The 115,343-nt window shown below is 69.5% G+C and carries 94 protein-coding genes and 8 pseudogenes (2 of these 102 running past the window's edge); 22 read left to right on the top strand and 80 right to left on the bottom strand.

Going from position 1 to position 115,343, the window contains the following annotated elements; translation table 11 throughout:
* From OH735_RS29360 to OH735_RS29350, 3 genes are all read right to left on the bottom strand, one after another.
* Nucleotides 1-1,024, bottom strand: the 5' portion of a protein-coding gene (locus OH735_RS29360) for a glycosyltransferase family 4 protein (RefSeq protein WP_406384649.1). The gene continues 977 nt to the left of window position 1, outside the view; the window shows 1,024 of its 2,001 coding nt (coding positions 1-1,024); it begins with the start codon at nt 1,022-1,024; its stop codon lies off the left edge, out of view.
* 89 nt (nt 1,025-1,113) lie between these two features.
* On the bottom strand, nt 1,114-4,971 hold the full coding sequence (locus tag OH735_RS29355; protein ID WP_406384647.1) for a CDP-glycerol glycerophosphotransferase family protein: 3,858 nt from the start codon (nt 4,969-4,971) through the stop codon (nt 1,114-1,116).
* A gap of 321 nt (nt 4,972-5,292) precedes the next feature.
* Entirely contained in the window at nt 5,293-6,369 is a 1,077-nt protein-coding gene (locus OH735_RS29350) for a hypothetical protein (protein WP_406384646.1), read from the bottom strand.
* 304 nt (nt 6,370-6,673) lie between these two features.
* On the opposite strand from OH735_RS29350, the gene OH735_RS29345 reads away from it, so the two are divergent.
* Nucleotides 6,674-7,777 (top strand): LCP family protein, encoded by a 1,104-nt coding sequence (locus tag OH735_RS29345; protein WP_406384645.1) that lies wholly within the window; start codon nt 6,674-6,676, stop codon nt 7,775-7,777.
* 87 nt (nt 7,778-7,864) lie between these two features.
* On the opposite strand, the gene galE is transcribed toward OH735_RS29345, so the two are convergent.
* The 10 genes from galE to ngcE all read right to left on the bottom strand — a co-directional run bounded on the left by galE (nt 7,865) and on the right by ngcE (nt 21,169).
* A complete protein-coding gene (gene galE / locus OH735_RS29340; RefSeq protein WP_406384644.1) occupies nt 7,865-8,851 on the bottom strand; it encodes a UDP-glucose 4-epimerase GalE in 987 nt (328 codons plus the stop codon).
* Between the two features lie 42 nt (nt 8,852-8,893).
* Nucleotides 8,894-10,402, bottom strand: a complete 1,509-nt coding sequence (locus tag OH735_RS29335; RefSeq protein ID WP_406384642.1) for an amino acid permease — start codon at nt 10,400-10,402, stop codon at nt 8,894-8,896.
* A 376-nt stretch (nt 10,403-10,778) separates the two neighbouring features.
* Nucleotides 10,779-12,710, bottom strand: coding sequence for a 1-deoxy-D-xylulose-5-phosphate synthase (dxs, locus tag OH735_RS29330; protein ID WP_406386793.1), 1,932 nt, complete (start codon nt 12,708-12,710; stop codon nt 10,779-10,781).
* A 148-nt stretch (nt 12,711-12,858) separates the two neighbouring features.
* On the bottom strand, nt 12,859-14,172 hold the full coding sequence (locus OH735_RS29325) for a sugar ABC transporter permease (protein WP_406384641.1): 1,314 nt from the start codon (nt 14,170-14,172) through the stop codon (nt 12,859-12,861).
* Nucleotides 14,169-14,963, bottom strand: coding sequence for an ATP-binding cassette domain-containing protein (locus OH735_RS29320; protein WP_406386792.1), 795 nt, complete (start codon nt 14,961-14,963; stop codon nt 14,169-14,171). The genes OH735_RS29325 and OH735_RS29320 overlap by 4 nt, the downstream gene beginning before the upstream one ends.
* 144 nt (nt 14,964-15,107) lie before the next feature.
* Nucleotides 15,108-16,205 (bottom strand): sugar ABC transporter substrate-binding protein, encoded by a 1,098-nt coding sequence (locus OH735_RS29315; RefSeq protein ID WP_406384639.1) that lies wholly within the window; start codon nt 16,203-16,205, stop codon nt 15,108-15,110.
* Between the two features lie 122 nt (nt 16,206-16,327).
* On the bottom strand, nt 16,328-17,527 hold the full coding sequence (locus OH735_RS29310; RefSeq protein ID WP_406384638.1) for an ROK family protein: 1,200 nt from the start codon (nt 17,525-17,527) through the stop codon (nt 16,328-16,330).
* Between the two features lie 210 nt (nt 17,528-17,737).
* On the bottom strand, nt 17,738-18,655 hold the full coding sequence (locus OH735_RS29305) for a carbohydrate ABC transporter permease (protein WP_406384637.1): 918 nt from the start codon (nt 18,653-18,655) through the stop codon (nt 17,738-17,740).
* A gap of 91 nt (nt 18,656-18,746) precedes the next feature.
* Nucleotides 18,747-19,670 (bottom strand): carbohydrate ABC transporter permease, encoded by a 924-nt coding sequence (locus tag OH735_RS29300; RefSeq protein ID WP_406384635.1) that lies wholly within the window; start codon nt 19,668-19,670, stop codon nt 18,747-18,749.
* Nucleotides 19,671-19,720: 50 nt separating this feature from the next.
* Entirely contained in the window at nt 19,721-21,169 is a 1,449-nt protein-coding gene (gene ngcE / locus OH735_RS29295; RefSeq protein ID WP_406384634.1) for an N-acetylglucosamine/diacetylchitobiose ABC transporter substrate-binding protein, read from the bottom strand.
* 466 nt (nt 21,170-21,635) lie between these two features.
* On the opposite strand from ngcE, the gene OH735_RS29290 reads away from it, so the two are divergent.
* Complete coding sequence (locus OH735_RS29290) at nt 21,636-21,803, top strand: hypothetical protein (protein ID WP_406386972.1); 168 nt, start codon at nt 21,636-21,638, stop codon at nt 21,801-21,803.
* 108 nt (nt 21,804-21,911) lie between these two features.
* On the opposite strand, the gene OH735_RS29285 is transcribed toward OH735_RS29290, so the two are convergent.
* The 6 genes from OH735_RS29285 to OH735_RS29260 all read right to left on the bottom strand — a co-directional run bounded on the left by OH735_RS29285 (nt 21,912) and on the right by OH735_RS29260 (nt 26,678).
* Nucleotides 21,912-22,556: a histidine phosphatase family protein gene (locus OH735_RS29285; protein ID WP_406384633.1), complete on the bottom strand. Its 645-nt coding sequence runs from the start codon at nt 22,554-22,556 to the stop codon at nt 21,912-21,914.
* Between the two features lie 133 nt (nt 22,557-22,689).
* A complete protein-coding gene (locus tag OH735_RS29280; protein ID WP_406384632.1) occupies nt 22,690-23,085 on the bottom strand; it encodes a hypothetical protein in 396 nt (131 codons plus the stop codon).
* A gap of 13 nt (nt 23,086-23,098) precedes the next feature.
* Nucleotides 23,099-23,482 (bottom strand): hypothetical protein, encoded by a 384-nt coding sequence (locus tag OH735_RS29275; protein WP_406384631.1) that lies wholly within the window; start codon nt 23,480-23,482, stop codon nt 23,099-23,101.
* A gap of 6 nt (nt 23,483-23,488) precedes the next feature.
* The gene (locus OH735_RS29270) at nt 23,489-25,174 is read right to left on the bottom strand and encodes an IPT/TIG domain-containing protein (RefSeq protein WP_406384629.1); all 1,686 of its coding nucleotides are present in this window, start codon (nt 25,172-25,174) and stop codon (nt 23,489-23,491) included.
* A gap of 364 nt (nt 25,175-25,538) precedes the next feature.
* Nucleotides 25,539-25,775, bottom strand: a complete 237-nt coding sequence (locus tag OH735_RS29265) for a helix-turn-helix domain-containing protein (protein ID WP_406384628.1) — start codon at nt 25,773-25,775, stop codon at nt 25,539-25,541.
* An 18-nt stretch (nt 25,776-25,793) separates the two neighbouring features.
* Nucleotides 25,794-26,678: an aminoglycoside phosphotransferase family protein gene (locus OH735_RS29260; RefSeq protein ID WP_406384627.1), complete on the bottom strand. Its 885-nt coding sequence runs from the start codon at nt 26,676-26,678 to the stop codon at nt 25,794-25,796.
* Here OH735_RS29260 and OH735_RS29255 point away from each other — a divergent pair.
* Complete coding sequence (locus OH735_RS29255) at nt 26,658-26,999, top strand: Scr1 family TA system antitoxin-like transcriptional regulator (RefSeq protein ID WP_406384626.1); 342 nt, start codon at nt 26,658-26,660, stop codon at nt 26,997-26,999. The genes OH735_RS29260 and OH735_RS29255 overlap by 21 nt on opposite strands.
* Entirely contained in the window at nt 26,996-27,193 is a 198-nt protein-coding gene (locus OH735_RS29250; protein ID WP_406384625.1) for a DUF397 domain-containing protein, read from the top strand. The genes OH735_RS29255 and OH735_RS29250 overlap by 4 nt, the downstream gene beginning before the upstream one ends.
* A gap of 10 nt (nt 27,194-27,203) precedes the next feature.
* On the opposite strand, the gene OH735_RS29245 is transcribed toward OH735_RS29250, so the two are convergent.
* Together OH735_RS29245 and OH735_RS29240 are read right to left on the bottom strand one after the other, a co-directional pair.
* Nucleotides 27,204-27,479: a hypothetical protein gene (locus OH735_RS29245; RefSeq protein WP_406384624.1), complete on the bottom strand. Its 276-nt coding sequence runs from the start codon at nt 27,477-27,479 to the stop codon at nt 27,204-27,206.
* Between the two features lie 181 nt (nt 27,480-27,660).
* Entirely contained in the window at nt 27,661-29,913 is a 2,253-nt protein-coding gene (locus OH735_RS29240) for an ATP-binding protein (protein ID WP_406386791.1), read from the bottom strand.
* A gap of 367 nt (nt 29,914-30,280) precedes the next feature.
* On the opposite strand from OH735_RS29240, the gene OH735_RS29235 reads away from it, so the two are divergent.
* The gene (locus OH735_RS29235) at nt 30,281-31,045 is read left to right on the top strand and encodes a hypothetical protein (RefSeq protein WP_406384623.1); all 765 of its coding nucleotides are present in this window, start codon (nt 30,281-30,283) and stop codon (nt 31,043-31,045) included.
* An 89-nt stretch (nt 31,046-31,134) separates the two neighbouring features.
* Here OH735_RS29235 and acnA read toward each other — a convergent pair whose 3' ends face one another.
* On the bottom strand, nt 31,135-33,861 hold the full coding sequence (gene acnA, locus OH735_RS29230) for an aconitate hydratase AcnA (RefSeq protein ID WP_406384621.1): 2,727 nt from the start codon (nt 33,859-33,861) through the stop codon (nt 31,135-31,137).
* A gap of 435 nt (nt 33,862-34,296) precedes the next feature.
* Here acnA and OH735_RS29225 point away from each other — a divergent pair.
* Together OH735_RS29225 and OH735_RS29220 are read left to right on the top strand one after the other, a co-directional pair.
* Nucleotides 34,297-34,842, top strand: a pseudogene (locus OH735_RS29225) (RraA family protein); the annotation flags it as partial.
* 260 nt (nt 34,843-35,102) lie between these two features.
* The gene (locus OH735_RS29220) at nt 35,103-36,632 is read left to right on the top strand and encodes a helix-turn-helix domain-containing protein (RefSeq protein ID WP_406384620.1); all 1,530 of its coding nucleotides are present in this window, start codon (nt 35,103-35,105) and stop codon (nt 36,630-36,632) included.
* 281 nt (nt 36,633-36,913) lie between these two features.
* On the opposite strand, the gene OH735_RS29215 is transcribed toward OH735_RS29220, so the two are convergent.
* From OH735_RS29215 to OH735_RS29165, 11 genes are read right to left on the bottom strand one after another with little or no spacing between them, the layout of a single operon-like run.
* The gene (locus OH735_RS29215) at nt 36,914-38,092 is read right to left on the bottom strand and encodes a 3-hydroxybenzoate 6-monooxygenase (RefSeq protein WP_406384618.1); all 1,179 of its coding nucleotides are present in this window, start codon (nt 38,090-38,092) and stop codon (nt 36,914-36,916) included.
* Nucleotides 38,089-39,984 carry an anthranilate synthase family protein gene (locus OH735_RS29210; protein ID WP_406384617.1) on the bottom strand — a complete coding sequence of 632 codons (1,896 nt, stop codon included), beginning with the start codon at nt 39,982-39,984 and terminating at the stop codon, nt 38,089-38,091. The genes OH735_RS29215 and OH735_RS29210 overlap by 4 nt, the downstream gene beginning before the upstream one ends.
* Nucleotides 39,981-40,646: an isochorismatase family protein gene (locus OH735_RS29205; protein ID WP_406384616.1), complete on the bottom strand. Its 666-nt coding sequence runs from the start codon at nt 40,644-40,646 to the stop codon at nt 39,981-39,983. The genes OH735_RS29210 and OH735_RS29205 overlap by 4 nt, the downstream gene beginning before the upstream one ends.
* A gap of 41 nt (nt 40,647-40,687) precedes the next feature.
* Nucleotides 40,688-41,464 carry a 2,3-dihydro-2,3-dihydroxybenzoate dehydrogenase gene (locus OH735_RS29200; protein WP_406384615.1) on the bottom strand — a complete coding sequence of 259 codons (777 nt, stop codon included), beginning with the start codon at nt 41,462-41,464 and terminating at the stop codon, nt 40,688-40,690.
* A 5-nt stretch (nt 41,465-41,469) separates the two neighbouring features.
* Nucleotides 41,470-42,885 (bottom strand): FAD-dependent oxidoreductase, encoded by a 1,416-nt coding sequence (locus OH735_RS29195; RefSeq protein ID WP_406384613.1) that lies wholly within the window; start codon nt 42,883-42,885, stop codon nt 41,470-41,472.
* The gene (shc, locus tag OH735_RS29190) at nt 42,885-44,768 is read right to left on the bottom strand and encodes a squalene--hopene cyclase (protein ID WP_406384612.1); all 1,884 of its coding nucleotides are present in this window, start codon (nt 44,766-44,768) and stop codon (nt 42,885-42,887) included. Before shc ends, OH735_RS29195 begins: the two co-directional genes overlap by 1 nt.
* Nucleotides 44,765-45,193 (bottom strand): DUF2834 domain-containing protein, encoded by a 429-nt coding sequence (locus OH735_RS29185; protein ID WP_406384611.1) that lies wholly within the window; start codon nt 45,191-45,193, stop codon nt 44,765-44,767. Before OH735_RS29185 ends, shc begins: the two co-directional genes overlap by 4 nt.
* Complete coding sequence (locus OH735_RS29180; RefSeq protein ID WP_406384609.1) at nt 45,180-46,718, bottom strand: flavin-containing monooxygenase; 1,539 nt, start codon at nt 46,716-46,718, stop codon at nt 45,180-45,182. Before OH735_RS29180 ends, OH735_RS29185 begins: the two co-directional genes overlap by 14 nt.
* Nucleotides 46,715-47,608, bottom strand: coding sequence for a 1,4-dihydroxy-2-naphthoate polyprenyltransferase (locus OH735_RS29175; protein ID WP_406384608.1), 894 nt, complete (start codon nt 47,606-47,608; stop codon nt 46,715-46,717). The genes OH735_RS29180 and OH735_RS29175 overlap by 4 nt, the downstream gene beginning before the upstream one ends.
* Nucleotides 47,602-48,312 (bottom strand): methyltransferase domain-containing protein, encoded by a 711-nt coding sequence (locus tag OH735_RS29170; RefSeq protein ID WP_406384607.1) that lies wholly within the window; start codon nt 48,310-48,312, stop codon nt 47,602-47,604. The genes OH735_RS29175 and OH735_RS29170 overlap by 7 nt, the downstream gene beginning before the upstream one ends.
* Nucleotides 48,313-48,324: 12 nt before the next feature.
* A complete protein-coding gene (locus OH735_RS29165) occupies nt 48,325-49,398 on the bottom strand; it encodes a polyprenyl synthetase family protein (protein WP_406384606.1) in 1,074 nt (357 codons plus the stop codon).
* A 356-nt stretch (nt 49,399-49,754) separates the two neighbouring features.
* On the opposite strand from OH735_RS29165, the gene OH735_RS29160 reads away from it, so the two are divergent.
* Entirely contained in the window at nt 49,755-51,143 is a 1,389-nt protein-coding gene (locus OH735_RS29160; RefSeq protein WP_406384604.1) for a cytochrome P450, read from the top strand.
* Between the two features lie 308 nt (nt 51,144-51,451).
* Here OH735_RS29160 and OH735_RS29155 read toward each other — a convergent pair whose 3' ends face one another.
* Entirely contained in the window at nt 51,452-52,618 is a 1,167-nt protein-coding gene (locus tag OH735_RS29155; protein WP_406384602.1) for an IS701 family transposase, read from the bottom strand.
* A 243-nt stretch (nt 52,619-52,861) separates the two neighbouring features.
* On the opposite strand from OH735_RS29155, the gene OH735_RS29150 reads away from it, so the two are divergent.
* Nucleotides 52,862-53,479, top strand: coding sequence for a TetR family transcriptional regulator (locus OH735_RS29150; RefSeq protein ID WP_406384601.1), 618 nt, complete (start codon nt 52,862-52,864; stop codon nt 53,477-53,479).
* Nucleotides 53,480-53,545: 66 nt separating this feature from the next.
* On the opposite strand, the pseudogene OH735_RS29145 reads toward OH735_RS29150, so the two are convergent.
* The 3 genes and pseudogenes from OH735_RS29145 to OH735_RS29135 all read right to left on the bottom strand — a co-directional run.
* Nucleotides 53,546-53,689, bottom strand: a pseudogene (locus OH735_RS29145) (transcriptional regulator); the annotation flags it as partial.
* Between the two features lie 292 nt (nt 53,690-53,981).
* Nucleotides 53,982-55,177 (bottom strand): annotated as a pseudogene (locus OH735_RS29140) (IS110 family transposase).
* 94 nt (nt 55,178-55,271) lie between these two features.
* Nucleotides 55,272-58,844 (bottom strand): NACHT domain-containing protein, encoded by a 3,573-nt coding sequence (locus OH735_RS29135; RefSeq protein ID WP_406384600.1) that lies wholly within the window; start codon nt 58,842-58,844, stop codon nt 55,272-55,274.
* Between the two features lie 186 nt (nt 58,845-59,030).
* Here OH735_RS29135 and OH735_RS29130 point away from each other — a divergent pair, with 186 nt between their 5' ends.
* The gene (locus tag OH735_RS29130) at nt 59,031-59,213 is read left to right on the top strand and encodes a hypothetical protein (RefSeq protein ID WP_406384599.1); all 183 of its coding nucleotides are present in this window, start codon (nt 59,031-59,033) and stop codon (nt 59,211-59,213) included.
* Between the two features lie 171 nt (nt 59,214-59,384).
* Here OH735_RS29130 and OH735_RS29125 read toward each other — a convergent pair.
* From OH735_RS29125 to OH735_RS29110, 4 genes and pseudogenes are all read right to left on the bottom strand, one after another.
* Nucleotides 59,385-59,585 (bottom strand): annotated as a pseudogene (locus OH735_RS29125) (IS3 family transposase); the annotation flags it as partial.
* The gene (locus OH735_RS29120; protein WP_406384598.1) at nt 59,522-60,292 is read right to left on the bottom strand and encodes an acyltransferase domain-containing protein; all 771 of its coding nucleotides are present in this window, start codon (nt 60,290-60,292) and stop codon (nt 59,522-59,524) included. The pseudogene OH735_RS29125 and the gene OH735_RS29120, both read right to left, overlap by 64 nt.
* 46 nt (nt 60,293-60,338) lie before the next feature.
* The gene (locus OH735_RS29115) at nt 60,339-60,599 is read right to left on the bottom strand and encodes a hypothetical protein (RefSeq protein ID WP_406384597.1); all 261 of its coding nucleotides are present in this window, start codon (nt 60,597-60,599) and stop codon (nt 60,339-60,341) included.
* 97 nt (nt 60,600-60,696) lie between these two features.
* Entirely contained in the window at nt 60,697-61,428 is a 732-nt protein-coding gene (locus tag OH735_RS29110) for a BTAD domain-containing putative transcriptional regulator (RefSeq protein WP_406384596.1), read from the bottom strand.
* A 406-nt stretch (nt 61,429-61,834) separates the two neighbouring features.
* Here OH735_RS29110 and lpdA point away from each other — a divergent pair, with 406 nt between their 5' ends.
* Nucleotides 61,835-63,229: a dihydrolipoyl dehydrogenase gene (gene lpdA / locus OH735_RS29105; protein WP_406384595.1), complete on the top strand. Its 1,395-nt coding sequence runs from the start codon at nt 61,835-61,837 to the stop codon at nt 63,227-63,229.
* Between the two features lie 493 nt (nt 63,230-63,722).
* Nucleotides 63,723-64,277 carry a DUF2231 domain-containing protein gene (locus OH735_RS29100; RefSeq protein ID WP_406384593.1) on the top strand — a complete coding sequence of 185 codons (555 nt, stop codon included), beginning with the start codon at nt 63,723-63,725 and terminating at the stop codon, nt 64,275-64,277.
* Between the two features lie 106 nt (nt 64,278-64,383).
* Here the strand turns inward: OH735_RS29100 and OH735_RS29095 are convergent, their stop codons facing one another.
* Together OH735_RS29095 and OH735_RS29090 are read right to left on the bottom strand one after the other, a co-directional pair.
* A complete protein-coding gene (locus OH735_RS29095) occupies nt 64,384-65,349 on the bottom strand; it encodes a ferritin family protein (RefSeq protein ID WP_406384592.1) in 966 nt (321 codons plus the stop codon).
* Between the two features lie 389 nt (nt 65,350-65,738).
* Nucleotides 65,739-66,077, bottom strand: a pseudogene (locus OH735_RS29090) (heavy metal translocating P-type ATPase); the annotation flags it as partial.
* Between OH735_RS29090 and OH735_RS29085 the strand changes: the two are divergent.
* The 3 genes and pseudogenes from OH735_RS29085 to OH735_RS29075 form a co-directional block, all read left to right on the top strand.
* Nucleotides 66,076-67,218, top strand: a pseudogene (locus OH735_RS29085) (methylmalonyl-CoA mutase); the annotation flags it as partial. The pseudogenes OH735_RS29090 and OH735_RS29085 overlap by 2 nt on opposite strands.
* A gap of 86 nt (nt 67,219-67,304) precedes the next feature.
* On the top strand, nt 67,305-67,814 hold the full coding sequence (locus OH735_RS29080; protein WP_406384591.1) for a VOC family protein: 510 nt from the start codon (nt 67,305-67,307) through the stop codon (nt 67,812-67,814).
* Between the two features lie 113 nt (nt 67,815-67,927).
* Entirely contained in the window at nt 67,928-68,053 is a 126-nt protein-coding gene (locus OH735_RS29075; RefSeq protein ID WP_406384590.1) for a hypothetical protein, read from the top strand.
* Between the two features lie 211 nt (nt 68,054-68,264).
* Here OH735_RS29075 and OH735_RS29070 read toward each other — a convergent pair whose 3' ends face one another.
* On the bottom strand, nt 68,265-68,882 hold the full coding sequence (locus OH735_RS29070; RefSeq protein WP_406384589.1) for a TOPRIM nucleotidyl transferase/hydrolase domain-containing protein: 618 nt from the start codon (nt 68,880-68,882) through the stop codon (nt 68,265-68,267).
* A gap of 71 nt (nt 68,883-68,953) precedes the next feature.
* On the opposite strand from OH735_RS29070, the gene OH735_RS29065 reads away from it, so the two are divergent.
* A complete protein-coding gene (locus OH735_RS29065) occupies nt 68,954-69,268 on the top strand; it encodes a hypothetical protein (RefSeq protein WP_406384588.1) in 315 nt (104 codons plus the stop codon).
* A gap of 115 nt (nt 69,269-69,383) precedes the next feature.
* Here OH735_RS29065 and OH735_RS29060 read toward each other — a convergent pair whose 3' ends face one another.
* The 8 genes and pseudogenes from OH735_RS29060 to OH735_RS29025 form a co-directional block, all read right to left on the bottom strand.
* Entirely contained in the window at nt 69,384-70,232 is an 849-nt protein-coding gene (locus OH735_RS29060; RefSeq protein ID WP_406384587.1) for a hypothetical protein, read from the bottom strand.
* A gap of 84 nt (nt 70,233-70,316) precedes the next feature.
* Nucleotides 70,317-70,670, bottom strand: coding sequence for a monovalent cation/H(+) antiporter subunit G (gene mnhG / locus OH735_RS29055; protein ID WP_406384585.1), 354 nt, complete (start codon nt 70,668-70,670; stop codon nt 70,317-70,319).
* 236 nt (nt 70,671-70,906) lie between these two features.
* A pseudogene (locus tag OH735_RS29050) lies at nt 70,907-71,206 on the bottom strand (monovalent cation/H+ antiporter complex subunit F); the annotation flags it as partial.
* A complete protein-coding gene (locus OH735_RS29045) occupies nt 71,203-71,826 on the bottom strand; it encodes a Na+/H+ antiporter subunit E (protein ID WP_406384583.1) in 624 nt (207 codons plus the stop codon). The gene OH735_RS29045 and the pseudogene OH735_RS29050, both read right to left, overlap by 4 nt.
* A complete protein-coding gene (locus OH735_RS29040) occupies nt 71,823-73,478 on the bottom strand; it encodes a Na+/H+ antiporter subunit D (protein WP_406384582.1) in 1,656 nt (551 codons plus the stop codon). The genes OH735_RS29045 and OH735_RS29040 overlap by 4 nt, the downstream gene beginning before the upstream one ends.
* Nucleotides 73,475-74,161, bottom strand: coding sequence for a Na(+)/H(+) antiporter subunit C (locus OH735_RS29035; protein WP_406384581.1), 687 nt, complete (start codon nt 74,159-74,161; stop codon nt 73,475-73,477). Before OH735_RS29035 ends, OH735_RS29040 begins: the two co-directional genes overlap by 4 nt.
* Complete coding sequence (locus OH735_RS29030; protein WP_406384580.1) at nt 74,158-77,085, bottom strand: Na+/H+ antiporter subunit A; 2,928 nt, start codon at nt 77,083-77,085, stop codon at nt 74,158-74,160. Before OH735_RS29030 ends, OH735_RS29035 begins: the two co-directional genes overlap by 4 nt.
* A gap of 146 nt (nt 77,086-77,231) precedes the next feature.
* On the bottom strand, nt 77,232-77,525 hold the full coding sequence (locus tag OH735_RS29025) for a hypothetical protein (protein WP_406384578.1): 294 nt from the start codon (nt 77,523-77,525) through the stop codon (nt 77,232-77,234).
* 402 nt (nt 77,526-77,927) lie between these two features.
* Between OH735_RS29025 and OH735_RS29020 the strand changes: the two are divergent.
* Nucleotides 77,928-78,578: pseudogene (locus OH735_RS29020) on the top strand (FAD-dependent monooxygenase); the annotation flags it as partial.
* 80 nt (nt 78,579-78,658) lie between these two features.
* Here the strand turns inward: OH735_RS29020 and OH735_RS29015 are convergent.
* Both OH735_RS29015 and OH735_RS29010 read right to left on the bottom strand, forming a co-directional pair.
* Nucleotides 78,659-79,060, bottom strand: coding sequence for a RidA family protein (locus OH735_RS29015; RefSeq protein WP_406384577.1), 402 nt, complete (start codon nt 79,058-79,060; stop codon nt 78,659-78,661).
* Nucleotides 79,057-80,184, bottom strand: a complete 1,128-nt coding sequence (locus OH735_RS29010) for an acyl-CoA dehydrogenase family protein (RefSeq protein WP_406384576.1) — start codon at nt 80,182-80,184, stop codon at nt 79,057-79,059. The genes OH735_RS29015 and OH735_RS29010 overlap by 4 nt, the downstream gene beginning before the upstream one ends.
* Nucleotides 80,185-80,313: 129 nt before the next feature.
* Here OH735_RS29010 and OH735_RS29005 point away from each other — a divergent pair, with 129 nt between their 5' ends.
* Entirely contained in the window at nt 80,314-81,915 is a 1,602-nt protein-coding gene (locus OH735_RS29005; protein WP_406384575.1) for an AMP-binding protein, read from the top strand.
* Between the two features lie 73 nt (nt 81,916-81,988).
* Nucleotides 81,989-82,825, top strand: a complete 837-nt coding sequence (locus OH735_RS29000) for a GNAT family N-acetyltransferase (RefSeq protein ID WP_406384573.1) — start codon at nt 81,989-81,991, stop codon at nt 82,823-82,825.
* Here the strand turns inward: OH735_RS29000 and OH735_RS28995 are convergent.
* Entirely contained in the window at nt 82,812-85,241 is a 2,430-nt protein-coding gene (locus tag OH735_RS28995) for a bifunctional salicylyl-CoA 5-hydroxylase/oxidoreductase (protein ID WP_406384572.1), read from the bottom strand. The genes OH735_RS29000 and OH735_RS28995 overlap by 14 nt on opposite strands.
* 4 nt (nt 85,242-85,245) lie before the next feature.
* Complete coding sequence (locus tag OH735_RS28990; protein WP_406384571.1) at nt 85,246-86,073, bottom strand: enoyl-CoA hydratase family protein; 828 nt, start codon at nt 86,071-86,073, stop codon at nt 85,246-85,248.
* A gap of 262 nt (nt 86,074-86,335) precedes the next feature.
* Between OH735_RS28990 and OH735_RS28985 the strand changes: the two genes are divergently transcribed.
* Nucleotides 86,336-86,800 (top strand): ATP-binding protein, encoded by a 465-nt coding sequence (locus tag OH735_RS28985; RefSeq protein ID WP_406384570.1) that lies wholly within the window; start codon nt 86,336-86,338, stop codon nt 86,798-86,800.
* Here the strand turns inward: OH735_RS28985 and OH735_RS28980 are convergent, their stop codons facing one another.
* From OH735_RS28980 to OH735_RS28890, 19 genes are all read right to left on the bottom strand, one after another.
* Complete coding sequence (locus tag OH735_RS28980; RefSeq protein WP_406384568.1) at nt 86,801-88,240, bottom strand: amino acid permease; 1,440 nt, start codon at nt 88,238-88,240, stop codon at nt 86,801-86,803.
* A gap of 223 nt (nt 88,241-88,463) precedes the next feature.
* A complete protein-coding gene (gene argF / locus OH735_RS28975) occupies nt 88,464-89,471 on the bottom strand; it encodes an ornithine carbamoyltransferase (protein ID WP_406384567.1) in 1,008 nt (335 codons plus the stop codon).
* Between the two features lie 108 nt (nt 89,472-89,579).
* On the bottom strand, nt 89,580-90,812 hold the full coding sequence (locus OH735_RS28970) for an arginine deiminase (RefSeq protein ID WP_406384566.1): 1,233 nt from the start codon (nt 90,810-90,812) through the stop codon (nt 89,580-89,582).
* A 126-nt stretch (nt 90,813-90,938) separates the two neighbouring features.
* Entirely contained in the window at nt 90,939-93,611 is a 2,673-nt protein-coding gene (locus OH735_RS28965; RefSeq protein WP_406384565.1) for a polynucleotide kinase-phosphatase, read from the bottom strand.
* Entirely contained in the window at nt 93,608-95,107 is a 1,500-nt protein-coding gene (locus OH735_RS28960; RefSeq protein WP_406384564.1) for a 3' terminal RNA ribose 2'-O-methyltransferase Hen1, read from the bottom strand. Before OH735_RS28960 ends, OH735_RS28965 begins: the two co-directional genes overlap by 4 nt.
* 78 nt (nt 95,108-95,185) lie before the next feature.
* A complete protein-coding gene (gene mmuM / locus OH735_RS28955) occupies nt 95,186-96,160 on the bottom strand; it encodes a homocysteine S-methyltransferase (RefSeq protein ID WP_406384563.1) in 975 nt (324 codons plus the stop codon).
* A gap of 70 nt (nt 96,161-96,230) precedes the next feature.
* On the bottom strand, nt 96,231-97,154 hold the full coding sequence (locus OH735_RS28950; RefSeq protein WP_406384562.1) for an LLM class F420-dependent oxidoreductase: 924 nt from the start codon (nt 97,152-97,154) through the stop codon (nt 96,231-96,233).
* Nucleotides 97,155-97,353: 199 nt separating this feature from the next.
* Nucleotides 97,354-97,890 (bottom strand): DUF6099 family protein, encoded by a 537-nt coding sequence (locus OH735_RS28945; RefSeq protein WP_406384561.1) that lies wholly within the window; start codon nt 97,888-97,890, stop codon nt 97,354-97,356.
* A gap of 124 nt (nt 97,891-98,014) precedes the next feature.
* Nucleotides 98,015-98,383, bottom strand: a complete 369-nt coding sequence (locus OH735_RS28940) for a nucleotide pyrophosphohydrolase (RefSeq protein ID WP_406384560.1) — start codon at nt 98,381-98,383, stop codon at nt 98,015-98,017.
* Entirely contained in the window at nt 98,380-99,630 is a 1,251-nt protein-coding gene (locus OH735_RS28935) for an AAA family ATPase (protein ID WP_406384559.1), read from the bottom strand. The genes OH735_RS28940 and OH735_RS28935 overlap by 4 nt, the downstream gene beginning before the upstream one ends.
* Before the next feature lie 274 nt (nt 99,631-99,904).
* The gene (locus OH735_RS28930; protein ID WP_406384557.1) at nt 99,905-100,303 is read right to left on the bottom strand and encodes a cell division protein SepF; all 399 of its coding nucleotides are present in this window, start codon (nt 100,301-100,303) and stop codon (nt 99,905-99,907) included.
* Between the two features lie 104 nt (nt 100,304-100,407).
* Nucleotides 100,408-101,682 (bottom strand): cytochrome P450, encoded by a 1,275-nt coding sequence (locus OH735_RS28925; RefSeq protein WP_406384556.1) that lies wholly within the window; start codon nt 101,680-101,682, stop codon nt 100,408-100,410.
* On the bottom strand, nt 101,679-102,293 hold the full coding sequence (locus tag OH735_RS28920) for a GTP-binding protein (protein ID WP_406384555.1): 615 nt from the start codon (nt 102,291-102,293) through the stop codon (nt 101,679-101,681). Before OH735_RS28920 ends, OH735_RS28925 begins: the two co-directional genes overlap by 4 nt.
* Nucleotides 102,271-102,624: a DUF742 domain-containing protein gene (locus tag OH735_RS28915; protein ID WP_406384554.1), complete on the bottom strand. Its 354-nt coding sequence runs from the start codon at nt 102,622-102,624 to the stop codon at nt 102,271-102,273. Before OH735_RS28915 ends, OH735_RS28920 begins: the two co-directional genes overlap by 23 nt.
* Nucleotides 102,621-103,046 carry a roadblock/LC7 domain-containing protein gene (locus OH735_RS28910; RefSeq protein WP_406384552.1) on the bottom strand — a complete coding sequence of 142 codons (426 nt, stop codon included), beginning with the start codon at nt 103,044-103,046 and terminating at the stop codon, nt 102,621-102,623. The genes OH735_RS28915 and OH735_RS28910 overlap by 4 nt, the downstream gene beginning before the upstream one ends.
* Nucleotides 103,043-104,458: an ATP-binding protein gene (locus OH735_RS28905; protein WP_406384551.1), complete on the bottom strand. Its 1,416-nt coding sequence runs from the start codon at nt 104,456-104,458 to the stop codon at nt 103,043-103,045. The genes OH735_RS28910 and OH735_RS28905 overlap by 4 nt, the downstream gene beginning before the upstream one ends.
* Nucleotides 104,459-104,600: 142 nt before the next feature.
* Nucleotides 104,601-105,611, bottom strand: coding sequence for an MBL fold metallo-hydrolase (locus tag OH735_RS28900; protein ID WP_406384550.1), 1,011 nt, complete (start codon nt 105,609-105,611; stop codon nt 104,601-104,603).
* Nucleotides 105,612-106,089: 478 nt separating this feature from the next.
* On the bottom strand, nt 106,090-107,262 hold the full coding sequence (locus OH735_RS28895; RefSeq protein ID WP_406384549.1) for a Gfo/Idh/MocA family protein: 1,173 nt from the start codon (nt 107,260-107,262) through the stop codon (nt 106,090-106,092).
* 231 nt (nt 107,263-107,493) lie between these two features.
* The gene (locus tag OH735_RS28890; RefSeq protein ID WP_384452796.1) at nt 107,494-108,294 is read right to left on the bottom strand and encodes a DeoR/GlpR family DNA-binding transcription regulator; all 801 of its coding nucleotides are present in this window, start codon (nt 108,292-108,294) and stop codon (nt 107,494-107,496) included.
* Nucleotides 108,295-108,480: 186 nt separating this feature from the next.
* Here OH735_RS28890 and OH735_RS28885 point away from each other — a divergent pair, with 186 nt between their 5' ends.
* Nucleotides 108,481-109,365, top strand: a complete 885-nt coding sequence (locus OH735_RS28885; protein WP_406384548.1) for an SIS domain-containing protein — start codon at nt 108,481-108,483, stop codon at nt 109,363-109,365.
* Between the two features lie 127 nt (nt 109,366-109,492).
* On the opposite strand, the gene OH735_RS28880 is transcribed toward OH735_RS28885, so the two are convergent.
* The 4 genes from OH735_RS28880 to OH735_RS28865 form a co-directional block, all read right to left on the bottom strand.
* On the bottom strand, nt 109,493-110,092 hold the full coding sequence (locus tag OH735_RS28880; RefSeq protein WP_406384547.1) for a hypothetical protein: 600 nt from the start codon (nt 110,090-110,092) through the stop codon (nt 109,493-109,495).
* 119 nt (nt 110,093-110,211) lie between these two features.
* Entirely contained in the window at nt 110,212-111,333 is a 1,122-nt protein-coding gene (locus tag OH735_RS28875; protein WP_406384546.1) for a P1 family peptidase, read from the bottom strand.
* A gap of 78 nt (nt 111,334-111,411) precedes the next feature.
* Nucleotides 111,412-112,107, bottom strand: coding sequence for a 4'-phosphopantetheinyl transferase (locus OH735_RS28870; RefSeq protein ID WP_406384545.1), 696 nt, complete (start codon nt 112,105-112,107; stop codon nt 111,412-111,414).
* 194 nt (nt 112,108-112,301) lie between these two features.
* Nucleotides 112,302-113,609, bottom strand: a complete 1,308-nt coding sequence (locus OH735_RS28865; RefSeq protein WP_406386790.1) for an LCP family protein — start codon at nt 113,607-113,609, stop codon at nt 112,302-112,304.
* Nucleotides 113,610-114,113: 504 nt separating this feature from the next.
* Between OH735_RS28865 and OH735_RS28860 the strand changes: the two genes are divergently transcribed.
* Nucleotides 114,114-114,590: a GNAT family N-acetyltransferase gene (locus tag OH735_RS28860; protein ID WP_406384544.1), complete on the top strand. Its 477-nt coding sequence runs from the start codon at nt 114,114-114,116 to the stop codon at nt 114,588-114,590.
* A 133-nt stretch (nt 114,591-114,723) separates the two neighbouring features.
* Here the strand turns inward: OH735_RS28860 and OH735_RS28855 are convergent, their stop codons facing one another.
* Nucleotides 114,724-115,343: the 3' portion of a lysophospholipid acyltransferase family protein gene (locus OH735_RS28855; protein WP_406384543.1), read on the bottom strand. 283 nt of this gene lie beyond the right edge of the window; 620 of the gene's 903 nt are visible here — the last part of the coding sequence; its start codon lies off the right edge, out of view — the gene reads right to left on this strand; it ends in the stop codon at nt 114,724-114,726.

Below are 115,343 nucleotides of genomic sequence, written 5' to 3'. Positions count from 1 at the left end.
CGTTGATGATCGCCAGCAGGGCCTGGGCCACCGAATCGGGATCCCCCGGCACGGCCAGGAAACCATCGACCCCGTGCTGGATGATCTCGCGAGGCCCCAGCGGGCAGTCGGTGCTGACCACCGGGAGGCCAACCTGCATGGCCTCGACGATCGTCATGCCGAACGACTCGTTGTCCGAGGTGACGGCGGCGATATCACCCTTGGCCCACTCCGTCTCCATAGGCGAATGCGCGCCCATCAGCCGTACGTGGTTGTAGAGCCCCCGCTCCAGCACAAGGTCGCGCAGGGCCTGCTCTTCCTTGCCGGAGCCGTAGATCCGCAGACTCCAGTCCGGCCGGTTACGGACCACGGTCTCGAAGGCGCGGATGAGAACGTCGTACCGTTTGACCTTCACGAGTCGTCCCGCGGCCACGACGATCTGCTGGCCGCTCTGCGCGGGCGTCGCGCTCGGCAGGGTTACCGGATTCGGGATGGAAAGGATCCGGGATGCGGCATGCGGCAAGACCTTCTGATAGATCTCGGCATCGGCATGGGACACGGTCACAAAGGCGTCCATGTCCGGGATGATCTGATTCTGTCGCTCGCGCTGCTCCGGGATCTGCGAGTCGTGCGTCAGGTGCTCCTGACCGATCCTGAGGTAGTCGCGTTCGCCGAAGTGCGACAGATACATGAGCAGAACCGGCCGGGTGGCTATGACGACCTCGGCGTTGGTCCCGTCCAGGTAGTGGCCGATCCGCTGGTCCGTGAGCGCGTTGTACAGCTGCGAGAACGACGGGCTGCGCGGGTTCACGACCGACGGCTGACGGGACAGCTGGTGCTCCTTGTCCGCGCTGTTGGCACGGATGTCGACCAGCGGAGTCAGCCGGACCCCGGGCTCCAGATTCCCCTGCGGAGTGTCACGGGTGCGGAACACGGAGACGATCTCGACCTCATGGCGCTTGGCAAGCGCGCCGGCCAGGTTGAGGGTGGCACTGACCGTGCCGCCGATCCCATAGGCGTCATGCAGCAGAAAGGCAATCTTCACAGAAGTCGGTCTCCGTGGTCAGGCGGCGCGTGCCGCGCGAGGGGTGAGTTCGAAGCAGCATCGAGCTGCATCACGGGATGGCCGGCGCCTCACATGATCACTCCCTCGTAGACACGCTCGCCGTCAGCACCTGCAATGCGCTGTGGTGCCGGCTGCCGGATCTGCTGGGCCTCGACCGAGACGGGCTGCTGAGGCTCCTGGCGCCGGCAGGACTGCGCAGAAGCCTCGATCTGCTGAATCGGCTGCGTCTGCTCCAGCATCCTGCGGACCGGAGCGTGGTGCCGGACCGGCGCCGTGCCGACGGCCGGGGCCACGGCTCGGTCCGGGGTGAGGTCGCCCCCGGCGAGCAGAATGCGGTCGGTCAGACGGGCCGAGGCATAGCCGTCGTCGAGATCGCAGAACTGGTCCTGGAACCAGCGGTAGCGATCGGCGTACATCACCTGGATGCGGTCGATGTCACGGACCGCCGAGATCAGCTCGGCCGACTCGGACAACAGTGGGCCCGGCGCACTGTTCGCGAATTCGAAGTAGAAGCCCCGCAAGGTGTCGCGGTAGTGGTCCAGGTCATAGGTGAAGAACAGGATCGGACGCCCAGTGTTGACGTAGTCGAACATCAGCGACGAGTAGTCCGTGATCATCACGTCGGTGATCAGCGACAGATCGGCCATGTCCGGGTAGTCGGAGACGTCGAAGACGAAACCGTCCCCGGCACCCGGCACCGGGTCCACCACGTTCGGATGGCGACGCACCATCAGCACATGGTCGGCACCCAGCCGTGCGCGAGCGTCCTCGAGGTCGATCCGGAAGTCGAACTTGTACTTTCCCGGGGCGTAGAACTGGTCGTCCCGCCAGGTGGGGGCATACATGATGATGCGTTTGTCGGCCGGCAGGCCGATGCGTCGCCGGATCTCCGCGGCCCTGCCCCCGGTTCCCGGGCGCCGCAGGAGGTCGTTGCGGGGGTAGCCGCATTCGACCATCTCGCCGGGGAACTGGAAGGCCCGCTTGAGGATCGGGGTGGAGAAGCTGTTGGGAGACACCAGCATGTCCCAGTTCTGCACCTCCTTCGCGACCCGCTCCAGATACCGCTGATCGGCGAAGTGCACCGCCTCGATGTCATGACCGATCTTCTTGAGCGGAGTGCCGTGCCAGGTCTGTACGACGACCTGCTCGGGACGCTTCTCGAACCAGTCCGGGAGGTGGTTGTTGGCGACGATGTAGCGAGAGGTCGCCAGTGCCTCGTACCACTCCTGGGACCACATGCGCACGGGCCGGGCCGTCGGCGGCAGTTCAACCTGATCGTCACGGACGACCCACAGGTGCTCCACGTCGACCCCGCGCCGGACCATCTCCTCGTGGACGGCGCGCGGGCTGTCCGAGTACTGCGTGCCCTTGAAGGCGTCGAACAGCACTGCCTGCTTGATCTCGTGACGACGAGCCTGCGGATAGAACTGGGTCCGCAGCAGCTTCTGCCGGTATGGGCCCCTGGCGTCGTCGGCCATCGCGGAACGGACGAGGAGCGAGAGCCGGTCGTATGCCTCCGCCTGGAGATCGTAACCGCGCCCCCGCACCTCGATCTCCTGCGGGAAACTGCCGATCAGGTCCTGCTCGATCTTGAGCATGAGATCGGGAGACCGGTCGGCCGGGGCCACAGATGAAGGATCCTGCCGGCGCAAGTAGAAGTCCCAACGACCAGCGGCCAGCGGGATGGCTCCGGCGAGCGTACGCATGGCCGCGGGAGTCACGACACAGCGGAAGCGGAGCCCGTCCCACGCCAGCGGTACGGCCCGCTCGGCACCGTGAGCCCGGGACCTGACCACCACATGGGCGGAAGCATGCTCGGCCGGCGACAGCAGATCCGCGCAGGGGTAGTGGCCGATGAGCTCCAACGAGCCGTCCTCGTGCCAACTGTGGTCGGTGACCATCGGCAGTACGTCACGCTCGAAGAGCACCACGTAGCCCGAACCGTTCCGGTGCACGACGATCTCCCGGTCGCCCTGTTCCGTCTGCAGCTTCGCCGGCATGCGGTAGTGGCCGTCCGCGGTCTCCTCGGCCATCACCGGGTACAGCGGGGCCTTGCGGCCTTCCATGTACACGGTCATCTTCCAGCCGTTGCTCCCCATGGTCCAGGCCTGGGGTACGGACGTGTCCCCGTCGGCCCGCGAGCCCGGTACCAGGTTGCGCAACGGAACACGGGTGCCGAAGGTGCACCAGCCCTCGCCACCGGGCTTGAACCACAGCCAGGAGTCGTGCCGGCCCGCACCGTTCATACTGACCACCCGGAGCTTGCCCCACTCCGGGACCTTCGGGCCCAGATAGACGCCGCTGAGCTCCAGGTTCTCCCCCACGATGCGGTGGCGGGTGATGCGGCACCGGACGATCTCGACACGGAGCTTCAGACCGCCCTGCACGAAAAGGGGGATGATGCGAGTGTTCTTGTCGACGTAGCGATACGGCGGGTTGGCGGCCGTTCCCGCACCGCCCCGCCCGATGCTCTTGTACCGGAAGAGACCACGGCTGAACACGCCCGCGGCAACATCCCACGTCCCCTCGACCCACTCGCCCTTCTTCTTGAGCCGAGTGGTGTCGAACCGGCTCTCGAAGCCTGCCCAGTCGTAGCAGTAACGATTCTGGTTGGAGTGTTCGGTCGCCTGAGGGTAGTACGTAGTCCTCGCCCAATTGACGATCCGGCTGCCGGTCTTCTTGTTCCTCAGCGCCAAGGCCTTGGTCGACATGTGCCGCTTGTGCACGTTGATGAAGCGGACATAGACCGAACCGGTCAGGGTCAGCCATTCGGCGTCCCAGCGAGCACCGGTGAGGGAGCTGTAGGGCGACAGTTCCTTGTCGAGCCGGTAGTCGCTCTTGTAAAGACCTGTCTTGCGGTTCCCCAGGTGCGGGTAATTAAGATACCGGTGCAGTCGCCGGCGTACCGGCAGAGGCCCGCCCTTGCGTTCGAACTCGACGACGTCCAGCAGCTCGTCGAGCCGCCCCTGATGGACGAGCAGCCACTTCACCCGGGCGTCGGCGGGCAGTTCCTCGATAATGTCGGCGTCGGCCTCGCTCAGAAACTCCTGCGCCCAGTGCATGAAGGCGTCGCGGTATTCGTCGTCCGCGTCGGGGAGCACCTTCAGATGGAGCATGAGGTCGGACTTGAGGCAGGCCAGGTCATACTTGCGCTTGTGCTCCTTGAACGAGCGTGACCGGTGTTGCCCCAGGAAGCGACTGACGGACATCACGGCGGCGACCCGGTCCCGCAGGTTGTCGACCTCTGTGTGTCGCTGGGTGATGGACGGCGCCGCGCCGCCTTCCCGACGACGCCAGAAGTAGACGATATCGGTGATGACATCGACCTTCCGCGCCTTGAAGTGCGCGAACATGTTGACCCAGGAGTCCTCGTAGAGGACGCCTTCCGGGAACTGAATGAAGTGGTAGTCCCAGAAGGAACGGCGGAATACCTTGTTCCAGACGGTCCGGTCGTAGATCAGCGCCTCGAACCGCGTGATGTGAGTGCCGCGGCGGTCACGCTGCATCGGCCCCTTGTGCAGGGGTGATTGCCACTTCTTGGTGGAGTTCATCATCTGGACGTTCCCGGAGACGAAATCCGAACCGGACTCCGAGAGAGTCCGTATCAGCAATTCGTAGGCGTACTCGGGAATAACGTCGTCACCGTCCGCGAACACCAAGAACTCGCCGGCCCGGTGCATGGAACGGAGCCCAGTATTACGGGCGTGGCCAGGCCCCTGGGATTCCTGGCGTATCAGCCGGAAGCGCGGATCTCGTGAGCAGAATTCCTGGGCTATTTCCGTGGATCGATCGGTCGAGCCGTCATCGATCATGATGACTTCAAAGTCCTGAAATGTCTGGCGAGCAATGGACTCCAGGCACTCGTCGAGGTATATCTCAACGTCCTGAAACGGAACGATGACACTCAGACGCGGCCCATCGGCCATGCTTCACACTCCAGTTCACGGCAGCGGTGAGCACCGGGCCACCACCAAGATCCAACTCTGCGCACCACCCTCACCGCCCAAGCCTCGTTGACTCAGAGTCGGTCCCCTTCGATCGCCGGTCGTTCAACTCTCGAGGCTGTAGCACCAGACGCAAATCTTAAATGAACATTAAAGGATGTCAATGTGCGGGTCACGTGATAATCCACGCAGAACACTGGACTGTGCACGTGATTCATGTCATGGCGTCGGTGCTACAATCATCCGACCACGGTAGGAACTCGGTTCATTCCTCCGGAATCGCAACCGCGTCAACACTCCGTCTCAGATGGTGTGCCAGTCGTCGAGCGTCAGACCCGCTGCATCCGTCTGAAGAGCCAGTCGCGGAGCCCCGTCCTCACCGATCACTGCCATCACGAGCCGACCGAAGGCGTCGTGTGCCAACGCGGGGGTTGCCAGACAGGGCACCCCGGTGTCCGACCACCACACACCGTTGGCCTCGCTCTCCGTCACGCAGAGACCAACGGCGGCCGTGCCGTTGATTCCCCGGTGAGCCAGCACGGTGCAGTCGTACCCGTCCAGGGCCACCCGGATCACCGCGTGCGGGCCGTCACCCGGGGCGCCGCCGAGGGCCATGGGCCAGGCCCCCGCACGGTAGGCCACGACACCGCCCGCGGGGTCGGTCCAGAAATAGGTGGCCCGGCCGGGAGTTGTCTCCAGCGCGGCCAGAGTGCCCGCCTGCACGGCGAGCCGTGACGGCTGAGCCTCGTTCCAGCCCCCACCGGCTTCCTTCTGCTGCCAGTGCAGCGTTCCGCCGTCGGTTGCCGCGAACAGCTCGACGCTCCTGGATGCGAGCGCGACCGCCGTGGGAACTCCCCTGATGTGTGAGCCGCGAAGGTCCTCCCAGCCACGCCATTTGCCGTCGGCCCGCTCGCGGCGCAACATCAGTCCGCCGCCCGCGTTCCGGAGAGCGATGTGGACGTCGCCCGACTCGCTCACCACAGCGGTGGGGGCGCCGATCCGATGCCCCCCTGCCGCGTCCTTGTGCGGATTGCCGAGCGACTGCCACGCCGTGACGGGCCGCCCGGTCTGGTACTGGATCGCGTACATGATGTCGGCGGTCACGGTGGAGCCGACGACGCGCTCACGGCGGCCGACGAAATGGACGTAAGCATTGGCGTCCTGAACAACGGACAGATGTGTCAGATGCCCCACCGTCACCAGGTCCGAACCATCCCATTCCCGGCCCCCCGGACGGACCTGCGTCCAGCGACGGAGACCGTCCTCGGTATGGACGTACGCGGTGAGACGGCCGTCCTTGCCACGGGTGAGCCAGATACCGTTCAACGTCTGAGCAGCAGGGGCGACCTCTGAGATCGCGCGGGCATCGTGTCCGAGCATGGTTCCGCCGTCACCTTTCCAGAACTGGCATCCGATACATCACGCCTTGACACATCGCGAATAGTTTCGAATCTGCCACATCTTAGACCCTTGCAGCGAGGCGGCATCCGGGGCTCGGAGCTGCGACGATCGGCCCGTCGCGCCCCCGCACCACCTCAGTGGGCCACCCAGCACTCGTACGAGCACTCGATGGACTGTCTATAGTTCTCATCCACCACAAAAAAATCGGACCGGCTCCTCCCCCCACCCGAGTCCAACTCCACCCCGGCCCTCACGGGCCACGAGATCAAGGGACTCGAGCAGGATGAGCCACGACGCCATGCCCCCGGGCCCGAGTGCCTCACGACGGGCGGAGGCAGCGAACCGCGGCAGCAAGAAGGAAAAGAGGCGCAAGCGCAAGGGCCTCAAGATCACCCTCAGTGTCCTGCTCGTCCTCCTCCTCGCCGCGGGTGGAACCGTCTACTGGCTGTACAGCCGGCTCGACGGGAACATCACGGGCGTCGACATCGACAAGGCGCTCGGCGACGACCGTCCCGAGAAGCTCCCCACCAGCGGCCAGAACCTCCTGGTCCTCGGTTCGGACTCGCGGGCCGGTGCGGAGAACAAGGAACTGGGCGGCGGCGGCAACGTCAGTGGCGCGCGCTCCGACACCGCGATGGTGGTCCACATACCCGAGGGCCGGACGAAGGCCGTCGCGGTGTCCATACCCCGTGACACTCTCGTCACCCGGCCCGAGTGCACCAAGGCCGACGGCTCGACGTTGCCCTCCAAGGAGCGGGCGATGTTCAACGGCGTCTACTCACTGGCCGGTCCGGCCTGTGTGGTCAAGACCGTGGAGAAGATGTCCGGGGTCCGGATCGACCACTACATGGAGATCAACTTCGCCGGGTTCAAGGACCTGGTCGACGCGATCGGCGGCGTCACCATCGACGTACCGCAGGACATCCACGACAAGTCGTCCGGGCTGAACCTCACGGCCGGCCCGCACAAGCTCGACGGCACCGAGTCCCTCGCCTACGTCCGTACCCGGCACGGCATCGGTGACGGCAGCGACCTCGGCCGCATCGGGCTCCAGCAGCAGTTCATCCTGGCCCTGCTGAGCGAGGTGAAATCCCAGGATCTGCTGGGCAATCCGGCGAACTCGTTCAAGATCGCCAACTCGATCACCAGGTCGCTGACCACCGACTCCGGGCTCGCCTCGCTGACGTCCCTGGCCGAGTTCGCCCGGTCGATGAACGGCGTCGACCCGGGCTCGATGGAAACGATCATGCTGCCCGTGGCGTACGACAAGCAGGACCCCAACCGGGTCGTGGCTGCTCAGCCGCAGGCCGGTGAGCTGTGGAAGGCGATCCGGAAGGACGTCACCATTCCCGAGTCCGCCAAGAAGTCGCCCGCCACCGGCGGCTGATGCCCCGTTCCGCCGGCATGCGATGCGGCGATGCCCCGGGGTGGAAGCACCCCGGGGCATCGCCGCATCAGCCGTTCCGGGCCGCTCTCAGCGGCGCGCCTCGGGGTGGTACAGGCACCAGCCCTCCCAGGCCGACGCGACCATCTCGCGCACGTCGTGCCGGGCCGTCCAGCCCAGTTCCTCCCGCATGCGGCCGGCCGCGGCCACGACCCGGGCCGGGTCACCGGGGCGCCGGGGGGACACGGTCGGTTCCGCCGCCGGTCCGTATCCCGTGACCTCGCCGATCAGCGAGATCATCTCGCGCACCGAAACCCCCTCGCCCAGGCCGATGTTGACCGTCAGGTCGGTCCCGTCACCGCGATCGCCCAGGGCCCGCGCCACGGTGGCGTGGGCGGAGGCCAGGTCCACGACGTGGATGAAGTCGCGGACGCAGGTACCGTCCGGGGTCGCGTAGTCGTCGCCGAAGATCATCGGAGCACGGCCCTCGGTGAGCTTCTCGAACACCATCGGGATCAGGTTGAAGACGCCCGTGTCGGCGAGCTGCGGTCCGGCCGCGCCCGCGACGTTGAAGTAACGGAGCGAAGCGGTCGCCATGCCGTGGGCGGCACCCGCCGCTCGCACCATCCACTCACCGACGAGTTTGGTCTCGCCGTACGGGTTGATCGGAGCGCACGGAGTGTCCTCGCCGACCAGGTCGACGTCGGGGAGGCCGTACACGGCGGCGGACGAGGAGAAGAGGAAGCGGCGCGCGCCGGCCGCCGTGACGGCTTCGAGGAGGTTCTGCAGCCCGTGCACGTTCTCCCGGTAGTAGTGGAGCGGGCGGGCCACGGACTCGGCGACCTGCTTCTTCGCGGCGAGGTGGACGACTCCGTCGATGCCGAACTCCGCGAGGGTCCGGCCAAGGGCGTCACGGTCGAGTGTCGAACCCTTGACGAAGGGCACGCCCTCGGGCACCCGGTTCGGGTCACCCGTGGACAAGTCGTCGTACACGACGGCCTGTTCGCCCGCGTCGAGCATCGCCCTTACGACGTGCGCCCCGATGAAACCCGCACCACCCGTGATCAGCCAAGTCATGCGGTCATAGTATCCGCGGGACAGGGCATGCCGGACGCGCCGCTACCGCACATCGCCCCGCGCCAGCCTGCTGTGGCCGCGCCCGTACGCGAAGTAGATGATCACGCCGATGATCATCCAGATGGCGAAACGAAGCCAGGTCTCGGCCGGCAGGTTGAGCATCAGCCACACCGAGGCGGCCACCGACAGGATCGGGATCAGCGGCACCCACGGGGTGCGGAACGCGCGGTGCAGATCGGGGCGGGTGCGGCGCAGCACCATGACGCCGAGGGCGACGACGACGAACGCGAAGAGCGTGCCGATGTTCACCAGCGTCGCCAGTTCGTTGATGCTCGTGAACCCCGCGACGATCGCGATGATCACGCCGAGCAGGATGGTCGGGCGGTACGGGGTGCGGTAGCGCGGGTGCGTCACGGAGAAGAACCGCGGGAGCAGTCCGTCGCGGCTCATCGCGAAGAACACCCGGGTCTGTCCGAGCAGCAGGATCAGGCAGACCGTGGTGAGGCCGATCGCGGCGCCGAAGCTGATGAACCCGGCGTAGACGGGATGGCCGACGGCCTTGAAGGCATCGGCCAGCGGGGCTTCGACGGACAGTTCGGTGTAGTGCTGCATGCCCGTGACCACCAGCGAAACGGCGACATAGAGCAGGGTGCAGATGAAGAGCGAGGCGAGGATGCCACGTGGCATGTCACGTTGCGGAACCTTCGTCTCCTCCGCGGCGGTGGCCACCACGTCGAAGCCGATGAAGGCGAAGAAGACGACGGAGGCGGCGGTGAAGATGCCCATGACACCGAAGTTCGTGGGCGCGTAACCGAACATCAGCTGGACCAGCGGCGCGGTCAGTCCGGAACCCGAGGTCTGCGGCTGCGCCGGGGGGATGAAGGGCGAGTAGTTGGCGGCCTTGATGAAGAACAGTCCGGCGATGATCACGATCAGCACCACGGCGACCTTGATGGCGACGACGATCGCCGTGACCCGGGCCGAGAGCTTCATGCCGAGCACCAGCACGAAGGTCAAAACGAGCACCAGCACGAAGGCCAGGATGTCGAAGCCGAACCCTTTCGCCACATCGGTTCCGGAGAGCGCGTCGGGCATGGTCCAGCCGAAGTTGTCCAGCAGCGAGCGGACGTAGCCGGACCAGCCGACCGCCACCACCGCCGTGCCGAGCGCGAATTCCAGCACCAGGTCCCAGCCGATGATCCAGGCGACGAGTTCCCCGAGCGAGGCGTAGGAGAAGGTGTACGCGGAGCCGGCGACGGGGACGGTGGAGGCGAACTCGGCGTAGCAGAGCGCGGCCAGGGCGCAGACGACGGCCGCGGCGACGAAGGCGAGCGCGGTCGCGGGGCCGGCGGTCTCCTTGGCGACCTTGCCGGTGAGCACGAAGATGCCGGTGCCGATGATGACGCCCACTCCGAAGACCGTGAGGTCCAGCGCGGAGAGGGACTTCCTGAGCGCGTGCTCGGGCTCCTCGGTATCGCGGATGGACTGTTCGACCGTCTTGGTCCGGAACAGTCCATCACTGCTGGGTGGTGTGTCCTGCTGGGCAGTCACCGGCGTACCTCCACGCACTCGTCGTGTACGCCATGATTGGGACCACGCCTGCCGGGGAGGGGTCCGGACCGGGCGATTTCACGCGAATGGGCCGGTCGGACCACCCGTATAGGGTGCTCCGACCGGCCCCTCGGCCGTATCGCGGTTCGCTCCTACGGCCCCGCGGCACCGCGGTCCGCAGGCCGCCCGTGCCCGGAGAGTCCCTGGCCCTCGGCTTAGACCGACCGGCAAATGGGGGGCGGGAGAAGGAGCGGGGCTGGGTGCGTGCAGCTGCAAGGCGGAGGATTGAGGCAACGCGGAGCGTTGGTGATTGACGACAACGCCGCAGATGCGCGTGCCCGGCCCCGCGACGCCACCCCCCATTTGCCGGTCGGTCTTAGTCGCGGACCGGCTCGGCAGCGATGCGGACGTCGTCCGCGCCCGGCTCGTAGCGGCCGTCCAGCTTGGCGACCAGGCCGGTGACCTGGCGGGCGATGTCCGGGGCGGTCAGCCCGATCTCGGCCATGACCTCCTTGCGGGAGGCGTGGTCGAGGAAGCGCGGCGGGATGCCGAAGTCGCGCAGCGGTACGTCGACCCCGGCGTCGCGCAGCGCCTGGGCGACGGCGGAGCCGACGCCGCCGGCCCTGCTGTTGTCCTCCACGGTGACGACGACCCGGTGCCGCTCGGCCAGCGGGGCCATGGCCTCGTCGACCGGCTTGACCCAGCGCGGGTCGACGACCGTCGTCGTGATGCCCTGGGCGTCCAGCAGATCGGCGATCTCCAGGCACATCGGGGCGAGCGCGCCGACGGAGACGAGCAGGACGTCCGGCCGGGTGGTGCCGGGCTCGCGCAGGACGTCCATGCCGCCGACCCGGCCGACGGCCTTGACCGCCGGGCCGACCGCGCCCTTGGAGAACCGGACCACGGTCGGCGCGTCGTCCACCTCGACGGCCTCGCGCAGCTGGGCGCGGACCTGGTCGGCGTCGCGCGGGGCGGCGATCCGGAGCGTGGGCACGCACTGCAGGATCGACATGTCCCACATGCCGTTGTGCGAGGCGCCGTCGGTGCCGGTGACGCCGGCCCGGTCCAGGACGAAGGTCACACCGCACTTGTGCAGCGCGACGTCCATCAGGACCTGGTCGAAGGCGCGGTTGAGGAAGGTGGCGTACACCGCGAAGACGGGGTGCAGTCCGCCGGTGGCAAGGCCGGCCGCGGAGACCGCGCCGTGCTGCTCGGCGATGCCGACGTCGTAGATCCGGTCCGGGAACACCTTCTCGAACTTGGCCAGGCCGACCGGCTGGAGCATGGCCGCGGTGATCGCGACGATGTCCTTGCGCTCCTTGCCGAGCTTGACCATCTCCTCGCCGAAGACGGAGGTCCAGTCGAGGCCCGAGGTGGCGATGGGGAGGCCGGTGTCGGGGTGGATCTTGCCGACGGCGTGGAAGCGGTCGGCCTCGTCGAGCAGGGCGGGGGTGTAGCCGCGGCCCTTCTCTGTGAGGCAGTGCACGATGACGGGCCCGCCGAAGCGCTTGGCGCGCTGGAGCGCGGACTCCAGGGCCTCGATGTCGTGGCCGTCGATCGGGCCGACGTACTTCAGGCCGAGGTCCTCGAACATGCCCTGCGGGGCGATGAAGTCCTTCAGCCCCTTCTTGGCGCCGTGCAGCGTCTCGTACAGCGGCTTCCCGACGACGGGGGTGCGCTCCAGGATGTCCTTGCCGCGGGCCAGGAAGCGCTCGTAGCCGTCGGTGGTGCGCAGCGTGGCGAGGTGGTTGGCGAGGCCACCGATGGTCGGGGCGTAGGAGCGCTCGTTGTCGTTGACGACGATGACGAGCGGGCGGTCCTTGGCAGCGGCGATGTTGTTCAGCGCCTCCCAGGCCATACCGCCGGTGAGCGCGCCGTCACCGATGACCGCCACGACGTGGTCGTTCTTGCCCAGCACCTCGTTGGCCTTGGCGAGGCCGTCGGCCCAGCCGAGGACCGTGGAGGCGTGCGAGTTCTCGATGATGTCGTGCTCGGACTCCGCGCGGGAGGGGTAGCCGGAGAGGCCGCCCTTGCTCTTGAGCTTCGAGAAGTCCTGGCGACCGGTGAGGAGCTTGTGCACATAGCTCTGGTGACCGGTGTCGAACAGCACCTTGTCCTTCGGCGAGTCGAAGACCCGGTGCAGGGCGATGGTCAGCTCGACCACGCCCAGGTTGGGACCGAGGTGTCCGCCGGTCTTCGAAACGGCGTCGACGAGGAAGGTCCGGATCTCCTCGGCGAGCTGGTCCAGCTGCTCGGGAGTCAGCCGGTCCAGGTCGCGCGGTCCACCGATGCGGGTCAGCAGAGCCACCCGTTCCTCCTTGCGTTTGAGCTGATCGAGCATGCCGATCCGATGAGTCTAGTGTTCCGCCCGTCGCGGCAGGCATCGGGCACGGGTGTGCTGCCCCACCCCCTGCCGCGCAGCCCCCAGTACCCGGCACTGGGGGCCGGCCGCGATGTCAGGCGCGACCTGCGGTCTTCTGGGTGCGGCGGGAGACCGAGTCGATGACCACGGCGGCCAGCAGAACAGCGCCGGTGATCATGTACTGGATGGCGTTGGCCATACCGATCATGTTCAGGCCCTGCTGGATCGACTGGATCACGATCATGCCGAGGAGCGCGGACCAGACCTTGCCCCGGCCTCCGAAGAGGCTGGTGCCACCGATGACGGCGGCGGCGATGACCAGCATCAGTGTGTTGCCGCCGCCGACGCTCTTCGTGGCGCCGCCGGAGAGGCTGGCGATGAAGAGGCCGCCGAAGGCGCCCAGCGTGCCGGACAGGGCGAAGACGGTGATCCGGACCCGGTCGACGTTGATACCGGCACGGCGCGCGGCCTCCGGGTTGCCGCCGACCGCGAAGACCTGGCGGCCGAAGCTCGTGCGCCGGGCGACGAAGTCCGCGACGATCAGGACGGCGAGGAAGAGCACCAGGGCGAGCGGCAGGCCACGGGCGCCCACGGGCTCGTTCAGGACGTACGCGACGGCGAAGCACAGGATCGCGACGACCGCGGTACGCAGCACGACCTCGCCGGTCGGCCGGGCGGGCAGACCCGCCGTCTTGCGGCGCCTGCTGTCCACCAGGAGCGAGGCGCCGTACGCGAGAACGGCTACCAGGGCGAGTCCGTAGCCGGCGGCCTTGTCCTCGAAGAAGTAGTTGGTCAGGTTCTCGACGACACTGCCGGACGGCGTGTTGATCGAGCCCTCCCCGCCCATCATCCAGTCCTGCAGGCCGCTCCAGCCGAGGAAGCCCGCCAGGGTGACGACGAACGCCGGTACGCCGATCTTGGCGAAGAAGAAGCCGTGCAGCGCGCCGAGAGCCATTCCGGAGAGAACGGCGACGATGATCGCGAGCCACTCGTTCCAGCCGTTGTTGACGTTGAGTACGGCCCAGACGGCCGCGCCGACCCCCGCGACGGAGCCGACCGAGAGGTCGATCTCGCCGAGCAGCAGCACGAACACGATGCCGACCGCCATGATGCCGATGCCGGAGCTGTAGACGGCGATGTTGGCGACGGAGCTCGCGGAGAGGAAGTTGCTGTTCTGGAACTGGAAGACGACTGCGATGACGATCAGGCCGACGAAGACGGGCAGCGAGCCGAGCTCACCGCCGCGCACCTTGCGCGTGAACTCCGACCAGTAGCCCTTGAAGCCCTCCTCGCGGATGAGCAGACGCGGGTCGACGGCGGGTACGGGGGCTGCCGACTGCTCGGCGGCCGGTGGTTGCGGGGCGGGCTTCTCGGTGGAGGTCCCGGGGGTCTTGGCGAGGTCGCTCACTTCGCGTCCTCCTTCGTGGCCGTGCGCGCTTGGCGACGTGTGACGGCATTGTCCGTGGCGCCGGTGATCGCGGCGATGATCTCTTCGTGGGAGGTGCCCGCCACATCGAAGACACCGTTGTTGCGGCCCAGGCGGAGCACCGCCACGCGGTCCGCGACGGCGCGCACGTCGGCCATGTTGTGGCTGATGAGGATGACGCCGTGGCCCCGCTCACGCAACCGCTCGACCAGGTCGAGGACCTGGGCGGTCTGCTCGACGCCGAGTGCCGCGGTCGGTTCGTCCAGGATGACGATCTTGGGGTCACCGATCAACGCGCGTGCGATGGCCACGACTTGACGCTGACCGCCCGAGAGCGCGGCGACCGGGATGCGGACGCTGGGGATCCGGATGGAGAGGGTGTCCAGCAGTTCCTTGGCGCGCTTCTCCATCGCGATCTCGTCGAGGACGGAGACCTTGCGCAGTTCGCTGCCGAGGAAGAGGTTGGCGACGACATCGAGGTTGTCGCAGAGCGCCAAGTCCTGGTAGACGGTGGCGATTCCGAGATCCTGGGCGTTGTTCGGCCGGTTGATCCGTACCGCCTCGCCCTCCCACTCGATGACGCCTTCATCGATCGGGTGGACACCCGAAATGGTCTTGACGAGGGTCGACTTGCCGGCACCGTTGTCGCCGACCAGGGCGACGACCTCGCCGGGGTGAATCTCCAGGTCCACATCGGTGAGCGCCTGGACGGCGCCGAACCGCTTGGAGATTCCGCGCAACGCCAGCACGGGCGTAGCGGACACGTGAATCATCTCCTTCGCCGCCTGACCGGCGGGGATGGTGGTGCTGAGCACAGGGGTGTGCGAGAGAAGTCCGGCGCCCGCCCCCGCCTGCGGGGCGTTGACGGAGCGGGCGCCGGACCGGCAAGGGGTGCCCGGAGGCACGGCCCGAAGGCGCTACTTGATACCGGCTGCTTCGCAAGCCGCCTTGTACTCGGGCGTGCAGATCTCCGAGGCCTTGTAGACCTTGTCGGCGATGATCGTGTCGGCGACGTTCTCCTTGGTCACGACCTGCGCGTCGTACAGCTTGGCCGGGATGCCCTTGACCGCGCCGGAGACACTGTCGACCTTGGTCGGGGTCAGCTCGTCGAACTTCTCGCCCTTGAGGAGCTTGACCGCGATCTCGGCGGTGGTCTCCGCTTCCGGCTTGATCTGCTTGTAGATCGTGAAGGCCTGGTCGCCCTTGAGGATGCGCTGCAGCCCGGCGAGCTCGGAGTCCTGACCGCCGACCGGGACCTTGATGCCCTGCTTGTTCAGGGCAGTGATGATGCCGCCGGCCATGCCGTCGTTGGCGGAGTAGACGCCCTGGAAGCCGTCCTTGCCCAGGGAGTCGATGGCCGCGCCCATCTTCTTGTTGGCCTCGTCCGGCGACCAGTCCGGGATGTCCTGCTCGTAGACGACCTTCTTGACCTGGGTGTCCAGGACGCTGTGGGCACCCTTCTTGAAGAACGGTGCGTTCGGGTCGAGCGGCGAGCCGTTGATCATGACAACGTTGCTCTCCTTGGCCTTGGCGCCGAGCGCCTTGACCATGGCCTCCCCCTGAAGGCGGCCGATCTTCTCGTTGTCGTACGACACGTACGCGGAGACCGGGCCCTCGGCGAGGCGGTCGTACGCGACGACCTTGACGCCCTTCTTGGCCGCCTGCTCCACCCAGGACTTGGTGGCCTCGTAGTTGACGGAGTCCAGGATGATGACCTTCACACCCTGGGTGATGAGCGCGTCGAACTGCTTCTTCTGGGTATCGCTCTCCCCCGCCGCGTTGCTGTACTTGACCTTGCAGTCGCCGCACAGCTGCGTGATCTTCGCCTCGATGATGGGGCGGTCGAAGGTCTCGTAACGGGTGGTCTTGTTCTCCGGCAGAAGCAGGCCGATGGCCTTACTGTCGCCTCCGCTGTCACCCTTGTTGTCGTCGCCCGCCTTGCCACAGGCGGCAAGGGAGACGGCCATGGAAACAGCGGCCGTGCCTATGACAATGCGTCGCGTCGTTGCGTTCATGTGCGGTTGCCTCCCTGACGAGGCCGCGACGGTGCGGCCGAGGTGGCTGGCAGTCAACTCGGCCGTGACATCAGCGTCAAGGAGTAAATCCTTAACGAGATGACAACGGTGCCATTCGTTATCTAAGTGAAGGCGGGAGCCGTCGAAGACGGGGCGCTTCCCAAAAGGGTTGAATCCCCCATCTCACTCAGCACCAGGGCCAGCGAACCCAGCACTTCGGCCCGGCCGCCGAGCGCCCCCGGCAGTACCGAGAGCTGCCGGGCGGCGCTGGGAATGGCGTAGCGGGAGACCGAGTCGCGGATCGGTGCGAGCACCAACTCGCCCGCGTCGGCCAGCGAACCGCCGAGCACCACCCGGCTGGGGTTGAGCAGATTGCAGAGGTTGGCCACCCCGCTGCCGATGTGGCGCCCGATGTCCCCGATCACCCGACGGCAGCCCGGATCGCCTTCGCGGGCCAGCTGGACCACCCGTTCCATGGTGAGATCGGGCCCGTGGCTGGGCTGGAGCAGCGGCAGGACGTAGCGCGCGGCGGTGAACGTCTCCAGGCAGCCGCGGTTGCCGCAGCGGCAGACCGGGCCCGATTCGTCGAGCGTGATGTGCCCGATCTCGCCGGCCGTGCCGCCCGGCCCCCGGTAGATGTGCCCGTCGATCACCAGACCGGCGCCGACACCGCTGGCGACCTTGATGTACGCGAGGTCCTTGACCCCGCGGCCGCTCCCCCAGACCAGCTCGCCGAGCGCGCCGAGGTTGGCGTCGTTGTCGACGTACACCGGCACGCCGAGCCGGCCCGCGAGCTCCTCGCTGGGGTTGATGCCCGTCCAGCCCGGCAGGATCGACGTGGAGCCCAGCGTGCCGGACTCGACGTCGATCGGGCCGGGAACACCGAGGCCCACCCCGATCACCTTGTCCGGGCTGATCCCGGTGGCCTCGATGAGCCGTTTGACCAGGCGTTCCGCCCGCCCGAACCCCTCCGCGGCCGAGGCGTCGACATCCATCGGTTCGGACTCCTCGGCGAGCACCTGGTGGGCGAGGTTGCCGATCGCCACCCGCAGATGCGTATGACCGAAGTCGACGCCGATCACGATGCCGGCGTCACCGCTGAGCGAGACGCTGCGGGCCCGGCGGCCGCCCGCCGAGGTGGGGGTCACCTCGACCGTGCCGCTGTCCTTCAGTTCGCGAACGATATTGGAGACGGTGGCCGCCGACAGGCCGGTGCTCCGTGCGATCTCCGCCTGGGTGAGCGAGCCCGCCATGCGTACCGCGCGCACCACCCGCTCAAGGTTGGCGCGATGCAGAGATGTCTGCGAACCCGGAGTCTCCATCGACTCTCTCACTCCTACCGATTTCTCCAACATGTGAACTCTAAGCTGAGCGTTTTGAGGTACCCCCCGTCAAGACCTTGAGCATGCGAAGCCTCGGATGAGCACGGTGCTCTCACCCGGGGCGGCCTTCCGCACACGACGAACCGCCCGCCGGCGCATGGCCGACGGGCGGTTCGCGTGTGTACGGAGGTGTGCGAAGGATCTTCGGGGTTACTTCACCGCGCCCGCGGTGAGCCCGGCGACGACCTGGCGCTGGAAGATGATGTAGGCCGCGAGGACCGGCAGCATCGCCATCACCAGACCGGCGAAGAGACCGGACCAGTCACCCTTGTACCCCTGGCTGGTGGCCAGCTCGACCAGGCCCTGGGAGAGCACCCGGTGGTTCGGATCGGTATTGAGCACCGTCGGCAGCATGTACTGGTTCCACTGCCCGAGGAAGTTGAAGATGCCGACGCTGATCAGGCCGGGCTTCGCCATCGGCAGCATCACCTGGAAGAACGTCCGGCTGTGCGAGGCCCCGTCGATCATCGCCGCTTCCGCCACCGAGCTCGGCAGTGTCCGGAAGAACGAGGTGAGGAAGAAGACGGTGAACGGCAGCGAATACGCGATGTAGACCATGATCAGCCCGTGCCGCGTGTTCAGCAGGCCCATGTTGTTCATGACGAAGAACAGCGGGACCAGCGCCAGGATGATCGGGAAGCTCATCCCGCCGATGAACAGGTAGTAGAGGAAGCGGTTGCCGGGGAAGTCGAACCGCGCCAGTACGTACGCCGCCATCGACCCGAGCAGCAGGGTTCCGACGAGCGAGCAGCCCACCACCACGACGGTGTTGAAGAAGTAGTCGCTCATGTGCGCCTGGGTCCAGGCGCGCGACCAGTTCTCGAAGTGCAGCTTGTCGGGCAGCGCCCACGGCGTCGACAGGATCGAGTCATCCGTCTTGAAGGACGCCATCACCGCCCAGAGCAGCGGCAGGACGACCAGGATCGCCCAGATGATCAGCACACCGTGCGAGAAGACATTGAGGACCTGGCCCTCGCCGCTCTTCTCCTTGACGGCGGGCACGGGCACCTTGGCCACGGGTGCCGGGTCGGCCGCCGGGGCCGCGGGAGGGGTGTCAGTCGTCTTCACGTGTACTCACCTCGTACTGTCGAGCCGGACGCGGAGACCGACCTGTGGTGCCTGCCGGTGATCCGGGGGCCGGCCCCCGTCAATCGCAGCATCAGAACTCCAGCCGATCGCGCCGGCCCAGCCGCATCACGATGGCGGCGAAGGCCATGGTGACGACGAGCAGTCCGACACCGATCGTTGTCGCGTATCCGGCCTGCCCGTCGCGGAAGGCCGTCTGGTACACGTACAGCGGAAGGACCGTGGTCGAGTAGTCGGGACCACCGGGGCCCACGGTCATGACCTGCACGGCGGTGAACGCCTCCACGCCGAGAGCCAAAATCCCCATGTACACCCAGCCCGACTGCACCGTGTCCCAGAGCAGCGGAAGCGTGATGCGGAAGAACGTGGTGAAGCGGTTGGCGCCGTCGAGGAGCGCCGCCTCGTAGAAGTCCTTCGGGATGGACGCCATGCCGGCCGAGAAGAGGACGACGAAGAATCCGACCGTCGACCACACCAGCACCGACATGACACACACGAGCGCGAGACTCGGATCGCCCAGCCAGTCCGGCTGGATGGATCCCAGACCGATCGCCTTCAGTGTCGAATTCAGCATCCCGCTGGTGGGGTTGAAAGCGAACTGGAAGAGCAGGGCGACGATGACGATCGAGAGCACCTGCGGGAAGAAATAGGCGATCTTGTAGAAGGACGAGCCCCGCACGCCGGAGACCGCGGCGTTCTTGCGCCGTCGGCCTCCGACATTGAGCATGAAGGCAAAGAAGAGCGCCAGGCCCAGCGTCACCAGCGGCAGCAGCAGCACGAGCAACACACTGTGCTGCAACGACTTCCAGAAGATGTCGTCCTTCAGCATCCTCGTGTAGTTGTCGAACCCGACCATCTTGAAGTCCGGGCTCAGGCCGGTCCAGTCCGTGAACGAGTAGTAAATGGACTGGATGAACGGCCAAATGACGAAGACCGCGTACAACGCCAGTGGGACTACCAAGAACCCCACGATGAAACGGTACTTGCCATGCTGCATCGTTTACCGACCCCGATCTTTCTGCGGGTGCCGCCGCTGGTGACGGTTGCTCACTGGTGCTTGTAGTGCTTGATGGACTGGTCCTTGGCCGCCGCGTCAGCGAAGCCCTGGATCTTCTTGAGGGTCTCGGCCGGGGTCGCGCGGCCCGCCATCATCTCGCCGATGCCGGCGACGCCGATCTGCTCCTTCTGGAGCTTCACGTACCAGTCCTGCAGACGCGGGTTCACCACGTTGTCGCCGGCCTTCTTCAGCACGTCGACACCGGCCTGCATCGCGGTCGACAGGGTCAGACCGTCGGTGCCGCCGTTGAAGGCGCTGAGCGACTTGACCTGCTTGGTGAAGTTCTTCGACGACTCCTCGGAGAGCATGATGCGCAGCTGCTCCATGCCGCCCTCGGGGTTCTTCGCCTTCGCCGGGACGATGAAGGGCTCGCCGCCGGACGCCCAGATGGTGCCGAACGGCATCTTGTCGGACGAGTCCAGGCCGGACGGCGGCGCGACCATCATCTTGAAGTCCTTGGGCGTGGTCGGCGCCGCCTCGTTCTCCACCCACGAGCCGTTCGGGATGAACAGCGCCTTGCCCTTGGTCCACTCGGTCTGCGACTGGATGTGGGTCAGGCCGGGGGTGCCCTTGAGGATGTAGCCCTTCTGGTACAGCTCGTAGTACGCCTCGAACGCCGCCTTCACCGCGGGGTCCATCCAGGCGTTCGGCTCCAGGTTGTCGATCTTGTCGAGAACCTCCCGGCCACCGATCTTGGCGATGAACGGGTAGAGCGAGAACGGCAGGTAGTACGGGTACTTGCCGGGGTACGTCCAGCCGGCGATGCCCTTCTTCTTCGCCTTAGCGCAGAGGGCGAGCATGTCGTCCCAGTTCTCGGGGTACTGCGCGTCGAGGTTGTCGAGCGCGGTCTGCGAGTACCAGACGCCGTACACCGTGTACGCGTAGTACATGATCCAGACGGGGTCGCCGTCGAACTGGCCCATCTCCAGGACACCCGGGCGCAGCGTGTCGCGGACCTTCTTGCTGGGGTCGTCGATGGACGGGGCGTCCATCAGCGGCGTGAGGTCGAGCAGCTGCTTCTTGCCGACCAGGACACCCATGTCCATCTGCTCGGCGCCGGAGTTGTCGATCAGGTCCGGCGGGGTGCCGCCGTTGAAGCGCGGCTGCAGCTGCGACTGGATCTTCTGGGTCGCGGCGTGCTTGACCTTCGGGGCCTTCGGGAACGCGGCGTTGTACTTCTTCTCCGCGTCGAGGGCGTACTGCTGGCCGAAACCACCGTCGAAGATGACTACCTCGAGGGGAGCCGTCTCGTTGACGCCGAGCGGGTTCGTCTTGCTGGTCTTGCCCTTCTCGACCTTCTTGTCGCTGCCGCCGTCGCTGCTCGCACACGCCGACAGGAAGCTCATCGTCGGCACGGTGATCAGACCGAGTGCGGCAGACCGCTTGATCACATCGCGACGGCCAAGGCCCTCATTCTTGTGGGCGGAGGTGGATCCCATGCTCAAGTCCTCGCCTTCTCCAGGACTCAGGCGGTGTGTACCGGTCGCCCGTCGATATTCGCCAGACAGGCGAAGGGCCCCGCCACCGCGGTCAGTTGCGCTTGGGTAGTGCTGATCTCAGGCTAGCCATGTGCAGTGGGGGGTTGGGGGAGTTCGGACATCGGATCGCACCTGTTGTGCCGTCCTCGACCGTTCTCCCGTGTCCCCCTGTCCGCATCGCCGGAAACGGCTGTACAGACGCCGACAGGTATAGTCCACTTGCGACCAACTGAGCAAGATCGAATGCAAGTTTGAGCGGCAGTCTTTCCCGAGTTGAGACCTCGCGGATACCTGGCCCCCGTGCGTCCCGGTCCGCGTGTAACGATTTCCGCATTACGGTCGATTCCGCTGGCGATTCACGCCCAACACCCTTGACACATCCCTGCACTTGGCTCCTTACTGGACCTTGCGCAACATCGTGACAACGTTGTCCAAGCGCACTTCCTCGAAGGACCTCGACAAGCGGTCGGGCCAGTCGTTCGCCTGGGACAGGCGGACGAAGGTGTTCTCGGTGGGCGCGCCGGGCTCGTACGCGCAACTCCGCCTGGTGTTCGCCGGGGAAGGGGCGCTCGCGGAGGTGGAGTTGCTCTCCTGACCCGGGTGTTCTGCCCGCGTCACGGCCGACGGCCGGTACCCCGCCCCGGGGTGCCGGCCGTCGGTCCGCTGGTGGGGCAGCCGCGCGACGGCACGGCTGGGCTCCCGCTCAGTCCCGCTCCGGACTTTCCAAAACGGCCCGGGGGAACAGACTCTCGGGCAATGTCACGTTCCACGCCGTCAGAACCGGCTTGCCGTGCTCGGTGCCGAGCCGCGAGACCGCCCCCGTGGCGAGCTGGAACAGTGTGCCCTCGGCCGGGGTCAGGCCGAGATAGCGGGCGGTGAGTACGCGCAGGAAGTGGGAGTGGGCGACGAGCGCGATGTCCTCGCCCGTATCGCGGCTCGCGGCCCGCACGACCTCCGCCAGCACCCGGTCGGCACGCGCGCCGATCTCGGCAGGCGTCTCACCGGGATGCGCCTCGGGGCCCGGGGCGACCCCGTCGGTCCACAGATTCCACTCGGGGCGGGTGAGGCGGATCTCTTCGGTGGTCACCCCTTCGTAGCCGCCGTAGTCCCACTCACGCAGCTCGGGTGTGATGCGGGGCGCGGTGAGCCCGGCGAGCTCCGCGGTGCGCCGGGCGCGTACCGCGGGACTGACCAGGGTGAGCGCGATCTGCCGGTCGGCGAGCAGCGGGGCCAGGGCGCGGGCCTGGCGTTCGCCCAAGGGGGTCAGGGGCAGATCGGTGTGGCTCGTGTGCTGCCCGGACCGCGACCACTCGGTCTCGCCGTGCCGGATCAGGATCAACTCGCCCATGGATGTCATCCGCTCTCTGTGCCGTTCGTGGCCGGTCGTGCCGCGCGCTGCTTGGCTGCATACCCTCCGGTCCACGATGCGGTGGCCGGTACCCCGTTCCGGGTACAGCACCCCGGTGTCCCGTCACATTCCGTCAGATGCCCCAGCGGAAGAATCCGGATCGTCGGGGAACGGCGTTTGCCCGCCCCAGCCGTGCCGGACGTCGGACGCGCGGGCTCGGGCGGTCCTGGCCTGCGAGGACGGGCAGGATCTGGGAAGCGCGGACGATGCCCTCGCGCAGCTCCTTGAGGCTGGCCGGTTCGGCGAGCTTGTCCAGGCCGGTGAGGACGAGGTGGTCGCGCATCTTGCTGTTCTCGGTGCGCTGCTCGATGCGTACGTTCGGGTTGTCGGCGAGCCCGGCGGCCAGCCGCCGGTAGTCGCCGCCGGGTTCGCGGCACCAGCGGCCCAAGTCGACTCCGGGCTTGGCAGACAGGCCCAGGCTGCGGCACACCCGGGTGCGGGCGCTTTCCCAGGCGGCGTCTTGCAGCATGGCCTTTCGGGGGTCACCCCGTCATCAGCATGTCGAAGACCTCGATCGCCTCGTCCCCGGCCTGATTTCGCATCGCGGCGGCGAACGCCACCAAGGTGGCCATCCGGCGCGGCTCGACGAGATCGGCGACCGCCTCCGCGCGCACGGAGCCGGCGTAGCGGGACAGCGCCGTGAGTCGTCCGGCGGGGATGCCGGAAAGGTCGCAGGCATGGGCGCCGAGCCTGTTGAGCTCGATGAACCAGCCGATGGCCTTGCCCGCGCCGGGTCCGGTGATGTCGCGCGGGGAACGCCGCAGCCGGTCCGGTGTGGAGGTGCGGCGGCTGTCCTCGACCGGCAGCAGCCCGGTCAGGGAGGCGCGTTGGTCGGCGTCCGGCTTGGCGGCCAGGATCTTCCGCATTCGTCGTCAGGTGTAGGTGTAGGCGGCGGGGAGGGTGCTGGTGCCGCCTGCGGTGGTGACGGTGACGTCTACGGGGCCGCTGATGGGGCTGGGTGGGACCACGGCGGCGAGGGTGTTGTCGGCTCCGACGCTGAACAGGGCGTTGACGTTGTCGAAGGCGACGTTGGTGACGGTTCCCAGGTTGCGGCCGGTGAGGTCGATGACGTTGCCGCCGGCGTGGGTGCCGGTGGTGGTGCTCAGGCCGGTGAGCTCCGGTGGGTCGACGTAGGTGTAGGTGAGTGTTTTGGTGGTGAGGCCGCCTGCGGTGGTGACGGTGATGGGTACGACACCGGCACTGGGGGCGGGTGGGACGGCTGCGGTGATCCGCTGGTCGGAGACGATCAGCGGTGGGGCCAGCAGGGTGCCGAACAGTACCGAGTTCGCGGTGGCCAGCTGGGAGCCGTCGATGGTGACGGTGTTGCGGCCGGCTGTCGGGCCGACGGCGGGGGTGATGGAGGAGGCGGTGCCGCTGGGGTAGTAGGTGAAGGGTTTGGGGTTGCTGGTGCCCCCTGAGGTGGTGACGGTGACCTGGGCGGTGCCGAAGCCGGGCGGGGTCGCCACGAGGATGCGGTTGGCCGTGTTGGCGATGATGGAGGTGGAGATGCCGTTGAATTGCACCGCGGTGGCGCCGGCGAGAGCGGTGCCGGTGATCGTCACCTTCGTCCCGCCTGATTGGGACCCCAGGGTCGGGGCCATCTGGTTGAGGGTCTGGATGACGCTGACGGTGTTCGAGCCGCTGTTGGCCACGTAGATGTCGAGGTTGTTGGGGGTGACCGCGATTCCGACGGGCTGGTGTCCGACCGGGACGGTGTCGGTGACCGTGTGGGTGGTGAGGTCGATGACGCTGACGGTGTCGGATCCGTTGTTGGCCACATACGCCCAGAGGCTGTCGGAGCTGGTCGCTACCCCCGAGGGGGTGGTGCCCACCGGGATGGTGGCGGTGATGGTCCTGGTGGCGGTGTCGATGACGCTGACGGTGTTCGCGGCGCTGTTGGTCACGTAGACGTGGCGGGTTTCGCGGGAGACGGCCACGCCGATCGGGGCGGACAGTCCACCGATGGTCGCCGCCACGGTGTTGGTGTCGGTATCGATCACGCTGAGGGTGTTGTCGGCGGTGTTCGCCACGTACACCTCCAGCCCGGTGGCGTCGACCGCGACGCCGGTGGGCTGGGTGCCGACGGGGATGGTCGTCAGGATGGTGCTGGTGAGCGTGTTGATCACGCTGAGAGTGGCCGAGTTCCAATTCGTGACGTAGAGACGGATGCCGCCGGGGCTCACGGCGAGCCCGTTGGGGGTGCTCCCCACGGCGACCGTGTTGGTGATCGCGAGCACGTCCTTCTGCGCGGTACGGACAGCGTTTGCGGTGCTGTCCGTTGCATAGACCAGGGTGCTGTCCGGGCTGACCCCCAACGCCGTAGGGGTGTTGCAGGGGCCCAGTGCGGTGGAGACGGTCAGTGCTCCGATGTCCAGTACGCTGAGCGTTCCGGATCCGCTGTTGGCCACATACGCGTGCAGTCCCAGGGGACCCATCCCGATCCCCAGCGGCTTGGTGCCCACCGGAATCGTGAACACCGACCGCACGACCGCGGCGGTCGTCGATACGGCGGTCAGGCTCGGTCGTTCTACGGCCGGGGTTGCCGAGTTGTTGCTCATTTCATGCACCTGCTGTCGGTGGGGCGGCGAAGACGCACCATCCTCACGAAAGAGCAGACCCGGGAAGGATGGCGCAGTGAAAGGTTCGACAGACGTTTGGCGCATGTCAGAGCGCCTTATCCATGGGAAAGACAACCGGAAGAATCCCCCCGCCAACAGGTGGCATCGGAAGCGTTCTCATACCGTAGGTGGTGCTTCCGTGCGCCCAGGAGACCACCGCCGCGCCGTGGCGCCCGGCTGCGGCGAAGCGCCTCAACTCCTTCACCGCACAGACCCGGATCCCCACGCGCCGAGTCCCCTTGAGCGTCGTTTTCGGCGCACGCCTGTGCGGCCGACAGGGATAGGCGTGAGCTGTTGGTCGTGGTCAGCCTTCCTGCCCGACGGGCCCAACACCGACATGGCCTTCCCGGTGTTTGCGCAGTTCCCGGTACAGCGTGGAGCGGCTGACGCCTAGGTCGGCGGCGACTTGCTCAGGGATGGCGCCGTCCTTGATCCGCTGGGCGGCTCCTGCTCGGGTGGTGGCGTTGAGTTTCGCCGGGCGGCCGGTCGGCAGGCCGCGGGCCTGTTTGGCTGCGCGGGCGCCGACGGCGCGTTCCAGCATGTACTCTCTGCGCGGTTCCTACTCGACGCTGACCTCGTGGATGACATGCCGCGCAATGGCGGCCATGGCGGGGTTCGTGTCCCGGTAGTGGCGCAGTTCGCCGAGCGCGGTCGACAGCGCCCAGCCACGGCCCCGTGCCCAGGCCGCATCATCGGCGTTCAGCGCCGTCCGGAAGTTCCCGCGGGCGTGCGCCGGCAACAGGTACCACGCCGCGATCAGGTCGACGGCGGCATCGCCCAGCCCCATGCAGCCGAAGTCGATGACGGCACTGAGCCGTCCGTTCACGAGCAGCAGGTTGCCGGGTTGCAGATCCGCGTGGATCCAGACGGCCGGACCGGTCCGTGCGGGGGCTCGCAGCGCCGCCTCCCACACGGCGAGCGCCGCGCCGGTGTCCACGGCCTCGTGCAGTTCCGCGAGCGCGGCCCGCGTCGCGGTGTCGCGGGCCGCCAGGGACTCGCTGCGGAAGGAGGGCGGCCCGTCGGCGGGATCGATCCGGTGCAGCGCGGTGACGAAGTCCGCCAGGTCCGCCGCGAGCGGGCCGGGTTCGGCGACCTCCCCGACCGCAGGGTTCGCGCCGTCGAGCCACCGGAAGACCGACCAGTGCCACGGATAGCCCTCCGCGGGCCCGCCCCTGCCCAGCGGTACGGGGATCGCGGCGGGAAGCGACGGGGCGAGCCGGGGCAGCCAGTGGTGCTCCTTCGCCACGTCGTCTGCGGCTCCCGCGGTACGGGGCAGTCGCACCACCAGGTCCTCACCGAGCCGGTACATGGCATTGGACGTGCCCACGGAGACGACCGGTTCAACGGGCAGCCCAATCCACTGCGGGAACTGTGCAGTGATCAGTCGGCGCACCAGTGATTGGTCGATGTCCGGTTCGTCGACGTGCATCTTGCCGGCGTGCATGAGCACCCTTCAGGAGCGCGGCACCGACCGGCGGTTGCCGGCCGACGGCCATACGAACGCTCCCGCGCACCGCCCGTCAACCTGTTTACCCGTCGCGGCCCTCGACGACGGCAGCCACCTACGGGTGGCACATTCCCGGTTTCCCGGTCCGGTGCGTCCGTGCGCCGTTACACGGAGGGCACCTACACGGGTCAACTCATCGAGGATGCGGCTCTGGTGGCGGAGTATCGATCGGCATACGATCTGGCCAGGGCCGTCGCGCTGTCGCCGGAGGCGTCCCTGGCACTGATCGCCTCGGCGGCGAAGGACTGCGACAGATGAACAGCACACCCGACCTCAGCCGTGCCGCCTGGCGGACCTCGTCCTACAGCAACGGAGATGGCGGAAGCTGCGTCGAGGTCGCCGACAACGTCCCCGGCTTCGTCCCCGTACGCGACACCAAGCTGACCGACAGCCCGGTCCTGGCCTTCCGGGCACCCGTCTGGGCGGCCTTCGTGCAGAGCGTCAAGCGCTAGATCGACAACCTCAGCCGCCGCGCCCGACGCGAAGGGCCGTACTCACAACACGGATCCGTCGTCGGCGAGGACTTCGCGGAAGCCGGCGCTGCTCCTTGTCCACATCACCGGCCGTCCCCGCCGTACGGGGCAGTCGCACCACCAGGTCCTCGCCGAGCCGGTACATGGCGTTGGACGTGCCCACAAGGATGACCGGTTCGACGGGCAGTCCGGCCCAGTCCGGGAACTGCGAGGCGATCAGCCGGCGCACGAGGGATTCTCCGATGTCCGGTTCGTCGGCATGCATCTTGCCCGGCTGTATGAGCACCCTTCGGGAAACAGGTGACGACCCCATGGGGCACTCGCCGCACGACGGCGCGCCCGGGGCCGAAGTGGCGACGGTCGCCGGCCGGGGTTCATACGATCGGCCCGGGGCCTCACCGGTCAACTCATTTCCGAGACCACGTCATCGTGGCCGAACAGCGAGGCTAAGGGCTGTCCGGACCGCCCGGATCCGGCGGACTGTCGAGTTCGCGCAGGAGTGCACGGACCTCGTTCACTTCGGGATGGGGAGCATTGATTTCAAGGTAGATGCCGAGGGCCTCGCGCAAAGCGCCCCTGGCCGTTTCGACGGCTTCCGTCGCACGGTAGGTCTGCCCCAGGTGGACCAGTGTCAAGCCCTCGTTGTAGCGGTGCTCCAGTACACGGTTGAGGTCCAGGCTGTGCTGGTAGCAGTCGATGGCCTTCGTGTGTTCGCCGAGTTGGTGGTAGGCGTAGCCGAGGGTGTCCCAGGTGTTGGCCTGGCCTCGCTCGTCGCCCAGCTCCCGCTGGATGGCCAGCGCCTCCTGGCAGCGGCGTACCGACGCGGTATGGTCCCCGAGCTGGGCGTGGTCCCAGGCCACCGTGTTCAGAGCGCGGGCCCGTCCAGGGAGGTTTCCGATCGAGGTGAACTGTTCGACGGCGCTCTGATCGTGCCGCAGAGCGGCGGACTGGTCGCCGTCGCGCTCGTACAGCCAGCCCAGGGTGAGGTGGGTGTGGGCGGCAGAGAGGAGATCGCCGTTCGTCTCCGAGAGGGCCAGCGCCTGGGCCAGTTCCTGGTGGGCTTCCGCGAAGCGCCCGGTCTCCGTGCAGGCCCAGGCGAGCGCGCGACGGGACTCCGCCTGGGCGGCCGGATCCCCGAGGCGAACCACGGCGGCGAGCGCGGTGCTGTGCACGGCGGTGACGTCGGCCCACCACGCCCGGCGGGCGAGAAAGGTGGTGATCGCCCATGCCATCCGCCATGCCTGGGCATCGCGTCCGGCGCGTACCGCGTGGTTGACGGCCGCTGTCAGCACGGTGTGCTCGCGCGCGAACCACGCCATGGCCTGCTCGGCGTCGGCGAATTCCTCAAGGCGTGTGCCGTCCGCCGGCGCCGCCGGCGCGAGCGGGTCGCGGTAGGGCAGCAGGAGCCGGTCGGCCGCGTACGCGGTATGCGCGTAGTGGTCGAGAACGCGGGTGAGTGCCGCATCCGCTTCACCGGCGGGGGCGACGGTCTCCGCCAGCTCGAGGGCATACGCCCGCAACAGGTCGTGGCAGGTGAAGCGGCCGGGGACGCGTTCCTGGACGAGGTGGTGGGCCTGGAGGCGGTGCAGCCGGGTACGGAGGCGGGGAAGCGGCAGGCCGGTGAGGCTGGCGGCGGCGGGCAGGCCGATGTCCGCCCCGGGTGCCTGGGCGATCTGCCGGAACACCCGGGCGGAATCGGTGTCGAGTGCGAGATAGGAGGAGGCGAAGACGATCCGTATGTCACCGTTCGCCTCGCCCGTCTCCAGGGCGTCCAGCGGGGTCTCCGCTTCCCGGAGTTCGGACGCCAGGGCGGTCAGGGTGAGCATCGGGTTCGTGGTGAGGCGGGCGGCGAGGACGCTGATGGCGATGGGGAGCCCGGCGCAGTGGTGGAGGAGTTCCGTCGCCGCCGCGGGTTCCGCGGCGATCCGGTCGGCACCGATGCGGCGGACGAGCAGGTCGCGCGCCTCGGCGCGGTCGAGCGTCTCCAAGGTGAGCTGGACGGCGCCGTGGGAGGCGGCCAGGCCGGGAAGCCGGTGACGGCTCGTGATCAGGACCGTGCAGGTGGGGCTGCCCGGTAACAGGGGCACCACCTGGTCGGTGTCACGGACGTTGTCGAGCATGATGAGCAGGCGCCGGCCTGCCGTGAGGCTTCGGTACAGCGCGGCCTGGGACTGGGGGGTGGCGGGAAGGCTCCCGGGATCGGCGCCAAGGGCTTCCAGGAAACCGCGCATGACCGTGTACGGGTCGGCCGGTTCACCGGAGGGAGTGAAGCCCCGCAGATCGGCGAACAGCTGACCGTCGGGGAAGCGCTCTTGCCAGCCATGGGCCCAGCGCAGTGCCAGCGAGGTCTTGCCGACGCCGCCGGTGCCGCAGATCGCGGCGATCAGCACGGTCCCGTTGTGCGGCTCGCCTTGCGGTGCCAACAGTTTGTCCAGGCGCACCAGTTCACTGTCCCGGCCGGCCAGCAGAGGCGGCGGAGCGGGCAGTTGTCTGGGGTGTGTCGTGGTGGTGTGCACCGGGTCGGGCGTGGCATCGTGCGTCGGCGGTGCGAGCCGCGGATCCGAGATCAGGATCTGCTGGTGCAGGCTCCGCAGCGACGGCGCCGGGTCGATTCCCAACTCCTCGACGAGACGACGACGCAGGGCCTGGTAGTGGTTGAGGGCGTCGGCCGGGCGCGTTGCGGGGCTCGCTCTCCCCAGACCCGGTCAACGAGTTCGTCCGCCGTGACTACTTGGCCGGCTTCGAGCAGCAGCACTGCCAGAACGCGCTGCTGCCGTGCGGGACCCAGGTCCAGCCGATGGCCGTCGACCCGGGCCTCGACCCCTCCCAGCACGCGGAACTCCACGGCCACGCCACCCACCCCCCGGGCGCGATCTTAGACCGAGGCCGAGGGCTCCGAGCAGCTGTTTCAAGCTCTTTCCAAGGTTGGGACAGGGTCGGCCGAGCACGGTAGTGGCCATCCCGTCGGACAGGTTCGGTGACGGGTTGCCGGAGGAGACAGCGAAGCCGGCAGCCGAGGACCCGCCTGCCGAGGAGCAGGACAACATCCGATCTCAAGGAGCACAGATGCGTATTCGCCATGCCCTGGCGACGGTCGGCCTCAGCACCGCGCTCACCCTGGGGGTCGCGACGTACCCCGCGACCGCGGTCCAGGCCGGCGCGGCCAGCACGGCCAGCACGGCCAGCACGGTCGGCAACAAGATAGCCGCGCAGGCGCTCGGCCAGTACACCAGCACCAACGCCGAGGTGAAGAAGCGCAAGTTCGAGGGCGCGGCCAACGGCGTCAACGCCAAGAACAACTGCAACTTCTACACCGGCTTCTGGACCGACTCGCGCAACCGCCGCTTCGACGGCACGAGCGCCTCGCGCACCGGTACCAACCGCGCCACCTGCGGCACGAGCAAGGGCTACATGTATGTCAAGAAAGACAAGACCTGGGTCAAGACCTGGACCCCCGTGAAGTGGAAGTCCCGCGCCTGGTGCTCCGACTTCGCGAAGTACACCTGGTACTGGGGCGGCGCGAAGGTCACGGGGATCAACGCGTCCGCCGGTTCCTTCCGCAGCTACGGGCTCACCAACCACACCTGGCACTCTCGCGCCGACGTGGCCAAAAAGGGCGGCTACGTGCCCAAGAAGGGCGATGTCGTCAGCTACGACTGGGACAGGAACGGTGTCATCGACCACGTCGGTGTCCTCACCGCGTACAGCACCAAGTACAAGGCGTACTTCTCCGTCGAGGGCAACTCCAGCGAGAAGCTCAACTACAAGAACACCAAGCAGTCGGCGGTGGCGCCGTACGTCGTCGGCTACACCTCGCCCAAGCCGCTCTGACGGTGGCCGCGGAGCGGTGATCCGGTACGGGAAAGGGCCGCACCCCTTCGTCCTGCGAGGAGGTGCGGCCCACTGCCCTGCCGGATCGTCTACTTGCGGATCAGGCTGCGGAGCACGTACTGCATGATGCCGCCGTTGCGGTAGTAGTCCGCCTCACCGGGGGTGTCGATGCGGACGACCGCGTCGAACTCCACACCGGTGTCGGTGGTGACCTTGACCGTGCGCGGCGTGGTGCCGTTGTTCAGCTCGGTCACGCCGGTGAAGGAGAAGGTCTCCTCGCCGGTCAGGCCGAGGGCCTCGGCGCTCGCGCCCTCCGGGAACTGGAGCGGGAGGACGCCCATGCCGATGAGGTTCGAGCGGTGGATGCGCTCGTACGACTCGGCGATGACGGCCTTGACGCCGAGGAGCGCGGTGCCCTTGGCGGCCCAGTCGCGGGACGAGCCGGAGCCGTACTCCTTGCCCGCCAGGATGACCAGCGGGGTGCCGGCGGCCTGGTAGTTCTGCGAGGCGTCGTAGATGAACGACACGGGGGCATCGCCCGCAGACGCAGCCTGGGTGAAGTCGCGGGTGTAACCACCCTCGGTGCCCGGGGCGATCTGGTTGCGCAGGCGGATGTTCGCGAACGTGCCGCGAATCATGACCTCGTGGTTACCACGGCGCGAGCCGTAGGAGTTGAAGTCACGGCGCTCGACGCCGTGCTCCGTGAGGTACTTGCCGGCCGGGGTGTCGGCCTTGATCGCACCGGCCGGGGAGATGTGGTCGGTGGTGACCGAGTCGCCCAGCTTGGCGAGCACACGCGCACCGGCGATGTCGGCGACCGGGGTCGTCTCCATCGTCATGCCCTCGAAGTACGGGGGCTTGCGCACGTAGGTGGACTGCGGGTCCCACTCGAAGGTGTTGCCGGTCGGGATCGACAGCGCCTGCCACTGGGCGTCGCCCGCGAAGACGTCCTGGTAGGACTTGTTGAACATGTCCTCGCCGATGGAGTTGGCGACGACATCGTTCACCTCGGCCTCGGAGGGCCAGATGTCCGCGAGGTAGACCGGCTTGCCGTCCTGGTCGATGCCCAGGGCGTCCTTGGTGATGTCCACCTTCATCGAACCGGCGATGGCATACGCGACGACCAGCGGCGGGGACGCCAGGTAGTTCATCTTGACGTCGGGGTTGATCCGGCCCTCGAAGTTACGGTTGCCGGAGAGCACCGAGGTCACGGCCAGGTCGTGCTCGTTGACCGCCTTGGAGACCTCCTCCGGCAGCGGGCCGGAGTTGCCGATGCAGGTGGTGCAGCCGTAGCCGACGAGGTTGAAGCCGACCTTGTCGAGGTACGGGGTCAGGCCCGCCTTGTCGAAGTAGTCGGTGACGACCTTCGAGCCCGGGGCGAGGGTGGTCTTGACCCACGGCTTGCGGGTCAGGCCCTTCTCGACCGCCTTCTTCGCCACGAGCGCCGCGGCGACCATGACGTACGGGTTCGAGGTGTTGGTGCAGGAGGTGATCGCGGCGACGGTGACGGCGCCGTGGTCGATCTCATACGTCGTTCCGTCGGGGGCCGTGACCGTGGTCGGGCGCGACGGGACGCCGTTGTGGGCGGCCGGGGAGTCGGAGGCCGGGAAGGACTCCTTGCCCGACTCCTCGTCGTCCGAGACGTAGTTGCGCACGTCCTGGGCGAACTGCTCCTTGGCGTTCGCGAGGATGATGCGGTCCTGCGGGCGCTTCGGGCCGGCGATCGACGGGACGACCGTCGACAGGTCCAGCTCCAGCTTCTCGGAGAAGTCCGGCTCGGCGGCCGGGTCGAGCCAGAGGCCCTGCTCCTTGGCGTACGCCTCGACGAGCGCGACCTGCTGCTCGTCACGGCCGGTCAGGCGCAGGTACTTCAGCGTCTCGTCGTCGATCGGGAAGATCGCGGCGGTGGAGCCGAACTCCGGCGACATGTTGCCGATGGTGGCGCGGTTGGCGAGGGAGGTGGCGGCGACGCCCTCACCGTAGAACTCGACGAACTTGCCGACGACGCCGTGCTTGCGGAGCATCTCGGTGATGGTCAGCACGAGGTCGGTGGCGGTGGTGCCGGCCGGGAGCTCGCCGGTCAGCTTGAAGCCGACGACGCGCGGGATGAGCATGGAGACCGGCTGGCCGAGCATCGCGGCCTCGGCCTCGATGCCGCCGACGCCCCAGCCCAGCACACCGAGGCCGTTGACCATGGTGGTGTGCGAGTCGGTGCCGACGAGGGTGTCGGGGTACGCCTGGCCGCCGCGGACCATGACCGTACGGGCCAGGTGCTCGATGTTGACCTGGTGGACGATGCCGGTGCCCGGGGGGACGACCTTGAACTCGTCGAAGGCGGTCTGGCCCCAGCGCAGGAACTGGTAGCGCTCCTTGTTGCGGCCGTACTCCAGCTCGACGTTCTGCGCGAACGCGTCCTTGGTGCCGAACTTGTCGGCGATGACGGAGTGGTCGATGACCAGCTCGGCCGGGGCGAGGGGGTTGATCTTGGCCGGGTCACCACCCAGCTCCTTGACGGCCTCACGCATGGTGGCGAGGTCCACGACACACGGCACACCGGTGAAGTCCTGCATGATCACGCGGGCCGGCGTGAACTGGATCTCCTGGCTGGGCTGCGCCTGGGAGTCCCAGCCACCGAGCGCCCGGATGTGATCGGCGGTGATGTTCGCGCCGTCCTCGGTGCGGAGCAGGTTCTCCAGCAGCACCTTCAGGCTGTAAGGGAGGCGCGCGGAGCCCTCGACCTTGTCCAGCCTGAAGATCTCGTACGACTCGTCGCCCACGCGCAGCGTGCTGCGGGCGTCGAAGCTGTTCGCCGACACGACAGTCTCCTTCATCAATGTGCGCGTACTCCCCGCCGCGCCTCATTACGGCGGGCGCCGCGTGGTGCCGCCTACGGCCCCTCGACCATCCGCTGAGGCAAGGATTAGTTAGGTAACCCTTACCCGATGGCGGACTGCGGTGCGCCTTCGGCATATATCTCGATGTCGAGATAACTCTAGTACATCACCGTAGCGCGGTCATGTGCGGGCGCCGCTGTCCGCTGTCATCCAATCGAGGCGTTTGGCAGCGAACCCAGTCGTTCCGGCTTCCTTGCCAGCGAACCCAGTCGTACGAGGGGACGTACTGGGGGTGCTGGGTGGCTGTACCGGTCGGGGCAGATCTTGCGGAGCCGTACGTCGAGCTGTCGTACGGGGATGCAGCACGGGAGTGTCGGCGGCGTCCGCTGCTGGACTGCGTGACGGCTCGCTTCGAGCATCGGCATCCGGCCCCTGTGGCCGTCGGTCCCGCGAGTCGCCGGACCGGTCTTCACCGTGCGCCGCCCTCCGGGCGACAACCTGATGCTGCACGCGGCCGTCCACCGCGCGGAACCCGGCTCGGTCATCGTCGTGGAGGCGGGGGACGCGGACTACGCGCTCGCCGGAGGAAACGTCTGTGCCGTCGCCCAGCGCCGCGGGATCGCGGCGTTCGTGACCGACGGAGTGATCCGCGACCTCGCCGAGGTGCGCGAGATGGGTTTCCCCGTCTTCGCCAGGGGAGTCATCCCCATCCCGGGCACCAAGAAGGCCGTCCGGCCGCTCAATGCCCCGGTGCGGTGCGGTGGGGTGGCCGTCGCCCCCGGCGACATCGTGGTGGCCGACGAAGAGGGCGTCGTGGTCACACTCCGCGCCCGCCGGGAGGACGTACTGCGCGACGCCCGGAAGAAGTTGGCCAAGGAGGCCGGGGAAACCCTCGACGCGTGGGAGAAGGCTCATCGTGAGCGCATCGACGCGATCCTGGCCGAGGGCGGCTTCGAGGGCTGACCTGGGGAGCCGGGCTGAAGGCGGCTTCGAGGGCTGACCCGGGAAGCCGGGCCGAGGCTGGTGTACGTCCGCCCCGGACGGACGTACACCGCGCGCCTTCCCGACGAGCCCGGTGCACCATGGAACGCACGGCGCATCCGTGACCCGCACCCGTTCGTCACGCGATCGCGGCCGGACAACTGCCGCGCCTGCACACGGCCGTCACCCGAACGGCGTACCCCGCCCCAGGGCTCATCTCATATCTGAGATAGCCTTTCGTCATGTCAGACGATTACCTCGTACGCATCGGCAAGCTCATCCGTGACGCGCGTCAGCATCGTGGCTGGACACAGAGTCAGCTCGCCGAGGCGCTCGCCACCAGTCAGAGCGCGGTCAATCGCATCGAGCGCGGCAACCAGAACATCAGCCTTGAGATGATCGCGCGCATCGGTGAAGCACTCGACAGCGAGATCGTGTCGCTCGGCTACGCCGGGCCGATGCACCTGCGAGTGGTCGGCGGGCGCCGGCTCTCGGGCTCCATCGACGTCAAGACGAGCAAGAACGCGTGCGTGGCGCTGCTCTGCGCCTCACTGCTCAACAGGGGCCGTACGGTGCTGCGCCGCGTGGCCCGCATCGAGGAGGTCTACCGCCTCCTGGAGGTGCTGAACTCCATCGGCGTGCGGACCCGGTGGATCAACGAGGGGATCGATCTGGAGATCGTCCCGCCCGCCCGGCTCGACCTGGACGCCATCGACGCGGACGCCGCCCGTCGGACCCGTTCCATCATCATGTTCCTCGGCCCGCTGCTGCACCGGATGGACGCGTTCAAGCTTCCGTACGCGGGCGGCTGCGACCTCGGTACGCGGACGATCGAGCCGCACATGATCGCGCTGCGCCGGTTCGGGCTGGAGATCGCCGCGACCGAGGGGCTCTACCACGCGCAGATAGACCACTCGGTCACGCCCGACCGTCCCATCGTGCTCACCGAGCGCGGGGACACCGTGACCGAGAACGCACTGCTGGCCGCCGCCCGGCACGACGGCACGACCGTCATCCGTAACGCCTCCTCCAACTACATGGTCCAGGACCTCTGCTTCTTCCTGGAGGCACTGGGCATACGCGTGGACGGCATAGGCACGACCACACTGACCGTGCACGGCGTCCCGCACATAGATGTGGACGTCGACTACTCCCCCTCCGAAGACCCGGTCGAGGCGATGAGTCTGCTCGCCGCCGCCGTGGTGACGGAGTCCGAGCTGACGATCCGCCGGGTACCGATCGAGTTCCTGGAGATCGAGCTCGCGGTACTGGAAGAGATGGGCGTCGACTGCGACCGTACGACGGAGTACGCCGCCGACAACGGCCGTACCAGACTGGTCGACCTCACGGTCCGCCCCTCCAAACTGGAGGCGCCGATCGACAAGGTCCACCCCATGCCGTTCCCCGGGCTCAACATCGACAATGTGCCCTTCTTCGCGGCCATCGCCGCCTCGGCCCAGGGCCAGACCCTCATCCACGACTGGGTCTACGACAACCGGGCCATCTACCTCACCGACCTGAACCGCCTCGGCGGCAGGCTGCAACTCCTGGACCCGCACCGGGTACTCGTCGAGGGCCCCACCCGCTGGCGCGCCGCCGAGATGATGTGCCCGCCCGCGCTGCGGCCCGCCGTGGTCGTGCTGCTCGCCATGATGGCGGCGGAGGGCACGTCCGTACTGCGCAACGTGTACGTCATCAACCGCGGTTACGAGGAGCTGGCGGAGCGGCTCAACTCCGTGGGCGCGCAGATCGAGATCTTCCGGGACATCTGAAAGGCTTCGGAAACAACACCACTACACCCCTCCTGACCTGTGCATATGCGAGCCAGGAGGAGGTTCGGCTTCGCCTGTGGGACTTCTCAGGGACTTTTGGGCCGGGCCGGGAGACTGTCGATCTCAGGGGCTGGGGAGCGGATTGCCCGGCACCCCACGTGATGCGTCACCGGAAGGGCGGCGGCCTGAGTGACTCACAGACGAGCACAGGTCGGGGCGGGTTCCGGGCAGTTCGGCTCCTGGGCGTTCACCGAGCGGGCCCGCGCCGTCGTCCTCCTGCCTCACCCGAAGTGCCGGGCTCCGTGCAGCCAGGCGACCTTCTCGTACAGGTCCTCCTCGGTGAGCGAACCCAGCATCGCGTCGCGCTCACGGGCCCGCTCCCCCGCCGGGTGGTAGAGCCGCGTGCCCATGGCACGGGACAGGAGCTGGACGCGCGCGGTGCGCTCGCGTCGCGCGGCGTTGTACTCCCGCAGGCGGTGCGGCACCTGGTCGTCGGCCGCGTCTGCCAGGACGTCGCCGAGGACCACGGCGTCCTCCAGGGCCTGGCAGGCGCCCTGGGCCGCGTACTGCAGCATCGGGTGGGCGGCGTCGCCCATGAGCGCGGCCCTGCCGTCGGCCCAGGTCCCGACCGGGTCACGGTCACACAGCACCCATTGGCGCCACTGGTCACCGAGTTCCAGGAGGCGGCGGGCGTCCTCGCCCAGGCCGGGGAAGCTGTCCAGCACGACGGGGCGGGGGACGGGGCGGCCGGAGACCGGTTCGCGGGCGCGGTCGTCCAGGGTCGCCGCGAGGTTGAGGTACTCGCCGCCGCCGATGAGGTAGTGGACGACGTGCCAGTCGGGGCCCGCCCACAGGGTCACCGCGTTCTCGCGCAGCGCGGGCGGCACCCGCTCCACCGGGATCACCGAGCGGTAGATGGTGTGACCGCAGACCCGGGGTGCGCCGTCGCCCACGAGTTGGGCGCGGACCGTGGAGCGCAGGCCGTCGGCACCGATCAGGAGCCCGCCGGTGAAGGTGCGCCCGTCCTCAGTGGTCACGGTCACCCGCCCCGGGTCCTGGGTGTATCCGCGCACGGCGGCGCGGGTGACGAGGGCGATCGCCTGGTGCGACCGGCAGGCTGTCAGGAGCGGCGTGTGCAGGTCGCTGCGATGGACGACCGCGTACGGGTTGCCGAAGCGTTTCCGGTAGCGGGCGGTGACGGACATGCTGATCAGCATCCGGCCCGACGGCCCGTCCATCAGGCGCAGTTCGTCGACGAAGACGGCGCGGCGCCGCACGTGCGGGCCCACGCCCAGGAGGTTCAGGGCGTGGAAGCCGTTGGGCCCGATCTGGATGCCCGCCCCGAGTTCGGCGAAGGTGTCCTCGCGCTCGAGGACGGTGACGCGGTGTCCCGTGCGGGCGAGGGAGAGGGCGGTGGCGAGGCCGCCGATGCCGCCGCCCGCCACCAGTGCGTGGGTCATGACGCCGTCCTGACGCCCCGCCGCAGGGCATGGGCGAGCAGCGCGCCGAGGATGCGGGGCCCGTCCCGGGTGAGGACCGACTCGGCGTGGAACTGCGTCGAGGCGAATCCGGTGCCGCGCAGGGCGTGCACGTCGCCGCCGACCGGGTCCCTGCTGGCCTCGACCCGGCCGACGACGGGGTGGTCGAGGACGTCCTCGTCGCAGTGGGCCGCGTACGTGTTGTAGAAGCCGACGTGTTCACGGCGCCCGAACAGGTCGATCTCGCGTCGCACTCCTTGGTTCGGCACGGTCCGGCGCACCAGCGGCAGGCCGAGGAGCGCGCCGAGCACCTGGTGACTCAGGCACACGGCGAGGAAGGGGCGCCGCTCGGCGAGCAGCCGGGACGCCGTCGACCTGAGGTGGGTGATCTTCGGGTGGGTCTGTGCGGGGTCGCCGGGTCCCGGGCCGAGGACCACGGCGTCGTACGCCGTAACGTCGTACTCCTCGTCGAAGCGGCGCACACGGGTCTGCACCCCGAGCGACTGGATCTGACGGGCGAGCATGGCGGTGAAGGTGTCCTCGGCGTCGATGACGAGGACCCTGCGTCCCTCCAGCGGTGCGGGCGGCGGTTCCGCGTGCTCCTCCGGTTCGCCGAGCCAGAACCCGGCGACCTCGGCGTTGCGTCCGGCCAGCGCCGCCCGGACGTCGGGGTGGTTGGCGAAGCCGCTGGGTGCCGGGGCGGCGAGCGCGGCGAGCAGGCCCGCCGCCTTGGCCCGGGTCTCGCGGGCCTCGGCGGCCGGGTCGGAGTGGCGGACGAGCGTCGCGCCGACGCCGATGCGCAGGTGGCCGTCGGTCGTGATGTCGGCCGTACGGATCAGGATCGACGAGTCGAGGACGCGTCGGCCGGTGGCGTCGCGGCCGATGAGGGCGGCCACGCCGCTGTAGTAGCCGCGGCCGGTGGGTTCGTGACGGCGGATCACGCGGGCCGCGTTCTCCAGGGGCGACCCGGTGACCGTCGGCGCGAGCAGTGTCTCGCAGAGCATGTCCCGCACGTCGAGGCAGGTGTGGCCCTCGATGAGGTACTCGGTGTGCGCGAGGCGCGCCATCTCCCTGAGGCGGGGGCCGGTCAGGCGCACTCCGGAGGGGCACACCCGGCTCATCATCTTCAGTTCCTCGTCGACGACCATGTACAGCTCGTCGGTCTCCTTGCGGTCCGTGAGGAAGGACAGGACACCGTCGAGGGTGGGGCCGCCGGGCGGGTAGCAGTAGGTGCCGCTGATGGGGTTCATCACGGCGGTGCCGTCGCGCAGGCTGATGTGCCGCTCGGGGCTCGCGCCGACGAGGCAGCGGTCACCGGTGTGGATGAGGAACGTCCAGTAGGCGCCGTTCTCCCGTTCCAGCAGGCGGCGGTAGAAGGAGAGGGCGGCGGCGGTGGAGAAGCCCGGCAGCCAGGCGGTGAAGCTGCGCTTGATGACGAAGTTGGCGCCCTCGCCCGTGCCGATCTCCTCCGTTATCACGCGGCGCGCGAGGTCGGCGTACTCCTCGTCGGACAGGTCGAAGCCCTCGTGTTCGGTCTTGACCGGCTCGTCGGGCAGCCGGCGCAGCACCTCGCCCAGGGAGAGGGACCCTTGGGCCGTGACGGTCAGCGCGGTCAGGGGCGCCGCGTCGTCGTGGGCCGCGTAGCCGCGTTCGGTGATCTGGCGGTACGGAACGAGGGCCAGCAGCTCATGGCCTTCACCGGACTCCGGCGTCGTCGACAGGGGCAGGTCGGCGAGGGTGGCGTGGTGGCCGGGCCGGGCGAGCAGGACCTCCACCGTGTGCGCGCCCGTGGTCTGCGGGCGGTGCAGCAGGGCGAAGGCGGGTGCGGAACCGTCGAGTACGCGGTCGAGCGGATCGCGTTCCTCGCCGGTCACCGTGTCTCTCCGGCCGGTTCGGCTGCCGTGAGCGCCGCGCACAGGGCGGCCGTCGGAAGGACGCCCGCGCAGCAACCGGCCGCGTACTCCAGGGTCTGCCGGTGCTCGGCGGCGGAGAAGTCGGCGACGGCGTCGGCCACGAGGAACGGCTGGATGTCGTGGCTGAACGCGTCCAGGGCGGTCGCCAGTATCCCGACGTGCGCGTACACCCCGCATACCACGAGCTGGTCGCGGCCCGCTTCGCGCATCCGCCGCAGCAGGTCCGTACGGAAGAAGGCGCTGTAGCGCCACTTCGTGAACTCCCAGTCGTCCGGCTCGGGACGCAGCTCCGCGACGATCCCGCGGTGTGCGGCGTCGGTGCGCATGCCCGGCCCCCAGAAGTCCGCGAGCAGACCGCGCTCGGACCCGTTCATGCCGCCGGGCTGGGCGGTGAAGGCGACGGGCACCCCCGCGGCGGCGCACTGCCGGCGCAGCCGCACGATGTTGCGCAACAGCGGTGCGCGGGGCGGCGCGTCGCGCGCGAAGGGGTCGAGGAAGTACTCCTGCATGTCGTGGATGAGCAGCACAGCGCGGCGCGGGTCGGCCTGCCAGTCGACGGCAGGGGCCGGCAGCTCGTCGGGGAGCGGCAGCGGGTACGGCGCGATGGGCGGGATCCCGGACATGTCAGGGTCGGTCCTTTCGTACGGCCGCGGTGGGCGGCGGGTCACGTCGCGGCGCCGAGGGTCGCTCCGCCGTCGACGGTGAGCGTCTGCATCGTGACGTGCCCGGCCTCGTCCGAGAGCAGGTAGCCGACCGCGTGGGCGATGTCGCGCGGGTGGGCCACCTTGCCGAGTGGGATCCCCACCTTGTACGTGTCCGGGCTCCCGGCGACGCACACGGCGGTCGCGGTGCCGTCGGGGTGCATGCCGCGCAGCATGGGAGTGTCGGTGGAGCCGGGGGCGACTACGTTGCAGCGGATGTTGTACCGGGCGACCTCCAGGCCCAGGCACTTGGTGTAGGCGGTGGCCGCGGCCTTGGACGCTGCGTAGGCGGCCATCCCCGTGCGGGCGGTGCCGGCCGCGTTGGAGGTGACGGTCACCAGGGCTCCCCGGCCGCGCGGGATCATGCGGTGGACGACCGCGCGGGACATGAGGAAGACGCCCGTGCTGTTGACGGCGAAGGTGGCGTCCCAGTCCCGCTCGTCGAGCCGGTGGGCCGCGCCGACACGCAGCACCCCGGCGGTGTTCACCAGCGCTTCCACCGGGCCGAGTTCGCGTTCGACGCCGTCCACCAGGGCTTCGACGGCGGCGGACGAGGTGACGTCGGCCGGGCGGGCGTGGACGGCGAGTCCGTCGGCGGTCAGCTTCGACACCCGCTCGGTCAGCCGCCGCGGGTCGAGGTCCACGGCGACGACCGTGTCCCCCCGTTCGGCCAGCAGCCGGGCGACCGCCACGCCGATGCCCCCGGCCGCCCCGGTCACCAGGACGGTTCTGGACGTCATACGGATCACCTCCGCCGGCGGCGCCGGGTCAGGGTACGGACGGCCGCGGCGACCGGCAGGAGGGCCCGGCGCAGCGTGCGGGCGAGGGCCGGGCTGATGTCGCCGATGGGGTCGATCCGTACGGGTGAGAGGTCGGGGCGGGCGGCCGCGCGTACCGATTCGGCGGCGGTCAGGCCGGAGCGCACGGCGCCTTCCATGCCGGCCACGCCGGGTGGCGCGGCGCAGAAGTCGCCCGCGATGTGCAGGTTCTTCAGGGTGGTGGTGCTCAGGGGCCGGTAGCGGCCGAGACCGGGGCCGGGGGCGAAGAACGGGGCGGTGAAGTGCGGCTGGTAGCAGACGTGCTCGATGTCGGTCCAGGTCAAGTCCGGCAGGTAGGTGCTGAGTTCGTCCACCAGAATCTTGACGGCCTCGTCCTGCGGCAGGCCGGCGAGACGGGAGACCCGGCCGACGACACAGTTGAGGACGGTGCGGTGATGCCCCTCGAAGGCCTGGCCGATGTCGAGGAGCGTGATGGCGTGCGGCGATCCGACCAGGCGGATGTGCTCGTCGGGCAGCCGCGGCAGGCGGCGGCGCAGGTAGAGGTGGAGCGCGCCGAGCGGGCGTGAGGTCAACTCGTCGACCCCGTACGGCGGTTGGAGGGACCCGGTGATGTCGGTGCCGAGGGTGGAAAGCTGTCCGTGCGGCACGGCGAGGACGACGTGGCCGGTGACGTCCTCGGTCACCGTGGCGCCGTCGGCCGTGTTCCGCAGCGTCAGGCTCCTGACCCGGCCGACGTCCATGGACACACCGACGAGCTCCCGGCCGGCGCGCACCTCGACGCCGTCCGCCTCCAGACGCCGCCGGAAGGGCTCGATCAGCCACTGGTGGAGGTCGCCCCTGGGCATCAGGACCCGCCCCGGATGGCGGGCGAACGCGGCGATGCTGCCGCGGAATCCCGACGCCGACACCGCGGGGCTCTCCGCCGCGCTGGAGGCGACGAAGAGATGCTCGATGTCGGCGATCGCCGCGTCGGTCAGGTACCACCTGCTGTGCAGGAAGTCGTGCAGGGATTCGTCGCGCGCCCCGTACTCCTGGGACAGGAGGTCGAGGACGCCGTAGCCGAACAGCAGCCGGTCCGCGGCGGGGGTCACCGCTGTGCGGAAGACGGGGAACTCGCCCGGCAGCAACTGGTGGAAGTGCTGGGTCGCCCGCAGATTGCCGCGCAGGCCGAGGTCGTCGAGGAGCCGCAGCGTGTTGCGGTACCAGGCCGGGAAGATGTGCACACCGTGGTCCTCGACCCTGCCGTCGATGACCTTCGAGCCCGCCATGCCGCCCAGTTCCTGGTCGGCCTCCAGCAGTCGTACCGGCAGGCCGAGTCCGCGCAGGGTCCAGGCCGCCGTCATCCCGGCGAGCCCGCCGCCCACCACGGTGACGGTGCCCATCACCGCTCCCGCGCGGCGAGGGCGGCCCGGTACGCCGACAGGGCCATCACCGGGTAGATGAGGCGCAGCAGGCTGTCGCGCCAGTACAGGCCGTCGTGGTGCACCACCCAGGTGTGCCAGGGTTCGGCCCAGTCGCCGTCGGGCTGTTGGGTGCGGGTCAGGAAGTCCACGCCCGCGCGCACCGGAGCGCTGTCGTCGCGGCCGGCCGCGACGAGCGCGAGCAGCGCCCAGGCCGTCTGGGAGGGGGTGCTCGCGCCCCGGCCGATCCACTCGGGCTGGTGCAGGGCGCGGATGTCCTCGCCCCAGCCGCCGTCGTCCTGCTGGTGCGCGGTGATCCAGTCGCAGGCACGGGAGATCGCCGGGTCGTCGCCGGGGACGCCGCAGGCGGTCATGCCGGTGACGGCGGCACTCGTGCCGTGCAGGTGGAAGCAGGCCCACCAGCCGGGCCAGGAGCCGTCGGCGTGCTGGTTGCGGCGCAGCCAGTGGATGCCGCGCCGGGCGGCCGGGGTGCCCGCCCGGCCGTCGGCGCCGAGCGCCTCGAGGACGTGCCCGGTGATGTCGGCGGAGGGCGCTTCGAGGAAGCCGATGGCCGCGAGCTTGTCGCGTCCGGGCAGCCGCCAGCGCAGCGGTTCGAAGGCCGCCCAGCCGCCGTCGTCGCCCTGCTGGGACAGCAGCCACCGGTGGGCGCGCTCACAGGCGGCGTCCACGGCGCGATCGCTGCCGCGCGGGTGGATCCGGCGCAGCGCGGCCATCGCCCAGGCGGTGTCGTCGGCGTCGGGGTTGGCGTTGTTGGTGAATTCGTACGGCCAGCCGCCCGCGACCGGGTCCGGGGTCAGCACCGCCCAGTCGCCCAGCTCGGTGACCTGGTTGTCGAGCAGCCAGCGCACCGCCGGTTCGGTGGCCGCCTTCGCCTCGGGGCCGCCGGCCATGACGTTCGCGGACAGCCCAAGGGCGGTGTCCATGACCACGGAGGTCCACATCTCGATGCGGCGCTGCCCGTCCTTGTCGACGACGTACCGGTCGAGGCCCGCCATCGCGGCCCGCAGGACCGAGTGGTCCTGGGGGCAGCCGACGGCTGTCAGACCCATGACGACGTTGGCGGTCTGCGGCCAGTTGCCGCCCCAGCTCCCGTCCGTCTCCTGGGTCTTCATCAGCCAGCGGGACGCCTTGCGGATCGCGCGGCGGCGCAGCGGGCCGATGGGGTGACGGCCGTAGAGGTGGCTGAGGGTGGTCGCGGCGCGCACCGCGAGGGAGCGCGGCAGGCGACGCCGGTCCGGCTCGGCGAACAGCTCCCGGATCTCGAATCCGGCCGGGACCACCGGGCGTTCGGCCATGAACAGGCTGTTGGCGACGACGATGCCGCGGGCCGCGGCCCCGAACTGGTAGATGTTCCCGGGGAACGAGCTGGGCAGCAGGACGATCTCCGGCGGGACCAGCGGGATGTCCCGCCACGGCCACAGGCCGATCAGGGCCAGCCACGCCAGCATGATGAGGTTGTCGACGGACTCGATGCCGCCGGCCGCCCGGATGGAGGCGGCCGCGGCCCGCAGTTCGGGTTCGTCCGCCGCGTGTCCGGCCAGGCGCAGGGCCACGTAGCAGAACACGGACAGCAGCAGCTCGTCGGGCCCGGCGTGGTAGGAGGCCCAGCCGCCCGTCGGTGTCTGTTCGGCGAGGATGGTGCGGGCGGCGGCGGCCACGGTCTCGTCCACCGGCAGCCGCAGGTAGTGCCGGAGGATGACCTCGCCCGACTCGCCGATCAGGCTGGTCTCGAAGTCTCCTTTCCAGTACCCCGAGGGGTCCTGGCGGGCACGCAGGGCGTCGGCGGCCAGAGCCAGGGAGCGCTCGGTGCTCGCCGCGAACTCGGTGGCCTCACTGGTCGTCATCGCTGCCTGCCTCTCGTCGGTGTGCGGTGGCCGGGTGGGGCAACCTCGGTGCCGCGGCCGCGCGCGGCGGCGATCTTCAACTGGCGTACGTACATGAAGGCGCAGAAGCTCGCGACCAGGGCCAGGGCGGGCGCGCCGACGATGTACGCCCACACGTGCGCGATCCCGTGCCGCCGGCCCTCGACGATCATGAACACGGCCAGCGCGGCCCAGACGAGGACCAGGTCGGCGTAGACGAACACGGTGGCCGCGTTGACCGTGGCGTCCCGCAGGAAGTTCCTGACGATGCCGAGCGGCCCGGCGTCGAATTCCCGCACCACGAAGGCCACGGCCTGGACGCCCATGACGAGGCCCCCGCCGAGCGCGAAGAGCCCGTAGGCCAGGCACAGGGCGCGGTCCTGACCGCTCAGGTCACTCGGTGGCATGGCGGTGCCCTCCCTCGGGCCGGTCGAAGCGGTAGTCGTCGAGGTCGAAGTGACGGGCCCGCCAGGCGGCCTCGTACGTGGCGGCGGGGCGGACGGCCGGCGCGTCGCCGTACCGGTCGAAGTAGTAGCTGTTCGCGCCGCGGCAACTGTCGTGCGCGAACACGGTGTTCGGCTGGCGTCGCAGCACCCGGCGGAAGGACCTGTCGTGCTTCTCGGGTCGGACGACGGCCTGGGTGGCGCCCCGGCGACGGGCCTCGGTGATCACCCGGAGGATGTGGGTGACCTGGTAGTCGATCATGCCGAACCAGGATCCGCCGGTGAAGGAGTAGGGCCCGACGATGAACCACAGGTTCGGGAAGCCCTTGACCGAGGTGCCCTCGTAGGTCTGGAAGCGTTCGATGCGCCAGAACTCCGCCAGGTCGCGGCCGCCGAGCCCGTGCAGCGGGAAGGGCGGCAGGTTGTCCAGCACATGGAATCCGGTGGCGAGGATCAGCACGTCGAGCTTGTACTCGTCGCCGTCGGCCGTGGTCACGCCGGTCTCGGTGACCCGGGTGACGGGTTCGGTGACGAGGCTGACGTTGTCGCGGGTGAACGCGCGCCAGTAGCCCTTGCCGAACGAGGGGCGTTTGCAGCCCAGGCGGTGGCGCGGGGTCAGCCGGGCCATCAAATCGCGGTCGCCGCGGACCTGGCTGCGCAGATACAGCCGGGACACGGCCTCGCCCGCCTGGACCAGGAAGGGGAAACGCCGGTAGTGGATCATGGCGATGACGAAGCCGAGCTCGGTGACCGTGTCCGTGACCTGACGGACGGTGCGCTGGGTCCAGGGCGCCGCCGCGAACACCTTGCGCACCGCGCGCGGTATCGGCACGTCGGGCTTCGGGAAGATCCAGTTGGGGGTGCGCTGGAAGACGTGCAGCCGGTCCGCCGACGGGGCGATCTCCGGGAGGAGCTGGATCGCGGAGGCGCCGGTGCCCAGGATGCCGACCCGCCGCCCGGCCAGCTCGACGGACGGGTCCCAGCGGGCGGTGTGCACGAAGTCGCCCGCGAAGCGGTGCAGTCCTTCGATGTCCGGCATCTTCGGCCGGGTGAGCCATCCGGTGGCGCACACGACGAAGCGGCCGGTGACCGTGGTGCCGTCCGCGAGGTCGACCCGCCACAGGTGCGCTGCCTCGTCGTACACCGCCCGTTCGACCGTGGCCCCGAGCCGGATCCGCGCGCGCAGACCGTACTTGTCGACGCACCGGTCCGCGTACGCCTTGAGCTCCGCGCCCACCGGGAAGGCCCGCGACCACGACGGGTTCGGTTCGAAGGAGTACGAGTACGAGAAAGCACTGATGTCCACCGCGACGCCCGGATAGCGGTTGGCGTGCCAGGAGCCGCCGATGTCTTCCTGCGCTTCGAGGAGAAGGAAGTCCTCGATCCCGGCGCGCCGCAGCCCGATCGCGGTACCGATTCCGGAGAACCCGGCGCCGATGACGAGCACCTCGTGCTGCGGTGCACTGCTCTCCCGCTCGCCCTCGTTCACAGCGCCACTCCGATCGTGAGCAGCGCACCGAAAACGAGCAGCAGCACACAGGTGCGTTCGAGGACCGGGATCAGGTCACGGCCACGGGCACCCGCCCGCACCCGGCGCACCGGCAGGACGGCGGCCGGCACGGCGCCGAGGACGAGCAGGACCCACGGGCGGGCCGGGGCCAGCAGCAGCGCGCAGACGAAGGAAGCGGCGATCAGGGCCAGGTAGTAGTGACGGGTACGCCGGTCGCCCAGCCGGACCGCGACGGTGATCTTGCCCGCGGCGGTGTCGGTGGGGATGTCCCGCAGGTTGTTCGTGGTCAGCAGGGCACAGGCGAGCAGCCCGATGGGCACGGACGCGCCGAGCGCGAGCAGCGGTATCCACTCGAGCTGGATGTACGCGGTGGCGCACACGGCGATGACACCGTGGAAGACGAAGATGCTGATGTCGCCGAGCGACCGGTAGCCGTACGGGCGTGCGCCTCCTGTGTAGAACCAGCCGCCCAGCGCACACACCACCGCGAGGGCGAGCAGCCACCACGAGACGGTGACGGCCAGGGCGAGGGCGCTGAGCACGGCGACGCCGTACAGGGCGATTCCCGAGCGCAGCACGCGACGGGGTGAGGCCTGTCCCGATCCGACCAGCCGGACGGGCCCCACACGCTGGTCGTCGGCGCCGCGCACCCCGTCGCTGTAGTCGTTGAAGAAATTGGTGCCTAGGACGAAGCCCAGGGCGAACAGCAGGGTGAGTGCGGCCCGCCATCCGCTGAGGCTGCCGTGCGAGGCGGCGACGGCGCTGCCCACCGCGACCGGCGCGAGGGTGACCGGCAGCGTCTTGAGGCGGGCGCCCACGATCCACGCACGCAGGGCGCCGATGGCCGGCTCCTGGGAGCGTGTCAGCATTTGCGTCCAACCCCCATGTACAGCACGCCGGTTGACCGAGTAGGAATCATGCGGACCTCCTCACGTCGTCCGACCAGATAGCGCAGTCCGTCCCGGACGTGGGGGCGCAGGCCGGTGAGTCGCAGGGCCACGCCGTGGGCGTGGGCGGTGGCGACGAGCCGCCGCCGGTCGACGAAGAGCCGGTGGTCGTGGGTGCCGCGGGGCGGTTTGCCGGGCAGTGGCAGGTTCTCGGCGACGCCGATGGCCAGCACGCGGGCGAGCACGGTGGTCGCGATGGTGTCGACGATCAGTATCCCGCCGGGCCGCAGCACCCTGCAGGCCTCCTCGACCACGCGGAACGGGTCGAGTACGTGCTCGAGGCACTGCCCGGCCGTGACGACGTCGAACGACGCGTCAGCGAAGGGGAGCCGGCCGATGTCCGCCTGGGCGACCGTGTCGAATCCGTGGCCGAGCGCCTCGCGCAACGAGCGGGCCGACAGGTCGACCCCGACCACCTGGTACCCCTTGCCGGTCAAGTGCGGCCCGAACAGCCCTCCCCCGCAGGCCACGTCGAGCAGCCACGCCCCCTCGCGCGCGGCGCGCGGAACATGGGCGGCGCGCGCACGGGCGATCCAGCCGAGCGGAGCGAGAGGCCCCCGCGGGTCCCACCAGGCATCGGCGAGTGAGTCGTAATCGGTGATGAAGTCGCTGCGGATTCCCGGCACAAGCACCCTCCCTCACGGAGCCGTGGGCAGGACGTGAAGTGCCGGATGCTGGGTCGCGAACACGTCGATGAGATCACGCAGGCATTGCCGCACCACGGGCGCCCTTCGCATGGTCGCCGGATGTGTTTCGACGACATGCAGCGCATCCGCGATATACCGTTGCGCCAATTCGGCGGTTCGGCCGATCGCGCCGCATTCCTGCACCACGGCGACAATCCTGCGGCATTGTTCGTCGGAGATCGGGAGATCGTTCAGGAGCGGCAGTACCAGGTCGGGAACGTCTTTTACCGCATAGATCACCGGAAGGGTGTAGACGCCGTTCACAATGTCTTTGGCCTGCTGTTTCCCGGTTTCCTCGCTGCAGATGTCGAGAATGTCGTCCCAGATCTGGAACGCCATGCCGAGGTGGTGCCCGAACCGTTCCAGCGCCGCCCGGGCGTCGTCCGACGCCTCCGACTGGAGTGCGCCCATGACCGCGGCCGTGCGCAGCAGGCGCGCGGTCTTGCCCGAGACGGCGGCGAGGTAGTCCTCCTCCGTGCGCTGCGCATCGTGCAGTTGGCTGGACTCCAGCATCTGCCCGACGCAGACGTCGATCAGCGTGTCGGCCATGGCCTGCACCCGCGTCATGCCCAGGGAAGCGGCGACCTGCATACAGCGCGCGAGGAGGTAGTCGCCGGCCAGCAGGGCGAGCGCGTCGCCGTACACGGCGTTCGTACTGGGCCTGCCGCGCCGCAGCGCCGCGTCGTCGATCAGGTCGTCGTGGCAGAGCGTGGCGATGTGAAGCGTCTCCACGACGGCGGCCGCCTCGATGACGCGCTGTTGCCCGACGGTGTCCCGTTCGCCCTCCGGCAGATCCTCCAGCAGATAGGAGGAGAGCAGGACAAGCGTGGGCCTCAGCAGCCGGCCCGGCTTCTCCACGGCGTACCGGATCGGTTCCCTGATTCGGCCCTGCGGGGGAATCACCAATGATCTCAGCGATTCCCGTACCCGGGCCAGGTCCTCCTGAAGGCGCTCCTGAACCCGGGATATTTCCTCACGGTTTGGATTCTGGTTCGGGTGCGCCGTCGGAACTGAAGTTCTCTTCATTCGCATGCCTTCCCCCGTGACCAGTCGAAGGTGACCCACAGGCTAGGATCCGTCAACTCGCCGACACCAGAACGCAATTGATTAATTATCGAAGGAAAGCGGAGTTTCCACCTCCACTCTCACTCATCGAACAGCGGAACCCGGCATTTCGTGGCGAAGTTCCGGCCCGCCCGCACACACCGTGACCCGGCCCACGCACGACATGTGATCCAGATCACATGTGCCACCTCGGGGTGACATGCCAAAGAAGCGTCCGCGCCCGGATGCGGCATGGACGGTGCCTCCCGCCCTCCTTACAGTCCACGTGCTGGCCCCGTGCGACCTCAAGCGGCCGAGAAACACAAGGAGTTGGTGACATGAACAGCGTTTCCACGGTGCCCCGGGCCCCCGGCGCCCGGCCTCTGGTGGGGCATCTGCCGGCCTTCCTGCGCTCACCCCTGGCGTTCCTGCGCACCCTGCCCGCACACGGCCCCGTGGTGGAGATCCGGTTTGCCCGCATGCCCATCGTGGTGGTGTGCGACCCCGAACTGACGCGCTCCGTGCTGGTCCAGGACCGGGTCTTCGACAAGGGCGGCCCGCTCTTCGAGCGCCTGCGCGAAGCGGGCGGCCAGGGCCTCGCCACCTGCCCCGCGGCCGAACACCGCCGACAGCGCCGCCTGATGCAACCCGCCTTCCACCAGGCCAGGTTCCCCGACTACGCCCGCATCATCACGCAGCGGATCGACACCGTCGTGGGCGGCTGGCACGACGGCCAGGTGCTCGACCTGGGCGTCACCTCGCGCAGCCTGACCGCCGACATCGTGCTGTCCTCGGTCTTCGGCACCCGCCTGGACCCGGCACTCCACGCACGCCTGGCGGCGGACTTCGACACGCTCATGGCCGGCTTCACCCGGCACACCCTGCTGCCGAAACCGCTGCGCAAGGTGCGCACACCAGGCAACGTCCGCTACCTGCGGGCCACCGAACGCGTCCGCCGGTCGATGACACAACTCACCACCGAGCGCCGCCGACGCGCCGACGCCGAAGGTCCCGAAGGTCCCGAAGGTCCCGAAGGCGCGACCCTCCTGTCGATGCTGATGGCCGCCCGCGACCCGGACAGCGACACTCCCGCCCTCACGGACGACGAACTCGTGGACCAGGCCGTGACCATGTACTCGGCCGGTACGGAAACCACGGCCGGCGCGGTGAACTGGAGCCTGCGCCTCAGCGCCACGCACCCCGACGTGCACCGGCGCCTCACGGACGAGGTCACCTCCGTCCTCGGCGGCCGCACGGCCCGCTGGGAGGATCTGCCCCACCTCACCTACACGCGGCAGGTGTTCACCGAGGCGCTGCGCATGTACCCGCCCGGCTGGTTCCTGACGCGCCAGACCGAGAAGGACACCGAACTGGGCCCGTACGCCCTGCCCCGCGGCACGACCCTCGCGTACAGCCCGTATCTCATCAGCCACCTGCCCGAGCTCTACCCGGACCCGCTGCGCTTCGACCCCGACCGCTGGGACGCCCAGGACTCCAAGCCCCGGGTCCCGTTCACGGTGTTCGGCGGCGGAGCCCGCAAGTGCATCGGGGACGAGTTCTCGATGATGGAGGGCGTCATGCTGCTGGCGTCCCTGCTCAGCCACTGGGACATCACCCTGCTGGACACGCGCCTCACCCAGCCCCGCCTTCCCCAGCTCACCCTCAATCCCGGCAGGCTGAGGGTCGCGCTCACCGCACCCATGCGGTCGGCGACGAGCGCGACGTGAGGTGAGGCCGTGCGGCGCGTACTCCCACGGGAGTACGCGCCGCACGGGGTCACCTCCGGGAGTACCCGCACATCCCTCCGCGGCCTGAGGAATTCGCTCTCTTCCCTGAGCGAGACCGAGACCTCCCCACTAAGATTGACAGCTAGCCTGCGCGTTTCGCTTGCGGCGGTGTCCGGATCTTGGGCGGAAACACGAAAGTGCCTCCTGAGCTGAAATGACGAGGCTTGTCCAGGGCTTCTGTCACCACAGCAAAAAGACACTTTCTGCGTGCACACCACCGGGTCGCCGTCGAGTCCCGTGCCGCGGAATCAGGCCGCGCGGCTGTCGGTGCCCGTCGCGGTCAGGCACCCGAAGGCGTAGGCCGCCGACATGAGCGTCATGTGGTGGTGCCAGCCGGGGTAGGAGCGGCCCTCGAAGTCCGCGAGGCCGAAGTGGTCCCGCAGTCGGCGCACCGTGGCGCGGGTCCGGTCGGCGGTGTCCGCGAGGGCGAGGACGTCCACGGGCTGGTGGTACGTGAGATCGGTGAGGAAGTACCTCGGAGCGCGGTGCTCCCTGGCCGGGTGCTCGACGATCACCCTGCAGGGGCGCCGCCGTCCGGTCGACGTTCCGACGGCCAGCCGGACGACACAGGTCCACACCCGCGAGGGTCCGTGCCCGGGCGCCCCCGCCACGACACCCGCGCCGCTCTCGGGTAACTCGGGGGCACCACGTAGAAGTTGTCGCGCAAAGACCGGCCCTCGGTTACCGGCCGGCGGATGCAGGACGGTGTCGCCGGAGATCTGCGCGACGAACCCCGTCCCGAGCGCGGCGACCCCGGACAGGAACATGGCGTCGTGCGGAACCCGGGTGAGATCGACGACGACCGGGATTCCCCTGCGGCGGGTGGCGCGCGTCCGGGCCCGTACGAGATCGAGAGCGCAGGCTCCCTCCGCGGGCGTGACCTCGTCCTCGGCGATGCGGGCCGCGGCGCGCCACGCCCCGTCGCTCTGCCACCGCCCCGGCAGCACCAGGCGCCAGTCGACCGGGACGCAGAGCTCGGCCGATGCCAGGAACAGGCCGATCCCCAACTGGCAGTTGACCCCGCCGTCGGTGCCGGCGGCCGCCCGCCGGTGCACGCCGGCCGAGTGCTCGCCGCGCTTGGGTATCGCCGCCACCTCCAGGCCCCATACCGTGGTCGCGCGGCGCTGCTCGACCCACTCGGCGAGCGCGTGCCGCACCGGCCGCCAGTCCCAGGGGCTGACGTTGACGAACTGTTGCAGGGCTTGCGAGGTGTGCGGGGAGTCGGAGACCGCGGCCGCCATCCGCCGCAGCGACTTCTTGCCCGGGGTCGTCAGCAGGCCCGTCACGTACTCGCGGGAGCGGTTGCGCTGGTCCGTCCGCGACAGGTTGCCGAAGAGACGGTCGACGAACTCCGACAGCAGTTCATCACAGTGGTCCGAGATTTCACGGTGGCGCTGGACGGCGATATCGCTCACGTCTGATCCCCCTGTTTGCTCTCACCCCTGATAGCTGCAATAACATAGAGAGCACTCTCTTTGTACGTCCAGGTAGTGCACCGAAGCCGCGCTACTTCGGCGAGTCGCCGCCGGGTCGTCGCCAACTCATATACGTCTTAGGCAAGTTGCCCTGTCTTCTCTCGTCGGAAGGCCTCAGGATGCGGGGTTGACGAGCCGGGGCAGGCCAGATGCACGGACGTCCGGCCCGGAAGGAGAGGGTGCATGACCGGGCAGGCGCGAGCGGCACGGACACGACATCACCTGGTGCACAACGCGGCGACCGAGATCGCGAGCCGCGGTTACGACGGCACGTCGTTCGCCCGCGTCTGCGGGGCCGCCGGGGTCACGATGGGAGCGCTCACCTTCCACTTCCCCACCAAGGCGTTGCTCGGGCAGGCCGTGTGCGCCGCCGGAATCGAGGCGACCCGCACGGCGGTCGAGGAGGCCGACCGGCGGGCCGACTCCGCGTTGCAGTCCGTCGGCGGCATCGTCCGCGCGCTGGCCGAGCTGCTCGGCTCCCGCCCCGAGGTGCGGGCCACGGCACGCCTGTCCCGCGAACAGCCCTCCCTCAGGGTGAACTGGCGAACCTACTGGTTTCCCCTGATACACACACGCCTGCAACAGGCGAAGGAGCGCGATCAGCTCCGCCCCGACACCCGGCCGGAAACGGCCGCGCTCCTCGTGGCCAGCCTGGTCGCCGGTCTCGAGGCGGGGCTGCTGCCACAGCCCGGCGAGGTCCTGCTGCTGCCACCCGCACCGCAGGAGCCCCTGGCCGAGCTGTGGCAGCTCGCCCTGCGCGGCATCGGCGCCGTTCCCGACCGCACCGCGGACGTCTCCTGACCGCGCTCCGGCGGTTGCAGGCCGCGACTGCGTCGAGCCGGACCTGCGGTTCCGGCCCGGTCGCCGCGCCTCCCTCCGCGTGAGATGCCGCGCGGTCTTCCGCAGCGCGCCGGTGTTGCCCAGCGCCTCCTCCGCGCGCTCCACGAACGCCTCGTCCGGCATCCGGCGGCCCAGCTCCACCGATTCCACGGTGTGTTTGGAGTACTGGACGGGCTCACCGGACAGGGGGAGCCCACGGGCCGGTCGGCGGCCGCTGCCTGCTACCCCGGAGACTGTCATCGAGAGGGCGCTACATGGGCTTTCAGGACGATTGGCGACGAGGGCCTCGATTGCAGCCGAGCGGTTGATCTGCGGTTTCGGCGCGACGCCGACAAGCACGGCCCTATCCGGCCGAGTCGCTGCAGCCACGCCGCAGATCTGCCCGATTCGAGTGGGATTCGGGGCACCGCCACAGCGTCATGAACTATGCCAAGAATCCATGTAACGCTTCCTAATGTTGTTGTCAAGCGATCGTGGTCACTGGGGGTGTGATCTCGTAGCACCGTCGGTCACGGATCAAGGCCCACATGACGTTGACGCGTCGGCGGGCGAGGGCGAGCACGGCTTGGACGTGTTTCTTCCCCTCGGCGCGTTTGCGGTCGTAGAACTTCCGGGAGTTGGGGTCGCAGCGGACGCTGACGAGTGCGGAGGTGTAGAAGACGCGCTGGAGACGTCGGTGGTAGGTGAGCGGTCGGTGGAGGTTGCCGCTGACCTTGCCCGAGTCGCGGGGTGCGGGGGCGACACCGGCGAAGGCCGCCAGGGCGTCCGGGGAGCCGAAGTCGTCCAGGCTGCCGCCGACGGCGGCGACGAACTCTGCACCGAGCACAGCGCCGATGCCCGGGACGCTCAGGACGATGTCGGCGAGTTCGTGCTCGCGAAACCGGCCCTCGATGAGCTTGTCCATCTCGGAGATCTGCTCGTTGAGGGCCATCACCTCCTCTGCCAGGGTGTGGACCAGCTTCGCGATGGTCTTCTCCCGGGGACAGCTGTGTGCTGGCGCTCGGCGGCCTCAACTGCCGTTTCAGCAAGGGAGCTTGCGTTTCGGACCTTGCGGTTGGCCAGCCACCTGGTCAGCCGCGCGGCCCCGGCGCGGCGGATCGCGGCCGCAGTCTGGTAGCCCGTCAGCAGTTTGAGCGGGCCGGTGTTGGTCACGTCCAGAGCCCGTTCCAGGGCCGGGAACATGCTCAACAGGGTGCCGCGCAGGCGGTTCACCACGCGGGTGCGGTCCTCGACCAGGTCTGCGCGGCGGCCGGTCAGCAGCCGCAGTTCAAGGGCGGCCTCGTCTCCGGGGCGGATGGGCCGCAGGTCTCGGCGCATCCTGGCCTGGTCGGCGATCACGTAGGCGTCGCGGGCATCGGTCTTGCCCTCGCCGCGGTAACCGTCGGACGCCCGGTTCACCAGGCGGCCAGGGATGTAGAGGACCTCCTGGCCGTGGTTGACCAGCAGGGCCAGCAGCAGCGCGGGTTCCCCGCCGGTCATGTCGATCGCCCAGGTGACCTCGTGGCCGTCGGCGAGGTCGAGGACGTCACCGATCAGCTTCAGCAGCTCGGGCTCATCGTTGGCGACACGCCGCGACAGCAGCGTCTTGCCGTCGGCATCCAGTGCGAGACCGTGATGGTGACCCTTCCCGCTGTCGATCCCCGCCCATATCCGGCTCATCATGCTCCTGACGTGCGTGTTCGTGCTGTTCGTGCTGTTCGTGCCACGGACGACCTCGCCGGCATTGCTCTACGCAGCGACTTGTTCGCACTTCCTAATCGGCGGCCGAGTCGTCGTGGGAAGCCGGGCGGCGAAGCGTTTCCAGCCACGAGTCGACAGCCCTCTGATAGCCACACCCGGCTCCCCTGGGTGCCCTCACCTTACGAGTGGGAGGACCAACCCAGTCAAAAAGGTAGAGCCCTCTGAACACCTTGCGGATCCGCCGCCAGGGTTTGCGGCCGAGGCTCTCGACTATGCGGAAGCGGCGGTAGGTGCCCCGCATGGCGTCGTCGTCGGGCAGTCGGTCGAGGAGTCCGGCCGCGCGTTCCTGGTATCCGTCCACCCAGCTCAGGTCTTCGGCCGCCGAGCGGCGGGCGTGGAAGTTGAGGGTGGTGTCCTGGGCGAGGGCGATCAGGAGTTCGGCCCCGCGATCCCGGTAACCGTCCACCCAGCTCAGCTTGCTGGCTGCTTGGACGCGGTCGAATTGGCCGCGGTTGTAGCGGTCGCGGCGGTCGAGGGTGGTGTCCTGGGCAAGGGTGATCAGGAGTTCGGCCGCGCGTTTCTGGTACCCGTCCACCTCGGCCAAGTGCTTGGCCGCCGAAACTTGGTCGGCGAGGCGGAGGGTGGTGTCCTTGGCGAATGCGATCAGGAGCTCGGCCGCGCGTTCCTGGTACCCGTCCACCTTGGCCGCGTGCCCGGCCGCTTCGACGCGGCGGTAGTGGTCGGAGTCGAGGTTGGTGTCCTCGGCAAAGGCGATCAGGAGTCCGGCCGCGCGTTCCTGGTATCCGTCCACCTCGGCCAAGTGCTCGGCCGCTTCGACGCGGTAGAAGAAGTAGAGGGTGGTGTCCTTGGCGAATGCGATCAGGAGTCCGGCCCCGCGCTCCCCGTACCCGTCCACCCAGCCCAGCGTTCTGGCTGCTTGGAAGCGGTCGCGCTGATCGAGAGCGGTGTCCTCGGCGATGGCGATCAGCGCTTTGCCCGTGCGGTCCCGGTGCTCGCCGATCCGGGCCAGGCGCCCGGCAGCCTGCATACGCTCCCAGCGCAGGTTGAGAGTGGTGTCTTCGGCGAATGTGATCAGGAGTTCGACCCCGCGCTCCCGGTACCCGTCCAGCTTGGCCAATTCCTCGGCTGCCCAAACGCGCTGTTGAGGGCTGAGGGTGGCGTCCCCAGCGAGCCGGCCGAGGAGTTCGGCTCCGCGCTCGCCGTACCCCTCCAACTGGGCCAGGCTCCTTGCCGCTTGGAAACGGTCGAAGGAGGCGAAGGTGGTGTCCTCAGCGAGCCGGCCGAGGAGTTCGGTCCCACGCTCCCGGTACCCGTCCAACTGGGCCAGGCTCTCTGCCGCTTCGGCACGGTCGCGGGAGTGGAGGTCGGTGTCTTCAGCGAGCCGGCCGAGGAGTTCGGCTCCGCGCTCGCGGTACCCCTCCAACTGGGCCAGGCTCTCTGCCGCCCCCACACGCTCAAAGGAGTAGAGAGAAGTCTCCTTGACCAGTGTGATCAGGAGTTCGGCCCCTTGAGCCCGGTGCCCGTCCATCCGGGCCAGGCACTCTGCCGCTCGCACACGCTGGTGCAAGTAGGCGATGTTGGTACCGAGTGTACGGTCCGTACTCCAGTCCATCCGGGCGCGGTCTTCTTCTTCCCGCACGCGTCGGGGCGAGTAGGCGGTGCTGGTGGCAAACCGGGCGAGCTGTCTTGCCGAGAGTTCGGGGGGGAGGTTGGTTCGCAAGTTGACCTGGTTGATGAGAAATCTGCATGCATCCCGCTTCCCCCGGTTGATGAAGGCTTCGAGTCTTCGGGTGGTCCGGGCTGGGACCGGGTCAGGGGAAGCGAGGAGGGCGTCGAGAAGGAATCCCAGATAGGAGGGTTCAAGGGCGGGTGCCTGGGGTTGGCGGGGGCGGGGTGGGAACAATTTGTGGAGGAGTTCCTGGTCGTCGCGGGTGGCGTGGCGTGCGGCGAGGTACTCGGTGACGGTCTGGTGGAGGAAGTCGAGGTCGTGGCCACGCTGGGTCAGCAGGCCGGTGGGTCGCATGAGGTCGTGGAGGAAGTGGTGCCAGTCGCGTTCGCCGATGCTCTTCGGGCGTTTGGCATGGGGATGCGTGGCCGCGATCCGGGCGGCGAGGTCCGTGTCGCCGTGGAGCCGTTGGGCAGCGAGGTAGTCGATGATCTCGGTGAGGTGCTCGGCCGCCTGGCCCGCGGCCTGTTCGGCGGTTCCCCGTTCTGCGGGCTCCTGGTGACGGTCGACCAGGCGACGGAGGGCTGCGGCGTGGGTGCGGGCGGGGTTCTTGTGGCTGTTTCGGTTGTAGACGAGATCAACGAACGCGCCATAGGCGGCACCACGGCCTGTAGGCAGGCTGCGGTCGGGGTTGGCGGCGTAGAGCTGAGTGAGCATGAACGCCATCAGGGGCGTTCGGGCGAGCTCGTCGAGTCGTGAGCGGTCCAGCTGGGCGATGAAGGCGGCGGTGTGCTCTTCGCCTTTGAGGGAAAGGTCAGGCCGGTGGTGGAAGCAGCGCCGAGCGTAGTCGTGCAGGTCTGCTGGCGAGAAGGGCTGCAGGACGTAGCGGGGGGTGCCAGGGCCGAGGGTGTCGAGTTCGGGCAGGGGGCGGGTGAGGACGGTGAACCGGTAGAGCGAGGGGTGGGTGGCGGCCGCCGCGGCGACGGTGTGCAGCAGGTCGGTGCGGGCGTCCCGGTTGGAGATCTCGTCGAGTCCGTCGACGATAATCAGCCAGGGTGTTTTCGGCAGAGGGTGACGGTCGAAGAGGCCGGTGAGGTCCAGCAGCGGAGCGAATTTGACGAGATCTTTGGCCATGGCCTTGGCGAGAGCCTGCGGTAGCCGGTCGGTGGTGTCGGCCAGTGCGCTGGCCCTGACCAGAACGGGGACGGCGGAGTAGTCCCGGTCGCCCTTGCTCTGGTCGAGCCGCTGCAGCCAGCCGTCAGCCGCATCAACCAGGTGCTTTCGTGCTTGGGTGGACTTGCCACCACCGGGACCGCTCGAAAGAACGCAGCAGGACTTGGCCTCGAAGACGTGCTCGACGGGCAGAGAGGCGGGTCCGTCGCCAAGGGGGGCTTCCGACTGCGGGCTGTGGGCGGCCGCTTGCTTGGGGGTGATCTCAGGAGCGTTCTCGGGGCGGGTTTCCTGGCGCACGTAGATCTCGCCCAGGGGCGGGGGCTGATCGCCGGTCCAGTGGTAGGGGTGGTCGTCAGCAGCCTGGCGGGCAGCGGTCAAGTACGCGCGCAGTCGCGGGTCGGGCCCCGGCCCGGGCTCTCCCCGGGCGATTTCCCACACCCCCTCCCAATGGCCCCGGATGACATCCCACTTGCCCAAAGCCTCCCGCGCCCTGCGGCCGTCCGGCTCCTTGGCGGACCGTGCCGCCTTCTGGAGGTCCTCACGCGTCTGGTGGCCTGCTGCGTATAAAAGCGTCTGGATCAGGGGCCACAGCATCTCGAAGTCGGCCGGGGGATTCCCGGCGAACCAGTCGCTGACCGTCTGCTTCTTCAGCTTCGTGGCGCCCGACTCTTTATTGGCCCGTCCAATGGCCTCGATCTGCGTCAGCCGCGACTCCTGGAGCAGCCGGCGGAGATCGTCTTTGAAGCGTTTCCGCCCCGGGCCCAGCTGCCCGTCGACCTCAGCCACGATTCTCCCTGGTTTCCTGTCCGGTGCTGTCCGGTCCGCCCGCCCCGTGTGCGGCTGTGACCTGCGGCGACGATATTTCCGTCCGGTCGATCCGGTGGCTCGTGGTGCCCCGTCGAGCACGGGGACGATTGTCCTCGTCGCTCGCCACCCGGGCCAGCGAACAGTGAACCGTAGAGGAGTCGAGCCGTGGGGTACGAGATGTGGGTGCCGGTAGCCGGCCTGCTAGTGGTCGCCGCCATGGTGGTGGCGGTGGTGTACCTGGCGCTGCGGGGCGCCCCGGCATCGAACCGGAACGAGCTGCTGAGGGCCGTCGCGGAGGTGATCCGCGCCCTAGCGGCCGTAATCCGCAGCTTTTGGGGCCGGGTGTGATCGGCGTTCTGCCACGGCGCGCCCCGCATACCCGCCACCGGCTGGAGTTCGTCGTTGAACACCGTCCAATGCCCGACCAACTTGTCCATCCCTACCGGCAGTCGCCCGCGAACACGCACACTGTCGGACAGTACAGGCCAGTAACACAAAGAGGCTAAAGAGTGATCAACAGCGTTTGCGGCTCGTGACACGCGTCGAGGCGGCCTCACGCTCGTTTGACCAGCCCTTTCGGCCCTTCAGCGTCTCTCTCTTGAAGCTGGCGTTGAAACTCTCCGCAGCGGCGTTGTCGGCTGAGCTGCCGACCGCGCTCATGCTCTGGAGGACGCCCGCCCGGCGGCAGGCGTCCGCGAACGCGGCGCTCGTGTACTGGGCGGATTCAACCAGTCGTCGCAACACCCCTGATCAGAGAGGCGTGTTGTGGGACGACCAGCGGGTTGGATGACGGAGTTGACGGGGCGGTCACCGATAGGTGTAGATCTTCTCGGGGTGCCTCGTTGGAGTGATTCGACAGCACCCAGCAGAGGGTGATCGATGCCCCCGACACCCGCAGAGGTGACATCGCCGACGGATCCCACTGCGGTCGACACCCAGTAGGGCTGGTGCTGGAAGGCGTAGGTGGGCAGGTCGACACGGACGGCACCCGCCTGGGCGAAGAACGCCTCGCGGTCCGCGACCACGTTCTGCGCCAGCATATGCGCGAACGCGCTGATCGCTGACGCGGCTTCAGGGCGGTCGCGGCGGAGGGCGGGAACGGCGACCGCCGTGCTCTCCTCAGCCAGGCACTCCCGCACCATCGCCGACAACACACCGTCGGGACCGAGTTCGAGGTACGACGTCACACCCTCGGCATCCAGAACCCGCACCGCATCGGCGAACCGGACAGCCTCACGCACATGCCGCACCCAGTACTCCGGCGAACACACCTCATCCGTAACCAGAGACCCGGTCAACGCCGACACAAAGCCGAACTGCAGCACGGCGAACTCGATACCGGCAATCGCCTGGCAGAACTCCTCCAGCATCGGATCCATCAACGGCGAGTGGAAGGCATGGCTCACCCGCAACGCCTTCGTCCGCACACCATGAACTTCCGCAGGCGAGTGTGCTCGGGCTGGTCCTCCGTCATCAGATTGCCCGCCGCATGGGCCCCGGGATCACGTCCTGCTGGTAGTCGGGGCCGGCGTGCGACTGGTGGCGCGCCAGCCGCTTGTTCTTGAGTCCGTCGCGTGCCTCCTCATAGCCGGTCAGCAACCACACGGCGGCGCCGCTCGGAGTGGAAATCCGGTGGATCGGCGCCGCCTTGTTGAGCTCCGCGTAAGCCTGGTAGGGATCGGCGTAGAACTCGTCGTCGAACGGCATCGGCAGGGTTACCGGTATTTCGCTCATGACCGTCTCTTTCCTCTGTCCGCGAGCGTAAGGCTTCAAGCGCGGACAAGTCTGAGCCCTGTGCCGTATCACCGGAGTATTGGCGCCGGCGCGGCGTTCACCCCATGAGCGCCGGCCGGGAGGAGTCCACGCTCCAGGGGCTGCGTGATTCCAGGCGTTCATTGTGGGTGAGGATCATGTCGTAGAGGAGAGAGAGCCGGTAGCACGGTTCCAGTCCGATTTCGCGCCTGAGCCGGCCCCGGAGCCCGCGGTACATCTCCAGCACTTCGGCCTGGCGGTCGGAGCGGTACAGCGCGAGCATCAGCTGGGCGCACAAGCGCTCCCCGTACGGCTGCTGCTCGGAGTGCTCGAACAGTTCCCCGAGGATCTTCCGGTGCTGCCCCAACCGCAGCTCCAGGTCGAACAGTTCCTCGTAGGCGGCGGCCCGGTCCTCGTTGGCCTTCGCCGCGTACATCTGGACCACCCGGCTCTCGAGCCCGGAGGCGGCGGGGCCGCGCCACAGGTCGAGCGCCTTGCGGGTGAGCCGCGCCGCGTCCCGGGGCCTCTCCTCGTCCGCCGCGTCCCTGCCGCGGGCGAGCAGGTTCTCGAACTCCCGGAGGTCGGAGCCGTTCTGCGGGACCCGCAGCCGGTAGCCCGACGGATGCGTCTCGATCATGTGCTCCGCGCCCAGCCGGGCGAATTCACGGCGGAGTCGCGATATGCATATACGTATCTGGGTGGAAACGGATTCAGGCGGCGATTCACCCCAGATCGCTTCCCGCAGGGTGTCGGCGGGAACAACGACGTTCGCCCTCAGCACCAGCATCGCCAGGAGGGCTCCCTGGCGCACCCCCGAGAACGCTGAGGATCCCCCGGGATGGACAACTTCCAACGGACCAGGAATGTGAACCCGTAGATCGGGCATCTTCCCGGTAACTCCCCCCCACGTCAGCCCTTTTGGGAAGGCTCCCGCGTGAGCCTCCGGGCGTTGCGACAGCAGCAGAGGCAGTGATCACGAAGACTCGAAGTTCGAACGCCATGTGTCCGGAACTCGCCTGCAAAGAATGGGCAAATGCTATTGCGCAGATGCCCGGCAACCGTCTGGAAAGGAAACCCCCATGTGGTGTGTGCCACCCTATTCCCTTACTCAGCAAGTGAGGTGAGACCATGCCAGTGTCGGACTGGATGAACAGAGCACCACAGGCCTGGATTTGACGGGATACACCGGACGGGCCGAAGTCTCGGGAGGGGCATCAGTGACGGACAATTCCGCAGGCGGCTCGTACGACGTGGTCATCCTCGGGGGTGGCAGCGGGGGGTACTCCTGTGCCCTGCGCGCGACGCAGCTCGGGCTGAGGGTCGTCATGATCGAGAAGGGCAAGTTGGGCGGCACCTGCCTTCACAACGGATGCATTCCGGCCAAGGCGCTGCTGCACTCGGCGGAGGTCGCGGACCAGACCCGCCAGAGCGAGCGCTTCGGCGTCAAGACCGGTTTCCAGGGGGTCGACATCGCGGGTGTCAACTCCTACAAGGACAAGGTGATCGCGAGCCTGTACAACGGCTTGCAGGGCATGCTCAAGTCCCGCAAGGACCTCACTCTGGTCCAGGGCGAGGGACGTCTGGTATCGCCGACCGCCGTCGAGGTGGACGGCGTGCGCTACGAGGGCCGCCACGTGGTGCTGGCCACCGGGTCCCTGCCGAAGTCGCTGCCCGGCCTGACCATCGACCGCGACCGGATCATCTCGTCCGACCAGGCACTCTTCCTCGACCGCCTCCCCCAGTCGGCGGTCGTCCTCGGCGGCGGCGTCATCGGGGTCGAGATCGCCTCGGCCTGGAAGTCCTTCGGGGTGGACGTCACGATCGTGGAGGCGCTGGCGCACCTCGTCCCCGCCGAGGACGAGGAGATCTCCAAGGGCCTGGAACGCGCTTTCCGCAGGCGGAAGATCAAGTTCGAGCTGGGGTCGCGCTTCACGAAGGCCGAGTACACCGACGCCGGTGTGCGGGTCACGCTGGAGAACGGCAAGCAGCTCGACGCCGAGACCCTGCTCGTCGCCGTCGGCCGCGGCCCGGTCTCTTCGGGGCTGGGCTACGAGGAGGCGGGTGTCGCGATGGACCGCGGCCATGTCCTGGTCGACGAGCACCTGCGCACCAACGTCCCGACGATCTCGGCGGTCGGCGACCTCATCCCCACCCTGCAACTGGCGCACGTCGGCTTCGCGGAGGGCATCCTCGTCGCCGAGCGCCTGGCCGGCGAGCGGGTCACCCCCATCGACTACGACGGCGTGGCCCGGGTCACCTACTGCGAGCCCGAGATCGCCTCGGTCGGCCTCACAGAGGCGAAGGCCAGGGAGCAGTACGGCTCCGACAAGGTCGTGGTCAGCAAGTTCAACCTGGGCAGCACCGGCAAGAACAAGATCCTCAAGGCCACCGGTGAGATCAAGCTGGTACAGGTGCACGGCGGCCCGGTCGTCGGCCTCCACATGATCGGCCCGCGCATGAGCGAGCAGATCGGCGAGGCCCAGCTCATCTACAACTGGGAGGCCCTGCCGGCCGAGGTCGCCCAGCTCATCCACGCCCACCCCACCCAGAACGAGGCCCTGGGCGAAGCCCACCTGGCCCTGGCGGGCAAGCCGCTGCACGTACATGACTGACCACCGGGACCACCACCGCACCCGGCCGGGCAGCCCCTGAAAAAGGGAGCCGCCCGGCGGGGCGGGGCTCCGTCACGGGCGTCCTGCCGCGCCTCCCCGAGACAGCCGGTCGGGCGCCCTGCTTAACCGGCTCCAGGATGGCGACGCACCCCGCATGGTGCGTCATCGAAAAGACGTCACAGACGGCGAGACGAGAGAAACCGCAGGTCAGACCGGGTTTCGTAACTAGGTGGGCACCCCTCAGGCGCCCGGAGCGTCAAATGAGCGTCACAGTCGGGCCGTACCCCCTCGTGCAGCTACAGGATCGCCGCTGCCGGGAGTTGATGTGCCACGCACACGTCGTGCGACTGCATTTCTCCCTGGAAGAGGAGGACTCGGGGCACCGCTCCATACGTGCGCACGCCCTCCGTACGCGGACAGATCTGGCCACGCAATGCCCGAAACACAATATATGGACCCGAATGTTCCTTGCAGACTCGCTGGAGGAGGTCCCGTGGATGTTGGGCTGATCAACGGCCTTCCCAGCCACCCGCTCTTCGTTCATGGCGCAGTCGTGTTGGTCCCGCTGACGGCGTTGGTGCTCGTCGTCTGTGTGCTGTGGCCTTCGGCAGCGCGCCGGCTCAGCTGGGTACTGCCGGTCCTGGGGCTGATCACCCTTGCTTTGGTGGTGCTGACCACCGAGTCCGGTGAGTGGCTGGAGGAGCGAGTGCAGGAGAGTGCGCTGTTGGAAGAGCACGCTGAGATGGGTTCCGGTCTCACTCCGTGGGCGATCGCCCTGTTCGTGCTGACGGTCGCCGTCTGGCTGTTAGGCCGGGCCGGCCCTCGCCGGGAGCGTGGGCGCAGTGGTACGGCCGACAGCCCCGCGGAGGGCGGCGTTTCAACCGTGGCTCGACTGGCCTCTTCCGTTGCGGTGCGCATTGAGGTGCTGGTGATCGCCCTGGTCGTGGCCGTCGGTGCGGTCATTGACGTGTACCGGATCGGTGATTCGGGTGCGAAGGCGGTCTGGCATGGCCGTTTCTCAACAAGCGAGTCCGACAACAGGGGGTGACGCGGCAACAGCCGCGCCAGTGGCGGCCCAGGCGACCCATGGGACGGGTCGACCGGCCGGACGTACTTGCCTTGTGTCCGGCCGGTCTCGCGGTCAGCCCGGGGGGTCAGTGCAGTTGGTTGAGTGCCTGCTGGAAGGCGGCTGCGTGCTTGGCCTCGTCGGTGGCGGTGTCGCGGAAGTAGCGGGCGGCGGCGGTGTCGCCGACGGCGGTGGCCCGCTTGGCGAACCCCGGGTACAGGTTGTTCGCTTCGTTGCGCTCCCCGGTGACGGCCTTGCTCAGGTTGTCCCTCGTCGTGCGGACCAGGCCGGCCAGGACCGCTTCGCTGGCGAAGTGTTCGTGCAGTTCCACCCCGGCTGTGCCCTCGAACAGGCGGGCCAGCGTGGGGTTGCCGGTCTGTCGCGCGCGAGCGGCGAAGAGCATGTACTTGGCGTGGGCGAGCGCCTCGCCGTGCATGGCGGTGTCCAGGTTGGCCTTCGTGCGGGCAGCCTTCACCTTCGGCAGGCCGGCGGGCACCGACACCGCGTCCGCCTTCGGCGGCGCCGGGACAGTGCCGCGGCCAGTGGTCACGACCGTCAGTGCTGTGCGGTAGGCGTCGCGGTGGCGGCCCTCGTCCGCGGCGATCTCCGTGAACAGCTTGGCGGCCTCAAGGTCTCCGTCCTTGCGGGCCTGGTCGGCGAAGCGGCGATACATGACCTGGTGCTCGTAGGTCTCGCCGTTGATGGACTGGCGCAGGTTGGCCGCGTTCGTGCCGACCACGCCGGCCAGGGTGGCCGCCTCCTTGAGGTGCTCGTTCAGCTCGGTCTGCGCCGTGGCGCGGAAGAGCTTGCCGATAGCCGGGTGGGCCTCACGGTCGGCTTGAGCGCCGAAGAGGCTGTAGGAGGCGTAGGCGAACGTCTCTCCTTTCATAGCGGTGGTGAGGTCGGAGAGCGTCTGCTGGCGCAGTGCCTGGGCGGTGGGCGCCGTCGTGTGCGGCTCGGCCGGTACGGCAAGGGCCGCGGCTGTGGCGGCCTGCGATGCCGCGGTCAGCGTGCATAGGCCGACCAGAAGCGTGCGTATCGAGTGGCGGAACATGATGTCCTCCTCTGGGGCCTCTTGAGGAAAGCGCCCCTGCCATACGACCCGTACGCGTGCACTCCCGCCCCTTCACGTCACCCATTCGAGTGATTACGCAGCGTGCCTCTGAGTGCCCAACACGCACCCGCACCGTCCAGGAATGGATGGCCCCACTGCCCCCCCATCCCCGGCTGCACGGCCGGACGGATGCCGAACCAGCCGCTGCCGCCCATCCCGTGTGGTGGTCGCGCCAGTCGGGATCACCTCGATGGCAGCCCCATGGGTGGTCCCCTTTGCTTGCCTCCACGTCGCCGCCGCACCGGGCCAGCGGCTTGGTCCGTCCGGTCCGAGGCTGCGAGCCGCAGCCCCTGGTGTCTTCGTCCGCTTGGCGTGCGGTGGGCGGCCCCGTCGCGCAGCTGGTCGGCGGTTTCGCGGATGGCTTCGATGACGTCGCGCAGGTCGTCGTGTTCAGCGGCGAAGCGTTGGATGAGCTGCTCGGTGGCCGGTTCGATCGCCACCTGGGCGGTGCGGTCGACGCGCAGCGCGCGTAGGGCGTTGAGGATGACGGCGACGTCAATGCCCTCTTGGAGCAGGGCGCCGGCGGCGGGCAGCAGCAGGCCGTAGGCGGCGGCCATGGCTGCGAGGGACATCGGCATGCCGCCGAGGGCGCTTTGGACGGCGATGCGTCGGGCGCGGACGGCAATGGTGGCGGCATCCGCGAGGCGGTCGACGCGGTCAGTGGTGAGGCTGGTGGCGGAGGAGCAGGGCGTCGGCGCGGGCCGGTTGACCGGCACGATCCAGAACGACGTGCTGAAGGAGTACATCGCGCGCGGGACGTACATCTTCCCGCCGAAGCCCTCGCTGCGGCTGATCGCCGACATCTTCAAGTACTGCAGGGCCGAGATTCCCAAGTGGAACACGATCTCGATCTCCGGCTACCACATGGCCGAGGCCGGTGCCTCGCCCGCGCAGGAGATCGCCTTCACCCTCGCCAATGCCGTCGAGTACGTGCGCACGGCGGTCGCGGCCGACATGGACGTCGACGACTTCGCGCCCCGCCTGTCGTTCTTCTTCGTCGCCCGCACGACGATCCTGGAGGAGGTCGCCAAGTTCCGTGCCGCGCGCCGGATCTGGGCGCGGGTGATGAAGGAGGAGTTCGGGGCAAAGAGCCCCAAGTCGCTGATGCTGCGCTTCCACACGCAGACCGCGGGCGTGCAGCTGACCGCGCAGCAGCCGGAGGTGAACCTGGTGCGCGTCGCCGTCCAGGGCCTGGCGGCGGTGCTGGGCGGCACGCAGTCCCTGCACGCCAACTCCTTCGACGAGGCCATCGCTCTGCCGACCGACAAGTCCGCGCGCCTGGCGCTGCGCACCCAGCAGGTCCTCGCCTACGAGACGGACGTAACGGCGACCGTCGACCCCTTCGCCGGCTCCTACGTCATCGAGAGGATGACCGACGACATGGAAACCGCGGTGCTGGAGCTGATGACCAAGGTGGAGGAGGCGGGAGGGGCCGTGGCCGCCATCGAACGCGGCCTGCAGAAGGACGAGATCGAGCGCAACGCCTACCGCATCGCCCAGGAGACCGACTCCGGCGAGCGGGTCGTGGTCGGCGTCAACCGCTTCCAGCTCGACGAGGAGGAGCCCTACGAGCCCCTGCGCGTCGACCCCGCGATCGAGGCCCAGCAGGCCGAACGCCTCGCCAAGCTGCGCGCCTGGCGGGTCGGCGAGTAAGTGGACACGGCGTTGACCGATCTACGCAAGGCCGCCGAGGGCGAGGACAACGTTCTCTATCCCATGAAGGAGGCCCTGCGCGTGGGCTGCACCGTCGGAGAGGTCTGTGACGTGCTGCGCGACGTCTGGGGGGTCTACAAGCCGACGATCCTCTGACAGACGACCCGTTCACCCTATAACCACCTTATTGCACCCTCGTGGTGAATTTGCCTCTCGATCGGATGCTCCCTACGGTGGCGGTCATGGGGTACGACATCGCCCGCCTCCACCATGTCGGCCACGTCGTCGAGGACATGGCGCAGGCGATCACTCATTACGAACGGCTGGGCTTTCGCGTGCCACCGCCCAGTTGCCCGGCGATGCCGCTCCACGAAGGCGGCACCCCCGAACCGTTCGGCACCGGCAACACCCATGCCGATTTCCCCCACTCCTTCCTCGAGCTCGTGGCCCGGATAGAGGACGGCGCCACCGATCGCCTGCCGGCCGACGCGCGTCTCGTCCCGCTGGAGGCACCGGCCGAAGCGCTGCCCGGGCTGGTGGAGCGGATCAGGGAGACGAGCGCGAACGTGGCGGCGTGCCTGGACCGCTTCGAGGGACTGCACATCCTCATGTGCGCGATCTCTCCCGCACCCGCGACCTGCTGCGGCAAAACGGGCTCTCTCTGCGCGAAACCCCGCTCGGCGACATCTTCGTACCGGCTGACGCCGCTCTGGGGGCCGCTGTCGCTTTCAGCCAGGCCCCTCCGCATGTGACGGATTCATAAGAGGCGGAGGGAACCTGCCCGCGGGGAGGCCATGGTTCGCTCGTACCGGGCGTCCTGGGCTTGGCGGGACCCTCCAGCTCGCTTCGGTCAGGTCCGGCACTGGTGCTCAGCTGGTCCGAGTCCGCCTACCACGCCCGCAGGAAGCGGCCGAAGTCGGCCCGCCGGCTGCGGGACGAGCAGCTCATGCCGCTGATCGAGGAGTCGCATGGCGAGTCGGGCGGCACCTAGGTGTTCTGTCCACAGAGGTTGGTGACAGTGATCACGGCTGGGTGATCTCGAACGAGTGAGGGCCTTCCGGGTTCGGTGTGGATTGCGACATCTCCACCGGGAGCGGTGCGGCGGCGTCCGTGGGACATCAGGAGCACGCGCTCGTACCGCGGCGTGCTCCTGGGTGTCGATGCCCGTATCGGGCGTCGTCCAGTGGTCAGAGGCTGGTATGTCAGAGGCTGGTGAGAAGGGCGTCGAGCGGGGCGGGTACGCGGGCGGGGTCGAGGGCCTCGACGAGGAGGCGGCCGTAGCGGATCTTGCGCCCCTTCTTCGTGCCGAGGAAGCGCCGCAACTGCTGCTGTGAGGTGCGGCCCCGCTGTGCGGGCTGGTGCAGGAAGGTCTGCAGGGCACGCAGGTCGCCCTCCGCCCGGACGACCTCCTCCACCCGTGTCACGCCCAGCGCGCGGATGAGCTCGTCCTCCAGGTCCGCCACGCAGACGAAGAACCCGTGCTGTGCCGCACCGGCCCGCTCCAAGCCGCGGGCGTAGTAGCGAAGCTCCGCCTCGTCGCACAGACCCGTGAGGCGGAGGTCCAGGCCGGGTGGCCCGAGGAGGTGGGCGAAGCGCCCGACGCTCATCGCACCGCCCATCGGCAGGACGCAGACTCCTTCGGCCGCCAGGTTCCGCCCGCGGCTCGCGGCCAGCGCGTCGACCGCTGCGACGTCGCTCGGCCCTTCCAGCAGTACGGCTTTCCGGACGGACAGCCGCGCGGCCAGCTCACGCGCCGGTTCACCGGGGCCGCCGGCCGCCCACGCGGTGACCGCCTCCCCGAACGCCCCCATGTCAGCCATGGAACGAGTCTCCGCCCTTTCCGGCCGCCACGGTAGGGAATTTCCGGGGTGTGGCGGCGGGGCCTGTCCGGATGCAGGAACCGGATCAGGTCCACGTGCCGCTGAAGCAGGACGAGTTGCGCCGTTCCGCACCGCACCGGACCGGAAGTCGTGTCGGTCCCCAGAAGGAGTTCGTCATCCCGTCCGGCTTCCTGAAGGCGCACGGCGACAACTCCATCGCGCTGGCGGTCACCGCCGAGCAGAGCGGCGTCGGACCCGACTCGGTCGAGCTGGTGAACCAGGGCACCGTACTCGGAGGCGTACCCGGCAAGCAGAACGCCTCGCCCGGCTACGAGGACCTGTTCGGCACGGGCACCGCACGCATGGGCACCGCACGAAGGAACTGACCCGCCGACCCGAGCCGTGCCCGCCCCGATCGCGCAGTGCGCAAGGGCGGGCACGGCTCTGGGCACGGCTCTGCGGGTGGTCCCGGGAGCCGGTCTGGCACCCGGTCATGGCTGTTCACCCGGTCGTCGGCCGGTCCGGGCTGTGCTGGTGGCCGACGTCGCGGACGAGGTCCAGGCCGAGAACACGGTCGAGATGGGCGAAGGTTTCGAATTTGGCGCCGGGCGGCACATCGGACCGTCCCGCCACATCCCTCAGCAGATCGAGGACGGCGGCGACGTCGAGATCGTCGACGAGCGCCGCATGCGACTCCCGCAGCAGATCGGCGGGGATCGGCCGGGACGGCTCCTGCGCCCAGTCCGCCACCTGCCGGCGCCACTGCCGCAGCGTCCCGCGGGCCTCGGCCAGCGCCGCACCGGTGACCGTGACCGGCGTGGCGTAGGGGCGGTGGAGCAGCAGCAGGCGCACTGCCAGGGGATCGGCGGTCTCGGGCACGGGTACGTCCGGCCCGTCCGGGGAGAGGAGTTCGCCGGGGTCGGGCACGCCCTTGGCCGGCGGGACCGTGCTGACCCGGCCCACCTCGATCCGGCGCCCGCCCGTGGCATCGCCGGTGTCGGCGCCCTGGGCGACCACGTGCACGTCGGCGGGGCCGCCGAGTGCCGCGTCCGGCTGGTGGGTTCCGACGACGGCGGGGGGATGGATGCCGAGTACCGCCATGACGCGGTCGAGCGCGCGGGCCCGATCGGGCGTCAGTTCCGGGGTGGTGAGGACCGTGACGACCTGGAGGCCGTTCAGCTCCGCGACGCGCGCCAGTACGTCACCGACCAGCGGCACCCGCAAATGCACCGGGCCGATCCCGGTGCCGGTGCCGAGGTCCGGCAGATGGACACAGCTGCGCAGCAGGTGGCGCGGCGCGGCGGGGATTTCCACGAGGTGGCCGGTGCGGGTGTCGGCGATACGCAGCATGATGCGGAGGCTAGTCCCGGACGCCGCCCGCGCGTGGGAGAACGGGGCGGGGAGTCTACCCGTCGTCCCGGCGCGGCTCCGGTCTCAGGGTTCCTCGGTCAACTGCTCGTCCAGTTCGTCGAAGAGCAGCTCGCTGTGGTCGATCTGCCCGGTCCGGTAGGCGGACCGCGCCACCAGGTGGGCGGCGACCGGACTGGTCATCAGCTGGAAGAAGCCGATCAGCGCGAGGGTGGCGAGATCCATGCCGCTGCGCAGCCGCAGGGCCACGCCGGCGAGGACCAGGAGCATGCCGAGGGTCTGCGGTTTCGTGGCGGCGTGGCTGCGGGACAGCACGTCGGGCAGCCGCAGCATTCCGATCACACCGAGCAGGCAGATCGCCGCACCGATGAACACCAGCACCGCACCGGCCGTGTCGAGGATCTGGAACCAGACGTTCACCGTGCTTCCCCCTCGGTCCCGCCCATGCCGTCGCGTCCGTCGCGCCCGTCGCGCCCGTCGCGCCCGTCACGCCCGTCGCGCCCGTCACGCCCATTGCGCCCATTGCGCCCGTCGCGCCCGTCGCGCCCGTCACGCCCGTCACGCCCGTCACGCCCGTCGCGCCCGTCACGCCCATTGCGCCCATTGCGCCCGTCGCGTCCGTCGCGCCCGTCGCGCCCGTCGCCGCCTGTTCCGCCCGCTTCCCGAGGTAGCGCCGGCCGGTCGCGCGTGGCGATGAAGCGGGCGATGCCGACCGATCCCGTGAACCCGAGGAACGCCAGCACCAGCATGATCGGGAAGTAGAACGGCTCACGCGCGAAGGCGCACTTGGCGCCCAGGCCCGCGATGATGAGGGCGGCGCAGACGTCGAGTGAGATGGCCCGGTCCAGCATGGAGGGGCCCAGCCAGATCCGGGTGAGGAGCCCCGCCCCGGCGATGACGATGACGACGACGGCCGCGGTGAGCAGCGCCTGGTCGACGGTCTCCGGCCCGCTCATGCGCCGTCCCCCCTGTCGCGCCCGGCCGGTGGCGGCGGTTCGGCGACGCGGGCGATCTCGTCGGGTGTGCCGAAGGCCCGTACGGTCAGCTTCTCCATACGCCAGACGGAGCGCCGCGCCGCGTCGAGCACGGCGGGTCTGTCCGCGTCGAGGACGTGCAGGAAGACGGTGGCCGTGGCGCGGCGTACCTCGACGATCGATCCGCCGGGCACGTTCGACACGGCGACGGCGGTGGCCGCGAGCATCAGGTCGGAGCGGCAGCGCAGCGGTACGGCGATGACGGCGGCCCGGTGCGGGTGGTCGACGAAGATCTGCCGGGTGACCCGTACGCCCGAGGTGTACATGTCGTAGAGCAGATAGCCGGCGAGCATCAGGATGCCCCAGGGGTGCAGGCGGAGCCCGAGGTCGACCCGGGGCAGCGGGAAGGCCAGGCAGACGGCGACCGCGACGACCGCGCCGATCAGTACGTTGGCCCAGTTCAGGCCGGACCAGAGCAGCACCCAGATGAGGGTGAGCCAGGCGATCAGCGGGAGGTCGAGCACGCGTCCCCGCCCGCCGAACTCGCAGCTGAAGGGCGGCAGGTCCTTGTTCCGGCAGGACAGTCTGACGATGCGTTTCACCCGCCGAGCACCGCCTCGACGTAGGGGGTACGTGCGAGGAGTTCGGCGGCCGCGCGGTCGGTGTAGGAGGTCAGCGGTCCGGCGAACACGGTGAAGGCGAGCCCGAGGACGACGGCTGCCGCGGTGGCCGCGGTCATCGGCAGCGGCAGTTTCGTCGTGGTGGTGACGGCGTGTCCGTGCAGGGTGGCCGCGACCGCGAGCCCGGCGGGCTGGTGGCGGGGGCGGACCGGTTCGTCGCCGCTGCCGGGGATGTGGTCGGGGCCCTCGTCGACGTCGCTGTCGTCCTCCCCGGAGTCGGACTCCAGGACGGTGCCGGCCGCGGCCTGCCCCGGGGGCGCAGCCCGCCAGAATGCCAGGTTCCAGACCTTGGCCATCACGTAGAGCGTGAAGAGGCTGGTCACCGCCGATCCGGTGACCAGGAGCCAGGCCCAGGCACTGCCGTCGGCGACGCCGGCCCGCATCAGTCCGAGCTTGCCGATGAAGCCGGACAGCGGCGGGATGCCGGCCAGGTTCATGGCGGGTACGAAGAACAGGACGGCGAGCAGGGGGGATGCCTTGGCCAGTCCGCCGATCCGGGTGAGTTCGTTGGTGCCGCCCCGGCGTTCGATGAGGCCCGCCACCAGGAAGAGCGTGGTCTGGACGGTGATGTGGTGGGCGACGTAGACGATCGCGCCGCCGTACGCGTCCCGGGTGGCGAGGCCGATGCCGAAGACCATGTAGCCGATGTGGCTGATGAGTGTGAAGGAGAGCAGCCGCTTCAGGTCGGTCTGGGCGACGGCTCCGAGGATGCCGATGACCATCGAGGCGAGCGCGGCGGCCATCAGCAGGTCGCCGAGCCGGTTGCCGGGGAAGAGCAGTGTCTCCGTGCGCAGCATGGAGTACACACCGACCTTGGTGAGCAGACCGGCGAAGACCGCGGTGACGGGGGCGGGCGCGGTCGGATAGGAGTCGGGGAGCCAGGCGGCGAGCGGGAAGACGGCGGCCTTGACGGCGAAGACGGTGAGCAGCATCGCCTGGATCAGGGTCTGCACCCCGAGCGGGAGCGCGGCGAGCCGGCCGGCCAGTTGCGCGAAGTTGGCGGTGCCGGTCGCCGCGTAGGTCATGGCGATGGCGGTGAGGAACAGCATCGACGAGAACAGCGAGATGATCACGTACGTGGAGCCCGCGCGGATGCGGGGTCCGGTGCCACCGAGGGTGAGCAGGACGAAGCTGGCGACGAGCATGATCTCGAAGCCGACGTAGAGGTTGACGAGGTCACCGGCGAGGAAGGTGCAGGAGACCCCGGCGACCAGGATCAGATAGGCGGGGTGGAAAACCGCGACGGGTGTTTCCTCGTCCCGGTCGGCCATGCCCTGGCCAAGGGAGTAGACGAGCACGCAGAGCGTGATGGCGGAGGAGACGGTCAGCATCAGTCCGGACAGCCGGTCGGCGACCAGGGTGATGCCGAGCGGTGGCGCGAAGTCGCCGAGGTGGACGGAGAGCGGGCCGCGGGTGTCGGCGACGATCATCAGCGTGAGGGAGAGCCCGAGCACGGCGGTGAGCACGGCGACGCTGACGAGGCGCTGGATCTGTTTGAGCCGGGTGCCGACGGCGAGGCTCAGGCCGGTGGCGCAGAGCGGCAGCAGCACCGGCAGGGGGACGAGTGCGTTCATCCGGTGTCTCCCGGGTCGGTGTCGGGGCGGGGCGGTTTCCGGGCGTCGTCCTCGGCGGCGGTGTCGGGGCGGGGCGGTTTCCGGGCGTCGTCCTCGGCGGCGGTGTCGGGGCGGGGCCGTTGCCGGGCGTAGTCCTCGGGGTCCGCGCCCAGTACGTCGTGCCAGAGGTCTCCGGTGGCGTACCGGCCCCGGGCCTGGAGGGCGCGGTCGGCGCGCAGTCTGGCCCGCAGGCGGCGGCGTTCCCCGCGGTACCGGGCGCGTTCCTCTTCCGTGACGTCCGGGGCGGCCCGGTACCGTTCGCGCAGTTCGTCCCGCTCCCCCAGCACCTCGGCGCGCAGTGCGATGCGCCGGTCCTCGTCGTCGTCGTGGACCTCGTCGGTGCCGGTCAGCTGGTGGCCGCGGTAGGCCATGGCGAGGAGGAACGCCGTGGTGGCGAGGGTGATGACGATCGCGGTGAGCGCGATGGCCTGGGGCAGCGGGTCGGTGACCTCCCGCAGCGGGGCGCCGTAGAGGAGCGGTTCCCGGCCGGCCGATCCGGTCGCGGCGAGGATGAGCAGGTTGATGCCGTTGCCCGCGATCACCGCGCCGAGCAGGATGCGGGTGAGGGGCCGGGTGAGCATGAGGATGCCGCCGACCGCGCACAGCACGGCGGCGGTGGCCAGGAGCGAGAAGCTCACCGTCATCCGGTGGGGCCTCCCGTTCCGGGTGCGGCTCCCGGTGGGGTGCCGGTGCGTGCGGCGGCGGCCCTTTCGAACGCCGCGCGCTCGATCTGCCGGTCGATCTTGGCGCCGAGCGCGCGCACGATGTCCAGCACCACGCCCAGGACCAGCAGATAGACGCCGAAGTCGAAGAGGACCGGGGTGCCCAGGTGGTATGCGCCGATCAGGGGCAGCCGGCCGTGGTGGGTCCAGGCGTGCAGGACCGTTCCCTGGGCGAGGCCGAGCAGGGCGACGCTCGTGGAGATGAACAGCCCCAGGCCGGTGAAGAGTCCGGGCTGCAGCGGTGCGGCCTCGGCGAGTTCGAAGCGGCCGCCCGCCAGGTAGCGGGTGATCAGGGCGAGCCCGCCGACGAGCCCGCCGACGAAGCCGCCGCCCGGCATGTTCTCGGCGCAGAACAGCAGGTACAGCGAGAGCACCAGGACCGGGTGGAACAGCAGTCGGGTCACGACCTCGAAGACGATCGAGCGGTGCTCGGGGGCGAGCGTGGACCCGGCCGCGAGCCAGCCGCGTTCGGGTGCGCCTTCGTCGCCGTGCGGAAGTCCCGTCATCTCGGGGGCCGTCAGTGACCAGGCGGTACGTCCCCGCGTCTCTTCCCGCAGCGACGGGTCCTCGGCGCGGCGGTGCAGATAGATCAGGCTCGTCACGCCGATCGCCGCCGCGGCGAGCACGGCGGACTCCCCCATCGTGTCCCAGGCGCGCAGGTCCACCAGGATGGTGGCCACGACGTCCTTGAGCCCGTGGTGGGCGGTCTCCTCCACCATGGCCGCGCCCGCCGGTTTCGCCGTACGCGCGGCCGCCGCGACCCACACCACCACGCCGAGCGTCGCCGCCGCGGCCAGCGCGACCGGAATGCGCACGGCACGGCGCCGGCTGCTGACCGACTCCTGGAAGTGCACCGGCATCCGCCGCAGCACCAGCACGAACACGATCATCGACACGGTCTCGACGCAGAACTGGGTGAGCGCCAGGTCCGGGCCGCCCTGGACGACGAAGAGCAGCGCGGCGCCGTATCCGGTCAGCCCGGCGAGGACCACGGCCTTCATCCGCCGGCTGACGGTGAGACAGAGCAGGGCGGCCGCGCAGGTCAGCACGGCGATGGCGCCCTGCAGCGGGAAGTCCCAGATCTTCGGGACGGCCGCCCCGTGCCAGGGCCGGTCCACGCCGAGGACGGTGAGCTGGCCGGCCAGCATCACGAGCAGGGTGGTGGCGAGGTACACGGAGAGCGAGCCGCGCTGGACGAAGCCGGTGAGCTGGAGGGAGAGCCGTTCCAGGCCGAGCAGCAGATGCCCGAAGACGCTGTCGGCGGTGGGCCAGGCGATCCGCCGGGACAGCCGGGTGACGGTGGTGCGGGCGGCGAAGAGCAGCACGCCGCCCGCCACTGCGGCGGCCGAGAGCAGCAGGGCGGTCCCGAATCCGTGCCAGAGCGAGAGACGGTAGGGATGCGCGGACGGGGGGAACGCGTCCGCGTAAGCGCCGAGCAGCCGGTCCGTCCAGCCGACGCCGGGGCCGAGTACCAGCCCGCAGACCGCGAGCACGGCGGGCGGCGCGAGGAACCACGGACCGACCCGGTGGACCGGAGTGTCCTCGACCCCGGGCTTACGGGCGAAGGCGCCCCAGACGAACCGCACGGTGTAAGCGACGGTCAGCGCCGAGCCCGCCACCGTGCTGCCCAGTGCCCAGCGGTCGGCGGTGTCGCCGTGCAGCAGCGCCTCGAACGCGGCCTCCTTCGCGGCGAAGCCGAGCAGCGGGGGCAGGGCCGCCATGGATGCGGCGGCGAGCACCGCGACCGCGCAGACGTGCGGCAGCGCCCGGCCGACGCCGGAGAGTCTGCGCAGATCACGGGTGCCGGCCGCGTGGTCGACGATGCCGGTGACGAGGAACAGCGGCGCCTTGAACAGGGCGTGGCCCAAAATCATGACGGCGGCGGCCAGCGCCGTGTCCCGGGTGCCGACCCCGGCGAGCAGGGTGAGGAAGCCGAGCTGGCTGACGGTGCCGTAGGCGAGGACGAGCTTCAGGTCGTTCAGGCGCAGCGCCCGCCAGCCGCCGAGCAGCATGGTCGCGGCCCCGAGGACGATCACGACGGGCCGCCAGACCGGCACGTCGGCGAAGCCGGGGGCGAGCCGGGCGACCAGGTAGACACCGGCCTTCACCATCGCGGCAGCGTGCAGATAGGCGCTGACGGGGGTGGGTGCGGCCATGGCGTTCGGCAGCCAGAGGCTGAACGGCCAGATCGCCGACTTCGACAGCGCACCGCACAGGATCAGCACCACGGCGACCGAGACGGCGAGGCTCGTCGGGGGCGGGTCGGCGAGGATGGCGGAGATCCGGTACGTGCCCGCCGACTGACCGATCATCAGGAAGCCGACGAACATCGCGAGGCCGCCGAGTGTGGTCACGGTGAGCGCCTGGAGCGCGCAGCGGCGGCTGTGCTTCTGCTCGCTGTCGTATCCGATCAGCAGGTACGAGAAGACCGTGGTCAGCTCCCAGAACACGTAGAGCGAGATCAGGTCGTCGGCGAGGACCAGGGCGAGCATGGCGCCCGCGAACGCGAGGAGGTTCCCGGCGAAGCCGGCCAGGTGCAAGGTCGCGTCGGTGAAGTACGAGGCGCAGTAGAGCAGGACGAGCGTGCCGATTCCGGCCGCGAGCAGCACCATGAGCTCGGCGAGCGCGTCGAGCCTCAGATCGACGGTGACGTCGTACGCCGGCATCCACCGCCACGACCAGGTGACCGAGCCGCCGGAGGCGGCGGTGTTCCACTGCGTGGCCGCCCACACGGTGGCGGCGGCCGGTGGCAGCGCGAGCACGACGAAGGCGCGCGTGCCCAGTGCCCGTACCAGCGGTCGCGCGCAGGCGGCCAGGACGAAGTGGCAGACGATGAGCGCGGTCATACGACCCCGAGGGGCGTCCCGCGCCCGCGGGAAGCGGGGGACCGGGGCCCGGGCGAGGCACTACAGGCAAAGGGCACTAAACACAGATATATCCCCTACGGTGCTTCACCCGTACGGCGCGCCGCACCCCGCCCGGCGCGGTGGGTTCACCGGTGTTCGCCGCAGACCCCTCTGTGGCCGCAGTACGGCGCGTTCCCGGTGCGTCCGCAGCCGCACAGCATCACCCGGGTCTCCTGGTCCCGCTCATCCACCCCGGCGGCCAGCACGTCCAGACAGTCCTCGTCCCACCGGGAAGCCACCAGAGCACCGGTCAGCGTCTGGCCCAACCCGGCCAGAAAACCCACCCGTTCGAACAACAGGCCCTGCCCGACCCGCTCGCCACTGCTCTCGACGACGCCACGGAAGGCGGTACAGGTAGCCGTCGCCATCAACCTGGCCACGCCCACCACCCCCGCTTCCCCACACGATCCCGATCAGTTCGCCGAAGCGGCCGCATCGCGGCACTCCGATCGACTTAACGACTGACAGTCACACAAGGGCACGGCCTCACCGCACCCCGTCGATCCGTCCGAGACCCCCGCAGGGAACCACAACGCGCGGGAAGAGCACAATCGTCAACATCCCACGACGCGGAGAACCAGGAAAGCCCCCAACTCACACAAACAGAGGAAACCACCACTAGACGGGAGGAAACGAGTGGCAGATCCCAAGCAGCCGCCCCGACGACGCGAACTAGCATCAGCCAGCCTGCTTAAGCCAATCCCCCAACAGTCGAAGACCCTGCCCGTCGTGGCCGGCTGACCGTCCGCTCTTCCTCGTCGCTTCCCCTTACTTTTCTCGCTCTGGAGAGATCTGAGATTCACGGCGGCGGCATCGGCGGGCTCAGCCTCGCCACCGCGCTGGCCCGGCGCGGCCACACCGTCGAGGTCGCCGAGCTCCGCGACGAGCTGGAAGCGCTCGGCGTCGGCATCATCCAGCCGTCCAACGCCCTCCACGTCATGCGGGAGATCGGGGTGCTCGACGACTGCCTCAAGGCGGGCTTCGAGTGGGAGATCCTGACCATCGCCGACCCGGCCGGCAACACGCTCGCCGAGATTCCGCAGCCGCGGATGGGCGACGTCCCCTCGAACAACGGCATCCCGCGCCCCGCCCTCGCTCAGGTACTGAACGCCGCCGCGGTGGCCGCCGGGGCCACGATTTGTTTCGGCACCACCATCACTGAGCTGGCCGACGACGGCTCCGGCGTGGACGTCACCCTCTCCGACGGCTCCACCGGGCGCTGGGACCTGGTGGTCGGCTTCGACGGCATCGGTTCGCCGCTGCGCACCCGGCTGTACGGGGACGGCTATGTCCCCGAGTACACCGGGTTCGCCAACTGGCGCGTGACGGTGGACCGCCAGCCCCGGGTACGGGGTGTGGTGATGGGCACCGCGGGCCAGGCCGCGAAGGCGCTGCTCACCCCGATCACCGAGGAACTGATGTACCTGGGCGCGGCGCACGTGCTGGTGAAGCCGTACTGATCCGCGCGCCGCCGGGCGGGCCGGGCACACCGTGCCCGGCCCGCCCGGCGCGTTCACGGCAGCACCGCCACCCCGTCGATCTCGACCAGTGCCTGCTCGTCCCAGAGCTCCGTCACGCCGATGACCGCCATGGCCGGATAGTCGCGGCCCGCCAACTGCCGCCAGATTCGGCCCAGTTCCCTGGCATGCGTGCGGTAGTCGGCCACATCGGTGGCGTACACGGTGACGCGGGCCAGGTCCGCCGGGGCGCCGCCCGCCGCGCGCAGGGCGGTGAGCAGATTGGTGAGCGCCGTAGCGAACTGTTCGGGCAGGCCGGTGCCGACGACCTTCCCGTCCTGGTCGAGGGCGGTCTGCCCGGCCAGGAAGACCAGTTGGCCGCCGGTGGCGGTGACGGCGTGCGAGAAGCCCGCGGGCGGCGACAGTTCGGCGGGGTTGATCCGGTGGAGCGGACTCATGCGGAGGCCTCCCGGTTCGCGTACAGCTCCTTGGCGATGATCGTGCGCTGGACCTCGCTGGCGCCCTCGTAGATCCGTGGGGCGCGAACCTCCCTGTACAGGTGTTCCAGGAGGTGGCCGCGGCGCAGGGCGCGGGCGCCGTGCAGTTGGACGGCGGTGTCGACGACGTACTGCGCGGTCTCGGTGGCGTACAGCTTCGCCATGGCCGCGCGGCGCGGTACGCCGGGCTCGCCCGCGTCGTACGCGGCGGCGGCCGCGTACACCAGCAGCCGGGCGGCTTCGGTGCGGGTGGCCATCTCGGCGACCTGGTGGGAGACGGCCTGAAGATCCTTCAGCGGGCCGCCGAAGGCGGTGCGTCCGGCGGTGTGCGTCACCGTGGCGTCGAGGGCGGCGCGGGCCATGCCGACGGCGAACGCGCCGACGCTGGGGCGGAACAGATTGAGGGTGTCCATGGCGACCCGGAAGCCGCGGTCCGGTTCGCCGAGCACATCGTCGGCGGTGACCGGGACGCCGTCGAAGACGAGGGCCCCGATGGGGTGCGGCGAGAGCATGTCGAGGGCGGTGCCGGTCAGTCCGGGGCGGTCGGCGGGGACCAGGAACGCGGTGACGCCACGGGATCCGGCGCCCTGGGTCGTACGGGCGAAGACGGTGTAGAAGTCGGCCTCGGGTGCGTTGGAGATCCAGCACTTCTCACCGGTCAGGCGCCAGCCGTCGGGGGCGTGTTCGGCGTTCAGGGCGAGGGCCGCGGCATCGGAGCCCGCGCCCGGTTCGCTGAGTGCGAAGGCGGCGACGGCCCGGCCGGCGCGCACTTCGGGGAGCCAGCGCTCACGGAGGGCCGGGGTTCCCGCCCGGAGCACGGGGTGGGTGCCGAGGCCCTGGAGGGCCAGTGCGGTCTCTGCCTCCGTGCAGCCGCGGGCCAGTGACTCGCGGAGCAGGCAGAGGTCGAGGGCGCCGGAGTTCAGCAGCCGGTCGAGGAGGCCCGACTCGCCGAGTGCGGCGATCAGGGGGCGGTTGACGTGGCCCGGGTCGCCCTTTTCGGCCAGGGGGCGCAGTTGCTGCTCAGCAAGGACTCTCAGCTCCTCGCACCAGGCGGTTTGTGCCGGATCGAGCGAGAATGCCGTCATACCGGCGCCTCTCTTGTCGGTGTCGGAGGCGCCCGCTCGGGCGCATCCCGTCTTTCTCGTCTTATCGCGGACCGTTGACTACCGTCACCCAAACGATACGCTCCAGAGGCGACAAGGGGGCGATCCGTCATGGACCCGAAGACCTCAGCGCACCTCGACAGCTTCGCCAGGGAGCACCTGCCACCTCCGGACCAGTGGCCGGAACTGCTCTTCGACCTGCCCGAACTGAACTACCCGGCCCGCCTCAACTGCGCGGCGGAACTGCTGGACCGTACGGCCGACCGCTTCGGCCCCGACCGCCCCGCCTTCCGTACCCCGGACGGCGGAGTGTGGAGCTACGGGGAGCTGCGGGGCCGGGTGGACCGGATCGCCCATGTCCTCACGTCGGTTCTGGGGGTCGTCCCCGGCAACCGCGTCCTGTTGCGCGGCCCCACCACCCCCCAGCTGGCCGCCTGCTGGCTCGCGGTGCTGAAGGCGGGCGCGATCGCCGTCACGGTGCTGGACCGGCAGCGGTCCGCCGAGCTCGCCACCATCTGCTCGATCGCCCGGGTGAGCCACGCACTGTGCGACATCCGGGCGATCGACGATCTGGTGAAGGCTCAGGTGCCGGGGCTGCGGATCACGACGTACGGGGGTGACGCCCCGGACGATCTGCTGCGGCTGGCCGGGGCCGAGCGGGGGCCGTACCGGCCGGTGGACACGGCGGCGGACGATGTCGCGCTGATCGCGTTCACCTCGGGCACCACCGGGCGGCCGAAGGGCTGTATGCACTTCCACCGGGACGTGCTCGCGATCGCCGACACGTTCTCGCGCCATGTCCTGCGCCCGACGCCCGACGACGTGTTCGCGGGCAGTCCGCCGCTCGGCTTCACCTTCGGGCTCGGCGGTCTGGTGGTCTTCCCGCTGCGGGCCGGTGCCAGTTCCCTGCTGCTCGAACAGTCGGGCCCGGTGCAGCTGTTGGCCGAGCTCGCCGCCCACCGGGTATCGGTGCTGTTCACCGCGCCGACCGCGTACCGCGTGATGCTCGACCACGTCGACGAGCACGATCTGACCGCGCTGCGGCGCTGTGTCTCGGCCGGCGAGAACCTTCCGGTCGCCACCTGGCGGTCCTGGTACGAGCGGACGGGGCTGCGCATCATCAACGGCATCGGCGCCACCGAACTGCTGCACATCTTCATCTCCGCCGCCGACGACGCGATCCGCCCCGGCACCACCGGAGTCCCCGTGCCCGGCTGGCAGGCCCGGGTGGTGGACGGCGAGGGCCGACAGGTGCCGGACGGGGAGCCCGGACTCCTCGCCGTACGCGGTCCGATCGGCTGCCGCTATCTCGCCGACGACCGCCAGCGGGACTACGTGGCGCACGGCTGGAACATCACCGGTGACACGTATGTGCGCGATCCGGACGGCTACTTCCGTTACGTCGCCCGCGCCGACGACATGATCATCTCCTCCGGCTACAACATCGCGGGCCCCGAGGTCGAGGACGCCCTGTTGCGTCACCCCGCGGTGGCCGAGGCCGCGGTGGTGGGGCGGCCCGACGAACTGCGCGGCCGGATCGTCGTGGCGTACCTCGTGCTGCGCGAGGGCGCGAAACTGTCGGCCGACGAGCTGCGCACGTACATGAAGGGCGAGCTGGCCCCGCACAAGTGCCCGCGCGTCGTCGAGTTCCTGCCCGCACTGCCCCGGACCGCCACGGGAAAGCTGCAGCGTTTCCGGCTGCGGGAAGAGTGACCCGGAAACGCTGCGGTACGAGTGACCCGGAAATACGGGTGCTTCGCGCTACCCGCACCCGGCAGGACGGAGCATGACCTGGACCTTCACCGATGACGTCGACGTATTTCTGGACGCGGCCGGCGCCTCGCTGGCCGCCCGGCCCGCAGAGAACACCCTGGTGTTGACCGTCACCGCGGCCCTGCGCCGCAACGGCCCGCACGCCTACGGTGGCTCCGCCCCGCTGCTGGGCTGGTGGCGCGGGGCGGACGGCGAGGTCGCGGGGACGCTGGTGCAGACCCCGCCGTACCGGCCGCTGCTGGGGACCGTCGCCCCGGAAGCGCTCGCCCCGCTGGCCGCCGCGCTCCCGCTGACCGCGATCAACGCGGACCGGGCCACCGCCGAGGCGCTGGCCGCCACCTGGCCGGGCCACCGGGTCGACCAGGAGCAGCGGCTCTACCGGCTGGAGACGCTGGTCCCGCCCTCGCCGGCACCGGCCGGGAGGCCCAGGACCGCCACCTCCGCCGACCGGGAGCTGCTGGTGCGCTGGTTCCGCGCGTTCGCCGACCAGGTCGGCCAGCCCGGCACACATGCCGAGCGGCTGGTGGACGAGCAGACGGCAGCCGGCAATCTGACGCTCTGGGAGGACGGCGGCGTCCTGGTGTCGATGGCGGGTGCCTCGCGGCGGATCGCGGGCACGGTGCGGATCTCGACGGTCTACACACCTGCCGAGCACCGCGGCCGGGGCTACGCGGCCGCTGTGACGGCGGAGGTCGCCCGGGCGGCTCGGGAGGCGGGCGCGCAGGAGGTGCTGCTCTTCACCGACCTCGCGAACCCGACCAGCAACGGCGTGTACCGGCGCATCGGCTTCCGGGCGCTCTCGGACCGGCTGCTGATCAGCACGGCGCAGGAGCCCGTCACCCCAGGGTGAGGCGCGGCTTCGGTGCGTCCGTACGGCCCGTCGGCGGGGTGCGGCTGCCCGCGCGGTACGGGAGCGGCCAGGGCGCGCCCGGACCGCTGTAGCCCTGGTCGGCCGCCGCGTGCAGCGTCCAGTGCGGGTCGTAGAGATGGGGGCGGGCCAGGGCGCAGAGGTCGGCCCGGCCCGCCAGCAGGAGTGAGTTGACGTCGTCCCAGGAGGAGATCGCGCCGACCGCGATGACCGGCACGCACAGCGTGTTGCGGATCCGGTCCGCGTACGGGGTCTGGTAGGAGCGCCCGTACTCGGGGCGTTCGTCGGGCACGACCTGGCCGGTGGAGACGTCGATGGCATCGGCTCCGCGGGCGACGAAGGCACGGGCGATCTCGACGGCGTCGTCGGCGCTCGTGCCGCCCTCGGCCCAGTCCGTGGCGGAGATGCGGACGGTCATGGGCCGGTCGTCGGGCCAGTCGGCGCGGACCGCGTCGAAGACTTCCAGGGGGAAGCGGAGCCGGTTGTCCAGCGATCCGCCGTACCGGTCGGTGCGGTGGTTGGTGAGCGGCGAGAGGAAGCCGGAGAGCAGGTAGCCGTGCGCGCAGTGGAGTTCCAGCAGGTCGAAGCCGCAGTGATCGGCACGGCGGGCCGCCGCCGCGAACTGTTCGCGTACGGCGTCGAGTCCGGCCCGGTCCAGGGCGTGCGGGACCTGGTTGACGCCGTCCGCGTACGGGATCGGGGAGGCGGCGGTGAGCGGCCAGTTGCCGTGGTCGAGGGGCTGGTCGATGCCCTCCCACATGAGCTTGGTGGAACCCTTGCGTCCGGAGTGGCCGAGCTGGACGCCGATGGCCGTGCCGGGCGCGCTCGCGTGGACGAAGTCGGTGATCCGGGTCCAGGCCGCGGCCTGTTCGGCGGTGTAGAGCCCGGTGCAGCCGGGGGTGATGCGGCCCTCCGCGCTGACGCACACCATCTCCGTCATGACGAGCCCGGCGCCACCGAGTGCGCGTGCGCCCAGGTGGACGAGGTGGAAGTCGCCGGGAACGCCGTCGACGGCCGAGTACATGTCCATGGGTGAGACGACGACGCGGTTGCGGAGTTCGAGGCCGCGCAGCCGCAGCGGGGTGAACATCGGCGGGGTTCCCGGGGCGCAGCCGAACTCCTCCTCGACGGCGGCGGTGAAGGAGGCGTCGCGCAGCCGCAGGTTGTCGTGGGTGACGCGGCGGCTGCGGGTGAGGAGGTTGAAGGCGAACTGGCGGGGCGGCTGGTCGACGTACGTACCGAGCTCCTCGAACCAGCGCAGGCTGGCCGCGGCGGCCCGCTGGGTCGATTCGACGACCGGCCGGCGCTCGGCCTCGTACGCGGACAGCGCGGCGGGCAGGTCGGGCTGTTCCTCGATGCAGGCGGCGAGCGCGAGGGCGTCCTCGACGGCGAGTTTGGTGCCGGAGCCGATGGAGAAGTGCGCGGTGTGGGCGGCGTCGCCCATGAGGACCGTGATCCCGTGCGACCAACGGGCGTTGACGACGGTACGGAAGGTGAGCCAGGAGGAGTTGTTGGAGCGCAGCGGCCGACCGCCGAGCGCCTCGGTGAAGATCTTGGCGCAGCGTACGGTCGAGTGCTCCACGTCGCAGGTGTCGAATCCGGCGGCCCGCCACACCTCCTCGCGCATCTCGACGATGACGGTGGAGGCATCGGCCGAGAAGGGGTAGCCGTGCAGCTGCATCACCCCGTACGCGGTCTCGGCGATCTCGAAGCGGAAGGCGTCGAGGGCGAAGTCGGCGGCGAGCCAGATGTAGCGGCAGCGGTGGTCGGTGAGGCGGGGGCCGAAGCTGTCGGCGTGCGCGGCACGGGTGAGGCTGTGCACTCCGTCGGCGGCGATCACCAGGTCGTGGGCGGCGGCCAGCTCGGCGGCCGGCGGGGCCGTGGTGCGGAAGCGGAGGCGTACGCCGAGGGACTCGCAGCGGTCGTGCAGGATCTCCAGGAGCCTGCGCCGGCCCAGCGCCGCGAAGCCGTGGCCGCCGGAGGTCTGGGTCACGCCGCGGTGGACGATGTCGATGTCGTCCCACCGTACGAACTCGTCCTGGAGCGCCCGGTACACGACCGGGTCGGCGTGCTCGATGCCGCCGAGGGTCTCGTCGGAGAGGACGACGCCGAAGCCGAAGGTGTCGTCGGGTGCGTTGCGCTCCCAGACGGTGATGTCGCGTTCCGGATCGAGCCGCTTGAGCAGGGCCGCGGCGTAGAGCCCACCGGGTCCGCCGCCGATGACCGCGATCCGTTTCACGCCGGTCGGCTTCGCGGTGGAGGGACGCGCGCGGGGCGCCGTAACCGTCCTGGCAGATGCGATCGCGCCGCGCGCCGTAACCGTCCTGGCAGATGCGATCGTGCCGGGCGTCTTCGCGGCGGCCGGTCCCGAGCGGGTGGCGCTGGTGTCGGGCGGCATCGCGCTACCGGCCTTGCCACTTCGGTGGCCGCTTCTCGGTGAAGGCTGCATGGAATTCGGCGTAGTCCTCGCCGTGCATCAGCAGGGCCTGGGTCGCGGCGTCCATCTCGACCGCGGCGGCGAGCGGCATGTCCAGTTCGGCGGTGAGCAGTGCCTTGGTCCGGGCGAGGGCGAGGGCCGGTCCGTCGGCGAGGCGACGGGCGAGCGCCGCCGCGCGCACATCCGCCTGGCCTTCCTCGGTCAGCTCGCTGATCAGTCCGATCCGTTCCGCTTCGGGCGCGCGGACCGGTTCGCCGAGCATCAGCAGCCGGGTGGCGTGACCGAGGCCGACGACGCGCGGCAGCAGGTAGGCGGCGCCCATGTCGCCGCCGGAGAGGCCGACCTTGGTGAAGAGGAAGGCGAAGCGGGCGGACGGATCCGCGATCCGGAAATCGGCGGCCAACGCGAGAACCGCGCCGGCACCTGCTGCCACGCCGTGTACGGAGGCGACGACGGGGAAGGGGGTTTCACGAAGGGCCCGCACCACCTGCCCGGTCATGCGGTTGAAATCGAGGAGCTGGGCGGTGTCCATGGCGAGTGTCGCGCCGATGATGTCGTCGACATCTCCGCCCGAGCAGAAACCGCGGCCCTCCCCCGCGAGCACCAGCGCGCGCACGGTGCGTTCGCGGGACAGTTCGGCAAGCAGGTCGCGCAGGTCGGCGTAGGCACCGAAGGTGAGCGCGTTGAGTTTCTCGGGGCGGGCGAGGGTGACGGTGGCGACTCCGTCGTCCGTCGTCAGCCGCAGATGACGCCAGTCATCCGTACGGGGGGCGGAGCTGGGAAACGGACTCATGGAGGGGGCTTCCCTTCAGCCGTCGGGCCGCTGCCTGCGACTACCTGCAACCGAAGTTATCACTCGTACGTGACTCCCGTCACGGGCACGCGATACGCGGAGTGTGAGAAGACAGTGGCGAACGTCCCCTTCGTATCGGTCGGCAGACCCTTGTCCGAGCTCGTTGCACTTCGGAAAGGTTGAATCGAAGAAGTGTTGACGTCCAGAAAGTCCTCCAACCGACATCCAGGAAGCCCACCGACTCCGGAACGGAAACCCCGCCGTGCCCTCCGATGCCTCCCTCCCCGCCTCCTGGCGGATTGCCCTGCCGCACTCGACGGTGGCCGTACCGGTCGCCCGCGCCCTGATCCGTACGGCGCTGGCGGACATCAACGCTCCGGCCGATTCGGACACCGCCGAGCTCCTCACCGCCGAGCTGGTCACCAACGCGGTGGAGCACACCTGCGGAGCGGAGCCGATCGAGCTGGTGGTGGAGCTGCTGCCGACCGGCTGCCAGGTGGAAGTGCACGACCGCGACCCCGCCCCGCCGGGTGATCTCTCCCATCCGCGGCCCGGCAGCGAGCCGGACCCGTGGCAGGAGCACGGCCGGGGGCTGCTGCTGATCCGTACGCTCAGCTCGTCCTGCGGTCACCGCACGACGGAGCACGGCAAGGCGGTCTGGTTCACCCTGCCGTCCCGTACGTCTCAGAACTTACCCGCCGACCCCGGACCGCCCCGGACTCCCTGATCACCCCGCGTCGGCAGCGGCCAGCCGGGAGCGGCTGCGGCCGTAGAAGGCGTAGACCGCCGCGCCGACGAGCAGGAAGACAGCGAACTGCACCCAGGTCGCCCAGCCGGTCCCGTAGATCAGGTAGAGGCAGAACCCGATGCCCAGGAGCGGGCTCAGCGGGTAGAGCGGCACCCGGAACGAGCCCGTAACCTCGGGGTTGCGGCGGCGCAGCACGATCACCGCGATGTTCACCGCGACCATGGTGGACAGTGTGCCGATGGTCGTCAGATTCACCACCACATCGAGCGAGGAGAAGGCCGCAGGGACCGCGAAGACGACCGCCACGATCCAGGTGTTGGCGACCGGCGTCGCCGTCCGCGGCGAGACCCGCTCGAAGACCCGTGGGATCAGGCCGTCGCGGGACATCGACATCAGGATGCGGGTCTGCCCGTACATCACCGCGAGTACGACGGACGCGATCGCGACGACCGCGCCGAAGGCGACGATCCCGCCGCCGACGTTCGAGCCGGTGACCTGGTCGACGACGATCGAGAGCGCGGCCGGCCGGCCGGCCACGGCCTTCGGGCCGAGGGCTCCGATGGCGGCGAGCGCGACGGCGCAGTAGAGCAGCGTGACCAGGCCGATGCAGATCATGATCGCGATCGGGATGTTCCGCCGCGGGTTCCTGACCTCTTCGCCCGCGGTGGTGATCGCGTCGAAGCCGATGTACGAGAAGAACGCGAGCGAAGCACCGGCGGTGACCCCGCCCGCTCCGTGAGCGATGAACGGCGTGAGGTTCCCGTGCTGGAAGGCCGTGAACGCGATGGCGCAGAACATGATCAGGACGGTGATCTTGAGGACCGCCATCGCGGTGGTGGCCCCCGCGCTCTCCCGGACGCCGCGCACCAGCAGGGTGGCGGCCATCATGATCACCAGGACGGCGGGCAGATTGATCACTCCGCCGTCGCCGGGCCCCGCCGAGAGAGCGGCGGGCAGCTGCAGACCGAACAGGCTGCTCAGCAGCTCGTTGACGTACTGGCTCCAGCCGACGGCGACCGCGGAGACCGAGACGCCGTACTCCAGCAGCAGGCACCAGCCGACGAGGAACGCGATGCGCTCGCCGAGCGTCGCGTAGGCGAAGGAGTACGAGCTGCCGGAGACCGGGATCGCGCTGCCCAGCTCGGCGAAGGAGAACGCGGTGAAGATGCAGGTGATCGCCGCGAGCACGAAGGACAGCACGACGGCGGGGCCGGCCTCGGCGACGCTGTCGGAGAGGCCGACGAAGATGCCGGTGCCGACGATGGCGCCGACACCGAAGCACACCAGCTGGAAGAGGCCCATGGAGCGCTTGAGGCCGTGCCCTTCCAGGTCGGCGCCGGACTCGGCGATCAGCTGATGCGGGCTCTTGATGCGTGGCCCTGACGGGTGCGTGGGGCTCGGTGGGCGCAGCGGACTCACGGGGACGGTCTCTTCTCTGGTGGAGCATGTGGAGGATGTGCGCCCCGGGACCTGTGGGGGACTCCGGCTCCGGGCTCAGAACTCAGAACTCGGGGCTCGGGGGCGTGGGGGGCACGAAAATGGGGTTCGAGCGTGCGAGCTCGAACCCCACCAGGAGGCAACATAATAGTCGCCTTCGCGCATGTTCACCCAACTGGGTGCATGTTCATGCAGTGCTCGGCGCTCAGTGCGCGGCCGCCAGGGTCGCCACCAGAACGGCCTTGATCGTGTGCATCCGATTCTCGGCCTCGTCGAAGACGACCGAGTACGCGGACTCGAAGACCTCGTCGGTGACTTCCAGCTCCGTCAGCCCGTGGGCGGCCTCGATCTCCCGCCCGACCTTGGTGCCGAGGTCGTGGTAGGCCGGGAGGCAGTGCAGGAACTTCACGTCGGCGTTGCCGGTGGCACGCAGGACGTCCATGGTCACGGCGTACGGCGCGAGGGCCTCGATGCGCTCGGCCCAGACCTCCTTGGGCTCACCCATGGAGACCCAGACATCGGTGGCGACGAAGTCCGCGCCCCTGACGCCCTCGGCGACGTCCTCGGTGAGAGTGACCGTCGCGCCGCTCGCCTCGGCCAGCGCACGGGCCTCGGCGACGATCTCCGGGGCCGGCCAGTACGACTTCGGCGCGACGATCCGCACGTCCATGCCCAGCAGCGCGCCGGTGACGAGGTAGGAGTTGCCCATGTTGAAGCGGGCGTCGCCGAGGTAGGCGAAGGCGATGCGCTCCAGCGGCTTCGCGCTGTGCTCGGTCATGGTGAGGACGTCGGCGAGCATCTGGGTCGGGTGCCAGTCGTCGGTGAGTCCGTTGAAGACCGGGACGCCGCCGTGGGCGGCCAGCTCCTCGACGGCCGCCTGGCTGTCACCCCGGTACTCGATGCCGTCGAACATCCGGCCGAGGACGCGGGCCGTGTCCTTCACCGACTCCTTGTGCCCGATCTGCGAGCCGGAGGGGTCGAGATACGTCGTGGACGCACCCTGGTCGGCGGCGGCCACCTCGAAGGCACAGCGGGTGCGGGTCGAGGTCTTCTCGAAGATGAGCGCGATGTTCTTGCCGCGCAGCCGCTGCACTTCGGTCCCCGACTTCTTGGCGGCCTTGAGCTCCGCCGCGAGGTCGATCAGGCCGCGGAACTCCTCGGCCGTGAAGTCCAGCTCCTTGAGGAAGTGGCGGCCTGCGAGATCTATGGCCATGGGACTGCTCCTGGGTAGGGCGAGGATCGCACTTGCACTGACCCTGGAAGTCTATACGACACTCTGCATTGCTATACGGTGATCCCCTCGGGCCCTGGCCGCGCACCACTACACCGGGTCGCGCACCACGGGGCAGCTCATGCAGCGGGGGCCGCCCCGGCCCCGGCCCAGTTCGCTGCCGCGGATCTCTATGACTTCGATGCCCTCCTTGCGCAGGTAGGTATTGGTGGTGGCGTTGCGTTCGTACGCGACGACGACGCCCGGCTCGACGGCCAGCACATTGCAGCCGTCGTCCCACTGCTCGCGCTGCGCGGCGTGCACGTCCTGGGTGGCCGTGAGAACCCGGATCGACTCCAGGCCCAGAGCGTGCGCGATCGCGTCGTGCATGTGCTCGGGCGGATGGTCGGTGACCTTCAGATCCCTCGGCCCGTCACCGGGCTCGATGGTGTAGGAGCGGAGCATGCCCAGCCCCGCGTACTTGGTGAAGGTGTCGCCGTCGATCATCGTCATGACCGTGTCGAGGTGCATGAAGGCCCGGCGCTTGGGCATGTCGAGCGCCACGATCGTGTGCGCCGAATCTGCGTCGAACAGCCCGCGGGCCAGCATCTCCACCGCCTGCGGGGTGGTGCGCTCGCTCATCCCGATGAGTACGGCGCCGTGGCCGATGACCAGTACGTCGCCGCCCTCGATGGTGGACGGGTAGTCGTCCTGCCCCTCCGACCAGTGGTGGAAGGCGCCCGCCTCGGGGCCGGTGAAGAGCGGGTGGTGGCGGTAGATCGCCTCGAAGTGGACGGTCTCGCGCTGCCGGGCCGGCCAGCGCATCGCGTTGATCGACACCCCGTCGTATATCCAGGCCGAGGTGTCCCGGGTGAAGAGATGGTTGGGCAGCGGGCCGAGCAGGAAGTCGTCCAGGTCCATGACGTGGAAGCGGACGGAGGTCGGCTCGCTGTGCCGGTCCAGGAACTCCCGCTTGGTCATCCCGCCGACCAGCGCCTGGGCCAGGTCCGGGCTGGGCAACTCCTCGAAGGCGGCCCGCAGATGCTCGGTGGCGAGCGGGCCGTACTCCTTCTCCTCGAAGACCCGGTCCAGGACGAGCCGCCTGGCCACCGGAATGTCCAGCGCCTCACGGAGCAGATCACCGAAGAGGTGCACCTCCACCCCGCGGTCGCGCAGTACGTCCGCGAAGCCGTCGTGCTCCTGGCGGGCGCGGCGTACCCAGAGCACGTCGTCGAACAGGAGCGCGTCCTTGTTGCTGGGGGTGAGCCTCTTCAGTTCCAGATCGGGGCGGTGCAGGATGACGCGGCGCAGCCGCCCGGCCTCGGAGTCGACATGGAATCCCATGTCTCCATCCTCGCCGTGCGGGGCGCCGTTCACCCGGTGAATCGCCAGCGGGATTCCCGTGGATCCACGGCCGGATCCACGGTCCGTCTCTCCGTCGAGCTCACGGAAAACCCGCTGCCACCCCCTCTACAGCCTCGGGTCGACCGGTTCCGACTCCAGGGCCAGCACCGCGAACACCGCCTCGTGCACCCGCCACAGCGGCTCGCCGTCGGCCAGCCGGTCCAGCGCTTCGAGCCCCAGCGCGTACTCCCGGAGCGCCAACGACCGCTTGTGACCGAGGAACCGGCCGCGCAGCCGCTCCAGATTCTCCGGGCGGGTGTACTCGGGGCCGTAGATGATCCGGAGGTACTCCCGGCCGCGCACCTTGATGCCCGGCTGGACCAGCCTGCCCTTGTCGTCCCGTACGAGCGCGGCGAGCGGCTTGACGACCATGCCTTCGCCGCCGCGTCCGGTCATCTCCAGCCACCAGTCGATGCCGGAGCGCACCGATGCCTCGTCACCCGTGTCGACGACGAGCCGACGGGTGACCTGGAGCAGTCCCGTCGGATCGTGCTCGACCAGCCGGTCGAGCCAGGCCAGCTGCTCGTCGTGCGGTACGGAGGCCAGCGAGCGGCCCTGCACGGCGAGGATCTGGAACGGGGCGAGCCGCACTCCGTCCAGGCCCTGGGTGCTCCAGCAGTAGCGGCGGTACGCCTCCGTGAACGCAGCCGCGTCCTCGGCCCGTCCCCGCTGGCGGTCCGCGAGCGTGCCCACGTCCACCCCACGGGCCGCCGCTGCCGCGAGGGCCGCCTCGGCCTCCGGGAGGACGGCTCCGGATGCGGCGCCGACCGCGGCGTACTGCGTGCGCAGCAGCCCGGCCGCCTTGAGGGACCACGGCATCAGCTCGGCGTCGAGCAGCACCCAGTCGGTGTCCCACTCCTCCCACAGTCCGGCGGCGGTGACGGCGGTGCGCAGCCTGCCGAGGATCACCTCGGTGAGGGCGGCGTCGTCGAGGAACGGCCGCCCGGTGCGGGTGTACAGCGCCCCGGTCGGACCTCCCTCACCACCGGAGGCGTCGGAGGCGTCGGAGGCGTCGGAGGTGCCGGGGGTGTCGGAGGTGCCGGGGGTGTCGGAGGTGCCGGGGGTGTCGGAGGTGCCGGGAGTATCGGGAGTGTCGGAGGTGTTGCCCACGCCGAACCGCTCACGGGCGGCGTTCGCGTCCCGGCAGACCAGTGCCACCGCACGCGAGCCCATGTGCTTCTCCTCGCACACGACTTGTGCGACACCGTCCGCCCGGTACTGGGCGAAGGCCTCGGCCGGATGCTCCAGATAGCCGTCCTCGTGCGAGGTGGCGGTGGGCGCCATGGTCGGCGGGAGGTAGCCGAGCAGCCGGGGGTCGACGGCGAACCGGCTCATGACTTCGAGCGCCGCCGCGGCGTTCTCCTCCCGGACCGAGATTCGCCCCATGTGCCGGGTCTCCACGATCCGGCGCCCCTGCACATCAGCGAGGTCCAGCGGCCGGCCCTCCCGGCCTCCGGGCGCCTCGGTGGTCAGCGGCTTGACCGGCTCGTACCAGACCTTCTCGGCCGGTACGTCGACGAGCTCGCGCTCCGGCCAGCGCAGCGCAGTCATCTTCCCGCCGAAGACCACGCCGGTGTCCAGGCAGATGGTGTTGTTGATCCAGGAGGTGTTGGGCACGGGGGTGTGGCCGTAGACCACGGCGGCCCGGCCCCGGTACTCCTCCGCCCACGGGTAGCGCACGGGCAGGCCGAACTCGTCGGTCTCGCCGGTGGTGTCCCCGTACAGCGCGTGCGAGCGGACCCGGCCGGAGGTGCGGCCGTGGTACTTCTCGGGGAGTCCGGCGTGGCAGACGACGAGCTTGCCCCCGTCGAGCACGTAGTGGCTGACGAGCCCGTCGATGAACTCCCTTACCTGCTCGCGGAAGGCCGGGGCCTTCTCGTCCTCCCGGTCCAACTGCTCGATGGTCTCGGCGAGTCCATGGGTGGGCTGGACCTTACGGCCCTTGAGGTAGCGGCCGAGCTTGTTCTCGTGGTTGCCGGGTACGCACAGGGCGTTGCCCGCCGACACCATGGCCATGACGCGTCGCAGCACTCCGGGGCTGTCGGGTCCGCGGTCCACGAGGTCGCCGACGAAGACCGCCGTGCGCCCTTCGGGGTGCGCGCCGTCGACGTAGCCGAGCTTGCCGAGCAGGGACTCCAGCTCGGAACTGCAGCCGTGGATGTCGCCGATGATGTCGAAGGGGCCGGTGAGGTGGCGCAGGTCGTTGTAGCGACGCTCCAGCACCACCTCGGCGTGCTCCACCTCCTCCTCGGTGCGCAGGATGTGCACCTTGCGGAAGCCCTCGCGCTCCAGGCCGCGCAAGGAGCGGCGCAGTTCGCGGCGGTGGCGCTGGATGACGTGGCGCGGCATGTCGGCGCGGTCGGGGCGGGCCGCGTTGCGCGCGACGCAGATCTCTTCGGGCAGGTCGAGGACGATCGCGATGGGCAGCACGTCGTGGCTCCTGGCCAGTTGGACCAGCTGCCTGCGGCTCTCGGACTGGACGCTGGTGGCGTCCACGACGGTCAGCCGCCCGGCTGCGAGCCGCTTGCCCGCGATGTAGTGCAGAACGTCGAAGGCGTCACGGCTGGCGCTCTGGTCGTTCTCGTCGTCGGCGACCAGGCCGCGGCAGAAGTCCGAGGAGATGATCTCCGTGGGCTTGAAGTGCTTGCGGGCGAAGGTGGACTTGCCGGAACCACTGGCTCCGATGAGGACCACGAGGGAGAGGTCGGTCACCTGCAGTGTGCGCGAAGTACTGATCATGCGGCTTTCGCCTCCTTCACGATCTCGTTTCTGTGCTGCCTCGCGGTCTCATCGGTTGCGGAAATCGTGAACACGGCCATCTGTGTGGGTGGCCCGACCTCGGGGTCGTCGGGCCCCACGGGGACGAAGCCGACCTCGTATCCGTGCCGCTGTGCCACCGCATCGGCCCAGGCGCGGAACTCGGCCCTGGTCCATTCGAACCGGTGGTCGCCGTGGCGCACATGCCCGGCCGGGAGGGTCTCCCAGCGGACGTTGTACTCGACGTTCGGCGTCGTCACGAGCACGGTCCGCGGACGGGCCGAGCCGAACACGGCGTACTCCAGCGCGGGCAGCCTCGGCAGGTCGAGATGCTCGACGACCTCGCTGAGCACGGCCGCGTCATACCCCTTGAGCCGCTTGTCCGTGTACGTGAGCGAGCCCTGCTGCAGCGTGACGCGTCCGGCCTGCCGCTCTCCCATCCGGTCCAGCTTCAGCCGCCGCGAGGCGATGGTGAGGGCGCGCATGGAGACGTCGACGCCGACGATCTCCGTGAAGCCCAAGTCCTTGAGCAGTGCCTGCACCAACTGGCCCTGCCCGCAGCCGAGGTCGAGAACCCGGCTCGCCCCGGCGGCGTGCAGCGCGTCGATGATCGCGGTGCGCCGCTGCTCGGCGAGCGCCACCGGCTTCTCCTCGGTGTCGGTCGTCTCGTCCACCGCGTTGTCGATGCTCTCGACTTCGAGGTCGTCCGACTCGGCGAGCCGAACCAGTTCGAGCCGCTGCATCGCCTGCCGGGTCAGTCCCCAACGCCGGGACAGATAACGGCTGGTGATCAGCTTCTGCTCGGGGTGCGCGGCCAGCCATCCCTCACCAGCCCGCAACAGCTTGTCCACCTCGTCGGGCGCGACCCAGTAGTGCTTGGCGTCGTCGAGCACCGGCAACAGGACGTACAGCTGCCGCAAAGCGTCCGCCAGGCGCAACTCGCCCTCCAGCACCAGCCGGACGTACCGCGAGTCGCCCCACTCCGGGAACTGCTCGTCCAGAGGCACGGCCACGGCGTCCACGCTCGTCCAGCCGAGCGGCCCGAAGAGCTTGCGCACCAGTTCCGCGCCGCCACGCGCCGGCAGTGCGGGTACCTCGATGCGCAGTGGAAACGGGGCCTGTACCCGTTCGGGCAGCGCGCGGCACACCCCGTTCAGCGCGGACTTGAAAACGGTGCTCATCGCGACGGAAAGCAGCGAGGACGCCGCGTACGGGCGGTCGTTGACATACTGCGCGAGCGCCGCGTCGGGTGCACCGCCCCGGCCCTTGCCCTTGCCGCGCCGCACCAGCGCCACGGGATCCACCTCCAGCAGGAGCGCCGCTGTGCAGAGCTCGGCGGACGCCTCGGGATAGAAGACATGCGCGGCGCCATGGGAGGTGGAGAACGTCTGCGCCTTCTCGGGGTGCTTGTGCAGCAGGAAGCCGAGATCGGTAGCGGGACGTTCCGGATTGCCGGTCGTGCTGATTGTCAGGAACACACATCCGAGTATGGTCCGGCTCGCACGCTCCCCACCAGCGTATTTCCCTGTGCCCGGACACCGTTGCCCTGCCTCCCTTCACTGCCGTTCGCCTCCTTCGTCCGCGGTCGTTCCGCCGAGCAGCCCGGCCAGCTCCGCGATGGTGTCCGGGCCGACCCGGCAGCAACCACCCACCAGCCGGGCGCCGGCCTCCTGCCAGGCCCGCACCCTCCCCGGTTCGAACGTGGCGTCGCCGACCCACCCCCGGCCCCCGGCATCCCACCGCTCGCCGCTGTTCGGATAGACGACGACCGGTTTACCGGCCACGTCCGCCGCCAGCCGTACCGCCCGGTCCGCGTCCGCCGGATCACAGCAGTTCACCCCGACGGCCAGGACACGGTCGTCTTCCGAGGCGAGGGCGAAGGCCGTCTCCAGCGGCTGCCCCGCCCTGGTCCGGTCCCCCGCCACGCTGTACGAGAGCCAGACGGGGAGCCCGCACCCCTCGACCGCCCGCAGCAACGCCTCGGCCTCGTCGACGTCCGGCACCGTCTCCAGCGCCAGCGCGTCGGGCCCAGCGGCGGCCAGCGCCTCGACCCGGGGGCGGTGGAACCGCTCCAGCTCCCGGACGGAGAGCCCGTAGCGGCCCCGGTACTCGCTGCCGTCCGCCAGCATCGCCCCGTACGGGCCGACCGACGCGGCGACCCAGACCTCCCGCTCCTCCACCCCACCGGCGGCCCGCCGCGCCAGCCGCACGCTGCGGGCGAAGAGCTCCGCCGCCCCGGCCCGTCCGATCCCCCGTTGCGCGAATCCCTCGAACGTCGCCTGGTAGCTGGCCGTGATGAGCACCTGTGCGCCCGCCCGCACATAGGCCGTGTGCGCGGCCTCGATCTGCCCCGGCCCGTCCGCCAGCAGCCGGGCCGACCACAGAGCGTCGGACAGGTCACAGCCCTGCGCCTCCAACTGGTTGGAGAGACCGCCGTCGAGCAGGAGCACACCCTCCGAGAGGGCCTGCCCGAGGGAACGGGCGGGCGGGCCAGCGGCTGACCGGACGGGTTGCACAGGTGACTCCCTCATGTGCCGGACCTCGACCCGGCTCGGTGAGCGGGGACCGGTCTCCGGCTCAGACGAGCCGGAACCGCCCGGCTCAGGTGAGCTGGGTCTGGACCTGGGAGGAGATCAGCTCCAAGTGCTCCAGGTCGTGCAGATCCAGGACCTGGAGGTAGATCCGGGACGACCCGATCGCAGCGTATTGGCCGATCTTGTCGACCACCTCGGCGGGCGAGCCCGCGAGCCCGTTCGCCTTCAGCTCCGCCACGTCGCGGCCGATGACGGAGGCGCGGCGCGCCACTTCCGCGTCGTTCTTGCCGACGCAGACCACCAGGGCGTTGGAGTACACCAGGTCGTCCGGTCCGCGGCCGGCCGCCTTTGCCGCCTCCCGGACCCGGCCGAACTGCTTCTCGCTGTCCTCCAGCGACGCGAAGGGGATATTGAACTCGTCCGCGTACTGGGCGGCCAGCCGCGGTGTACGCGTCGCACCGTGACCGCCGATCAGGACCGGGACCCTGGCCTGCGCCGGCTTGGGCAGCGCGGGCGAATCCGTCAGCTGGTAGTACCTGCCGTCGAAGCTGAACGTCTTGCCGGTCTCGGTCGCCCACAGCCCGGTGACGATCGCGAGCTGCTCCTCCAGCCGGCCGAACTTCTCCTTCGGGAACGGAATGCCGTAGGCCTTGTGCTCCTCCTCGAACCAGCCCGCGCCGAGGCCGAGCTCGACGCGTCCGCCGGACATCTGGTCGACCTGCGCGACCTGAATGGCGAGCACGCCGGGAAGCCGGAAGGTACCCGCGGTCATGAGCGTGCCGAGACGGATCCGCTTGGTCTCGCGCGCCAGCCCGGCCAGGGTGATCCAGGCGTCGGTCGGGCCGGGCAGCCCGTCGCCCGGTCCCATGCGGAGGTAGTGGTCGGAGCGGTAGAAGGCGTCGAAGCCGAGGTCCTCGGCCGCCTTGGCGACCGTGAGCAGGGTGTCGTAGTCGGCCCCTTGCTGGGGCTCGGTGAAGATTCGAAGATCCATGCATCCATCCTGCACCTCCGGACGCCGGTCACCCGTCCCTCCCTTGCTCCTTCCGCTCCTCTCGCCTCTCCTGTCCCGTCTTCTGTCCCGTCTCCTGTCCCGTCTCCTGTCCCGTCTCCTGTCCCGTCTCCTGTCTCGTCTCCTCTCTTCTCTCCTCGGCGCCACCACCGCCACTGGCTACCGTCGAAGTGCTGTGCGGTCATGTCTGGCCCGCCGCCGAGCCCGCCGGTCCGCGGACCGCGCCGTACGGGCCGTCCCGCTCCCGGCCGCGCTCCAGATCCTGCTGCCGCTCCCGCTCCTGCTCGTCGAGACGCCGGAGCATTCCGTGAACCCGGTCCAAGGACTCGTCGGCCGCGTCGATCGCTTCCATGCACTGCCAGTAGAGCCCCTGCTCGTCGGTCTCGCAGGCCACCCCGACCAGGGCCATCCCCACCTCCCCGAGCAGCATGCCCAGACCCGTCAGCGTCGCCCGCGGTTCGGCGAGCTCGGAGAGCTGCGCAGCCCTCGCCACTCCGGCCCGCGCCGCCGGATGGTCGAGCGATCCACTGCTTCTCCCGCCGATCTCGCTGAGCCCGCGGGCCTCGCCCCGTAATTCCTTGGGCCCGTCCGCCGCCAGTCGGCTGCCGATCGCCTGGGCGAGCGCCTGGGCCTGCCATGCCTCGGCGATGATGTCCGGCGTGCCCCGGCTCTGCGCCAGCGCACGTCGGCTGACTCCTACAAGCCTCTCCGCTTCCATGCGTTACCCCCGTCCGTACGAAAAGCCGCTCAACTCATCCATTACCCACAGTGAGGGTGTCAGCACCGAAAAGCCAGAGGAATTCGGAAATCTGTGGACACGAAGTCGACTGTGCATAAGTTGATCACTCCGAAGAGTGACGATTTCGGGGTTCGGAGGTGTCCGGGGGCTCCGGTACCGGGAACCGGGTCTCATTCCGGTCGATCTTCTCCGCCAGCGCCGAAAGCACGTCGATCCCCAACACCTCGCAGAACTGCAGCAGATACGCGAGGACATCCGCGACCTCGTCCGCCACCCGGTGCGCCGTCTCGGGGCGCTCCATCACCCGCGCCGACTGCTCCGGCGTCAACCACTGGAAGATCTCGACCAGTTCGGACGCCTCGACACTCAGTGCCGTCGCCAGGTTCTTCGGGGTGTGGTACTGCTCCCAGTCCCGTGCGGCCGCGAACGCGGCGAGCCGCTGCTGCAGGGCCCGTACATCAAGTTCTGTCACGACTCCAGGTCTACCACCGTCACGCCGGGCGTCTCCCGGGCCCGCATCGCACCCGATTCCGTGACCGTGCCCACCAGCCTGAGATGACCGGCCGCCCCGATAGACACGGCCAGATCCACCAGTTCGCCCAACTGCCGTCCGTCCAGGTCCCGGTCGAGCCCGTCGGCCAGCACGGTCAGCGTCTGCATGGCCGACGGCACCTCGCCCGCCGCGTCCACCGCCAGCACCCCGGGCCCGGTGAGCAGCACCAGGGCGAGCGCGAGGTACCTCAACTCACCGTCGCCGAGCCGGCCGACCGGCGTGACGCGTCCCCCGCCGCGCCCGACCACCGCGCGCAGCAGGCCGTCCGTCGACCGCTCCACGCCGAGTTCCGTCACCGGCCCCGCACATCCCGCGTGAGCGGCCGCGACCAGCCGGGCATGCCGTTGGCCGCACTGCGCGTACGTACGCTCCAGTACGGCGGCGAGGTTGTCGCAGCCCCGACGCAGCCGGCCGTCGCCCGTCGGCACCGGGGCACGCATCCGCCGGGGCTGCGGTTCGCAGGCGAAGACCGACCGCAGGGCCACCACCACTTGTTCGGCAGCGGCCAGGACCCGTACCTGCCCCTCGGTCCTGCCCGCCACCCGCAGCGGCAGCAGCGCCGTTCCGAGGCGGTCGTCCGGCAGCGGCGCGCGCGTCACCGGGACCGCGCCCGCGGTGTACCAGGCCGCCTGGACCGTCGAGCGCCCCGGGTCGCGCAACGCGGTGGCGAGCAGGGTCTCGCCGCCGCCAGTGAGCCGTTCGCCGACGATACGGAGGGTGGGTTCCGCCTGGACTGCGACGTCGAGCCGCACCGGGCCCGCCGGGCCGTCCGTCGTGCAGCCGATCCGGAATCCCCGCCGGCCCTGCGCATCGGCTTCGGCCCCCTCCGGCACGCAGCCCGCCGGGTCGGGGAACACCTCGTCGAGCGGGTCGCCGCTGCCCAGCCTCGCCAGCGCCTCGTACGCCCGCAGGGCAGTCGACTTGCCGCTGCCGCCGGGGCCGGCGAAGATCGTGACGGGGCCGATGGGGAAGGTGGCGCCCCGATGCGAGGCGAAGGCGGACAGCCGCAGTTCGGTGACGACGGGCCCCGCGGAGCGGACAGGACCACCGGAACGCGGCGCGGCCGCCGAGCGGGCCGACAAAACCGCGGCGCGACGAGGCCCGTCGGGCACGGACGTACCGGCGGGGAACGAAGGGGTGGTGGATTCCGGGGGGAGTGCAGTCATGGGCGGACCGTAAGCAGGCTTCGGGGCGGAGAACCGTTCCGCCTGAACGACCTTCCTACGATCGGGCTACGCCACCGCGGCAACCTCGACCGGACGGCATTCCCACGAACGGGGTAGGCCCGCCGACGCACCACGCCCCACAGACACACCATCAACCACCGGCCACCACCCACCGGTCACCACCCGCCGACACACCACCCACCGGCCACCACCCGCCCCGCGGCCCGCCTGCGAGCCGGGTACGCCCGCTCTACGAAAACCGGGTACGCCCGCTCTACGAACCCGGTACGCCCGCCGCCGCGACCCCCTCGACCTCCATGCCGACCGGGGACAGCAGGAAGACGTTCCGGTCGACCCGGTGCATTCCGCTGCCGAGCCCGAAGACGACCCCGCTGGTGAAGTCCAGGATGCGCTTGGCCACATCCGTCTCCGCGCCCGTCAGGTCGAGCAGTACCGGGACCTGCGCGACCAGGTACTCCGCCACCTCCCGCGCGTCCGCGAAGACCTGGACCCGCAGCACGACGAGGCGCCGCTGTTCGGCCTCCGCGCTCTCGTCGGGGACCGTCCGGTGATCCACCCGGGACGGCCATTCGTTGCGGCTGCGCAGAGGCACGACCTGGGCAAGCCCCTCCCACTGCTCGTCCGTGACGTCGTACCTGTCGTACCTGCTCACCGGACCACCCCGTCTGTGCTTCGGTCGGCGTTGCGCCGGCTGCGCTCGCTGTTCATCGGGCAATTCTCTCGTCCCTCACCCGTTCGGCGTACCACCGACACGGTTCACGGGCTGATCGACACCGCCGACGGCCTGTCCGTCGCACTCCCGGCGGCTTCGCGCCGGTCCGTTTCCGTGGTCATGTCGACGGGGGTGAAACGTACCGGAAGCCGGAGCAGTGCGCGGTGGAAGGGCCCCTGCCGCCACCTCAGTCCGCTGATCGGAACGTCCAGTTCCGCGTCGCACAGCTGACTGGTCAGCTGCTCGATCGCGGTCATCGCGATGAGCAGCGCCGGCTGTTTCGCCGGGCACCGGTGCGGACCGGCCGACCAGGCCAGGTGGGCGCTGCCCCCGGAGCGGATCCCGGGGTCCGAAAGGCCGGGCGGTGACTGGGTGTTGGCCGCGGTGTAGGAGACGAGGAGGAGCTGTCCGGCGCGCAGCCGCACGCCGTGGAACTCCGTGTCGTGGCGCGGGTAGTGGGCCGAGAGATTGGCCAGCGGCGGATCCTGCCAGAGGACCTCGTCGATCGCCTCGTGCGCCGTCATCGCGCCGCCGTGCAGCGAGCCGGCGTAGCGCGCGTCGGTGAGCATGTGCAGGAGCGCGTTGCCGATCAGATTGGTCGTCGGATCGTGGCCCGCGCTCATGATCAGGGTGATCTGACGCACAGTCTCGTCGTTGTCGAGATCGGCGGGGTGGGCGAGGAGGTACGAGGTGAGGTCGCGGCGCGGCCGGGCACGCCGGTCGGCGACGAGATCGGTGACGACCTCGACGAGATCGGCGTACGCGGTGGCGGCGTCCTCGGCGGAGTTGAACATGCCGGCGATGCCGTTGACGATGCGTTCGCTGTCGCCCGGCGGGACGCCGAACCAGGTGACGAAGACGTGCACCGGGAGCCGTCGGGCGTACTGGGCGATCAGGTCGCCGCTGCCGGTGGCGGCGAATTCCCCGATGAGCCGTTGGGCGACCCGGGCGACCTCGGCCCGCAGGATGTGCGGTTCGATCAGGGCGAGGCTGTCGTTGATGGCGTCGCGGTAGCGGGCGTGCACGTCGCCGTCGCTGAAGAGCGCGGTGGGCCGGTAGCCGAGCATGGGCAGGACCGGCGAGTCGTCGGGCACGGTGGCCTGCCAGGCGCGCGGGTCCTTCGTGAAGGTATGGGTGTCGCGCAGCAGATCGACGGCGGCCTGGTAGTCGGTGACCAGGAGGGCATCGATGCCCGGGGCGAGCCGGACGGGGGCGAGGGGTCCGTGTTCACGCAGGTTCCGGTAGTGGCTCTGCGGGTCGGCGGCGAAGTCCGGGCCGTACAGCGCGAGGGGCTGCGGCGGTTGTACGGGCGGTGTCATGAGGGGTCCTCGGGCCGGGGCATTCGGGTCAGCACGTGCTCGGCCAGCGCGATCAGCGCGTCGATGCTGCCGCGGCGTTCCCGGGCGTCGCACTGGACCAGCGGGGTCTCGGGGGCGAGGTCGAGGTGTTTGCGCAGGACCTCGTCGGTGTGGGCGGGGGCGTCGGGGAAGCGGTTGACGGCGACGGCGTACGGCAGCCCCTGCTCCTCGACCATGTCCATGACCGCGAAGGAGTCGGCGAGCCTGCGGGTGTCGACCAGGACGAGCGCGCCGAGCGCGCCGCGCGCGATGTCCTCCCAGAGCGGGAAGAACCGCTGCTGGCCCGGGGTGCCGAACATGTAGAGCACAAGGTCGTCGAGAACGGTGAGCCGGCCGAAGTCGATGGCGACGGTGGTCGTGGTCTTGTCCGGCAGTCCCGCCGTGTCGTCGAACCGGGTGCTGGACTGGGTCATCGCCTCTTCGGTGTGGAGCGTGGCGATCTCCGACAGCGTGCGGATCAGGGTGGTCTTGCCCACGCCGAAGGGCCCCGTGACGACGAGCTTCATCAGGGTCCGGGCGGCAGGCGGCAGATAGCCGATGCCGGTCCGGTCAGTGGAGGAAGCGGAGTCCAACGAGCAGCCTCTCGACGAGCGACCGGTCGATCTCCCCGGCACTGGGGATAGGCGGTCGGGTGTGCAGGTGTCCGGCGGCCGCGAGGTCCGTGGCCAGGAAGACCGTTGCGCTGGCCGGCAGGCCCAGGTGCGCCGCGCATTCGACGACGGTGAGCGCCCCCGGTTCCAGCAGCTCGCACAGCCTGCGCTGTTCCGAGCCGGTGTCCGGGGGCAGGTCCGTGTCGGTGCGTACGAGCACGGCGAGCCGGTCGAGCGCGGGACCGGCGGGCCGAGTCCGGCCGCCGGTGACCAGATAGGCGGGGATCAGACGGCGTCCGGGGCCGGAGGTCATGGCCGGGCGGTGGCATCCGGTTGGCGGGCGGGTGCGTTCATCGCCCGGGTCAGGGCGGTGACCTGCACCTGCATCTGGTACGCGATGTCGCCGAGTTTGGCGCCGGGTTCCGCGAACAGGGCGAGCGTGGTGTTGTTCCCAGCCGGTACGACGATGGCGAAGCCCTGATCGGACTCGACGACCGTCTGCGCCAGGCTCGGGGCGTCGACGTCGGTGAACGCGGTGGTGAACGCGCGGGCCGCGGCGTGCAGCGTGGCGGTCATCGCGGCGACCCGCTCGCCGGATGCCCGGTCCAGGCCGGGCGAGGCGCCCTCGACGAGGCCGTCGCCGGTGGCGACCACGGCGTGCTGTACTCCGGGCAGCTCCAGCAGCGGGGTCAGCACCCATGCGAGGTCACCGGTGGTGGGGGTGGGGGCGCTCACGTCTCGTCGTCTCCTCGGTTGTTCCGGTCGTTCCGGTCGCTGCGGTCGCTGCGGTGTTCGTGGTCGTCCTCGTGGTCGTCCGGTGCCGGTGCGGTCGGCCGTCCGGCGACGTTTCTGCCGTTGAGGGTGCCCTGTTGGAGTGCCGCCCAGGAAGCCTCGGCCTGTTCGGGTGTACGGGACACCTTTTCGCGGTCCCGGGTGGCGGCTTCACGGTCCCGGGCGGCGGACGCGGACCGGGCCGGGGCCGGCCGGGGTGAGCGTCGGCGCCGACTGGGAAGCTCGGCAAAGTGCCCGCCCGCGGGTTGCGGCGCGGTGGCGGGCTCCGGGGCGGCGGGGGCGGAAATGGGCGAAGAGGCGTGTGCCTGCACCGGTTTCGGGGCGAGGGCGGACAGGCTGCGGTCCTCCTCCAGCACGGTCAGGAGGTGGGCGGGGACGCGCAGGATCGTACGCATTCCGCCGAACGGCGAAGCCTCGATGTGGCAGTCGAAGCCGTACTGCACGACGAGCCGGCCGACGACGGCGAAGCCGGTCTGCGGCGGGTCGCCCAGCTCGGTCAGGAGCACCTCGGATGGCCCCGCCAGCAGGGCGCGGGCCCGGTCGAGCGCGTCGTCGTCCATGCCGATGCCCGCGTCGTCCACGACCAGGAAGGCGCCACGGCCGCCGCTCTGCTGGACGGTCACCTGGACATCGGTGTCGGGGTGCGAGTAGGCGGTGGCATTGGCCAGCAGTTCGGCGAGTGCGATGGCGAGGGGTTCGGCGGCGCGGGCGACGAGCGCGAGCCGTTCGTCGCGCAGATGGTTGGCGACCTTGATCCGTTCGTAGCCGGCGACCCGGGACTGGGCGCCGAGCACGATCTCGACGAGCGGCGAGTTCTGGCGGGCGAGCCCCGGCCAGGCGTCGCAGAGCACGGCGGTGGACTGGGTGCGCCGCAGTGCCAGTTCGTTACGGAAGTCCAGTTGCAGGATCCGTGGGTCGTCGTACTCGTGCTGGAGCTCGTGCAGCAGCTGCTGGGACTGGTTGAGCAGGGACTGGATCTTGGCGGAGGTGCCGCGCATCGCCGCGCGGGCAGCGGCGTCGACGCGCCCGCGCTCCTCGACGACCGCCGTGCGGGCGGCCTGTACGGCCTCGGTGAGCAGCCGGGCGGCCTCGCCGTCGACCTCGGCCGCCTCCCGCAGTCCGGGGACCCGGGCGGTGGGGTGGGAGAGGGCGAGCGCGGTGGCGGGTATTCGCCTGCGGGCCAGCTGCCGGATCTCGTCGGTGAGGGCGGCGGTACGGGCCGCGGCGGCCTTCGACTGCCGTTCGGCCAGCTCGGCGCGGGCCAGGGCCAGGTGCTCCGAACGGGCCGCGTGCTGCGCGCGGACAGCCGACGCCACGGCAACGACGACGGCGATCAACGCCACGATCCATCCCATGCCGTCACCGCGTTTCTGTTGTCGGATCGGTCTTCCGGCCGAAGCGGCGGCAAAAGCTCCGATTGCTTCTTCGCAGAGCCCCTGGGCTCACGGGACTCCGGCTGCTGCTCGGCAGGGCCCGTCGGCTCACGGGACTGCCCGCCTACTTCTCCGCGGGGCCCGCGGGCCCCGCTGGCTCACGGGACTGCTCCACTTCCTGGGCGACCACGGCGACGTCCGTCATCACCTGGAGCACTCCGGGCAGTTCGGAGCCGTCGAGCTGCCGGTACTCGCTGCCGATGGTCACCACCAGCCGCTCCGGGAGGCCGAGTTCCGGATAGCGCCCCTCGCCGATGACCCGGCGGGCGGCCTCAAGGGCCGGGACCCCGGCGGTGTGGAAGGCGTGGGCGCGCTCGCGCACGTACTCCAGGTACACGATGTGATCGCGCACCCCGGCCCGGTCGAGGAGGGGTCCGTGGCCGGGGACGATGGTCTCGGCACCGGTGGCCAGCACCCGTTCGCAGGCCGCGATCACATTGCTGAGGGGACCCGCCCAGTGCACCGGGTGATCGCCGGGCTGAGCAGGGGTGGAGGAGAAGATCACGTCTCCGCTGAACACCGCACGCTGCGCGGGCAGATGGACGATCAGATCGCCGGTGGTGTGCGCGGACGGCAGGGCGGAGATCCGGACCGGGAACTCCCCCAGGGTCAGTTCGAGCTCCCCGGTGAAGTACGTGGTCGGCTGCACCGGCTCGGTGTGGGACCAGTCGAAGGGGCCGAAGTGACGCCCGAGGTAGGCGCCGAGCGGGGTGGCCGGATCGCCGGTGGCGACGAGCGCGTGCTGCTGCTTCGGCGTGGGCTCGTAATGGATGTGCTCCCGGGCCTCGCGGGTCGCGATGATCTCCGCGTCCGGGAGGACACCCGCGCCCCAGAAGTGGTCCCCGTTCGCGTGGGTGACGATCACCCGGTCGATGGAGACGCCGTCGGGCAGCCGCTTCGTGGACTCGGCCAGGAACCGGCCGGCCAGCACGGTGTCGTACGGGGTGTCGATCCAGAGCGCGCCACGGGGCGAGACGAGGAGTCCGCAGTTGGCCAGCCCCCAGCCCCGCTTCGGCGGGAGCCATGCGTACAGGCCCCGCCCCAGGTCAACGACGTCCCCACCCGTGATCGACATGGACGCGATTATGCCGACCACCTTCCAGCCATGCGTTCGAACTCGGCCACCGTGACGTTCTATTGGCTTGAAATCGTCGGCCACACCCCTCAGCGGCAGCGGCTCGGTGACCCTACGAGACCGGCGTCCCGCATCCCCGTACAGCACCTTCCGGGCGATTTCCTTCAATTCACCCGACGCCGTCACCCCACGCGGCGGACAACCCTCGGGCGGACACCAAACACGAATGAGGCGATTACCCACCGAGCATGGCCGAAAACTGCTGCACCGAGACCTCCGGTGACGGTGCCGGCCGGACGCGCGGCCACCGGAGGTCGTCGGGAGATTGCCGAGAGGTTGTGGAAACATTTCGTACCGGTCGTACCGGTCGCGCCGGTCGTACCGGTCGCGCCGGCCATACCGGTCGCGCCGGCCATACCGGTCGCGCCGGCCATACCGGTCGCGCCGGCCATACCGGTCGCGCCGGCCGTACCGGCTTCTAGCGGACCTGACCGCGTTCGAAGTACGCGGTGAGCTCCGGATCGAGGGCCGGTACGTCGTACGGTGCGCCACCTTCACGGAGCGAACGGGTCGCGAGTACACCGGCGGCGACGCTCATCCGCGCGGCGACCGGCGAGGTGTCGGTGACACCCCCGTCGCGCACGAACCGGCAGAACTCCGCCATGATCCGGGTGTCACCACCACCGTGCGAACCACCGGCATCCGGCACCCGGTAGGTGATGTCGGCGTCGCCGCGGTATCCGCTCGGGCCGGTGTTCCAGACCTTGACCTCGTCGCCCGGGCCGTCACCGAAGTTCTCCAGACGCCCCTCGGTGCCGATGACGGTGTAGTTCCGCCAGTAGTCCGGCGTGAAGTGACACTGCTGGTAGGCGGCCACGACGCCGTTGTCGAGCTGCATGTTCATCACCGAGACGTCCTCGACGTCCACGATGTGGTGCAGGTCCTTGCGGGCCGTCGGCGGCCAGTCGTACTCGCGCAGCCAGTTCGCCGGGCGCGGGGTGTCCGGCTCGCGGCGCGGCAGGTCGCCGTAGACGAGGAGATCACCGAGCGCGTTGACCCGCCGGGTGTAGCCGCCGGCCAGCCAGTGCAGGACGTCGATGTCGTGGGCGGCCTTCTGGAGCAGCAGACCGGTGGTACGGGTCCGGTCGGCGTGCCAGTCCTTGAAGTAGTAGTCACCGCCGTAGCCCACGAAGTGCCGCACCCACACGGTCTTGGGCTCGCCGATGTCGCCGCGGGCGATGATGTCGCGCATCAGCCGCACGACGCCCATGTGCCGCATGTTGTGTCCGACGTACAGCCGGGTCCCGGTCTCGTACGCGGCACGAAGGATGTTGTCGCAGCTCTCGACGGTGATCCCGAGCGGCTTTTCGACGAAGACGGCCTTGCCCGCCCGGAGCGCGTCGATGGCGATCGTCTCGTGGGTGTCGTCCGGGGTGGCGACGACGACCGCGTCGAGGTCGTCCCGGTCGAGGAGCAGCTTGTAGTCCTCGACCGCGACATCGGCGCCGAAGCACTCGGCCTCACGTCGGCGCACCTCGGGGTCGAGGTCGCAGACGGCGGTGATCAACGAACCCTGTCCGGGGTGGTGGGCGGACGTCGCGATGGAACGGCGCAGGCCGAGCCCGATGACGCCGAGTCGCAGGTCTGACACGGTGGTCCCTTCTGTCTGTACTGGTGGTGTGGACGCTCCATTGCGGCGACAGGCACATAGTTCACGAAGGCGCATCCGGATGGCAAGAGTTGTTTATTTTGCCGGGGTAACAAACATTTATTGGCATAACACTAGCGCTCTGGCGACAGCGAACAGATGAAACGGCGGGCCGCCACCTCGATGGATGGCAACCCGCCGTTCCGTGCGAGCGATTCAGGCAGATCGGACGGATCAGACGGCGATGACGGTGACGCCGGCCTCTGTGAAGCGGGCGGTCGCCTCGGGTGTGATGCCCTTGTCGGTGACCAGGAAGTCGACCTGCCCGAGATCGCAGACCCTGGCGAAGGCCCGCTTGCCGATCTTCGAGGAGTCGGCCGCCACGACCACGCGTTGCGCCTGCTGGGCGAGCAGCCGGTTGATGCTGGCCTCACCCTCGTGATGGACGTACGCACCACGTTCGGTGTCGATGGCGTTGACGCCCAGCACGGCGACGTCCAGCGTGATCTCGCCCAGCACCCCACTGGCCAGCGGCCCCGTCAGCTCGTACGACTGCGGCCTGGCCACCCCACCGGTCACCACGATCTTGATCTGCGGCCGGATCACCAACTCGTTGGCGATGTTGAGGGCATTGGTGACCACGGTCAGGGTCGGCTGGCCGCCCATCCCCGCCGCGGTGTCGCCGACGACATCGGAGCGCACCGCCAGCGAACGGGCCACCTCGGTCAGCGTCGTGCCGCCGGTCAGCCCCACTACTTCCCCCACCGCCACCAGTTCGGAGACGGCGCGGCCGATGGCCTGCTTCTCGGGGGCGTGGCGACCGGTTTTGTAGCGCAGGGCCAGTTCGTAACTGACACCGTGCGCAACCGCGCCACCGCGGGTACGTGTGAGCAGCTGCTGCTCGGCAAGCTGATCCAGGTCACGGCGGATGGTCGCGGCCGAGACATCCAACTTGGCGGCGGCGTCCTCGACCTCCACCCGGCCGTTCTTACCGACAAGCTCCAGCAGCGCGTTCCACCGGGCATCCCTGGACAAGAGAACTCTCCTTCACGGGCCCGGGCTTCAGGCACCCATCCCCTTGGGTACGGTCACCGGACACGCGCAAGCGTGGCACAAGGCTCCGCCCAGTCAAGCATCCTGCACGCGGAATGCTTGATATTGCTCGCACATCCTGTATAACGTGCACAAACGAGCATCCCACTACGAGTACGGAGTGCAAAAGTGTCATTTGTCGAGATCGAGACGGCCAGTCAGCCGGAGTGCTGGCGCCGCGCCGCCGAGCTGGCCCGGACCCAGGCCTCCGCTCTGCCCGCCGCCGGTGAGCGCATCGCGGTCGTCGGCTGCGGCACCTCGTTCTACATGGCCCAGGCGTACGCCGCGCTCCGCGAGGAGTCCGGACAGGGCGAGTCCGATGCCTTCGCCGCGTCGGAGTTCCCCTTCGGCCGCAGCTACGACCGCGTCGTCGCGCTCACCCGCTCGGGCACCACGACCGAGGTACTGGCGCTGCTCGACCGGCTGCGTGGTGTCACCCGCACCGTGGCCATCACCGCCGACCCCAAGACCCCGGTCATGACGTCCGCCGACGAGGTCGTGGTACTCGACTTCGCCGACGAGAAGTCCGTCGTGCAGACCCGGTTCGCGACCACCCTGTTCACCCTGCTCCGCGCACACCTCGGTCTGCACACCGACGACGTGGTCCGCGACGCCGAGACCGCACTGGCCGAGCCGCTGCCCGAAGGCCTGCTGGACTGCACCCAGTTCACCTTCCTCGGCCGCGGCTGGACGGCGGGGCTCGCCAACGAGGCGGCGCTGAAGATGAAGGAGGCGTCGCTGTCCTGGACGGAGGCGTACCCGGCGATGGAGTACCGTCACGGCCCCATCAGCATCGCCACCACCGGCACCGCGACCTGGATGTTCGGTACCGCCCCCGAGGGGCTCGCGGAGCAGGTGCTCTCGACGGGTGCCCGTTGGGTGGAGAGCGACCTGGACCCGCTGGCCGAGCTGGTCCGCGTCCAGCGGCTGGCGATCGCCCGCGCCGCCGCCCGGGGTCTGGACCCGGACAGCCCGCGCCACCTGACCCGCTCGGTGGTCCTCGCGGACGCCTGACGGGCCGCCTTCCGGTGACGGGCCGCGGGCGCCCGGTGACGGGCCGCGGGCGCCCGGCCTGGCGGCCGTGAGGGGGCCGACGTCCCTTACGGCCGTCGGCCCGGCCTCTCGGACGGCACCGCCGTGGTCAGGACTCCTCGAAGTAGACGTCCAGGACCGCGTCGAGGTCCTCCGCCCACTTCTTGAGGTCGCTCCTGGCCGGCGCCTCGACCTCGGCGTTGAACCATCGACGGGTCGACATGTGGACCGTGACGGTGAACCGGCGGCCGAACCGCGGGGTCTTCACCTCGACCGCGCCGACCTCGTCCCAGCCGAACTCGGCCTCCTGGTCGTCCAGCCGGAACCGGACGCCGTCGTGGTCCGCGGTGATCGATCCGCGACGGTCGCTCACCTCGAATACGGGGCCGTCCACCGGCTCCTTGTCATCAGCCGCCGCATCCTCGGACACGGTCTCCGCGACGGCATCGTCGGGGGCGGCGGCGTCGATTTCCCGCTCGGACTCCTGTTCCTGGTCTGTCTGCTCCTGGTCCGTCCGTTCCTGGTCCGTCCGTTCCTGGTCCGTCCGTTCCTGGGACGACTGCTCCTCGTCCGTCTGTTCCTGGTCTCTCTGCTTCCGGCTCGCATCCGGCTTCCCGGCAGGGACAGGGGCCGTGAGACCAGGGATGTACGCCGGGTCTGTCCCTGCGGCGTACCCGGGCTGAGTGTTCGGATCTATGCGCTGCTCCACGGCGGGCAGTATGGCCGACGAACCTGTACGAGACCAGTAACCACGACGCCGGGCGCCTGTCTTCCCCGGCCGGGCCCTGCGTACTCCATCCCCGTCCCTGTCCCCGTTCCCGAATTACGTCACCGTTCCCGCACCGCCAGCAGTTCCGTCACCCGGTCCAGCGGGAGCGCCGGGACGTGGTGGCCCGCGCGGCCGGTCATCGAGTGCGCGCCGGTGAGCACGTTCAGCACCGCCTCCTCCACCGACTCGACCACCGCGCTGTAGAAGGGATCCATCCGGCCCCACGGCACGAAGCGCATCGACTCGTACGGCGCACTGCCGTCGTCCTCGGGGAACGTGCTGGTCAGCGCGGACGGGTTGGCCGTCGAGAAGGCCAGGAAGAGGTCCCCGGAGAAGTGGCTGCCGGTGGTGCCGGTGCGGGCCAGGCCCAGCGTCACCCGACGGGCCAACGCCTTGCACTGCCCCGGCAACAACGGTGCGTCGGTCGCCACGACCACGATCACCGAGCCCGCACCGGGCGGCACCGGACGCTCCCCGTCGACCGTCGGTTCGGGGTCCGGTGCCCCGACCGGACCGGACAGCTCACGCCCGACCGGCACACCGGCCACCACCAGTTCGCGCCGGGCGCCGAAGTTGGCCTGTACGAAGGCGCCGACGGTGTAGCTGTCCTCGCCGTACTCGACCACCCGGGACGCGGTCCCCGAGCCGCCCTTGAAGCCGTAGCAGCGCATGCCCGTTCCGCCGCCGACGCATCCCTCCTCGACCGGGCCGGACCCGGCCGCCTCGATCGCGGCCGCCGCGTGACGGGACTGCACGGCCGGGCCGTGGATGTCGTTGAGGTGGCCGTCCCAGGTCTCGGTGACCACCGGCAGCAGCCACTCCGGTGCCATGCCGCGGCAGTTGGCGCGCACCCACTCGACGACGCCCCGGTGCACCGGGCCGACGGCGTACGTGTTGGTGATGACCACCGGGACGGCGAGCGATCCGCTCTCCTCGATCCAGGCCGTTCCGGTCATCTCGCCGTTGCCGTTGAACGAGTGCCAGCCGGCCGCGCAGGGCGTACCGACTCCGTCCCGGCCACGGGGCAGGAGCGCCGTCACTCCGGTGCGTACGTCGTCGCCCTCGACCAGGGTGACGTACCCGACCTCGACACCGGGCACGTCTGTGATCGCGTTCCACGGCCCGGGCTCACCGGTCAGTGGGATACCCAACTCGCGTGCACGCTTGCGGTTTTCACTCATGTGGTCAGAGAGTACGGGTGGACCCGCAAGCCGGGCGAGGCGCGGGCGCCGACGTTCGTCGTGCCCGGCTGCCTCGCGCTACCCGATGGGTGTGTCCGGTTCGTTCTCGACGGCGATCGCGGTCGCCACGAGACCGTCCGCGACCAGCCACCGGCCGCGGAAGCCTCGCGGAGTCGACGTCGTCCCGGCGGCCGGGCCCGGGCCCGGTTCCGTGGCGGGGATCAGTAGCTCAGCCGTGAACGTGCCGTTGGGGTGGAGCACGATGTCGGCCTGTTCGAAGCCGAGCCACCGGTGGGTGAGCGGGAACCACACCTTGTAGACGCTCTCCTTCGCGCTGAACAGCAGCCGGTCCCAGCAGATCTCGGGGGCCGCCCTGCACAACTCGCGCGCACGCTGCTGTTCCGTCGGCAGGGCTATGGTCTCGTGCACCCCGTCGGGCAGTGGCTCGTGCGGTTCGGCGTCTATGCCGACGGAGAGCAGGTCCTCCCGGCGGGCGACCGCGGCGGCTCGGTATCCGGCGCAGTGCGTCATGCTTCCGACGACCCCTGCCGGCCAAATCGGCGCGCCGCGTTCGCCCTTCAGGATGGGGACGGGCGCGAGACCGAGCGCGCCGAGCGCACGGCGGGCGCACCAGCGGGCGGTGATGAACTCCTTGCGCCGTGACTCCACCGAATTGCGGATCAGTTCTTCCTCGCCGGGGAAGAGAGCCGCGTCGACCGGATCGGAGAGCGCCTCCACCACGGCCGCCTGGGGCGGCAGAATCTTCTCGATCATGTTCTCCCTCGTGCCGGCCGGTTGATCCATCCTCCGCATCATCCCTGAAGCCTGCCCAAAGAATGCGGGGTTCCGACAGCGCCCCGCTGTGCTTCGGACGACGTTCTCATGGCGAGGAACGGCCCGTACCGGCCCAGTCCATGATGAACCGGACCGGTGTGGCGATGGCGCGGCTCGCGCACCCCCGCCGTCCGTCAGCGAGTGCCGTCGAAGTTGTCGCCGACGGTCAACGTCACCGAGCCCGGAGCGGCGGCGGAGTCCTGGGTCGCTCGCGCTCCCGGCACCCGGGAGGCCAGGGCCTTCGCCTGCTGGTCGAATCCCTGCGGAAACGTGACCGTCGTCGTTGCTGTGTCGCTGGGGGCGTTGCCCGTGCCGACGATGGTGTATCCCGCCATGCGCAGTGCTTCCGCGACCTTCGCCGCCTCCCCCGGTTTTCCCGTCCCGTTGAGTACGCGCACACGGATCGTGGCTGCGTACACGGGGTTCTTGCTGCGGGCCTCAAGTGACTTCTTGTCAACTTCCTTGTCCGCGGCCAACGAAGCGAAGAGGTCCGCCGCCTGCGGGTATTGCCACACCACATTGGCCCTGTCGGTGGGCACATCCGCCTGACGCGCGTAATTCGGCACGGTCAGGAAGGTCAGCCGGTCACTCGGGATTTCCTTGAGTTCGGAGGCGAGCCCGGTGAGCGGTGCGATCCCCGCCAATTCCTTGTCCGTCGTCAGTGATTTGGTCGCCGATTTGAGGAATCCGTACAAGGCAGCCGGGCTGGTGAGTTTCTTCTGCGCCTTGGCCACCAGGGCCTCCATGAATTCCTGCTGACGGCCTATTCTGCCGAGGTCGGAGCCGTCTCCCACGCTGTAGCGGGTCCTGACATAGCCGAGGGCCTTCTCGTCCTTGACCGTCTGACAGCCCGCCTCCATGTCGAGATGGGCCTTCTCGTCGTGGATCGCCGTCTCGGGACAGACTTCTATGCCGTCCAGGGCATTCACCATGCCCTTGAAACCCTGGAAGTCGATCGACATGAAGTGATCGATGCGCAGGCCGGTGTTCTGTTCGACGGTCCGGATGGTGCAGGCCGCGGCCCCTTCGACCTCACCGCTCGTTCCGCCGACGGCGAAGGCTTCGTTGATCTTGAAGTGATGCGGGGTGGACCGGGTGCCGTCACCCCGGTCACAGGCCGGTATTTCCACCCATGAATCGCGTGGGAGCGATACGACGGTGGCCCATTTCCGGTTGGCTGCCACGTGCATGACCATCAGCGTGTCCGACTGCATCGTGGTCAGATCCTTGCCGTATTTCCCGTTGTCGCCGTCGCGCGAGTCCGAGCCCACCACCAGGATGTTCTTGGAACCGGGGCTCATGTTGGCCGGCCTGTCGCCGCCGAGCTTGTCGTCGATGTCGGCGGAGTGGATGTTCCCGTCGAGGCTCTGATAGATCCAGGCGCCGACGCCGCCCGCCGCGAGAAGCAGCACGGCCAGCGCGGCCCCGCCGCGGACGAGCAGCTTGCCCCGTCTCGTGAGTCCCCCCTGTTGCTTCCGGCCTGCCCTGTGCCCCGCTCCGCCTCGCGGCTTCCTGCGTTCCTTGCTCACGCTGACCCTCCGCGCCCGGCCCTTCGGCCGCCCGCTCGCCCCATTCTTCGTCCACCGCACCTTGCGGTGGACGAACCCTACATACCCGCAGAGAACAGCCGCTCGGACGAGATCGACGCCGTAGCAGACGACGACGTCGGCCGGACCGGACGCGTAACTCTGCCCGATCGCACGGAACTTCCCCTCTCTCCTCTGCGGTACTGGGCGCCGAAGACCCTCGCTGGGCAGCAGACGCCCCACAAAGAAACACTTGCCGCATTGCGCAACTGTACAACCATCGAGGCGATGGCAGCCGCCGTCGCCCCTCTCCTGACGGTCCGTTCCCAGGTCCGTGCCCTGATCGAGTACGGCCCCGGGCCCAGAAGGGCCGAGCCGCACAAGCGTCTTCCGGTGGTCGCCCAGCTCTATGGTTCCTGCATGACGTCTATGCTCCGCCTGGAGAAGATCACTGTCGACAACTTCGACGTTGCGATCGGCCTGAAGGTGCGCACCGACCAGGAACACCTGGTCGCGCCGGTCGTGAAATCGCTCGCTGAGGCGTACCTGCACCCCGGCATAGCCTGGCCTCGCCTCATCTTCGAAGGCGACCGGCCCGTCGGCTTCCTCATGGCCTTCTTCGACATCGACTTCGCCGGCGACGGCAGGAACACCGACATCCGCTCGGGCCTCTGGCGTCTCAATATCGCGGCAGGTGAGCAGGGCCGCGGCTACGGCCGCTTCGCGGTCGAGTCCGTGGCCGCTGAAATCCGCCGCCGCGGCGGCACCCGGCTCACCGCCTCCTGGCACCCGGGCGAGGACGGCCCCGAGGGCTTCTATCTGGGACTCGGGTTCCGGCTGACTGGAGAGAAGAGCGGGGATCAAACGGTAGGGGAACTGGAACTGGGCCACGCCTGACCGAAGTTCCAGGGGTACTTACCGGTAGCCGGTAGCGGAAGGGATGTTTCGGCGGAAGTCGCGGAGCTGCCCGGGTACGACACCCGTTCGTTGCGGAGCCTTTCCCTTCCCTCGTTCAGCTTTCCGGTGCAAGTCAGGCGTGGGCGGGCGCCCTGGGACCCGACACGGCCCGCTGGGCCTCGGCCGCCAGTGAGCGACGGTCGGCGCCGGTCAGCGGGCGGTGCGTGGTGACCCGTACGGACAACTCCCTGGCGCCGACGACCCGGTGCAGGGACGTGGCGAACCCCTCGTCGCCGAGGAAGCCCGCGACCGTGCTGGGGACGCCCTGCTGGAAGTAGTCGATCGTCACCGGCCGTACCGGGGCGCCCGCGTCGACGGCGGCCTGAAACGTGGCGCGCCGGAACGTGCCGCCGGGTACGGAACACCAGGTGGTCCCCTGCGGGAACACCATCACGGACTGCCCGGAGCGCAGCGTCCGTGCCAGTTCGGCAACAGTGGACGGCAGCTCGCGCACGTCCTCGCGATCGATGAAGCGGGTGCCGATGCGCCGGGCCAGCGTCCCTATGAGGGGCCAGGTGCCGACCTCGCGCTTGGCGAGCAGCGTCACGGGCTCGATCGCGAGCAGGACGACCACGTCGAGCCAGGAGATGTGGTTGGCCACGACCAGCGTCCCGGTCGGCCCGGGTACGGTCAGCGACGCCCGGTCCTGGTCCTGCGCCTGCCACTGCCCCTGGTCCTGCCTAGTACGCCGCT

Source organism: Streptomyces sp. NBC_01618, from assembly GCF_045209435.1.
Lineage (GTDB): Bacteria > Actinomycetota > Actinomycetes > Streptomycetales > Streptomycetaceae > Streptomyces.
The sequence above is the reverse complement of the archived record's forward strand: the minus strand, read 5'-3'. Positions and strand labels throughout refer to the sequence as shown.

Coding starts and splice junctions, on each gene's coding strand:
- OH735_RS29355 (WP_406384647.1), bottom strand. CDS start 4,971: ATGGCCGATGGGCCGCGTCTGAGTGTCATCGTTCCGTTTCAGGACGTT.
- OH735_RS29350 (WP_406384646.1), bottom strand. CDS start 6,369: ATGCTCGGACACGATGCCCGCGCGATCTCAGAGGTCGCCCCTGCTGCT.
- OH735_RS29345 (WP_406384645.1), top strand. CDS start 6,674: ATGAGCCACGACGCCATGCCCCCGGGCCCGAGTGCCTCACGACGGGCG.
- galE (WP_406384644.1), bottom strand. CDS start 8,851: ATGACTTGGCTGATCACGGGTGGTGCGGGTTTCATCGGGGCGCACGTC.
- OH735_RS29320 (WP_406386792.1), bottom strand. CDS start 14,963: ATGATTCACGTGTCCGCTACGCCCGTGCTGGCGTTGCGCGGAATCTCC.
- OH735_RS29315 (WP_406384639.1), bottom strand. CDS start 16,205: ATGAACGCAACGACGCGACGCATTGTCATAGGCACGGCCGCTGTTTCC.
- OH735_RS29310 (WP_406384638.1), bottom strand. CDS start 17,527: ATGGAGACTCCGGGTTCGCAGACATCTCTGCATCGCGCCAACCTTGAG.
- OH735_RS29300 (WP_406384635.1), bottom strand. CDS start 19,670: ATGCAGCATGGCAAGTACCGTTTCATCGTGGGGTTCTTGGTAGTCCCA.
- ngcE (WP_406384634.1), bottom strand. CDS start 21,169: ATGGGATCCACCTCCGCCCACAAGAATGAGGGCCTTGGCCGTCGCGAT.
- OH735_RS29285 (WP_406384633.1), bottom strand. CDS start 22,556: ATGGGCGAGTTGATCCTGATCCGGCACGGCGAGACCGAGTGGTCGCGG.
- OH735_RS29280 (WP_406384632.1), bottom strand. CDS start 23,085: ATGCTGCAAGACGCCGCCTGGGAAAGCGCCCGCACCCGGGTGTGCCGC.
- OH735_RS29275 (WP_406384631.1), bottom strand. CDS start 23,482: ATGCGGAAGATCCTGGCCGCCAAGCCGGACGCCGACCAACGCGCCTCC.
- OH735_RS29270 (WP_406384629.1), bottom strand. CDS start 25,174: ATGAGCAACAACTCGGCAACCCCGGCCGTAGAACGACCGAGCCTGACC.
- OH735_RS29265 (WP_406384628.1), bottom strand. CDS start 25,775: ATGCTGGAACGCGCCGTCGGCGCCCGCGCAGCCAAACAGGCCCGCGGC.
- OH735_RS29260 (WP_406384627.1), bottom strand. CDS start 26,678: ATGCACGCCGGCAAGATGCACGTCGACGAACCGGACATCGACCAATCA.
- OH735_RS29250 (WP_406384625.1), top strand. CDS start 26,996: ATGAACAGCACACCCGACCTCAGCCGTGCCGCCTGGCGGACCTCGTCC.
- OH735_RS29245 (WP_406384624.1), bottom strand. CDS start 27,479: ATGCATGCCGACGAACCGGACATCGGAGAATCCCTCGTGCGCCGGCTG.
- OH735_RS29235 (WP_406384623.1), top strand. CDS start 30,281: ATGCGTATTCGCCATGCCCTGGCGACGGTCGGCCTCAGCACCGCGCTC.
- OH735_RS29220 (WP_406384620.1), top strand. CDS start 35,103: ATGTCAGACGATTACCTCGTACGCATCGGCAAGCTCATCCGTGACGCG.
- OH735_RS29215 (WP_406384618.1), bottom strand. CDS start 38,092: ATGACCCACGCACTGGTGGCGGGCGGCGGCATCGGCGGCCTCGCCACC.
- OH735_RS29205 (WP_406384616.1), bottom strand. CDS start 40,646: ATGTCCGGGATCCCGCCCATCGCGCCGTACCCGCTGCCGCTCCCCGAC.
- OH735_RS29200 (WP_406384615.1), bottom strand. CDS start 41,464: ATGACGTCCAGAACCGTCCTGGTGACCGGGGCGGCCGGGGGCATCGGC.
- OH735_RS29195 (WP_406384613.1), bottom strand. CDS start 42,885: ATGGGCACCGTCACCGTGGTGGGCGGCGGGCTCGCCGGGATGACGGCG.
- shc (WP_406384612.1), bottom strand. CDS start 44,768: ATGACGACCAGTGAGGCCACCGAGTTCGCGGCGAGCACCGAGCGCTCC.
- OH735_RS29185 (WP_406384611.1), bottom strand. CDS start 45,193: ATGCCACCGAGTGACCTGAGCGGTCAGGACCGCGCCCTGTGCCTGGCC.
- OH735_RS29175 (WP_406384608.1), bottom strand. CDS start 47,608: ATGCTGACACGCTCCCAGGAGCCGGCCATCGGCGCCCTGCGTGCGTGG.
- OH735_RS29165 (WP_406384606.1), bottom strand. CDS start 49,398: ATGAAGAGAACTTCAGTTCCGACGGCGCACCCGAACCAGAATCCAAAC.
- OH735_RS29160 (WP_406384604.1), top strand. CDS start 49,755: ATGAACAGCGTTTCCACGGTGCCCCGGGCCCCCGGCGCCCGGCCTCTG.
- OH735_RS29150 (WP_406384601.1), top strand. CDS start 52,862: ATGACCGGGCAGGCGCGAGCGGCACGGACACGACATCACCTGGTGCAC.
- OH735_RS29115 (WP_406384597.1), bottom strand. CDS start 60,599: ATGAGCGAAATACCGGTAACCCTGCCGATGCCGTTCGACGACGAGTTC.
- OH735_RS29095 (WP_406384592.1), bottom strand. CDS start 65,349: ATGTTCCGCCACTCGATACGCACGCTTCTGGTCGGCCTATGCACGCTG.
- OH735_RS29080 (WP_406384591.1), top strand. CDS start 67,305: ATGGGGTACGACATCGCCCGCCTCCACCATGTCGGCCACGTCGTCGAG.
- OH735_RS29070 (WP_406384589.1), bottom strand. CDS start 68,882: ATGGCTGACATGGGGGCGTTCGGGGAGGCGGTCACCGCGTGGGCGGCC.
- OH735_RS29065 (WP_406384588.1), top strand. CDS start 68,954: ATGCAGGAACCGGATCAGGTCCACGTGCCGCTGAAGCAGGACGAGTTG.
- OH735_RS29060 (WP_406384587.1), bottom strand. CDS start 70,232: ATGCTGCGTATCGCCGACACCCGCACCGGCCACCTCGTGGAAATCCCC.
- OH735_RS29040 (WP_406384582.1), bottom strand. CDS start 73,478: ATGAACGCACTCGTCCCCCTGCCGGTGCTGCTGCCGCTCTGCGCCACC.
- OH735_RS29035 (WP_406384581.1), bottom strand. CDS start 74,161: ATGACGGTGAGCTTCTCGCTCCTGGCCACCGCCGCCGTGCTGTGCGCG.
- OH735_RS29030 (WP_406384580.1), bottom strand. CDS start 77,085: ATGACCGCGCTCATCGTCTGCCACTTCGTCCTGGCCGCCTGCGCGCGA.
- OH735_RS29015 (WP_406384577.1), bottom strand. CDS start 79,060: ATGAGTCCGCTCCACCGGATCAACCCCGCCGAACTGTCGCCGCCCGCG.
- OH735_RS29010 (WP_406384576.1), bottom strand. CDS start 80,184: ATGACGGCATTCTCGCTCGATCCGGCACAAACCGCCTGGTGCGAGGAG.
- OH735_RS29005 (WP_406384575.1), top strand. CDS start 80,314: ATGGACCCGAAGACCTCAGCGCACCTCGACAGCTTCGCCAGGGAGCAC.
- OH735_RS29000 (WP_406384573.1), top strand. CDS start 81,989: ATGACCTGGACCTTCACCGATGACGTCGACGTATTTCTGGACGCGGCC.
- OH735_RS28995 (WP_406384572.1), bottom strand. CDS start 85,241: ATGCCGCCCGACACCAGCGCCACCCGCTCGGGACCGGCCGCCGCGAAG.
- OH735_RS28990 (WP_406384571.1), bottom strand. CDS start 86,073: ATGAGTCCGTTTCCCAGCTCCGCCCCCCGTACGGATGACTGGCGTCAT.
- argF (WP_406384567.1), bottom strand. CDS start 89,471: ATGGCCATAGATCTCGCAGGCCGCCACTTCCTCAAGGAGCTGGACTTC.
- OH735_RS28970 (WP_406384566.1), bottom strand. CDS start 90,812: ATGGGATTCCATGTCGACTCCGAGGCCGGGCGGCTGCGCCGCGTCATC.
- OH735_RS28965 (WP_406384565.1), bottom strand. CDS start 93,611: ATGATCAGTACTTCGCGCACACTGCAGGTGACCGACCTCTCCCTCGTG.
- mmuM (WP_406384563.1), bottom strand. CDS start 96,160: ATGAGGGAGTCACCTGTGCAACCCGTCCGGTCAGCCGCTGGCCCGCCC.
- OH735_RS28950 (WP_406384562.1), bottom strand. CDS start 97,154: ATGGATCTTCGAATCTTCACCGAGCCCCAGCAAGGGGCCGACTACGAC.
- OH735_RS28945 (WP_406384561.1), bottom strand. CDS start 97,890: ATGGAAGCGGAGAGGCTTGTAGGAGTCAGCCGACGTGCGCTGGCGCAG.
- OH735_RS28935 (WP_406384559.1), bottom strand. CDS start 99,630: ATGACTGCACTCCCCCCGGAATCCACCACCCCTTCGTTCCCCGCCGGT.
- OH735_RS28925 (WP_406384556.1), bottom strand. CDS start 101,682: ATGACACCGCCCGTACAACCGCCGCAGCCCCTCGCGCTGTACGGCCCG.
- OH735_RS28915 (WP_406384554.1), bottom strand. CDS start 102,624: ATGACCTCCGGCCCCGGACGCCGTCTGATCCCCGCCTATCTGGTCACC.
- OH735_RS28905 (WP_406384551.1), bottom strand. CDS start 104,458: ATGGGATGGATCGTGGCGTTGATCGCCGTCGTCGTTGCCGTGGCGTCG.
- OH735_RS28900 (WP_406384550.1), bottom strand. CDS start 105,611: ATGTCGATCACGGGTGGGGACGTCGTTGACCTGGGGCGGGGCCTGTAC.
- OH735_RS28875 (WP_406384546.1), bottom strand. CDS start 111,333: ATGAGTGAAAACCGCAAGCGTGCACGCGAGTTGGGTATCCCACTGACC.
- OH735_RS28870 (WP_406384545.1), bottom strand. CDS start 112,107: ATGATCGAGAAGATTCTGCCGCCCCAGGCGGCCGTGGTGGAGGCGCTC.
- OH735_RS28860 (WP_406384544.1), top strand. CDS start 114,114: ATGACGTCTATGCTCCGCCTGGAGAAGATCACTGTCGACAACTTCGAC.